94 protein-coding genes and 1 other RNA gene (1 of these 95 cut by a window edge) are annotated in these 90,483 nt (G+C 39.4%); 11 read left to right on the top strand and 84 right to left on the bottom strand.

Annotated features, from left to right (window positions below; translation table 11 throughout):
- On the bottom strand, positions 1–712 hold the 5' portion of the coding sequence (sufD, locus tag EGI31_RS19285; protein ID WP_255038791.1) for a Fe-S cluster assembly protein SufD. Its footprint begins 593 nt before the window's first position; only the first 712 of its 1,305 coding nucleotides appear in the window; its start codon is at positions 710–712; its stop codon lies beyond the left edge, outside the window.
- Positions 713–738: 26 nt separating this feature from the next.
- Positions 739–1,509, bottom strand: coding sequence for a Fe-S cluster assembly ATPase SufC (sufC, locus tag EGI31_RS19290; RefSeq protein WP_255038792.1), 771 nt, complete (start codon positions 1,507–1,509; stop codon positions 739–741).
- A gap of 169 nt (positions 1,510–1,678) precedes the next feature.
- Here sufC and msrB point away from each other — a divergent pair, with 169 nt between their 5' ends.
- Positions 1,679–2,155 (top strand): peptide-methionine (R)-S-oxide reductase MsrB, encoded by a 477-nt coding sequence (gene msrB / locus EGI31_RS19295; protein WP_255038793.1) that lies wholly within the window; start codon positions 1,679–1,681, stop codon positions 2,153–2,155.
- A 73-nt stretch (positions 2,156–2,228) separates the two neighbouring features.
- Here msrB and EGI31_RS19300 read toward each other — a convergent pair whose 3' ends face one another.
- Entirely contained in the window at positions 2,229–4,004 is a 1,776-nt protein-coding gene (locus EGI31_RS19300) for an SMP-30/gluconolactonase/LRE family protein (RefSeq protein WP_255038794.1), read from the bottom strand.
- A gap of 154 nt (positions 4,005–4,158) precedes the next feature.
- On the opposite strand from EGI31_RS19300, the gene EGI31_RS19305 reads away from it, so the two are divergent.
- Together EGI31_RS19305 and EGI31_RS19310 are read left to right on the top strand one after the other, a co-directional pair.
- Complete coding sequence (locus tag EGI31_RS19305; protein WP_374760706.1) at positions 4,159–5,106, top strand: carbon-nitrogen hydrolase family protein; 948 nt, start codon at positions 4,159–4,161, stop codon at positions 5,104–5,106.
- Between the two features lie 102 nt (positions 5,107–5,208).
- The gene (locus tag EGI31_RS19310; RefSeq protein WP_255038796.1) at positions 5,209–6,279 is read left to right on the top strand and encodes a M42 family metallopeptidase; all 1,071 of its coding nucleotides are present in this window, start codon (positions 5,209–5,211) and stop codon (positions 6,277–6,279) included.
- 49 nt (positions 6,280–6,328) lie between these two features.
- On the opposite strand, the gene EGI31_RS19315 is transcribed toward EGI31_RS19310, so the two are convergent.
- The gene (locus EGI31_RS19315) at positions 6,329–8,005 is read right to left on the bottom strand and encodes a PQQ-dependent sugar dehydrogenase (protein WP_255038797.1); all 1,677 of its coding nucleotides are present in this window, start codon (positions 8,003–8,005) and stop codon (positions 6,329–6,331) included.
- Positions 8,006–8,116: 111 nt separating this feature from the next.
- Here EGI31_RS19315 and ssrA point away from each other — a divergent pair.
- Positions 8,117–8,494, top strand: a transfer-messenger RNA (tmRNA) gene (gene ssrA / locus EGI31_RS19320).
- 69 nt (positions 8,495–8,563) lie between these two features.
- Positions 8,564–9,763, top strand: coding sequence for a tyrosine-type recombinase/integrase (locus EGI31_RS19325; protein ID WP_255038798.1), 1,200 nt, complete (start codon positions 8,564–8,566; stop codon positions 9,761–9,763).
- 92 nt (positions 9,764–9,855) lie between these two features.
- Here EGI31_RS19325 and EGI31_RS19330 read toward each other — a convergent pair whose 3' ends face one another.
- The 3 genes from EGI31_RS19330 to EGI31_RS19340 all read right to left on the bottom strand — a co-directional run bounded on the left by EGI31_RS19330 (position 9,856) and on the right by EGI31_RS19340 (position 15,392).
- Positions 9,856–11,277 carry a hypothetical protein gene (locus tag EGI31_RS19330; protein WP_255038799.1) on the bottom strand — a complete coding sequence of 474 codons (1,422 nt, stop codon included), beginning with the start codon at positions 11,275–11,277 and terminating at the stop codon, positions 9,856–9,858.
- Between the two features lie 36 nt (positions 11,278–11,313).
- Positions 11,314–14,934 (bottom strand): tape measure protein, encoded by a 3,621-nt coding sequence (locus EGI31_RS19335; protein ID WP_255038800.1) that lies wholly within the window; start codon positions 14,932–14,934, stop codon positions 11,314–11,316.
- Between the two features lie 173 nt (positions 14,935–15,107).
- Entirely contained in the window at positions 15,108–15,392 is a 285-nt protein-coding gene (locus tag EGI31_RS19340) for a hypothetical protein (protein WP_255038801.1), read from the bottom strand.
- Between the two features lie 241 nt (positions 15,393–15,633).
- On the opposite strand from EGI31_RS19340, the gene EGI31_RS19345 reads away from it, so the two are divergent.
- Positions 15,634–15,798 (top strand): hypothetical protein, encoded by a 165-nt coding sequence (locus EGI31_RS19345; RefSeq protein WP_255038802.1) that lies wholly within the window; start codon positions 15,634–15,636, stop codon positions 15,796–15,798.
- Between the two features lie 26 nt (positions 15,799–15,824).
- Here EGI31_RS19345 and EGI31_RS19350 read toward each other — a convergent pair whose 3' ends face one another.
- The 39 genes from EGI31_RS19350 to EGI31_RS19540 form a co-directional block, all read right to left on the bottom strand.
- Positions 15,825–16,271 carry a TM2 domain-containing protein gene (locus tag EGI31_RS19350; RefSeq protein WP_255038803.1) on the bottom strand — a complete coding sequence of 149 codons (447 nt, stop codon included), beginning with the start codon at positions 16,269–16,271 and terminating at the stop codon, positions 15,825–15,827.
- 331 nt (positions 16,272–16,602) lie between these two features.
- Positions 16,603–16,953 carry a hypothetical protein gene (locus EGI31_RS19355; RefSeq protein WP_255038804.1) on the bottom strand — a complete coding sequence of 117 codons (351 nt, stop codon included), beginning with the start codon at positions 16,951–16,953 and terminating at the stop codon, positions 16,603–16,605.
- A gap of 124 nt (positions 16,954–17,077) precedes the next feature.
- Entirely contained in the window at positions 17,078–17,443 is a 366-nt protein-coding gene (locus EGI31_RS19360) for a hypothetical protein (protein ID WP_255038805.1), read from the bottom strand.
- Between the two features lie 78 nt (positions 17,444–17,521).
- Positions 17,522–18,100, bottom strand: a complete 579-nt coding sequence (locus EGI31_RS19365; protein WP_255038806.1) for a hypothetical protein — start codon at positions 18,098–18,100, stop codon at positions 17,522–17,524.
- The gene (locus EGI31_RS19370; RefSeq protein WP_255038808.1) at positions 18,093–20,291 is read right to left on the bottom strand and encodes a DUF5977 domain-containing protein; all 2,199 of its coding nucleotides are present in this window, start codon (positions 20,289–20,291) and stop codon (positions 18,093–18,095) included. Before EGI31_RS19370 ends, EGI31_RS19365 begins: the two co-directional genes overlap by 8 nt.
- Before the next feature lie 9 nt (positions 20,292–20,300).
- Positions 20,301–20,777, bottom strand: a complete 477-nt coding sequence (locus EGI31_RS19375) for a hypothetical protein (protein WP_255038809.1) — start codon at positions 20,775–20,777, stop codon at positions 20,301–20,303.
- The gene (locus tag EGI31_RS19380) at positions 20,764–21,663 is read right to left on the bottom strand and encodes a hypothetical protein (protein WP_255038810.1); all 900 of its coding nucleotides are present in this window, start codon (positions 21,661–21,663) and stop codon (positions 20,764–20,766) included. The genes EGI31_RS19375 and EGI31_RS19380 overlap by 14 nt, the downstream gene beginning before the upstream one ends.
- Positions 21,641–21,844, bottom strand: a complete 204-nt coding sequence (locus tag EGI31_RS19385) for a hypothetical protein (RefSeq protein WP_255038811.1) — start codon at positions 21,842–21,844, stop codon at positions 21,641–21,643. Before EGI31_RS19385 ends, EGI31_RS19380 begins: the two co-directional genes overlap by 23 nt.
- Positions 21,845–21,889: 45 nt before the next feature.
- A complete protein-coding gene (locus EGI31_RS19390) occupies positions 21,890–22,201 on the bottom strand; it encodes a hypothetical protein (RefSeq protein ID WP_255038812.1) in 312 nt (103 codons plus the stop codon).
- 11 nt (positions 22,202–22,212) lie between these two features.
- The gene (locus EGI31_RS19395) at positions 22,213–22,599 is read right to left on the bottom strand and encodes a hypothetical protein (protein WP_255038813.1); all 387 of its coding nucleotides are present in this window, start codon (positions 22,597–22,599) and stop codon (positions 22,213–22,215) included.
- A complete protein-coding gene (locus EGI31_RS19400; protein ID WP_255038814.1) occupies positions 22,490–22,861 on the bottom strand; it encodes a hypothetical protein in 372 nt (123 codons plus the stop codon). The genes EGI31_RS19395 and EGI31_RS19400 overlap by 110 nt, the downstream gene beginning before the upstream one ends.
- Positions 22,858–23,478 (bottom strand): hypothetical protein, encoded by a 621-nt coding sequence (locus EGI31_RS19405; protein ID WP_255038815.1) that lies wholly within the window; start codon positions 23,476–23,478, stop codon positions 22,858–22,860. The genes EGI31_RS19400 and EGI31_RS19405 overlap by 4 nt, the downstream gene beginning before the upstream one ends.
- A complete protein-coding gene (locus EGI31_RS19410) occupies positions 23,403–23,915 on the bottom strand; it encodes a hypothetical protein (RefSeq protein ID WP_255038816.1) in 513 nt (170 codons plus the stop codon). Before EGI31_RS19410 ends, EGI31_RS19405 begins: the two co-directional genes overlap by 76 nt.
- Before the next feature lie 14 nt (positions 23,916–23,929).
- On the bottom strand, positions 23,930–24,925 hold the full coding sequence (locus tag EGI31_RS19415; protein ID WP_255038817.1) for a DUF6712 family protein: 996 nt from the start codon (positions 24,923–24,925) through the stop codon (positions 23,930–23,932).
- The gene (locus EGI31_RS19420; RefSeq protein ID WP_255038818.1) at positions 24,909–26,219 is read right to left on the bottom strand and encodes a hypothetical protein; all 1,311 of its coding nucleotides are present in this window, start codon (positions 26,217–26,219) and stop codon (positions 24,909–24,911) included. The genes EGI31_RS19415 and EGI31_RS19420 overlap by 17 nt, the downstream gene beginning before the upstream one ends.
- Before the next feature lies 1 nt (position 26,220).
- Complete coding sequence (locus tag EGI31_RS19425; RefSeq protein WP_255038819.1) at positions 26,221–26,478, bottom strand: hypothetical protein; 258 nt, start codon at positions 26,476–26,478, stop codon at positions 26,221–26,223.
- A 240-nt stretch (positions 26,479–26,718) separates the two neighbouring features.
- On the bottom strand, positions 26,719–28,320 hold the full coding sequence (locus EGI31_RS19430) for a hypothetical protein (RefSeq protein WP_255038820.1): 1,602 nt from the start codon (positions 28,318–28,320) through the stop codon (positions 26,719–26,721).
- Positions 28,313–28,873 carry a hypothetical protein gene (locus EGI31_RS19435; protein ID WP_255038821.1) on the bottom strand — a complete coding sequence of 187 codons (561 nt, stop codon included), beginning with the start codon at positions 28,871–28,873 and terminating at the stop codon, positions 28,313–28,315. Before EGI31_RS19435 ends, EGI31_RS19430 begins: the two co-directional genes overlap by 8 nt.
- 65 nt (positions 28,874–28,938) lie before the next feature.
- On the bottom strand, positions 28,939–29,499 hold the full coding sequence (locus EGI31_RS19440) for an AAA family ATPase (protein WP_255038822.1): 561 nt from the start codon (positions 29,497–29,499) through the stop codon (positions 28,939–28,941).
- Complete coding sequence (locus EGI31_RS19445; protein WP_255038823.1) at positions 29,496–29,672, bottom strand: SymE family type I addiction module toxin; 177 nt, start codon at positions 29,670–29,672, stop codon at positions 29,496–29,498. The genes EGI31_RS19440 and EGI31_RS19445 overlap by 4 nt, the downstream gene beginning before the upstream one ends.
- Positions 29,673–29,753: 81 nt before the next feature.
- Positions 29,754–29,897, bottom strand: a complete 144-nt coding sequence (locus EGI31_RS19450) for a hypothetical protein (RefSeq protein ID WP_255038824.1) — start codon at positions 29,895–29,897, stop codon at positions 29,754–29,756.
- A gap of 28 nt (positions 29,898–29,925) precedes the next feature.
- Positions 29,926–30,630 (bottom strand): hypothetical protein, encoded by a 705-nt coding sequence (locus tag EGI31_RS19455; protein ID WP_255038825.1) that lies wholly within the window; start codon positions 30,628–30,630, stop codon positions 29,926–29,928.
- Positions 30,590–30,805, bottom strand: coding sequence for a hypothetical protein (locus tag EGI31_RS19460; protein ID WP_255038826.1), 216 nt, complete (start codon positions 30,803–30,805; stop codon positions 30,590–30,592). The genes EGI31_RS19455 and EGI31_RS19460 overlap by 41 nt, the downstream gene beginning before the upstream one ends.
- A 172-nt stretch (positions 30,806–30,977) precedes the next feature.
- Positions 30,978–31,220 (bottom strand): hypothetical protein, encoded by a 243-nt coding sequence (locus EGI31_RS19465; RefSeq protein WP_255038827.1) that lies wholly within the window; start codon positions 31,218–31,220, stop codon positions 30,978–30,980.
- A 27-nt stretch (positions 31,221–31,247) separates the two neighbouring features.
- Complete coding sequence (locus EGI31_RS19470; protein WP_255038828.1) at positions 31,248–32,015, bottom strand: GREB1-related protein; 768 nt, start codon at positions 32,013–32,015, stop codon at positions 31,248–31,250.
- Complete coding sequence (locus EGI31_RS19475) at positions 32,000–32,626, bottom strand: ParB/RepB/Spo0J family partition protein (protein ID WP_255038829.1); 627 nt, start codon at positions 32,624–32,626, stop codon at positions 32,000–32,002. The genes EGI31_RS19470 and EGI31_RS19475 overlap by 16 nt, the downstream gene beginning before the upstream one ends.
- On the bottom strand, positions 32,616–32,939 hold the full coding sequence (locus tag EGI31_RS19480; protein ID WP_255038830.1) for a hypothetical protein: 324 nt from the start codon (positions 32,937–32,939) through the stop codon (positions 32,616–32,618). Before EGI31_RS19480 ends, EGI31_RS19475 begins: the two co-directional genes overlap by 11 nt.
- On the bottom strand, positions 32,936–33,667 hold the full coding sequence (locus tag EGI31_RS19485; RefSeq protein WP_255038831.1) for a hypothetical protein: 732 nt from the start codon (positions 33,665–33,667) through the stop codon (positions 32,936–32,938). The genes EGI31_RS19480 and EGI31_RS19485 overlap by 4 nt, the downstream gene beginning before the upstream one ends.
- A 94-nt stretch (positions 33,668–33,761) precedes the next feature.
- On the bottom strand, positions 33,762–33,977 hold the full coding sequence (locus tag EGI31_RS19490; protein WP_255038832.1) for a hypothetical protein: 216 nt from the start codon (positions 33,975–33,977) through the stop codon (positions 33,762–33,764).
- Between the two features lie 304 nt (positions 33,978–34,281).
- A complete protein-coding gene (locus EGI31_RS19495) occupies positions 34,282–34,683 on the bottom strand; it encodes a hypothetical protein (RefSeq protein WP_255038833.1) in 402 nt (133 codons plus the stop codon).
- Positions 34,683–34,901, bottom strand: a complete 219-nt coding sequence (locus tag EGI31_RS19500) for a hypothetical protein (protein ID WP_255038834.1) — start codon at positions 34,899–34,901, stop codon at positions 34,683–34,685. Before EGI31_RS19500 ends, EGI31_RS19495 begins: the two co-directional genes overlap by 1 nt.
- A 10-nt stretch (positions 34,902–34,911) precedes the next feature.
- Complete coding sequence (locus tag EGI31_RS19505; protein ID WP_255038835.1) at positions 34,912–35,472, bottom strand: hypothetical protein; 561 nt, start codon at positions 35,470–35,472, stop codon at positions 34,912–34,914.
- A 74-nt stretch (positions 35,473–35,546) separates the two neighbouring features.
- Positions 35,547–36,542: a hypothetical protein gene (locus EGI31_RS19510; protein WP_255038836.1), complete on the bottom strand. Its 996-nt coding sequence runs from the start codon at positions 36,540–36,542 to the stop codon at positions 35,547–35,549.
- 31 nt (positions 36,543–36,573) lie between these two features.
- Positions 36,574–37,011 (bottom strand): hypothetical protein, encoded by a 438-nt coding sequence (locus EGI31_RS19515; protein WP_255038837.1) that lies wholly within the window; start codon positions 37,009–37,011, stop codon positions 36,574–36,576.
- A gap of 67 nt (positions 37,012–37,078) precedes the next feature.
- Positions 37,079–37,984 carry a S49 family peptidase gene (locus EGI31_RS19520; RefSeq protein ID WP_255038838.1) on the bottom strand — a complete coding sequence of 302 codons (906 nt, stop codon included), beginning with the start codon at positions 37,982–37,984 and terminating at the stop codon, positions 37,079–37,081.
- A gap of 108 nt (positions 37,985–38,092) precedes the next feature.
- Positions 38,093–38,386 carry a hypothetical protein gene (locus EGI31_RS19525; RefSeq protein ID WP_255038839.1) on the bottom strand — a complete coding sequence of 98 codons (294 nt, stop codon included), beginning with the start codon at positions 38,384–38,386 and terminating at the stop codon, positions 38,093–38,095.
- Positions 38,387–38,461: 75 nt separating this feature from the next.
- On the bottom strand, positions 38,462–39,853 hold the full coding sequence (locus tag EGI31_RS19530) for a hypothetical protein (protein WP_255038840.1): 1,392 nt from the start codon (positions 39,851–39,853) through the stop codon (positions 38,462–38,464).
- Between the two features lie 11 nt (positions 39,854–39,864).
- Complete coding sequence (locus EGI31_RS19535) at positions 39,865–40,383, bottom strand: hypothetical protein (protein WP_255038841.1); 519 nt, start codon at positions 40,381–40,383, stop codon at positions 39,865–39,867.
- A 282-nt stretch (positions 40,384–40,665) separates the two neighbouring features.
- On the bottom strand, positions 40,666–41,199 hold the full coding sequence (locus EGI31_RS19540; RefSeq protein WP_255038842.1) for a hypothetical protein: 534 nt from the start codon (positions 41,197–41,199) through the stop codon (positions 40,666–40,668).
- A gap of 156 nt (positions 41,200–41,355) precedes the next feature.
- Between EGI31_RS19540 and EGI31_RS19545 the strand changes: the two genes are divergently transcribed.
- A complete protein-coding gene (locus tag EGI31_RS19545) occupies positions 41,356–41,532 on the top strand; it encodes a hypothetical protein (RefSeq protein WP_255038843.1) in 177 nt (58 codons plus the stop codon).
- Positions 41,533–42,077: 545 nt separating this feature from the next.
- Here EGI31_RS19545 and EGI31_RS19550 read toward each other — a convergent pair.
- The 15 genes from EGI31_RS19550 to EGI31_RS19620 all read right to left on the bottom strand — a co-directional run bounded on the left by EGI31_RS19550 (position 42,078) and on the right by EGI31_RS19620 (position 51,944).
- Positions 42,078–44,057 (bottom strand): hypothetical protein, encoded by a 1,980-nt coding sequence (locus tag EGI31_RS19550; RefSeq protein WP_255038844.1) that lies wholly within the window; start codon positions 44,055–44,057, stop codon positions 42,078–42,080.
- Between the two features lie 14 nt (positions 44,058–44,071).
- Positions 44,072–44,434: a hypothetical protein gene (locus EGI31_RS19555; RefSeq protein ID WP_255038845.1), complete on the bottom strand. Its 363-nt coding sequence runs from the start codon at positions 44,432–44,434 to the stop codon at positions 44,072–44,074.
- A gap of 3 nt (positions 44,435–44,437) precedes the next feature.
- Entirely contained in the window at positions 44,438–44,995 is a 558-nt protein-coding gene (locus tag EGI31_RS19560; RefSeq protein WP_255038846.1) for a hypothetical protein, read from the bottom strand.
- A 25-nt stretch (positions 44,996–45,020) separates the two neighbouring features.
- On the bottom strand, positions 45,021–45,182 hold the full coding sequence (locus EGI31_RS19565) for a hypothetical protein (protein ID WP_255038847.1): 162 nt from the start codon (positions 45,180–45,182) through the stop codon (positions 45,021–45,023).
- Positions 45,182–45,511 carry a hypothetical protein gene (locus tag EGI31_RS19570; protein WP_255038848.1) on the bottom strand — a complete coding sequence of 110 codons (330 nt, stop codon included), beginning with the start codon at positions 45,509–45,511 and terminating at the stop codon, positions 45,182–45,184. The genes EGI31_RS19565 and EGI31_RS19570 overlap by 1 nt, the downstream gene beginning before the upstream one ends.
- A gap of 335 nt (positions 45,512–45,846) precedes the next feature.
- Complete coding sequence (locus EGI31_RS19575) at positions 45,847–46,086, bottom strand: Hc1-related histone H1-like protein (protein WP_255038849.1); 240 nt, start codon at positions 46,084–46,086, stop codon at positions 45,847–45,849.
- A gap of 18 nt (positions 46,087–46,104) precedes the next feature.
- Positions 46,105–46,389 (bottom strand): hypothetical protein, encoded by a 285-nt coding sequence (locus EGI31_RS19580; RefSeq protein ID WP_255038850.1) that lies wholly within the window; start codon positions 46,387–46,389, stop codon positions 46,105–46,107.
- The gene (locus EGI31_RS19585; protein WP_255038851.1) at positions 46,386–46,658 is read right to left on the bottom strand and encodes a hypothetical protein; all 273 of its coding nucleotides are present in this window, start codon (positions 46,656–46,658) and stop codon (positions 46,386–46,388) included. The genes EGI31_RS19580 and EGI31_RS19585 overlap by 4 nt, the downstream gene beginning before the upstream one ends.
- A gap of 70 nt (positions 46,659–46,728) precedes the next feature.
- Entirely contained in the window at positions 46,729–47,274 is a 546-nt protein-coding gene (locus EGI31_RS19590) for a hypothetical protein (protein WP_255038852.1), read from the bottom strand.
- Between the two features lie 151 nt (positions 47,275–47,425).
- Positions 47,426–47,782: a hypothetical protein gene (locus EGI31_RS19595; RefSeq protein WP_255038853.1), complete on the bottom strand. Its 357-nt coding sequence runs from the start codon at positions 47,780–47,782 to the stop codon at positions 47,426–47,428.
- Positions 47,760–47,987: a hypothetical protein gene (locus tag EGI31_RS19600; protein ID WP_255038854.1), complete on the bottom strand. Its 228-nt coding sequence runs from the start codon at positions 47,985–47,987 to the stop codon at positions 47,760–47,762. The genes EGI31_RS19595 and EGI31_RS19600 overlap by 23 nt, the downstream gene beginning before the upstream one ends.
- Before the next feature lie 56 nt (positions 47,988–48,043).
- Entirely contained in the window at positions 48,044–51,085 is a 3,042-nt protein-coding gene (locus EGI31_RS19605; protein ID WP_255038855.1) for a hypothetical protein, read from the bottom strand.
- 43 nt (positions 51,086–51,128) lie between these two features.
- Entirely contained in the window at positions 51,129–51,347 is a 219-nt protein-coding gene (locus EGI31_RS19610; RefSeq protein ID WP_255038856.1) for a hypothetical protein, read from the bottom strand.
- Positions 51,344–51,541: a hypothetical protein gene (locus EGI31_RS19615; protein ID WP_255038857.1), complete on the bottom strand. Its 198-nt coding sequence runs from the start codon at positions 51,539–51,541 to the stop codon at positions 51,344–51,346. Before EGI31_RS19615 ends, EGI31_RS19610 begins: the two co-directional genes overlap by 4 nt.
- Before the next feature lie 103 nt (positions 51,542–51,644).
- On the bottom strand, positions 51,645–51,944 hold the full coding sequence (locus EGI31_RS19620; protein ID WP_255038858.1) for a hypothetical protein: 300 nt from the start codon (positions 51,942–51,944) through the stop codon (positions 51,645–51,647).
- Positions 51,945–52,099: 155 nt separating this feature from the next.
- On the opposite strand from EGI31_RS19620, the gene EGI31_RS19625 reads away from it, so the two are divergent.
- Positions 52,100–52,489 carry a helix-turn-helix domain-containing protein gene (locus EGI31_RS19625; protein ID WP_255038859.1) on the top strand — a complete coding sequence of 130 codons (390 nt, stop codon included), beginning with the start codon at positions 52,100–52,102 and terminating at the stop codon, positions 52,487–52,489.
- An 852-nt stretch (positions 52,490–53,341) separates the two neighbouring features.
- Here EGI31_RS19625 and EGI31_RS19630 read toward each other — a convergent pair.
- From EGI31_RS19630 to EGI31_RS19665, 8 genes are all read right to left on the bottom strand, one after another.
- Positions 53,342–54,820: a glycoside hydrolase family 32 protein gene (locus tag EGI31_RS19630; RefSeq protein ID WP_255038860.1), complete on the bottom strand. Its 1,479-nt coding sequence runs from the start codon at positions 54,818–54,820 to the stop codon at positions 53,342–53,344.
- Between the two features lie 97 nt (positions 54,821–54,917).
- Entirely contained in the window at positions 54,918–56,624 is a 1,707-nt protein-coding gene (locus EGI31_RS19635) for a RagB/SusD family nutrient uptake outer membrane protein (protein ID WP_255038861.1), read from the bottom strand.
- A 40-nt stretch (positions 56,625–56,664) separates the two neighbouring features.
- A complete protein-coding gene (locus tag EGI31_RS19640) occupies positions 56,665–59,808 on the bottom strand; it encodes a SusC/RagA family TonB-linked outer membrane protein (protein WP_310586233.1) in 3,144 nt (1,047 codons plus the stop codon).
- Between the two features lie 42 nt (positions 59,809–59,850).
- Positions 59,851–60,762, bottom strand: a complete 912-nt coding sequence (locus EGI31_RS19645; RefSeq protein WP_255038862.1) for a carbohydrate kinase family protein — start codon at positions 60,760–60,762, stop codon at positions 59,851–59,853.
- A 9-nt stretch (positions 60,763–60,771) separates the two neighbouring features.
- Positions 60,772–62,088 carry a sugar porter family MFS transporter gene (locus tag EGI31_RS19650; RefSeq protein WP_255038863.1) on the bottom strand — a complete coding sequence of 439 codons (1,317 nt, stop codon included), beginning with the start codon at positions 62,086–62,088 and terminating at the stop codon, positions 60,772–60,774.
- Between the two features lie 197 nt (positions 62,089–62,285).
- Positions 62,286–64,994, bottom strand: coding sequence for a substrate-binding domain-containing protein (locus EGI31_RS19655; protein ID WP_255038864.1), 2,709 nt, complete (start codon positions 64,992–64,994; stop codon positions 62,286–62,288).
- A 936-nt stretch (positions 64,995–65,930) separates the two neighbouring features.
- The gene (locus tag EGI31_RS19660; protein WP_255038865.1) at positions 65,931–67,196 is read right to left on the bottom strand and encodes a Y-family DNA polymerase; all 1,266 of its coding nucleotides are present in this window, start codon (positions 67,194–67,196) and stop codon (positions 65,931–65,933) included.
- Between the two features lies 1 nt (position 67,197).
- Positions 67,198–67,647 carry a LexA family protein gene (locus EGI31_RS19665; RefSeq protein WP_255038866.1) on the bottom strand — a complete coding sequence of 150 codons (450 nt, stop codon included), beginning with the start codon at positions 67,645–67,647 and terminating at the stop codon, positions 67,198–67,200.
- A 1,285-nt stretch (positions 67,648–68,932) separates the two neighbouring features.
- Here EGI31_RS19665 and EGI31_RS19670 point away from each other — a divergent pair.
- A complete protein-coding gene (locus EGI31_RS19670; RefSeq protein ID WP_255038867.1) occupies positions 68,933–69,931 on the top strand; it encodes a trypsin-like serine peptidase in 999 nt (332 codons plus the stop codon).
- Positions 69,932–69,999: 68 nt separating this feature from the next.
- Here the strand turns inward: EGI31_RS19670 and EGI31_RS19675 are convergent, their stop codons facing one another.
- The 15 genes from EGI31_RS19675 to EGI31_RS19745 all read right to left on the bottom strand — a co-directional run bounded on the left by EGI31_RS19675 (position 70,000) and on the right by EGI31_RS19745 (position 88,802).
- Positions 70,000–71,262: a hypothetical protein gene (locus tag EGI31_RS19675; protein WP_255038868.1), complete on the bottom strand. Its 1,263-nt coding sequence runs from the start codon at positions 71,260–71,262 to the stop codon at positions 70,000–70,002.
- A 19-nt stretch (positions 71,263–71,281) separates the two neighbouring features.
- Positions 71,282–72,016, bottom strand: a complete 735-nt coding sequence (locus EGI31_RS19680; protein WP_255038869.1) for a hypothetical protein — start codon at positions 72,014–72,016, stop codon at positions 71,282–71,284.
- A 141-nt stretch (positions 72,017–72,157) separates the two neighbouring features.
- Positions 72,158–72,961: a hypothetical protein gene (locus EGI31_RS19685; protein ID WP_255038870.1), complete on the bottom strand. Its 804-nt coding sequence runs from the start codon at positions 72,959–72,961 to the stop codon at positions 72,158–72,160.
- Positions 72,962–74,394: 1,433 nt separating this feature from the next.
- Positions 74,395–75,300: an Abi-alpha family protein gene (locus EGI31_RS19690; RefSeq protein WP_255038871.1), complete on the bottom strand. Its 906-nt coding sequence runs from the start codon at positions 75,298–75,300 to the stop codon at positions 74,395–74,397.
- Positions 75,301–76,835: 1,535 nt separating this feature from the next.
- Positions 76,836–77,306, bottom strand: a complete 471-nt coding sequence (locus tag EGI31_RS19695; protein ID WP_255038872.1) for a hypothetical protein — start codon at positions 77,304–77,306, stop codon at positions 76,836–76,838.
- Positions 77,303–78,685 (bottom strand): AAA family ATPase, encoded by a 1,383-nt coding sequence (locus EGI31_RS19700; RefSeq protein ID WP_255038873.1) that lies wholly within the window; start codon positions 78,683–78,685, stop codon positions 77,303–77,305. The genes EGI31_RS19695 and EGI31_RS19700 overlap by 4 nt, the downstream gene beginning before the upstream one ends.
- A 267-nt stretch (positions 78,686–78,952) precedes the next feature.
- Positions 78,953–81,823, bottom strand: coding sequence for a type I restriction endonuclease subunit R (locus EGI31_RS19705; RefSeq protein ID WP_255038874.1), 2,871 nt, complete (start codon positions 81,821–81,823; stop codon positions 78,953–78,955).
- A 4-nt stretch (positions 81,824–81,827) separates the two neighbouring features.
- Positions 81,828–82,376 carry a hypothetical protein gene (locus tag EGI31_RS19710; protein WP_255038875.1) on the bottom strand — a complete coding sequence of 183 codons (549 nt, stop codon included), beginning with the start codon at positions 82,374–82,376 and terminating at the stop codon, positions 81,828–81,830.
- A complete protein-coding gene (locus EGI31_RS19715) occupies positions 82,373–83,596 on the bottom strand; it encodes a restriction endonuclease subunit S (protein ID WP_255038876.1) in 1,224 nt (407 codons plus the stop codon). The genes EGI31_RS19710 and EGI31_RS19715 overlap by 4 nt, the downstream gene beginning before the upstream one ends.
- Positions 83,597–83,605: 9 nt before the next feature.
- Positions 83,606–85,213 carry a type I restriction-modification system subunit M gene (locus EGI31_RS19720; protein WP_255038877.1) on the bottom strand — a complete coding sequence of 536 codons (1,608 nt, stop codon included), beginning with the start codon at positions 85,211–85,213 and terminating at the stop codon, positions 83,606–83,608.
- A gap of 464 nt (positions 85,214–85,677) precedes the next feature.
- On the bottom strand, positions 85,678–85,974 hold the full coding sequence (locus EGI31_RS19725) for a hypothetical protein (protein WP_255038878.1): 297 nt from the start codon (positions 85,972–85,974) through the stop codon (positions 85,678–85,680).
- Between the two features lie 15 nt (positions 85,975–85,989).
- Positions 85,990–86,220 carry a hypothetical protein gene (locus EGI31_RS19730; RefSeq protein ID WP_255038879.1) on the bottom strand — a complete coding sequence of 77 codons (231 nt, stop codon included), beginning with the start codon at positions 86,218–86,220 and terminating at the stop codon, positions 85,990–85,992.
- Complete coding sequence (locus tag EGI31_RS19735; RefSeq protein WP_255038880.1) at positions 86,221–88,065, bottom strand: hypothetical protein; 1,845 nt, start codon at positions 88,063–88,065, stop codon at positions 86,221–86,223.
- 94 nt (positions 88,066–88,159) lie between these two features.
- On the bottom strand, positions 88,160–88,363 hold the full coding sequence (locus tag EGI31_RS19740; protein WP_255038881.1) for a helix-turn-helix domain-containing protein: 204 nt from the start codon (positions 88,361–88,363) through the stop codon (positions 88,160–88,162).
- 250 nt (positions 88,364–88,613) lie between these two features.
- Positions 88,614–88,802, bottom strand: a complete 189-nt coding sequence (locus EGI31_RS19745) for a hypothetical protein (RefSeq protein WP_255038882.1) — start codon at positions 88,800–88,802, stop codon at positions 88,614–88,616.
- Between the two features lie 265 nt (positions 88,803–89,067).
- On the opposite strand from EGI31_RS19745, the gene EGI31_RS19750 reads away from it, so the two are divergent.
- Both EGI31_RS19750 and EGI31_RS19755 read left to right on the top strand, forming a co-directional pair.
- Positions 89,068–89,379: a transposase gene (locus EGI31_RS19750; RefSeq protein WP_255036201.1), complete on the top strand. Its 312-nt coding sequence runs from the start codon at positions 89,068–89,070 to the stop codon at positions 89,377–89,379.
- Positions 89,380–89,492: 113 nt separating this feature from the next.
- Positions 89,493–90,473, top strand: coding sequence for an integrase core domain-containing protein (locus EGI31_RS19755; RefSeq protein WP_255038883.1), 981 nt, complete (start codon positions 89,493–89,495; stop codon positions 90,471–90,473).
- The last annotated feature ends 10 nt before the right edge of the window (positions 90,474–90,483 follow it).

The raw sequence follows: 90,483 nt of genomic DNA on the forward strand, positions 1-90,483 counted from the left end.
CGTTTTCATCTTGAATTTTGTAATAATGTGCTATGGCTTCTTTATCTACAAAAATCTCGGTTACAAGGTTTGAAAATGAAGTTTTTTGTCCCTCCGTCTGGAAAATCTCTACAATTTTTACCTCCGAGTGTTCACCTACCACTATTAGATTATGGAGGTTTACAGCTATATCTTCTGATTTTACGTCGGAGATATATCTGATTATAATAGGACTTTCTAGAACATAGTTTTTGTCAATAACAATCACACTTCCGGTGTTTGAAAGTGCATTATTCAGAGCAGAAAGCCCTTCTTTCTCTGTTTCAACGTATTTTCCGTAATGTTTTTCTATTACTTCAGGAATCTGCTCAACTGCGGTTTCGAGTGTCAAGACTTTGATTTTTGGGACATTTCCTAAAGTTGAAAGTTCCTCATTAAACACTCCATTTACAAAGCAAATAGAAATTCCTTCTAAACTTGAGAAAGGCAGAGCTTCGAGGTCTTTTTTCGAAAAATTCGAATCAGAATTGAAACTAAACTGAATTTTATCTAGGTTTTTGAGATTGGAATATTTCCAATCTTCGTGCTTTACAGTCGGAATTCCGAGTTTTTTAAACTGGGCAAAAGAATGATTCCTCATTTTATTGAAATCAGAGCCGCTTTTACCGTTTAAGTTTTTTTGAATATTCTCAAATTCAGCCTCAAACTGGGCTTGAATATTTTGAAACGACATTTTTCTTTATTTTAATGAATTAATTATCAAACCATTGATGCTTCTAATGCATCGGCTTCAGATTTAATCCAATCATAGCCTTTTTCTTCAAGTTCCAAAGCCAATTCCTTGGTCCCCGATTTAACGATTCTTCCTTTATACAAAACATGAACAAAGTCAGGTACGATGTAATCCAAAAGTCTTTGATAGTGCGTAACAACAATAAATGATCTGTCTGCCGATCTTAATTGATTTACACCATCAGCTACGATTTTCAAAGCATCTATATCAAGACCAGAATCTGTTTCGTCCAAAATACCCAAACTTGGCTCTAACATGGCCATCTGGAAAATCTCGTTTCTCTTTTTCTCACCGCCAGAAAAACCTTCGTTTAGTGATCTTCTAAGAAGTTGGTCATCAATTTTTACACTTTTTGCCTTTTCTTTCATCAATTTCAAGAATTGAGCAGCATCTAGAGGCTCCTTTTCATGATATTTCCTGATTTGATTGATAGCTGTTTTGAGGAAATTGATGGTTGTAACACCAGGAATCTCGACTGGATATTGAAAAGCCAAGAAAATACCTTCAGCCGCTCTTTCCTCTGGAGCAAGTTCTAGCAAATCTTTGCCATTAAACTCTACGGTTCCACCAGTGACTTCATAATCTTCTCTTCCAGCCAAAACAGAGGCCAAAGTACTCTTTCCCGAGCCGTTTGGTCCCATTATAGCGTGAATTTCACCTGGCTTTATGTCCAAATTTATTCCTCTAAGTATCTCTTTACTTTCTACTCTTGCTTGTAAATTACTGATTTTCAGCATAAATAAATATATCCCTTTAATTGTGGTACAAAGATAAATTATTAACTTTTAATAATAATCATTATTTTTAATAACTCTAAATAGTCTAACCTTGTTCCCATACACTGTATTTTTATTTTTTTTAAACTAATTGGTATGTTCATTCGTATTTAAATAAAAAGATAAAAACATGAAAAAGATATTAATCGCCTTTTTAGCAGCCTTTACTTTCACCATGAGCTGTGCTCAGAAAACCAAAGACAACTGTAACATAACCAAGATTAAAAAGACTGAAAAAGAGTGGAAAGCCCAGCTCACACCTTTACAATACAATGTAACGAGGCAGTCTGGCACAGAAAGGTCTTTTACGGGCATTTACTGGGATAATCACGCCAAAGGCATTTACAAATGCATAGGTTGTGGATTGGATCTATTTACGTCCGAAACGAAGTTTGAATCCGGAACGGGTTGGCCAAGCTTCTGGAAGCCTATTGACCCATGTAATGTTGAAGTGGGAACAGATGCAAGCCTAGGAATGGTTCGTGACGAAGTAAAATGCAAAAGATGTGACGCACATTTGGGTCACGTTTTTGATGATGGTCCTAAGCCTACAGGTCTGAGATACTGCATGAATTCGGCCAGTTTAAAATTTGTGGCCGTGAAGTAAATTTATAAAACCGCAAAGACGCCTGGTCGCAAGGGGAATTTGGTTGCAACCTTGTGCCTTTGCGGTTTGATTTTTAAAGTCTCGGTGCCGTTGGTTTGTTAGGCATATCGAAATTATTCGCTCCTTTTACCTTGACTTTCCTTTTATAGACCTTGTCGTGAACCGAAGCATAAATGGTATCAAAATTAGGTCCTCCAAAGCACAAATTGGACACTTGTCCTTTGGTTTTAGGCAAGGGCACAATAGCATTTACTCTTCCCAGTTGGTCCATAACTTGTATTCCACTCAAACTTGTAACATAAATACGGCCATCTCTGTCGCATTTTATACCATCACTCCAAGCGTTTTCATCTGTATCTCTTACATGTAGCCAACCAAATTTTTGTTTATTCGTTAAAGTACCATCTGGCAGAATAGAATACACCCAAACCCAATGAGATGCAGATTCTGTCACATAAAGTTGTGTTTGGTCCGGAGAAAAACATAGCCCGTTGGCAAATTTAAGTCCTTCGTCTAAGATGACTTTATCCCCGTTTGGTCTTAACAATAATAGTTTACTGGGCTTCTCTCTTCCGTCCGGTTGAGTTATGTAAATATTCCCATTATTGGCTATGGATATATCATTACCCGGAGTTTCTTCTGTAAGGGCTTTTATGAACTTTCCATCTGCTCCATATTGGTGAATTTGTTTAGTTGGCGGCTGCGACCAACCTCCCGTGATGGTCAGCATCTGCCCGTCTGGTCCAAAAGTGGTGCCACTTGCTTTTTTTGCATCCTCTACGTAGACTTCTGGTTTGCCAGCAGCGTTTATTTTATAAGTTTTAGAATTAGGTATGTCCTGAAAAAACACTTCTCCTTTCGCATTTACGGCTGTACCTTCGGTAAAGCCGTATTTCTCACCAACCAATTCCCAATCTTCATTTTCTATCAGAATATCTTTCAAGAATTGATTTTTAGACTGCCCGGCTTCTATTTTCTTTGGATAATCTCTCCAAAGCCACCTCATGGCATCAGCAAAAACGGCTGTTCCATGCTGCCCATTGTGGCCACCTTCTCCCCATACGTGCTTCACATCATAACCCGCGAAAGACAATGCTCTTTCCATGGTCTCGTTGGCTTTCCACCAATCTCCAGCATATATATTGAGGTCGTTTGAGCCATCTTGAAGAAATATTCTCAATAGCTTTGGTTCGTGTTTTCTTACCAGAATATCGTACCTGTCAGCTCCTCTTAAGCCCACGTAAGTACCAATAGCACTAAAGACTCTTGAAAATTCCTGAGGTTTTTCCCAAGCTGCTGTAAATGCACAAACCGCACCGCTACTTGAACCACCTATGGCTCTATCATTGCCGTTTTTAGACAAAATAATTGCTCGGCCATTGCTACTTTTTTGTTTTTCAACTTCTGGCAAAACTTCTTCCAAAAGAAAGCGGGCATAATTATCTCCTAAACCATCATATTCGTAGCTTCTGTTAAATCTGTTTAAGGCTAAATCCGCATTTTGAGCTTTTACCTGGCCGGGAGTAATGAAAACACCGATCGTTACAGGCATTTCTTTTTGATGAATCAGATTATCAAAAACTGTCGGGGCTTTCCATTGAATTCCATCTTGATTCACATACACACAAGCCGGCTTTTTGCCATCGTATTGTGCTGGTATATAAATACTTACTTCTCGGGTAGTACCCGGAAAAATTTTTGAATTTTCAAAAGTAAATTTTATGATTTCACCTTTTGGTACACCTGCTTTCTCAATAGAAGCTACGTCTGAAGGATATGACTCTGGGGTATTTTGCCCGATGGCTTTACCGACAAGAAGTAATAAGAGAAATACGATATTTCTTTTCATTTTAATTGTTTAAAGGTTGAATAATTTAGAAATCTCTCTCAATGCATGATTTCTTTGACTGCAATTTATCAATTTCGGAATCAATTATCTATTTCGATGGTAATTTTCTTGTTTGTATGTTTTAGATTTGATAATTGATTCAACCAAACAACATATTTTGGAAAACAGAAAAATTAAAGTGGGTGTTGTTCAGGCCACTCCAGCCTTGTTCGACATTGAGAAAACCATTGAAATTGTCATTTCTTGGATAGAAAATGGAGCAAAAGAAGGCTGTGAATTGTTGCTATTCCCTGAGTCGTTTATACCTTGTTATCCACGCGGACTAACTTTTGATGCGGTTATCGGCCGACGTTCTGATAAAAGCCGTGACCAATGGCTCAAATATTGGAACGGCAGTCTAGATTTGAATCCTGAAAGTACAACTGCCAAATATCTTACAAGATTAAGCGAGGCTATAAAAAAGGCAAATATTATTGTTGCTTTGGGAGTAACTGAAAAAGAATCGTTAGGTAGCTCATTGCATTGTTCACTTTTGTATTTTGGTAAGGATGGAAATTTGCTCGGGAAACACCGAAAGCTAAAGCCAACAGGTTTAGAAAGATATATTTGGGCAGAAAGTGATGGTTCAACACTTACAACTTTGGATACTGAAATAGGTAAAATCGGAGGACTAATTTGTTGGGAAAACTATATGCCACTGGCCAGAATGGCCATGTACAACAAAGGCGTGGAGATTTACCTCGCTCCCACTGCTGATAGTAGAGAATCTTGGCAATCCACAATGCAGCACATTGCTCTGGAGGGCAGATGCTTTGTTTTGGCGGCCAATCAATTTGTTAGAAAATCTGATTATCCAGCTGATTTTAAAGAGGATTTGGCAATTGAGGCGGAAATAATGTGTACGGGGGGAAGTGTAATCTTGTCACCTATGGGCGAAGTTTTGGCTGGTCCATTATGGAACCAAGAAGGTTTACTAACCGCAGAATTGGACTTTTCGGTTTTGGCAAAAAGTAAATTGGATTTTGATGTAATTGGACATTATTCTAGAAATGACGTCTTTAATTTTAGTGTAAATAAGCAACCAGAAATCTTGAAAGTATAATCATTAGGATAAACCAAGAATCCCTTTTTTATCAAAATAATTGAGGTTTTCTCTTTCATCAAAAATATGCTTGTTATTTTTGTTCCGAACAAATTCTTTTAAATGGAAAATAATATAAAATTTCTTTACGAATACCTCAACAACGCCTCTCCTACTGGTTTTGAATCTACTGGTCAGCAGATTTGGCTGGATTATATGAAACCTTTCATCGATGAAAGTATTGTGGATGTTTATGGTACTGCCGTTGGAGTGGTTAATCCTGGAAAAGATTATAAGGTGGTCATTGAAGCTCATTCTGACGAGATTTCGTGGTTTGTAAACTACATAACAGACTCAGGGTATATTTACGTTAGAAGAAATGGAGGTTCTGACCACCAAATAGCCCCATCGATGCGTGTAAATTTACACACACGTAAAAATGGTATTGTCAAAGGTATTTTCGGTTGGCCTGCCATTCACGTACGTGATGCTGGAAAAGAAGAAACCCCAAGCTTGAAAAACATATTTATTGATGTGGGTGCGTCAACTAAAGCTGAAGTGGAAGCCATGGGTATTCATGTAGGAACTGTGGCAACCTTTGAAGATGGTTTGATGGAATTGAACGAGAAATTCTACGTAGGAAGAGCCTTGGACAATAGAATTGGAGGTTACATTATAGCAGAGGTTGCTAGAAAACTGAAAGAAAACAAAATAGATTTGCCTTATACGCTTTATGTTGTCAATGCAGTTCAGGAAGAAATTGGTTTGCGTGGATCAGAAATGATTTCGAGGAGATTAAAGCCAGATGTGGCAGTCGTTATTGATGTAACTCACGATACGCAATCACCTATGTATGACAAGAAAAAAGACGGCGACATAGCTTGTGGAAAAGGTCCTACACTTTCTTATGGCCCGGCTGTTCAGAATAATCTATTAAATATGATTATTGATTTGGCTGATGAAAAGAAAATTCCTTTTCAAAGAGCTGCAGTAAGCCGTTCGACGGGTACGGATACCGATTCTTTCGCTTATTCGGCTGAAGGTGTGGCCTCGGCATTGATATCTTTACCGCAGAAATATATGCACACGACCGTAGAAATGGTACACAAAGACGACGTGCAGGCCTGTATTGATTTGTATTATGAGTTTTTGTTGAATTTGAAAGCTGGGACAGATTTTAGATATATCAATTGATTTATTTGCCACGAATTCATTCATATAAGATTAAATTCGTGGCAATTTCTTATTCACACCCCACCACCTTATAAATCTTCCCATCGGTTTTGGTGTAAATATAAATTTCACCATTGGCTCCCTGTCCAAATCTCAAATCAGTTTTGTTGTTTTTACAAATGTTTCTAAAATTATCTATTTTTCCTTCTATCTCTAAAGTAAATTCTTGAATATTAGTTGTTTGTCCTAAATTCAAGTCTTTGTTTTCAACAAATAGTACCTTGCCATTTACAATATCTCCAAAGATATATTTTCCTTTTAAAGCCGGAATCTCATTTTCAATATAAACATACCCAGCAGAAATTGCATAGCCTTCGTCGTGGTCATATTGTGCTGACGGCCAGGTGTAAGATGATGTATTCCCTTTTAAATCAAATACTTGCTTCATATTCGCTTCAGGTTTTATGATAAAAGTGCCTTCGCGATAAGGCCATCCGTAATCCAAGCCTTTTTGGCCAATATTTAGCTCTTCTACATTTGTATGACCAATATCAGAGATAATCATTTTACCATCAGGTGACCAGTAGATTCTGTTGGGATTTCTAAATCCTCTACAATAAACCTCACCAGCCATTTCTTTATAATTGGCGTATGGATTGGAGGCAGGAATACCGTAATTGCCATTTTTTGAATTGTTCCCCGCTGGGTCTATCCTCAAAACTGAGCTCCAGGGCGTAGAAAAAGAATTACAGATGAAAGGAAAACCATTTTCAGAGGCTCCACCGTCACCAATTCCAATGTAGAGCAATCCATGATCTTCATCACCAGCTTTAGAGTTTGGATTAAACGCGATTTCTTGCATACCATGAATTTGAGAAACCATATCGATTCTGAACAGTTCTCGCCTTGTCCCTTCAAAAGTTTCAGCTTCGGGATTGTTAGTTTTCCACTCTGTCAATACCCATTGAAGTGTTACTTTGATGCTGTCGGCATAGCTAAAATCTGCTTTTCTCGACTTTGCCTTTTCTGAATGTGCAGTATAAAAAAGTCCATTTTTTAGAAATTCAGGGTGAAATGCATACGAACCCAAACCAGTGGCCAATCCTGGAACATGAATGTATTCGGGTACCATTTTTTTGAAATCAAGGTAAGGCTTGAGTTCTTTTTCGTTAAAATGATACACTATTCCTCTCAAGTCAGAGAGAAAAACTTTCTTTGGGTCATCGTTTAACACGACCATTGTGTTAATTCTAGCCAAGGGGATTTTATCACTGGTGGCAGGTGCGGTGAACAGATATTTGAGTTTTAAAGTTAATTCAGACTTTTTAATAGGTTCAGGAATTGGATTTTTCAGTCCATCTGGCGAAAGAACTTTTCTTGGATCGGGTTTGGTTTGTCGGCTGTTTATGTAGTTTAAAAGGTTTTCAACCTCCATTTTTTTTAAATGAGCAAAATCGGGCATGGCAATGGTTCTTTTATCGAAATTGGGCTCTGCCGCCATTACTTTTTGTGGATTTTTCAGGTAATCAATTAACCAATTTTTGTCTCTTTTTTTGGTAGTTTGAGAAAACTCAGGCCCAATGCCATTTTGGGTAAAGTTATGACAAGCAGCACATTGAAGCTCAAATATTTCTTTGCCCGATTGAATACTTTTTGAGTCTAAACTATACTTGGTTTGAGAAAAAGATGAATGATTTAAGTTAAAGAGAGCAGCTATTAAAACAGTTTTTAGAAGTTTCGTTGACATTTTAATTTTAATGGTTGAATATTTTTCGAAAATACAGTTTTTTTCTGATAACACATTTCTTTTTATGAATATTGAACCATTTGGAGTAGTTTTGCATTCTGTTCTTACAATGGGGGCGACCGGTTTTGACGGCATGATGCCATTGCGAGTATAAGCATGTATGGAGTTGGTGGAAGGTCTCCATTCAAAAAATCTACCGAACAATAACTGGCAATACATCGTATGCCATGGCTGCTTAATTTCGGAGTAAATTAGCATTCGCCATCGTTCCTCTTTTGCTAACCTCTGTTGCGGGAGATCAAGGAGCGTCGAAAATAGAGAGGCGTTTTAAAGCGGACTTCTGACTTTAAAATAGTAAATGAGAAGATAAGGATTGGGTTAGGTACGTCGGACGGCTTCCCAATTTCGAAAAGTAAGACCGAATAAACATGTAGAAGGCTCGACAGTAGCCGTGTTCGGACCAGGGTTCGAATCCCTGCGTCTCCACTTTGGTAACACGTTAATTATTAGCGTGTTACTTTCGTTTCAGGGAGTTTGAATTTCATAAATGACAACATTATGACACCCGAACTCCTCAATTATTACTTCAAAAAATATAACCTCACGATGTCTGACCCACATCCCTACAAGCTCCCAGTACTGCGAAAATACGACTCTCTCGAGAAGGATTGGTATGTAGAATACTACGCCTATTCTGAGCGAGATGCCAAACTCAAACGCAAGCGAGTTGTTTTGGCAGAGCCAACAGAAAAACAAAGAATCGAAAGAGCCAAATCCGAAATCAAGCTCATTTCCGAAATGCTTAAAGCTGGGGCCATCATAGACCCTATCAAAAAAAAGCTTCAGAAGTCCGAAATCACCAAGACTTCCAAATTAACTGAGGCCATAAAATACTTTTTGGAGCAAAACAAAGCCACCTTGGAGCAAAACACATATGAGAGTTACAAAAGACATCTTGATCATCTTATAAATTATCTCAATCGCCACCAAAACCAATCCCTTACACTTGAGCAGCTGGATATCCAAATAGCTTACCAATTCACCGATGAACTGATATCAGAGGTAAAACATGGTAATCGAACCCGCAACAACGTAAAAGACACCTGTTCAATCTTCTTTAATTACTTTAAAAAACGTCGGATAATAGAGGAGAATCCATTCAACGAAATACAAAGCCTAAGAACTCATGCCAGGAAATACACAGCCATATCAAAAGAGCATGTAAAAAAACTGCTACAATCATTCCAAGAGTCAGAAGATTTGCAGCTAGATCTGTTCGTACAATTTGAGTATTACGCAGCTTTACGGCCAAACAAAGAACTTCGACTTCTTAAAATAGAGGATATCCTCGACAAAACCATAGCCGTTCCCTGCGATACATCCAAAAACAAGGAAAAGGAACACGTTCGTATTGCTCCACCGCTTGAAAAAAAGATTCAAGAACACAATCTTAGAAGCTATCCGGGCGATTACTATATTTTCTCAAAAAACGGTTTACCAGGTCCAGAACACAACGGCAAAAAATACCAATACATGCGGCACAGAGAACACCTCAAGGCTTTAAAAATTGACCATCTGCAGTATGATGTTTACTCCTGGAAACATTCAGGCGTAATTGCCCTATTCCTAGCAACCCAAAACCTCGAATTAGTCCGCCAACACTGCAGACACAAAGACGTGGCCACAACCATCAAATACCTGCGAGACCTCGGCCAATTCACCGATTACGACGAAATCAACAAATTCCCCGAAATATAACCCCGTACAGACGCCATGCATGGCGTCTCATAAGTATATAAATCAAAAAAAAGCCCCAATCTCTCAGGGCTTTACTTTTGCGTCTCACATACTCACTTCTCCCAAAGCACCACCTGGCTTCTACCATTCAGCGGCAACAACGTCTCCACAGCAGCCACAAAATATTCCTTTCCCTTCACAAATACGCTATGATGGGCATTTACATTATTATGCCAGTCAATCTGATGCAAGTCCAGAGCCGTCAAATCCGCCAACACCACCTTACTTGAGGTAGATTTCCTAAAAGCCTCATAATTGCCATAACACTTATCTTTCAAGTTATTCGCACCACTCCAGGCAATATTCCAACTGCCATAGGTCGGTGCAATCGTCGGCACTCCACCAACAACCCCATTCCAAAGAGCAATTCTCGGAGCAAACTTCGCTCCGCCCTGGTTAAACCTCGGGCTAGCTCCTATCTGCTCCACAGTAGCCATTCCAGCCTCTACGGCCACAGTACTTACTTTGCTCACAATCTCAAACACAAACCCTCTCTGAGTTTCAGGAGTTTGATAAAAATCAAAACCAGTAGGTAAAGGCACACGCTTCATCACATTATCTCCTTGGTCAAGCTCCCAATCGAGCTTAATCCTGTTCAACCGCTCAGGCGTTCTAGATGCACTCGGCACAACCTTCTTAGTCCAGTTCAGCACTGTCGGTCTGGTCAGTATCTCATTGCCAAAATACGCATACATAGTCCGGCTATTTACATTAAAATAAATCGCCAAATTAAACAACTTCCTCAGCTCCTTTATCAGCTCCGGAATCGTCACCTCAGGCAAATGATTAGCATAAGTAATAGTTGTCGCATCATCCAAGCTGAAGCAATTATACACCACAGCCCTCTTAAATACCTCACTCTCAAAAAAATCACCTTCAAACTTAAAATCACAAAGCTCACCTATCCGCTCAAACACCCATCTTAAAAACAGCATTGGCACCCGAGCATGGTTATTCAATGATGTCGAAGTGACCCACTCATTCATTTTTCCATTCCACCCAGCCTGCACATTCGTACCATAAAAAGCACTATTCGCCACCGTCGGCCAGCACAGTATATCTGTCAAATGATTAGCCGCTATCACCGGAGGCTGAGCGGAGCCAAAGCCCGAGCTACCCAACGGCAACTTATTCATCAAAACATTCTGATACTCACCAAAAATCTCACTCAAATTCTGGGTAAAAATCACCACATATTCCGTTTCAGTGCAATCCACCAATTCTATAAAACCTCGCTCTATTACATAGCCATCAGCTATTTTCTCGCAGTAATATTGCTTATTCGGGTACTTCATCCCAGGTTCTCTAAACCACCCAAACAGCTTATCATTAATCGGCGAAAACGGCAAAGTAAAATCATTCACCAGGCTACCACGCACAGTATCAAAATCAAACAAACTATTCCACCTCATCAGCTTCACAGTTTGCCCAGGACTCATATCAGCCCAAACCCCATCAATCTTTATTCCATACATATCAGTACAGCCGCAATGCTTTGCGGCTCTATTTATTTACAACTTCGACTTATTCATATTCTCCTTCAACCTATCCAACGCATGCAGCACACCGCTCGACCCATTATCCTTCGAAGCAATATCCCTCAAAATCCCCGTATGCGTCTTCAGCACCTTAGCGGTTTCAGCAGTATTAGCAGCCGTTTCCTTCTGAAACTTCTTCATTTCCTCCTGCATCTTCTTATTTTCCGCTATAATAGCATCGCTACTGGCCGAGCTGCTATTATCCGCATAATTTCCACCGCCAGAAGACCCGCCACCGCCATCGCTTTCATAAACACCACCATCAGCAAACATCCTGGCTCGGCTCACAGTCAGCACACCGCCATTGGCCATACTTATTGGAGCACCATTATTGTAGAGGCTACTATTCAACAGCCTGTCAATTACCGGCCTATTATTCTTGTAAGTATTCCGGCTCAACACCATCACAGGCTCTCCACCTTCTATTTCGCCCACCTCAGCACCAGTCATACGGTCATACATCGCTATTCCAGCCTGCCCATAGCTCGCACCATGGCGTGAGCCCTGAGCCACACCAGCATTTCTAAACACTCCACCACTTCTCGCCTCAAACTTCGTGTTCTTTATCTTCGTAATATCAAATGCCGTCTTCACACCAGCCACTATCGCCAACGCTATACCCAACGGAAACGGTGGAGTGGCCAAAGCACTCAGTATCGCCATAGACCCCTGTATCAATGCCGCCGCTATTTGCATCTTCTTATTACGCTCAAATTCCTTCTTCTTCAGTGCAAGATTTTTCTGGTCAAACTCCTCCTGCAGTCTCGTTTTCTCAGCCTCTACCTGCTCTTTAGTCTTTATGCCTTTGGCTAGCTCATCATCCAGCTTCTTAAAATTGGTCTCCTTTTCCTTCGTCAGGTTATTGATCTGCCTTTGAGTATAATCAGCGTTCAGCTTTGTTAACACCTCTATCGTGGTCAACATTACCTTACCCACATCGTTGGCATACTTCGCAAAAGCCACACTTCTCTCATTCAAGTGCTTACCATCATCCCGGGCTTTATTTTGTAGGAATGTCGTAAACGCCTGAAAATCCCCAGTCATTGCCGCATTCAGTGCATTATAAAAAGCCTCATTATTAGCCTGTCGTGCCGCATTTGCTTCCTGCTGCAGTTGCTTCTTATCCGCCTGCAGTTGAGTTTCGTTTTGGCGTTGTTCAGCCGTCAACTTATCATCTATAGCCTTCAGCTGTGCTGCCTTCGTTTCGTTGTCAGCTATGCTCTCCGCTATCCTGGCTTTTTCTGCCGCTGCCTCCTGTGCCAGTTTGGCATTTTTATGTGCGGTCTCTATCTGCAGTATTCTCAGCTTAGCATCCCACATGGCTTGGCTGTTCGTTTTCGTCAGTGCCAGCTCTATCTTAGCATTTGCCACCTCAGCCTTAAACTCATCATCCAGCAGCTTCTTAGTATCCGCCAGTTTTTGAGCCTTTATCTTTTTCTCATCAGCCAGATCTTTCTTATCTGCTATATCCTTTTTCTTTTTCGCAACTTCATCAAGCTTATCCTGCTTTGTTTTAGCATCCGCATTTATCTTCGCTATGTTCGCCTCGTGTAGTTTTTCGGCATTCTCCAGTGCCTTTTTCTTCGTAGCATCGCTGGCCATGCTTTTCTTTATGGCTTCCTGCTCACGTTTAAAATCCAAATCCGCCTTCGCTATAGCCCTTTTGGTATCGTCAGCTATAGCCTTTACTTGCATATCTTCAACTTTTTTCAGAAGTGCGGCTTCATCTTTCTCTTGCTTATCAAGTAGTTTCTTTTTTGTTTTATCGGCTTCTGTATCAACTTTCCCTTTAGCCGCTGATGATTTTTTATGATTATCTTCAACTTTAAGATTCAACTGCCTATTCAGTTCTTCGGTCACTTTAGCTGTTTTAGCGACCCTTTCCTCTTCTGTTTTTGCAGTTTTGTTGATTTGATCTATTCTAGATGCGGCTTGCTGACCTAGACTAATCATTTTTTGAGATGACACCTTATCGTCATGCTCCTTATTCAGTGCCTGTATTTTATTAAGCTTTGTTTGCTCATCAGTTTCTTGCTCTAAAATTCTCTTTTTTGCTGCCTTAAGTTTATTATCCTCAATCTCAATAACAGAATCAAGCTCATCTTTCATATTGTTAATATGAACCTCATTCATGGTTTTTGACCACCCATTTTTTATCGAGGTCATATTTTCCATGAAATTTTCTCTCATATTTTCAAAAGTTGCACTTGGGTCTAATTTAAAGTCCGCTCCAAAAAAATTAGCTGCTTGCTTTCCTGCATCCACCAATGCTCTCAAGCCATCATACATGCCTTCAACAGCTGCCAATGCAACCATCACAACAGTGCCAGCGGCTTGAAGTGCAACCGATAGTGTATTAATTACATCCCTGAGGGTTATTGAAGCATCACCTGTATCAAATAAAGCGTTTACTAAGCTTTTATAACTTTCCCAAACATTCTGCACAACCTCCCAAAGGCTCTCGAAAACAGATACCAATGGACCTGATTCAGTTATTAAGCCCTTGGTTGTGTCTATAATCCAATTCATTACATCCAATATGCCGTTGAATACTGGGTTTAGCCCATCACCCAGCAAAAGTTTTAGGCTATCAAAGTTGTCACCCAAATTACTCACACGCCCTTCCAAAGTTTCTGAAATAGCAGCCATACCACCTTGCACGCCTTCAAGCTCACCAAAAGCTAAAATAGCTCCCTGAATAGCTTCTGGAGTATTGGCCACTGTTTGTTGAACGCCTTTGAAAGCAAAAGTTACTTCATCTCCGCTCTTACTAGCTTGAATACCAAACTCCTTTAGCCGTTCATTTTCGCCAGTCATGGCATCTAACACCGCCTCGGTCAACTGCTCAAAGCTTTTTCCCTGCGATGCTGCAATATCTCCTAACTGTGTCATTTCTCTCATAGTAGGCTGCAAACCTCTATTGACATACTTCACATAGCTTTCAGTCAATTCATCAACAGAAAAAGGCGTTTCAGCTGCAAAATTTTTAATCATTTCCATGGCTTTACCAGCCGCTTCATGAGTACCTAATGCATTTGTAAGTACAGCCTCATACTTTTCAAACTTAGCCGTAGTCTCAAAAATGTCCTTTCCAAAATCAAAAATCGCCCCAGCAGCTTCTTTTACTAAGCTAAAAAGCCCAATACCAGTAAAAGCACCTAATGCCGATGCTTTGAAATTATCCCAAAAACCTGGTTGTTTGTCCGCTTCTTCACCAAAGCTCTTCAGCTCCGCCCGGGCTTCGGTCAGCACCGGTTTTATTTCCTCTATTTTTTTGGTGGCAGCCACCCATTCCTCGCTACCCTGTTCAGCCTTTTTGGCTTCCTTAGTCCAGTAGTCCAGAGCTGCATGCATCTGGTCAATGCTTGCAGTACTTAGGTCTATGTTGTGTTTCAGCTCCTTTTGCTCCGATTTTAAATCTCGTAGCTCTATCTGCAGGGCCTTGTATCCTTCACTTCCTTTTTCGCCAGCTTCTTTCAGTTGGCGTAGCTCCGTGTTAATATCCTTTATTCTCTGCCTATTTTCCTCCCACTTGGTTGTAGCATCGCTATCATCTACTTTAAGGTCTACAATAGCTTCCTCACGAATATTCATTATATATCAAAAAAGGTACGCTGCCAATTTGCAACATACCTTTCAAGCTATATAGGACAGGATTTTGTAAAGTCGCCATGCGTGGCGGCTTCGAAGAAAACGGGAGAGACTACGTAAGCGGTTAGCCTCTTTATTCCCGTCTAAATAAAATTCCCCCACTGGGGGTTAGGGGGCTACACCGCCTCAGCCATAGCCTCAAACATCCGCCTGAGCCGTATAATATTAAAATTCACATTCCCAAGCTCCATAAACGTATTCTCGTCTCTATCTTTCAGACACATTTCAGTATTTATAAAATCCTGCATTTCTTGCAGTGGCTTTATAAAATTATTCAGCGACCCACTCTCAGCCGAATGACATTCTTCTAGTAGCACAAACAACGGCATCACATTCACATGCTTTCCATTCATTGGGTTCTTTATCAAAAGATACTCAGGCCCTTCGTTTTTATTTTTCATTTTTAAAATATTTAGCTGGTAATACAAGTTTTTGTCTTCTACATAATTTTATCGTAGCAATAGTCCGGATTATCTTATTTAAGTCCCTATTGCTCTGTTCCCAAAGTAAATTCCTTAATGTTCGTGTCATATATTTTGTTATTAATTATATTAACTTGTTATAACTTGTACAAATTAATATAATTAAAATTATCTATGCAAACATTTTCTAATATAAATTATTATAACTTATATTTGTTGTATGAAGAAGATACAAATAGAGATCAGTGAAGAAACTCATGATGGCTTACTCGATGAGCAATTTAGGAGAAAGAAGCTTAAAAGCTCAAGGACTTCACTTGCAGAAATTGCCGCAGACTTGTTAGAATCACAAGTTGTTGCACAAAAAAAAGCCTCTCAATCTTGAGAGGCTTTTTTTTATTTTCGAAACTTTTATAATCCAGATTCTTTCTTTTCTACTTTCAGCTTGGCTTCTTCCTCATTCCAAAACTTTAATTTTTCTTGAAATTCCTCTCTGGTTAATTTACCAGCACTATAATCTGCACTTAGTAACTCCTTCTCAGTTTTTATTTCAACTTCCATTTTCTGATACAATTCTTTGATTCTTTCATTATTGGCCGCATACTTTTTTGAATTATCTGGAACGGCTTCTACATTAATGTTTTTTTGAGTTAGGATTCCATTGTACTTCAAGTCAAAATTTGCGTCACTCATCGTTAGGTAAACAATACCTTCAATAAAGCCTACAATTGCTGGTATAAAAGTCAAGCAAAATATCAAATAAATGATTCCAACACCCACCTTACCAAGGTAAAATTTGTGTATTCCAAGTCCGCCAAGTAAAAGTGCGAAAATTCCTGCTGTAGTTCTGTTTTTCATATTTCTAGCATTTTTTTAGATTAATAATGACCAATCATACAAAAAAAAAGACCATGGGCAAAACCCACGGCCATTCCAAGTACATAAAAGTATAATCAGCGTCTATCTCTAACCTTTTTCAGCCATACAGCCAGAAGTAGCAACGGCCATATCACTAAGCAAATCCCAAAATACAAAATCACCGAAGCCCTATATCTCATCGGCGTTTCATTCCAAAACTCCCTTGCCAAATATATACAAGGCATCAGCCCTACTGCATAATAAATCAACCAATATCTTTCCATCATCAAATATAATCATTCTAGCGTACAGACGCAATGCATTGCGTCTCTCAAGTATCCAAAAACCCTCTCACATTCTTGAAAATCTCCTCAACACCCATCCGCTCACTATCCATCACCACATCCGCCCAATCCGCATTCAATTTCCGCTCAATATACCCAAAGCTCTCAGCGTGGCTTTTTGCAAAGGGGTACGGTGGCTGAGCGGAGCCGAAGCCACGCCTTTCAACCCGCTTCCTACTCTCCACCTCACTTACCAGCAGCCGCACCCGAGTCATCCGCATCCGCTTCGTTTCCAAAGCCTTCAATACCTTCGGGTGCACTTGGTTGGCCGTTGTAGTTTCATACACAATATTACTCTTAGCCGCATGTATGGCCGCTAGCATAGCATTCCGAGCCAAATACTCATTTTCAAAATCAATTGCCACTCCCTTCAGGGAGTGGGCCCTAAAATCATCAATCACAATCCTACACCAGCCCTCAGCCTCAAACATCCTCCCAATCGTACTCTTCCCAGCACCAAGGTTACCCATCAGCATCAGTGCCTGCTTCATTCTTATAGTCTCGTATATGCCCTTCCACTAAATCCAGTTGCCTTAACACAGCCACCAAAAAAACACCCAAATCCCCAGTATCCTTAGGCATTTTTTGTTCTGGCGGAAACAACTCACTCAGCACCTTCAGTTGCTTATAACTACACACCTGCAGAAACGAATACGCTTCTTTTTTCTCCGGCTCTTTCCTCATCGGAGGTGGCAGTGGTGGGTTCTTAAACTTCGGAAAACCCACGGCTTGGCTTGGGCTCACAAACATCGGAAAATTAACCGTCAAATACATGGCCCCTACCAAAGCAAAGATTAATCCTACCACAAAACAAAGGAACTCAATCATACAAATAATAATTTTAAAATATTCATCAATCTCAATTCATCTATCGTACAGACGCAATGCATTGCGTCTCAAGTGTAATTATTCAATAATCTCAAACCCAATCTCAATAACAGAATCTGAGGTATCTATTCTTACTTCCCCAGCCACCCTTTTCGCCAACAGCTCCGCCACCCTATCCAGTATCCTTCTCCTGGTCACATTCACCAGCTTCATTTTAGTTTCGTTGTACCATGTACCAGAGTACTTTCTTCTGGTCACTTGCACACTGCCCATGCTTTTACTTATTGCACTGGCCAGCCGTCTAATGGCCACACTTTCGGTAGGTATTCGGCCAGTCGCTTCGTATCCAGGCACCCATGCAAAATTATTTACGCCCTTCAGCTTCACCCAAGCCTGTAGTTCCTCTATTGGAGGAGCTTTACCAGCCCATCTAAGATTCTTCATATCGCGATATCGGCCGTATTCATGAAAATTAATACTGCCCACCACGCCTTCAGCCTCTTCCGTAATCATATGCTCAATGTCATTCATGAGGTCAGCACTAGCCACTACATCCTTATTAGCAATAGCCTTCTGAAAAAACGCCACACCCTCAGCAATCGTCTCCGGCAAAATCTCCCTTATCGCCTGCCTGATATCATCTCCAGTCTCACTCATGATACCAATTCGTTAACGGCACCAGCACCTTCGCCTGTCCGGCATAGCTCCAAGCTATTTCAAGAGCCGCATAACCATTATATTCAAAATACTCCACCACAAAGCTATAATACTCATTAGCCGCCATACTCACCGTAAAGCTCGTTTCTACAGGCCCATGTGTTAGCCAGTCGTCCATTCTTTTAGTCAGTACTCGGCTCACATTCGCACTTTGTGCACCCATCCACAGTCTCACGCCATCGTCATTCTTTATGTAGAAAGTCACATCTCCAGTTACAGGAGCTTTCACAAATCCCGCCGCTCTCATCGCTACATAATCCGCATTTAGCCCTAGGCTCGTCAATACCGCATCGCTTAGCTCCACAGGCCCTATAAAAGCATTCAGTACAGGAGTTCCATCAAAAACATCCGCAGGCGGCACACCAGTAGCATTCACACTGTAGCTATAAAACTTCGCTGCCAATCCACCCGGTGTATAAGGCAAGCACGTCCCCCACATATTTGCGTACGCCTGAGTATTAATCGCCTGCCATTCCAGCAATGCCTTCGCATTCGCATTCGCCTTACTCTCCTCACTTCCCCATCGGTCCTTATCTATCTTTATACTAGCCGGCCCGCCTATCAGTCCGCCAGTACAGGTCTGGTTACTATAAGTTCCAAACGCCACATACTCATCGCTCAAAAACGGCGTCACAGCACAACCAGCATGAACCTCAGGCAGTTTATATCCGGTCTCGCCTGGTGTATTCAGCTTAATGCTAACAGGCTTCACAGCACTATTGTCATCAACATAATACTTCTCTATATGGCTCACATGGCGTTTCCCAGTCCGCTTCCCAAACCCGTCCAGCTCGCAGCCGCCATACGCATACGTCCTCCATCCAGTAGGCCTTTCAGCTTCAGCCTCCATCTCTGGCAAATCCGAAAACCCCGATTCACTGTTTGTATATCTAAACACAAACGTCCTACCTATCAGCTGTTCTCTACTATCAAGCGTATTATAGGATTCATCCATCAGCATCAGCGGTATATGCTCCCGGTCAGTCACTACATACACATCCTCACTAAAAGCCAGCTCTTCCAGCCAAGCCCTTTGTTTAGCATCCAGCCAACCAGTCGACACCGTCAATTCACGCTCACCAGTCACATTATTAATCACTACCTCAGCAAAACTCGCCAAACTCTCAAAAGGCACAATCCGCTCCGTAGTTTCTCTGGTTACAAACACATTCTCCGTAATTCTCCCGGTGCAAGCCAGCGTATCATATCCGCCCAGGCTATTTCTAAATATCAATATCCGGCTGTCATCATAAAAGCTCCAGTCCACCTCATAGGTGTTCATCTTACTCACCACTGCATCATTCTCATTCACCAGCCACACCATATACCTAGCAACCTTTTTAGCTCCAACAGTTGCCGAGGCTATCACATCCAATCCACACGGCACCTCATACACATTCATCGCCTGTGTATTCAGCACACTTATAGTCTGAGCCGTAGTATCAGCAGTGCCATCTGTGTACCATCTAAAAACCCTCAGCTTCAGAGCAAAAGGGCTCGGATTCATATTCGTCAAAAAATACAAATACACCGGTTGGTTCGGCAAAACCTTGCATCCAGGATTCCACGTCAAAAATCCCTTAGTCTTAGCAAACCACTTCCCAAAAAACCTCGAATTCCATTCTTTCCAATACTTTTCATTAATACCGGCTCTGATGGCATACATCGTTTCACTCGTGTACGTACTCAGCACGGCGGCACCATTCTTCACAGTCGCCACAAACCTAAACGGCCTCACCAAATCCACACACGGCCTGATATCCAAAGAAACTCCCCCTTTGGGGCGGTCCGGCGTTCCGGTTGGGGGGCTTGCAGCCACATAACTCTTCAGTATTTTATCCACCTCAAAAAACGCCCCTTTAGCTATCAAAGCACCTCCCAAGTCTTCCACGGGTTCCTCTACCGTTTCCATTTCGGGCAGGTCCTCCCATGTACTCGCATTCGGAAAAGGCCTCACCTGCAGCTTCAAAAAATACTTTAATCCGCTTCTATCTTCTATCAGCAGATCAGCAGCATCAATATTTATCTCCACCTTGTTTTTCACCAAAACAAGATTCCCATAAGCCAAATTTTCCGCAATCAATAAATCCATATAATAATTGAAGTACAGACGCAATGCATTGCGTCTCATTAATTTAATTTACCTACACAACCTACTATTTGCACCCAGCACAATCTTACAGCTCATCTTCCAGCCGGTGTGGGCATCTATCCACTTCTCCAGTGTCGGTTCTATTTCCACATCACTATCAAACTCCACATCACCCTTTCTATGTGCAAGTCGCAGTTGTCTCTCAAACTCCAGCAACACGCTCAGCGTCAAATCTTCCACATACATTTCGTCATTCTCCACATCCTCAGCACTACCATTCTTATTCAGCTTGCCTATGCACGCTATTTCAGAATAAAACACCGTCGTAATATTTCCCATGCCATTGTCTCGGCTAGCTACCACAGGCCGGCAGACATGTATTAGCGGATAACCAAACTTCGTATTGCTCCGGCTCATGTTCGCTATCTTGGCCGCAGAACCATAAATAAACTTATTTACACCCTCCAAAGCCAGAGCCTTCTCCTCCAAAAAACTCTTGTAGGCCGTCAAATTACCTGCTATCATCCCTTTGATTTTTTAAAATTTCCTCTTCCCTTCGTTCCACCTTTTTTTGTTTGTGCCTCAGGTACAAAAACAAATTCACCACATTGCTCTCATGCACTTTGTCCAGGTCGCCCATGGTACCTTCCTCGGCCACATCTTCCAGCATGCTCAGGCATCCTTCACCGTTCTTAAACAGCGGCTTACCATCAGCACCATTAAACAGCTCCTCATTCCTGGTCACAAAATCATTATTCATCTTCTCCCAGTACTGAAACACCGCCAGCAGAATTCCAAACGGCACATTCCTAAGCAGCTCCTCCCTTTCATCAGCCAGAGCCATATTAAAAGGCTCTCTAACATCACCATTCCATGCCTTCGGATTCTTCCTAAACTCCACCAAGTCCACCCGCTGCGGCCTACACAACAAAGCCACAATCTTAAAAAAGAAATCGCTATTCTGCCCCCTTTTTAAGGGGGTTGGGGGTTTAGTATACGCCAAATAATAAATATTAAGCAAAGCCCACTCTATCGCACTCGTATCCGCATAATCCTCAGCAGGCAGATACATCTCCATTTTAGCCCCCTTTACAAGGGGGTTGGGGGTTGGTACCACAAACCACTCAAACGGCTTATTCTCCACCCTTGCCGTAAAAGCCCACCGAATCAAACACATCACCTGAGTCTTTTGCCAGTTCGTCAATATCCTCCAGCCGTCCATGCTCAGGTCAGGTATTAAACAAAATAAGATAGACAACTTCACCTTATCTATCTTATCCTCATTCTTATACTCTTTCGCTATATTCAAGGCCTGTTGAGCCACCAGCACGCCAGATATTTGGTTCATATTACACTCACTAAAATTCTCCGGCACACCAAAATGTTCATTACCTATCGTTAACTTTCGCATTCAATTCCTTAATTTTTTCCTCCAAAACCCTTATTTGCTCCTTCATCACCTGCAGTCTAATCTCGTGGTCGGTAGAGCTCTCAAAAATCTTCTCCACCCTCTTAAAAATCATATTTCCAAGCCAACCCATAATCAGAGCCACCGGCAAACTACCAATCAAACTACCCACCGCATCCTTCATAATCAATCATTATAGTTCCCATTTATTGCATCTAATTAAGCAAAATCAATTTTTATTCTGCAAATTCTTCATCCGCCTTTTCCATTCAGGATTCACAGGCTTCTTCACCCGCTTAAAATCATTGGTCACTAACTCACACAATGCAGGAATTTCCAAATCAAGGTTTCTTTTTGATAGGGCAAAGTTCATATCATCAATTTCTTTAAATGTTGCAGGAGGTAAATTAGCAATATCTATAAAATGAATATTATCTTCCTTAATCCTATGAGCAGCGATCAAAGCCTCACCAATGAAGCCGAAATGCAAAGGCATTCCAATAATAGCAATTCCACGTTCCTTATTTAAAAATTGTGCCATCTCAATTAAATTTAAAAAACCAACTCATATCCCAGCACCGCACTCAGCACCACCAGGCCAGCTATCTGCACATTCTTCTTCCACACCAACCTCTTAAATTTCTTAATATCTGCAGCCTGTGTATCCCTTATCGCCTGAAAGCTCGTAATCTGCACATTCTTCAGGTCAACTCGCATTTCCATCAGCCTGACCTTCTTAGCGGCCACCACCTGCAGCTCTTTACACTCAGCCAGTTCATTCCTTTGCAAAAGCACCTTTCTAAAACCATCAGGAGTAAGCCTGATGCTATCACTTTGTGCTATTATACAATGAATCAGCCCAAAACTGAAGGCTATCGTCAGCAATCCTCTTAATCCGTACTTTTTCATCATTATGAGTATAAATAATAACCAATTCATGTTCCCTTAACTTCCTCATCTGATCTACTATCAAGCTGTCATCTTCAGCAGAAGTCTCAATCTTCTTATTCCAAACCTTCACCTTTTTTTGATTCAGGCGTATAGCCCTCAGCTCGTTAGTAGTGTGTATTATTACCCAAGCTATGTAAAGCATAATTGCAGCTGCCACAAAAGGCCAAAAAGCCCTAATAAACTCCCAAGCATTCAAAGCCCACCCACCAGCTCTAGAGGCTATCAACTTCTTAATCCAAACAGGTATCATATCGCTTTACTTTGTTTAATACAGTCACAGTAATAAATCGGCTTCAAATCCTTATTATTCACCGAAGTCTTCAGATAAAACACCCCTTCCTTTCTTGAAGGATACTTCGTAACAGACCTTGCCGAGCTGGTATTTCCTTCATAAGTGTAGATATCCGCCATAATAGCCTTCTCAAAAAGCCCTACATGGTTTCCCCAGCTGTTCTTATACACCACCGCCGAAGCCATCGGTATCCCTTCAATATCCTTAATCGTCAGCCCAAAAAATGAAACCGGCTTCACACAATTAGTTTTCCAGTTCAATGCCCTTGGAGAGAAACTAATATTAGGATCTAACCCAGCACCTCTATACCAATACCACACCGCAAGACCACAATACGCCGAATTCAAAGCCAACTTTCCCTTAGGATGAGCCTCATTCCACCGCTGGGCATACTTCTGAGTAAAACCCGTATTGCTCTTGCCCTCTATCAATCCCACATCTTTCTTAGCCACCTCAATTACGGCAACTCTGCTATCACTGAGCAAAACCGAAGGCTGTCCTAAGCTTTTAAAAGCAAAACATAAACACACAAGTAAATACCGTACTTTATAGTACTTATAAGGGTTTGTTCCCATTTTGTTAAATTTTCTAGGTTTTCTTGATAATCAAAAGCCAAATTCCCATTCCTTTTCATGAACACATAAAATTTGTGCTCATTAAAATACAAGCTAACGTCCACCACAAGTCTGGCCACAAAAAATCCAAAAGCAGCAAAACTGTGGCTCTCCACCATGCCAGCAAACGATGCATTAATATTTTCTTTGCCAAAAACAAAAAAGAAAATATTCGGCAATTGATAACTAAGCGTAGCCAGTACCGCACTTATAAGCACCGTCTTAACCAAATCAAAATGTTTGCTCTTAATCAGGCCTGCCCACTTTGTCTTGAAAAAACCCTCTGCCTTCTCCTTGAAGCTTTCTTCCTCATCTGTATTGGCCTGTTTCTCTTCTTCCAGTTTCTTGGCCTTATAAGCCATAAGAGCCTCCAAAATCTCACTATCCTTCAGTTCCATTTTTATAGAAAAAATTAAATTGTTACATATGATTTACTCGGGTCATTCTTCGCTCTAAAATAACCCTTCGTTGTAGAGCTCACTTTGTACTCCTCAGAGTTGAAGTAAGTCGGAAAAACACTCGCACTGGCATTCTTGTCAATCAACCACTTCAGTTTTTTCAAATACCAATTCGCCCTATCGTCACAAGTAGCCTGCAAAGCATTCCGGCGGTTAGCATCCAAAGCATACTCACCTTCAATCAGCGAGTACTGATCAGCATTAATTAACCTAAAATCCTCATTGATATTCAAAAACGGAATCGCCTCACTCACAGCCTTATAAGCCAAAAAATACTTAGCATATGCCTTCGCCTCAGCAATAGCATAATTCGATTCATCACCATTCCTGAGAGCATCAAAAAACGCCTTTCCAAGTTGAGGCAAAAGCTCATGTTTCTCAACCTTTACCAAATACTCTCTGATGTTCAGGTAAAACCTTCTTTTATGCCTTGCCTGTGGAAAAAACGCAGTAAACTCACTAGCATCATTGATATAAAGGCTCTTACTAATTGAGCACTCATCACTATCAATCCACTTCTGAAAAACCTTTACACCAGTCGAAACCTCGGCATTCTGATTCTTCTCCAGCCATACCAATGCCTGTTCAAGTGCCTCGTCAGCAGCTTCAAGGCTACTATCCTTCAGTTCCTTATAAGTCCACTTATACATCGGTGAGCCACCAGTATTATTCACCGCTATACCATTATCGCCAATCACCGTCACCAGCTGTGGCAAAGCCGCCACCAAAGCATAATAGCCCGATGCTATCATCAGCCTATCAATAATTTTCTGCTGATACACATTCGGTTCATACAACTCACACAGCTCATCATAAAAACTCTCCGAAATAGCCGGCACAATATATTTCAGTTCAGCCTGCTTCACAAAACTCTCAAAAGTCTCCCAGGTAATACTTTGCTGTACGCCACCCAGCACGCTCTTCAGCTCAGCTTCATTTTTTATTAACATCAGACTTTTGTTTAGTGGTTGGGTTGCTTTCACTTCCAGCAGGAGTCACATCAAAAGTGTACAGCTTAATATCTTTAAAAACCAAAACCTTATTTCGGCTCCATCCCATAATCTTTTTCAGTATCTGAAAATCCTCCAACAACAGCTCCCGGTCGCTATAAGTCAAAAAACCCTGTTGAAAATTCGCAGTAGCCTCCAACTCCTTACCAGAAGTTCCAAGGCCATTTCCTGTATCAACCCCAACCATCGACGGTAGCAACCTGTGGCCACTGGTACTTATTTGCGTCATAGAGGTCAACACCTTCATATAAGCATCATCGCTCATTGGGTTCGGCAATGGAGTTATCTTAATACCACTTTCATAAAACTTTCCATCCGTAAACACCTTATTAAAAGTGTACAGAACCTTATCCACGTTCTCAATACCAGCAAGCGAATCACCAATTTGGTCAAGCGTTTCTTGTTTCAATCGCTCCTCATCGTAGCCATCTTCGTACGCTTCTTTTTTGAAATAATCATCAGGCACCGTTATGTGGTACTTAATATTATAGCCATTATCAAGGCCCGAGTCATGAAACTTTGGAATCTTATTGGTCACTTTTGTAGAATCCTTAGTGCCCCACCATTCACCTATTGGGTGGTAAACTTGTCCAGGATAAATATCCTTCACATCAATAATACAAACAGGGTAAGCCGTTGGATTCATCGGGTCAAATGCAGGAAGCTCCACATTTTCTTCTTTCTTCCATCTCTTTGTACCAAAGTTGGGATTCAAAGCATATCTAGTCACCTCACTTTCACCATCCAACATCCTGTAAGGCCTACAATGAAACGTATCAACCCTTTCAAATCGCTCTACTTTGGCGTTAGGTGCAAGCGTCATTTTTACATAATATCTCCCACCCCAAACCAAGTCAATTGCCCTTGCCCTTAAATTCCGTTTGTATTGGATAGATTCCAAAAAATCTTCAATGGCAATTGTCTCCGGTTCTTCATCCAAAACAAACACTTCCTCACCAGCTTCAATCTTTCGGGTTCTAACCTCTACGCCCTTACCAATCATCAAGTCACGCTTGGTTCTAATCAATGACCATTTGTTAGCACTTTCAGACACAAGTAAATGCAACTCATGCATTATCTCATCTTTGTTACCAATCGGCACATGGTCAGCCTTATCAGCCTTGGCCTTAGAAATGCCGTTATAACCAATATCAGCTCCAGCTCCAAACTGAACACCCACATCGGCCACCTTGCCTCTAACTACATAAACACTTTCGGTTAATCTAACAGCCATTTTATTCGGGTCTAATAATCTCCATACCGTTGTAGGTCATAATCAAGTCAATCGTACAATCAAAAAACTCATCCTTCTTTGGTACATAGCAATTCAACACACCATTTCGATTCATCTTTTTTCTATCACCCAGTGAAGTCTTACGGTTAGTCACATCGTGTTTAGTCACAAAACTTCCGTCAGCCTTCCAAAACCCAATCGAAAAGACCGAATTCGGTTTGTTCATATCTCCCAAAGCCTCACTGATTAAAATTTTCATAAATCATTCAAATTGACAATGCAATTCTACATTTCGTATCCATTTCTACATAGGACAGGTTATTTTTGAGGTACTATTTTACATGTTTTGCAATGCTTTTTTTTGCAACCCTCAAAAAACTAAAGACTTACCTCCAAAAAGTTAATTTTTTTTGACTTCATGTCTCGCATCCGTAGCCCGCACTTTGACAGAAACGGCAATTGCCATATTCGAATTTGGAATATAAATACCATGTCCGGATTACTTAGGTCGGTAAACGTAAAGTTGATTTTGTTGAGTCATTGAATCAGGCAAACGGTTGTGGAACCTGGTCCATAGGTAATAGTCCAATGCATCAGTTCCATCTGGTGCGTACTCCCTATGCTTCAGAGGCAGGTTCTTCTCACTCTTCTTGACCTTTTGATACTCTTCGTTGACAGGTGTTGACTGAAGCTGCAGTATCAATACCTTATTGGTATGCTGATTCACCCTTAGCTTAGGTAGCCTGGTTGAATCCTCTGATAGTATATCGTTGACCAATCTGTATTTCCGCTTATGTAAAGGCCGTGATTTAGATTCCTTCCTAAATACAACCCATCCATTGGCTTTGAGCTCTTTTTGGAATCGGTCAAAATCTGGCCTATGTGTATCTGAAGTGCCTGAATTCTTGGCATTTCCAGAAGGATCGCCGTATATATTGACCTCTTTAGTAGGGTGGTTAATGTAGGTCTTACAGAACCATTTGGCATTCTGTACCACTATATCTGTGGTTTCCTTGGCTTCAGTATCTGAATTTGCTTCTTTTACTAATGTTGGTTTTATAAAGTTTGAATTAATCACCCTAACTTCATTCTTAACTTCCTGCAGAACTACTGCCCAGCAAATCTTAGCATTGAAATCAAGGGTAACATCAAGGGCTAAATCGTCTCTATAGTCATTTGAAAACGATAAATGAAGTCCTGTTTTATCGTCGTATTCATAGCGTTGTTTTTCCCAATATAAGTGCCTTGATGTTTTAAAGGCATGGTAAAAACCATCAGGAAGGCTAGTCAAGCGAATATTTGCTACCTCAACATCAAAAACTAACGGGTCTTCTCCAGCCTTTTGTTCATCCCAATATTTTTGACCTGCCAATGGGTTGTCTAAACAAGTGGCCTCCAAAATCAGATGTTTTGGAGGTGTTTTAAGTCGTTGTTGTTGTGTTAAAAATTCTCTAGCTGCAAATTCGGATTTATAAAGTTCCTCGTTTCTATAGATGTGCATTCCTTCCTGGTACCAGGCTGCAGAAGAAAATTGGTAGTGGCAATGAAAAAATTTCGATTTCGAGATTTTTTTGTGCGTATTGCCTCGAATTGCTTTTTTTAGAATCTTGTAAATAAAATCTTCTCCAACAGTTGCAGCTTCATCGACCAATAGGCCGTCTATATTCAAACCTCTGTGAGTTTCCGCTCTATCTTCACTTACAAATTGGATTGTAAAGCCGTTGATAAAACTCATACAGTACTGATATCCTAAACGGCCAACTTTTTTGTATGGACCAGGCCAATCTTCTGGAGGTTTTTTGCCAACTACATAATGTCCAAAAGGATTAGCCTTTGAATATTCGTAAATACCCATGTATTCAAGCGATTCCTTGATTACAGGTAGGGTTACCAGGTCAATCGTTACATATGTTACGCCAGCGAGAGCAAACTTCGCCCTTGGCATTTCTCGGTAAGCCATACCTACAACCTTACCGATGGTATCTGTTTTTGCACAACCCCGACCGCCCAAAAAATCTTTTATTTGAGCACGAGAACCTAAGAACTTCTGTTGCTTGAGGTTGGCAAAAACCTTCAATTTGTCTTTATTTGCCTCAATCATCGGGATCTAGTTCTTTTTGGCGTTGGTGTAAAACATTGATATTGTTGGTGAAAACAAAAGTCGATGGATGCTTGAAGTCATCTGGATCCAGTCCTTGCATTTCAGATTCAAATAAGCCTTCGAGCTTGTCAGCTTTCTCCCACAGCTTCCCTGCAGCTTCGTAGTCTTTATCTTTAAATGCCAAGTTGGCAAGTGTTCTGTAGAAGTTTATAGAAGCTCTTTTCTTACCAACCCTGTCAGCTTCACCTACAATGCCATAAATCAGATAGGCCTCCTTAACAATATTGTAGGCTTGGCGATATTCGATTTCATATTCTTTGGTAAGTACTGAGCGAATAAACTCATCTGTACGGCCGATATCAAAAAGAGAGAAAACCCGACGAATCCTTTCAAACTTGGTTCTTTCGGTTTCTGTGAGAGATTCTTTGTGCGGAAATTGTGGGTCTGGCTCAAGCAATATCTCATCATTGTAGAACCTCAGATACTTCTCTATCTTGGTTTCGTCTACCTTCAGTAATGCCTTTGCTTGTTTTAGTGTAAGTGCTTTGCTCACGCTTTGCTACCATTTTTGATTTCTCAAAGCAACAAAGCGTGAGTGAGGCAGTATAGGACAGGATTTTAAAACAACCCATTACAAAGCCCAGACAATGCCTTCAAAGCATTCTCTTTGGCTTCATCTTCGTTGGGTTCGGGGTGGAAATTCTCCAACTTGCAGCCCTCTTCAATAAAGTGTGACATTGAACGTCCCATTTTTTTTCCTTTCCTGGTATGTTTATCATAGGCAAAGTCCGGCACCGGTCTGAACCTTGAGCTGTGGCACCCAAACACATACACCGTTTGCCAATCTACATACCGGCTTTTCTTGGCTCTACAGAGCATTATCACGGCATGCACTAGAAACAACCTTTCCGGAAAGTGCTTATCGTCCTTTTTCTTGGCCATGTCCTTCCACATTTGGTAGAGGCTGTTGATCTCAGTACTGATGCCAGGAGTAGCGAAGCCCACGTCTTCGCTACTGATTACTTTCAATCTTTTCCATGCATATTCTGGCGTTTTGAGGCTCAGTTCCACCGCCCAAAACAGTGCATCATCTTCCATCCCTCTCCTGATACATTTCTGAAAAGCCGAGCTGGCTTCAAAAAAATCATATCCGTTTTCTGTCTTTATCTCGCTGATCATATCGATAATATTGTTAATCGTCCGTTTTCTACTTTAATACTGCAGGTCATTCCCGCTTCAAATCCAGCTTCTTTCAGCCACTCTCCTTTTAGCAGGAGTTGAGGTACAACCTTCAAGTCCCATTTGCGTTTTTCCCATTTCTCTTGGGTTTTTATTTTCCTAAATTCTTGCATACATTTGCCTCTGTTTAAATTTATTAGTGAGATAATCGGTTTGAACAAACGAAAGCCTGATTCCCGTCAGGCTTTCACTTTTTAGTCAAAAAGCTTCGTTTGGTTGTCTTCATAAAAAAGTGGTAAATCATTCCAACCCAGCTGTAGAGCCTTTTGCACACCTCCTATTTTCATATTTGGGTTTTCCTTTACCATGGCCACTAAAGCCTTTTGTTCTTGAGTCATTACTCGTTTTTTAGCTCGCTTTGCCATATTAGAAAGGATATTGATCTGTTGAAACCTTCACAAACTCACAGCTCTTAATCAAGTGCTCAGCATAGTAGTCTTTTATCTGAAAACCAACTACCTCCTTAAACTTCTCCTCTACTCTCTCCTTCAGCACCAATCTTGGATTCTTGTATTCACCAGGCTTGTAGCTTTTCACAAACTCAAGCACATCATCAATACCGATTTCCATTCCACACTCTTCGCTAAGGGCTTCAACTTTCACATCGATGGCAATGGCATCCTCAAAAAACCATTTCTTAGAGATGTTCCAGTTTTTATCTCCCCAGCGTTCTAGATCTGCTTTCTTCAAGCCATAGAATTTTTCCGATATCACCGTTTCTTTGCTAACATAGTTCTTGGCATCGGCTTCAAGGTCCTTCCACATCTTTGCTAGCTCATAAGGATTTGTGGTGGTTTCAATTATCTCCACAGGATTACTCAAATCCACATGCTCAGGTACATTTACATTCACAAAGGCCAGATGAGCGATATTGTAAACATTGAATTTTTCGCACAGAAAGCCATCGTGGCGGCTTATCGTTACCTTTTGGGCTGTACGTTTGGCAAAGCCCTCATAGTCGCTTCCTTCGCCATGTTTTTTAATGTGGCGTTCAAAATTCGCCCCTATTTTTACTTCAGCTTTCTTCATGTCAGTAGGCTCTGGCAAGTCTTTTGATTTTGCTTTTTCCATACTTAACTTCCTCCCAGATTTCGGTGAGCTTACTTTTACAAAAACTGGCTTTTTCGATTTCGATTTCTGCGTTTGCATTTTTACTATAAAATTTAAGTGAAACATTATTTTCTCCTTTAAAAACCAGCTTTCCTGGTATGTCTTTAATTTCTACTATCTGATTGAAATACAACATGTTATTTGCGTTTTGACAGTACGAACGTACGACTGATTAACAAGGAGCCAAAACAGTGAATCTTAAATTTTTAGCCAAGTTTTCCACAGCCTTTTTGGCAGAATTGGGCACAAAAAAAGCCCCGATTTCTCAGGGCTTTTCAGCGAAACTATACTCTACTTAAAGAAACACCTTACGGCTCATTTCGCTCTTCATTCGTGGGCTCAAGGCCTCCTTCATTATTGCCTTTTATTGAAAATTCCTCAATATCCTCTAGAGCATTTTTTAAATGACTATCAAAATTTTCAAGAATAATTTTATCATAATCTAAATCATGCTCTTTTATCAATATATCTAAAATTGAATTTAGCACTGCATTATTTAAAAGTGCCATCTGAAGATTCGCCTTTGCCAAACCATCAGAGGTAAACTTCATATCCTTAAATTCCGTAATCTCAGTTGTTTAAAATGGTACTTTAAAATTCATTTGGAACTGGTGGTTTCTAGTACCAGTTTTTCTTACGCAAATTACATATTCGCCGAAAAATCCTTGCAATTCGCCCAATATTTTTTCCAAAGTCTCCATATTTCTAAACTCCGCCAATCCTCCAGAGCCTACCCAAGTATCGCCGTAGTGGAAGTAAAACCGATTATCACGCCAAATCTTCCTATGCAAATAAGCATTAAGCCCACAAATCCAATAATCCTCCTGGTATCGCTGTTCAGGTCTAAAATACAGTTTCGAGCCTTCCAATAACCCAAATGCACAAGTATTCACGTAGCCACTCAGCTGGATGGGTGCCAAACTCGCATAAGTAAAAGGTTTACCTGAGGTATTAAATCCAAACAAAAAAGCCCCAGACTGTCTGGCAGCTCTGGCAGTGGCTTGTATAACATCAAAAATCTCCTGTGGACTCAATTTGTCCTTTTCACCTGTTTCGGTATAAATCCGCTTCATATACATCAGGTCATCATCCATATGAAACGCATCACCAAAATACTCATACATCCATTGGCGTTTCCAGCTAAGGCCAATAATTGAGTCAGGATGGGTCACAATCTCAGCATCCGGGCAATGTTCGCGATACTCACCCAATTGGCTCTCAGGTATGCAAATAATACTATTCGCCACTTTCTTATGAGTAGTAATCTTATCAGCTCGTTTGTGCGAAGCAATAAGCACCTTTATCTCCCCCACTGGGGGCTGGGGGGCCGTCATTTCCTCTGCCATGCTTCAGTAAATTGTTTAGCGGTCATCACATAGCTTTCTCCCACATTGCTGGTCTTATAATCCTTGGCTTTGCCAAGTCCAAGCACCTCACGTACATAATTCTCATCAATGCTATTTTCGCACATAATTATCACTGCAGAGTACTTCTCAGAGTATTTGGGCACTATCGGCATTTCGGGCTCATCACGCATGGCCTTTTCGTTTCCTGTGTCTAGGTCTTTAGTCAGGTCATCCATGCTGATATTAAAATCATCAAGATTCACATATTCCTCAAACTCATCATGTAGCATCTGCAGGTCAAACTCCCCGGCATGAGTATTCTCAATCACCATGATTTCCTTCAGCTCCACATCTGTCAGTTTCCTCACGGCAGTTCTTACGTCTATCACCATATCGCCCATGCCATAGTCTCTAAGTACCTGGCATCTCTGGTGGCCACTAAGGAGGGTTCCATCCGCATCCCTTACAGGAATACCAATCAAGCCAAATTTCTGCAGTCTAGCCCAAAGTTTTCCTTTCTCAAGCTGCTTTATCTTTCGTGGATTCAGCGTATGAGGCACCAGCTCAGCCACACTTACCTTTTCGGTCACAAACAATTCCTCAACCTTCATACAAATTCTCCCATTTATCGGTTAAAACGCCATTTCCTTCCTGATGACTTAGCGGAGCAGAAGTCACAAACAACCATGTAAACCGCTTCCCTTTAGCAAAAACACTACGTTTAACATCAAAAGACACATAACCATGTTGGCTACTCGATAAGGGCTTTATTTGAGCTTTAAAATTCAACTTCGTAAAAATCCCAAATCTCACTTCCACCAACAGTTCACCGGCTGGAGTGGCAGCTTTGTCATTTTCTAGCTCAAAAAACATCCGAACAGTATCCTTATTGATACGCTTGTTTATTTTATTACTTACTTTCATAACGTACTCATTAACTGGTCAATAGTATTAATCTTAATCGTCGCAATGCTTATATTCTTATTTTGTGAAGCTTTCTTCACCTCAGTCTTGGCAGCTGCTAGTCTGGCCTTAAATTTACTCAAAGAACTCTCCAGGCTTTTTTTCATCTTATGCAGTGCCAACTTATCTCTCGGCAACGACTTCACAAACTCACTATCATCAAAACTCACCAATTCTGAATTTAATTCTCCAGGTCCTTGAGCGGAGTCGAAGGCAGCCGAGACACGCTCCCCATGCCTTTTAAAATAATAAACCTCATCGCTCTTATTTACATACTCCTCTCTCAAGGCCTTAATTTCCGTCACAAGTGGCAGTTGATTACTATCGCGAGGCATCTTAGCCAGCTCATTGATCTTCTTATTTTTCCGCATGTCTACTTCATGCAACTCTGCTTGTATAGCCTCCAGTTCTGCAGCTTCATCAAAACTTTCATCTACTATCAAACAATTTGGATTCAATCCTCTCTGGGTTTCCGAAGGTACTTTTACATTAATATCAGCACGAGGTGTAAAAATAACCTTCTCAGGCTTCGCAATCATTGCAGGGTCAAAACCCTTTAAATCCTGCCAAATCTTCCTTTTGGCTTCCAAATCATCCTTAGTAGCAAGACCGTGCTCAAACAGCTGCAGAACACTATCAAAATGAGCCTTAGCCAATATCTTCTGTCTTCGTAATTCCTTATCATCCATGTTACGAAAATACAAAAAAAGCGGCAATTGCCGCTAAGACGTAATACTTTCAAATGTTGTTGCCTGAGTGGAGTCGAAGGCTGGCGGCTCAGTTCTATCTCAGCAACCTCATAAACCCTTCAATAGCATCCACATAATCACGCAATTCGATGTATTTCATGGGGTCTTCATAAGCCTGAAATTCATCTGCAGTAACTTCATTCACTATTTGCAAGTGATCATGCACAACAGACTTAAATTCCTTGATAGAGCTGATATCTTTCAGCAATTCAGCGAGAGACGGAATATTCCTTTCTTCGAGTAGATACATAAGTTCGGTTGGTCACCGCTTACCCATTATTGCTTACGCAAAAACAGACAGGGACTCGCACCCCATGCCAACCGAACAGTTTCTTTCGGTTGCGTAAGCCAATAAATAATGAGTAAGCACCACAAATATAGTAAAGACGCAATGCATTGCGTCTCACAGCAGCAATAAAATCATAAAGACGCAATGCTTTGCGTCTCACAGCATCAATAAAATCATAAAGACGCAATGCATTGCGTCTCTTAGGCACAAAAAAAAGCCCGAGACATCGCCCCGAGCTTTTCCAACTAATCTAAAAAATTCAATATTACTTTTTCACTTCAGCAGGCTCCCCTGCATCCTTGACAAGAGCCTTAAATCCAGCCAATTCATTCTGGAGTGCCGCTATGGTCTCGCTCATCGTATCTGCAGACTTCTGCAAACCCTCATAAGCCTCTTTTACAGTTGCAAGCTCCGCACTTACTGCAGTTAGCTCTTCCTGCTTTTTTTCAGCTTCTCCAGCTATTCTTAGCACCTGCTGTTCAGCTTTTTCTTTAGCCTCTATGGCCTCCTGTAGTTCCATCTGGATATCCTCCAAATTCGATGCTGCAGTATCGTCCTGCTCTTCATCCGAGGTACCACCTGTCAAAGCCGCATTCTCTTCCACAAAAGCATCCAACTCCGCCTGAGCAGCTGCCTTAATTCTCTCCTCTCTAGTCTGTTTCATCATTATGCAGTTTGAGAGTCGTTATTAGTTCCAGTCAATCGAGCTGTTTTTTGAGTTTTTTCTTGAACTTCCTCAAAAAACGGACTTTTGGCAGCTATAGCAGCTTTAGCCATATCGTCAGTCAACACTTCCGCATCAAGCGGCACCAGGCCGAATCCTGGTATAATAGCACCCGCATTTTTGTGCGAGTCTTCGTCTACTATTCTATAGTTTTTAAGCATAAAATTAAAATTAAGCAGGAAGCGGCACCAAGTTTGGCGACAACGTAGCCAGTAGTGAGCTCTGCAATGTTACAAGTCCAAACGTCAAACCATCCACCTCTGCTTTCAGAGTATAACCACGCTTATCGTTACCCTTTTTGCCAAGAGCAAACGACTTCTTCAAGAAACCAGGATCATCAGTACTAAACACAAGAATGTACTCACCATCCTTATCTTCAATCAGAAACAACGCACCGGCATTGATGTACTTCCTCATCTCAGCTCTCAGTGCCTTGCTCTTACCAGCCATCATAAACTCTATCATGTGCTTATAAGACTGAAAACTAGGGTCTCCGCTATCATCTATCTTATAGTCAAGCGTTCCGTCAGGAAACAAATACTGCGACCACTTCTTAGTAGCCACCAAAGTAGGCAACGCCGTCAGCTCCGTTCCATCTGCATTAAAATGCTCAGGCAAAGGATAATTACCGACAACATCTTTGGCAAGTATCGCAAACAAATTACGACCACCGCCAGGGTTAGCTTGCTGGAAACATTGTCCATCCACAGCACCCAAACTCAATACAGGCATATTATTAAAGATTTAAAATTCAAAAAAAACAAACGTAGAGCCGCAATGCTTTGCGGCTCTCACACCAAAGGCTATCAAACCCCGTCGTTAGTCCAAACGTGCTTACCATTACCAAAACCGGCACCAGCTTGAGCATCAACAACAGCCGCTATTGACCTTTCCTTTATATCACGCACAATCTCCAATTCAGCCATACTTGAGCTATCATATAGCCTAGCCAAGTTTTTCCTTGTCGTAAATATTGGACGATTAAAACCATCAAGACCAGGCTCCACCATAAACTCTATACTTGTACCGTCTATTTTCGGCTTTTTCTGACCAAGGTTATAAGGCAAAGTTCCGTATCTAGTACGGTAATCGTCTTCATAGGCCTTCTTCGCAGTTCTTGAAACTAAACAAACCACTTTGCTAAGCATCTTTGTTGGAATACCCGCCACTATGGTTTCAAAAACATTCACACCAGAAGTAGCACTCAAAACAGCTGTATCTACAACATTACTTGCAGGTATTTCTCCAGACGTAATAGCCGCTAGCAATTGGTGTCTATAGCCATTAAATAACTGCAAGAAATTAGTTCCTTGAGGATTATGCACGGCCATCCAGTATGCAAGTCTCAATTCTTCCTTAGCCATTAAAGCCAATTCATCCAACAAAAACTGACCAAACGGAATCTCATCAGCTTTAATAGCCTTTCTCTGGATTGCGTTCAAATATGATTTCTTTAACAAAATCAAATCGGCTTGGCTCCATTCAAAGTTTTGCGAAATATGTTCTACCCTTGCAGACTTTGGCTTCAAAACAACAGCATCTGGTGTAGGGTTAAAAACCTTTCCAGTAGCTGTTTTTTTGCCGCCAGGTTGCCATGCACCGGTAGCCCATACATTAGTAAAAATCACCTCATTAGGGGTGTCAAATTCAGCACAATAATCCGCCATAGACGGAATTGAATTCTCCGGATCACTATCATTTTCACCCAGGTTGTATACCTCAGTAAAAAAATGATCCTTCTTGTCAGTAGCAACATCCTGCAGCTCAGCTGATATGTCACTAAGTTTAATTGAAGTCGGCATTCGCTTTAATACAATTTAAATTTTTCAAAAATTACTTACCTGCCCTCTTAGCCTCCAAAGCCTCAGCCTCTTTCGTCACTGAACTTTTGTGTCTAGTCTTGGTCTTTTGCTCCTGATTGGCATCCTGAGCCACATTTTTCACACCAACGCTCTTCACATTGTTGTACCACGTAAACAACTGTCTGGTTTCGGCCAAAAAATCCGCTCTAGCTGCAGGAGTAGCACCAAACTTCTTAAGTTCGGCTTCAGCAGCAAGCAAGGCATTGTACCTTTCAGTACTTATTCCGGCACTCGGCTTCTGAGCATCCTCATGAGTATCTTCAGAAGTCTCTTCTTCAGATTCCTCTTCATCATTCTCATCAGCATCCGCAGACTCCCCCACTGGGGGCTGGGGGGCTCCTGAGTCATCCGTGGCATCTTCAGTAGCCTGCCCTTTCGGTTTAAAAAAACTAGCTAACGTTTTAAACATGTTATAAAAAAATTAAATTAAAAAATCACATCAAGTAAAGCCGCAATGCTTTGCGGCTCACACAAAATCAAGCACTCTTGCTCGCCAACAAATCCGCCCTATAGACAGCATCGCCCAGGTATCCTATACTATCCGCCATACCTTTCTTAATAGCCTCCTTTCCGAAGTACATTTTACCCGTAAAAACATCGTCAGATATACCTGGTCTACCAGCTTTCACATTCTTTATAAAAGTGCCTCTAACTACATTCAGCTCAGCCTTCACAGTACTAAGCAACTCCGCCGATAGCGGCTCAATACTATTATAAAGAGCCTTATCCTCAGAGCCATCCGACCTGATGATATTAATCTTGTAGCCCTCTTTTTCGTAGAACTTCGAAGCATCCACATGCATGCTCAGTACACCTATACTGCCCACTTCGCTAGTGGTTTCACTTTCCATAATGATTTCACGGCACTGGCTAGCTACCCAATAATGAGCACTCGCAGCCATACCGGCCACATACGCCACTACAGGTTTTCTCGAGTTTTTCACCACAGCACCCAGCATCTCAGTACCGTCCACTTCACCACCAGGGCCATTCATTTCCAGCACTATCGAGCTTACGTAGTCCATGCTATTGGCCTCCATAATCCAGCTCGCAAAATCCTCGCTTCCATAGCTACACATTCCGCCATAACGGGTCATGGTGCCTATCATAGGTATAATGGCCACTCCACCACCTTTAGCCTGAGACAAATCCCACGGTTTCCATTTCCCATCAGCTCCTATATGGCTTGCAACAGGTGACTGAGCGGAGCCGAAGTTACTAGGTGCCAAATACGGCCCATGCTTCGCTTTTTGCTCATCCCAAGCCGCCTTCATCTCAGCCATTGAGCCGCCTTGGCTAAGTTTCCTTAGCATAAGAGCGGCCTGGACCTCGTTAAAACGAGGCTCCAAAGCCCAAGTTTTTGAAATTAATTGCTCTATCATAAACCAAGATTACAATACACATTCACCTCTCAATAGGACAGGAATAATAAAAAAAGTGCGAGACCCTATAAGAATCTCGCACTTTTTTAGCTTTTGTAATCAACGCCCTCAATCACATAAACCAGGGTCTATATGCAGGCTAACAAATTCTTGATCAACTCCATTAGGCTCAGCAAAAGCCTCATTTTTACCTAAAGAGTCACTAAAGATACCAATGGTATCAGTAAGGTAAGCAGGCATCTCTACAACAGTAGAAACCGTATTTCCAGCCACAATCTTGCAACTGTCCACACTTGCCACTTTTACCTTCAAACCATCATCTACCTTTATCAGACCCTCAGCTTGAGTAATACCAACAAAGCTAAACAGCCCCATTAAGCACATTACAATAAACTTTTTCATGATAAATAAATTAGATAAATTTTACAATGAACCAAACCTACACTATCTATTTACAACATTATAGGACAGCACAAATCACACAACATAACCATACGCTTTTGCGATATTTCTGCCAGTAGTGCTTTTAACAATGCTAATTGCCTCTAAAGCAGAAAGATTTATACTAGTTCCATTTACAGGATTAATTGTCGCACCTGTTGTTGTCGTGTTCACAATAATAATCTGCCTATTTTGAGGGTAATTAGTTAAGTTTACGGTCTTTGCTCCTGCAAACGTAAGTTCTACCATCATTGGTCTAGGGTCGTTCGCATCTTCCTCTACTGTTACACTTGCAGTGTTCCGGACTTGAATGTTGAAGCTGCTTAATTGATTTTCAGCCTGACCAACCACAACCTTACCCACCGAATTTATCATCAAAGACCTATCAGCTCCTACCGATGCCTTCGCACTAGCATTATTTAAGTCAGCAAACCTCAGAGGGCTAGCAGTACCCAGTACTAGTGCATAGTCAAAATTCCCAGGTACATGCTGTGTCTTCAGTGCCATTCCTGTACCAACTATCATCACTGACCCCGAAAAATCCACCGTCGGGTAGCTATTCAGGCCAAAACTCACCGTATTTATGATGTGAGTATAAAAATTATACCCACCTCCAGTAGTACTCCACTTTATGCCCGTGTATGCTCCTGTGTTAAGTACCACAGACTCCGTATGGTTACCTATCCACACACTCGCAGCTCCATTGCCATTATTATGAAACACCTGCTGGTTATTAGACCCAAAATTCACCGTCAATCCTCCCTGAAAATTCACAAATGCGGCTCCAGACATACCAATAAACCGCAAAGCCGCAGCCGCAAGCGTCACCTCCAGCTGTCCACATGCCAAGCTACTTTGGCTTGTTAGATATATACTCTGCTGTCCATTCTGCACAATATTACACCTATATATATTAGCAGCTGTGTTTATAAAGCTCAACCGGCCATTAGCCGTAAAACTTATAAAAGCCGTGCCAATAGCTGAATTAGTTGAACCACCAAAATAAAACTCCCCTTTATGAAACATAATCAGCGAAGTATCAATCACCCAAGGGTCGTTCGCCGTCGTTCCTAGCAGGTAAATTCTTACATTCTGAATATTCAGCTTATTTACATAATCCCAGCACTTCTCCACGCTCTGAAACCAGTTCTGGTTATTCAGCGAGCCCGCCAAATACTGTTCATCCGTCAAATTATCACTCCCCAGCGTCCTATGACAGTACAACGTCGTCAGCACATAATTCCGCCCGTTCGGTGCATTCAGCACAGCAGAGCCAGTTATACCCACAAAACTACTATACAGCTTCTTAAACTCACCCACTATCAGTTTCAGTATACTCTTCGTAATACCCTCGCTACCAGCCACTCCACGCCTAGGTGTATTATCAATGATGTTGTTCACACCAGCTTCAAACTCATCTGCAGTCATCTTATTATTATTTAACTATTAAAATCCTCACTAAAATCAAAACCAAAATCCGTACTCTCAAAAACCACCGCCACGTCCGAAGACCGCAACGCCACCGCACCTTCTCTACACACACCAGCCACATTCATCACATAGCCAGTCTTATCACCTACTTGCTTTCTGTGTATCACATCCAGTCCGGTCACATCATCACCTATAAGCCATGCATTCTCATTCCCATCACGAAAAAAACACACTACTTTAGCATTCCTATTTGCTTTCAGCCAAGCGTTCACATCAGCTCTCAGTATAGGCATCTCACAGTCTATTGCACAGCTATACGCATGTCCATTATCAGTCAGTTCCTCGTTTTCAGTATAAAAACAAGTATTCTGGGCAAACACCATCTTCGTCACCTCAGCATTCAGCTTCACCACAAAGCCGTTCACACTCAGCACGTCAGCCTGTTTCACCAGCCACAGCTCCTTCACCATACGGCCATTGGTCATTCCCTGCCAATCGCCCAGTTCACCAACATTCACATACATCATAATCCAAACCTATACATATATATACATATCCAATAGTACAGCCGCAATTCAGCACTTTCTCAGCCTGAGCCTGTCGAAGGCACGCAATCCAAGTTCTCCATCACTGGTGGCTGAGCGAAGCCGAAGCCAGCGGAGCCGAAGTGAATAAAGAACCCGTCCTACAAGCCCTCCAAAAACATCCAAATCCAAGACAACTTTAACATGCATAAGACCAAAAAAAAAGAAATAAGACAGTACAGCCGCAATGCATTGCGGCTATTTGTACAACCGCAATGAATAATACTATTTCCCCTTTTGGGGGTTAGGGGGCTGCACAAACCTAAAACTCTTCCTCGGCAAACCCGTCGCCTCTATCGGGTCCTTCATCTCATTATTCTCCCGTTGGATGATCTTATCTAGGTTATCTCTAGTCAGCGTGTCTTCAGCAAAATCAAACAGCTGATGCATGATAATAGCCGAGTTCCGGCTACTATTAAAATAGCACCGGCAGCCATGCGAAAACCCCTTCGCATAAATCCTCGCATAACTTTCCAGAGCCTTTCCAATCTGCTCTAGCATATCTGGCATAATCACACCACGCTCAAACTTTCCACCTACCAAAAACCTCAACTCCACACAATCCTCGGGCATCTCTATCTCCAGCTCATTAGCCTTCGCTCCTTTTTTCTTTCCTGGTGGCAGTCCATCATCATCCGTCGGATTATTCAGGTCTTCCACAATCTCATTCAGCATAATTTGCCTTTCATCATCCTCCAGTTCATACAGCAGTTGGCCCCGCCATTTGAAATTCAAATTCAGATACGCCTTCCTAAGCACAGCCAGCAGAAAAATCTGTCCGATATCCGTATTAGCCCTTATCGGTATCGGCTCTTTACCATAATGTTTCAAAAGGAGATGCCGCACATACGGCTTTACAGGGATCGGCAGAAGCATAATTTCATTTTAGATAGTTTCCCAAAACTATCAAATAAAGTGATAATTATCAAACAAAATAACATTTCGTACAGTCGCCATGCTTGGCGACTCTTGTATCTAAACAACTCCAAAGCCAGCTATTTGCACAATTCCAATATCACACCTCACTACAGCCAAATTGCAGTGCCGCTAAAAACCAACCACCAATCTACCCAAACTCGTAATAAACCGTAATTTTGTAATAAACACACAATTAATTGATTATAAGCATCTAACAACTATACACCGACCAAATCAAACCTGAAAGAACCCTCCGAAATTCTGTAAGAATGTAATAATCAGTCTATAGTAGAAACCAACTACCCTCTATTATTACTAATTTTTGTAATTTCTTACTAAAAAATACAAAAAATAAATAGATTTTGTAATACACAATACTCTCAAATACAGACACTTAAACCCAAACACACTAAAACATTACATTCTTACAAAAAAAACGAAGTTACTAACTGGAAAGGTAAGGAAAACCAAAAGCCACCGCCCGTGCCGCCTTACGAAATTGCACAAATCGGAGAAAATCGGAACCATTCTGTAATTTACCATCAACACCGTACAGCCGCAATGCTTAGCGTCTAATACACTAGCCAAGCAGAACCAAACCAATCTCCCCATTTGGCCAAAAAAAAGAGCCAGCATCACTGCCAGCTCTCAGTACAGACGCCATGTGTCACCCCGAGCGAAGTCGAGGGGCTTGGCGTCTCATAATAAATCCTAAAACCCTACAACACAGCCGGAATCAAATCCGTATTACTCTTCACGGCCTGCACCGTGGCCTCCTTAGCTGCAAGGTCTATCTTGCTAGAGAGCGATGCCAGCTGGGCCGTTGTGCCGAGGTCGAGCAGGTTATCTCCGACAACAATATCCCGATTAACATTAAACGGAATACCACCCGCCACACACCTCAGGTACAGTGTGCCGGACATTGTGGAGCCGTTCTGCACCGACCCGAACTTAAACGCATAAGAACCCGTAAAACTGCCAGAAGCGTTTTGGTTTAGGTCTCTATCATTTGCCGAGGGGTGAAAAGTCACCACATCGGCACCTACTACCGCAATAGTACTATCTATGAAGTTGATTTCAGCATCAACGTAGTTTGCTCTGCTAGCATTTATCTTATTAATTGTAATTATGCCCGTGCCGTTGTTTACAACAGTATTCAACGTACAGTTAGTAATCATAATAACAGCAGCCACATTCGTATTATAAGTAAGCGTACCCGATATACTCACATTAGTCAAACTCGAAGGAGTATTCTGCGTCACATCTCCTACTATAGAGAAATTAGCAAAAGCTCCGTTAGCGGTTCCGTTAGCTTGAATCTTTTTAAATTTCGCTCCTCCCGTCAAAAACTCTAGCCCTACTATGCTCATTGCTGTAATCAGCGTATCACCACTTGCCACCACTGGCTGAGTGCCTATAGAGGGATATTCCAGTTGTGCTTTTACATTTCTTGTTTTAAAGGCTTTCATGACATCATACAAGTCATCCAAGGTGCTGAGTGCGGTTACTGTTATTGTATTTGTTCCGATGTTAACATTAAATGAAGAAGCCAGTTTTGCGACCGCATTTGTTTCAGAAAGGGTTACATTATTATCAACAATGATATTCGGAGATAAAGAAAAAGCATTAACTGCGTCTGCTTGTGTAATATCAAACTGAGAAATTACCTGAGTAGATAAAACAGAGTTGTACGTGGCGAACTGTGCAATTAACGGCATCTTATAAGCACCTGTGCGATGAACAGAAGGATTTGAAACAATTTGCGAAGCAACTACTTTGTCAGTAAGTATATCAGGATTATAATTTGCCGGTGGGTGAGGTACCTCGCCCCACTGAATTGCAATATCAGCTACATTTCCCGCAGAATCTGTTGTTTGATTTATTAATATCGAATTTACATTATCCCACAAAACAAATCTCTGACTTTGATTATTACCAACAGCTTTTACATTTAATGTTCTAAAAAATTTAAAACAAGAAGTTGTTGGACTACTCTCCTCTCTGCAAGCAACCCAATCCGTCATCTGTACATCATATAGATTTAATGTGTTTGATGACCTTTGAATCATCGCCCTTGGAATTGATGACTTTTTAATCGTAACGTTGATATTATAACCATCGATGCCTATACCCCAATCTACATTTGTGAGCTTTAATTTCTCAGCGATTAAAGGACTCGCTTGAAAAAACACACAAAGTGCATTTCTCCAGGAAACATTACTTAACACACCACCACCTCCAATGTAGTGCCAGCCTTTTGTGCTACCGATTTTTATGAAATTTACATTTTTAGCGTTAAGAATCCAGCTCGAAAGGTAAGCACCAATTTCAGCACCACCGCCTCCAGCAGCTACAATAATATTTGTATTGTTTAAAGAAATTGTTGCTCCATTTGTAGCATATAGAGCTCCTGAAGTAAATCCTATAGTTGGATTTTGTATATATATAGTCCCGCCCGAAACTAGATTACCATCATCGCTCCCTATTGTTAATATAGCCGTAGATCCGTACGCAAAAATAGTGGCAATCTGCAACGTTTCTTTAGGTACACTTAACTGCCCGCTCACAGCTAAATTGTCAGCAGTTGCGTATAAATTACCTCTAGCCGGGGCAGTTACTCCTGCAATAGAGGACAAGCCTGATGGATTAACATCAACCGAAGATTGTATTACTGTGCTTCCTGATTTTATGAACGTCATATTTTTTTAAAAATTTAACTATATATAATTGTAGGTAATTTGTCTGCGTAAGTTGTCACTGTCTTCACCAGCTCTATGCCCGCAGGCGTAGTGCCAGCTAGCGTCACTACTATAGTGTTAGCACTAGGCCGTGTAATGGTCTTCACCACTCCGTTTGCATACGTCATGCTGTTTGCCGTGCTAGCAACTATGTCTATGCCCCGTAGGTTTTTAGATACCGTCTCGAAGGTTTCTTTGCTATTCAGCTCAAACACCGCCGCACCCGTGGCGTCGGACACAAACAAGCTAAAACCCGTACCCACCCGCACCACATATATGGCGTTGGGCGTGTACGGAGTCGGAATGGCCGATATCTCTTTATATATCTTCAGCTCCATCTATCACCAGTTTGTCGAAGCCCATGCGGTTTTTGGCAGGCTACCGTTGTAGTACAAGTTGCCGTCTGTCTCGCTTATTTTGTCCAGCTGTGTCTTGTTAGCATGCGAGTGGCTGTTGCCCACAGCAGCGTCTATTTGTGCCGCCGTGCTGGTAGGCTTACCCTGTAGAGCGTTCCAAGTCAGTACCACATCCAAGCTTTCGGCCTCGCTGGTTTTTATCCAAGCTGTGTTGGCCAGGTCATAGAGGTAGTATGCTCCACCGCTTGCTACGGTAGTGTCTGCTGTAGCATTACGCACAAACACATTCATCGCCCTTGTAGGAGCCAAAGCGTTACGAGCAGCTATGTCTGCCACTATAGTGAGCTCATTGGCCGCTGCCAGCCCTGCCGATATCATACTTGTGATATCCGCCTCGTTAATCAGCCGCTTAGGTACACCAGCCGCACTGGTGGTGTATATCTCCATGTAGGTAGCCCCAGCTGCCTGTATAAAATAAACTGCGTCGGCCTGCCAAGTAGCCGGCACAGCCGTTTCTTTGAATACCTTAAATATTTTGTTCATGTTTATGAATTATAAAAATTATAAATTACCAATTTGTACTGCCCCAGTATACCTCACCAGGCTCACCTTTGGGGCCAGGCAAGCCTATGTAATTTGCCAGCCCAGGAATAACGCCTACCTCGGGTTCTAAAACCAGCTGTAGCTCAATGGGTGGCTCCACTTCCAACAAAAGTTCTACCTCAGCCATCACAATCTCGTTTTAGTCAGTTCAAAATCCCCCATTCCTATTGTCACCTCTTTGCCATTCTTCACAGCCTCTAGCTCCCAGTCATACAGCCCATGTTTATTCAGCGTATCAGCCTTATTTATCACAATCTCCAGCCTTTGGCCGGTGGCCACTATAGCCGTTCCAGTCTTCTCAAAAACCAACCTATACGGCTGTGTTTTATCATACACCGCAAACTTAAACGTCGTCCCAGCCACCTGAAACACATCCGGCACATTAAAAACCACGTCACAGTCATTACCTGCCTGACGTCTAATCTTAATCCTATTCTTAACCAAATACGTCGCCATAATTTCAATTTATACTCAATACTAAACCCCTCAAAACAATACTCATAGGACAGATTAAGTACAGCCGATATGCATAGCGGCTCTAGCAGGATTTATGCATTGCGTCTCAGTATCTGAGCCGAAGCCAAAAAAAAAGACCCGGAGCATCGCCCCAGGCCTTTCTAGTAAACCCTAAAATTAAAGAACTCATATCACACCAAGGTGATACATTCATTTAACAGTCTTCAATATCTTCTGCGGCCTACAAGCCACACATCGCACACCATTCTCCCTAAAAAAACAACGCCCACTACAGGAATCCGATTCAGTTCCCCCACCGGGGGCTAGCCGGCTCCTCACCGCGTCAAATCCAGATTTTTACGCACAACCAGCAGCTCAGCCATAGCCGCTTTGGCCATATCCGATATCTCCTTCAGTCTTTTCCTGGTACGTATTCCGGCCGCTTTATTTCCAGCATAAGCCTTTTTTTGATCATCATAAAAAGCCTCACTTTTCACAGCCGCTTCCAGCTGCTCAATCTTACTCGGATTCAGGCTCAATTGTCTCCTCAGAGCCTCCTTATCATTGTTATTCATAAAACATTTGTTAATAATTTAAAAAATATCAGCCTTAAAAATCACCTTCCCAAAATAGAAATCAAACTCCTTCTCATAAGAGTCAAACCTATCAGAAGCCCAAAACATCCTTCCAATAAACCCTCTTCTTTCGTTTTCATTCTTCCCTTCTATTTTCTTTTCTCTAAAAACACCGTCATCTCCTTCAACCAAATCAACCGGCTCAGGCCGTGCCATGTAGTACATTTTCTCCAAGGTCGTCAACCCACTGCTGTCTGCCTGAGCCTGTCGAAGGCCACAATCACAATCCTCCAGCGTCATCATACATTCCCCCAGGTTTTAATTTTATACAATCCCGCCAAATAACTATACAGCTCAGGTGATCCAGGCGGAAAACCTCCATCTTCAGAAGGCTTTTCCTTTGGTTTCCCCACAAACTTTTCCTTCTCCTTCCTGAGTTTATACTCCTTCTCTGCCTTCAGCCAAGCACTCACACGCTTATTTTCAATAACACCAGCGTTTACCAGCACCTCTATCTCCTTCACGCTCAACCGCTTCACTATCTTATCATTACCTTTCTTAATCCTGTACAACAGCAGTAAGTCCCTTCCAGTCTTACAATGCTTCGACCACCTAATTTCGTATTCGTACATCCTTGCCATATCAGTATTTTAAAGAAGTCCAGTGAATAATCCTGCCTTTGTACCCAGCTCCAAACCACTCAAAAAACTCATCAACAGTATCAAAGCCATCATTCTTTGCTAGCTTCTTAATTTCGTTTTCCCACTGGTACCTGTTATCAATTCTTACGCTAAAACACAGCAGAGCCTCCTTACCCGTTTTTTTATCTATTTTCTTCAAATAAATGCGAGGGTGATCAAGGCTATGCGGCTTAGGAGGCTCAGGTATAATTTCAATCTTCTGCACACTCACCACAGACACTCTAGGAGCAAACCTATAAGCATTATTAGTCCGCACTCCAGTGTAGAAGTCTATCATCACACCAGGCTTCCATCTAATGTCCTCTCTTATTGAGTGCAGCTTTGGGGCATAAGTCCCCACCGCCATCTGTCCATAAGGGCTATCTTTCATAATATCGTTCCAGTCCACTATCTTAATCAAAACCTCCGACATCAAGCACAGCAGCACCTTCTCCGGAAACAAAGTAGGCTTACCGTCATCCGTTTTAGTTTTAAATCCTAACGTCATCGCCTTAGCAGTTTACATTTTTATCAAAAATCCCCAAATCCTCCAGAGCCTGGCATACATCACATTTCAGCCGGTACAACACATACAAAAAACCTATCAATTTCATTTTACCAAAAATTTATTAGTGAGATAATCAATTTACTTATTCAAATCAAGCTCCCCCACTGGGGCGGTCCGTCGTTACGGCAGGGGGGGCTAAAGCTGGATGCTCAGCCAAGCCTAGCAACGCATTCTGTTGCCAAGTCAAAAACGCCTTCAGATAAGCCAGATATTCAGCCTCGTGGCAAGCCTTCACTGTCTTGGCCGCCACACCTTCAGCTATAAAATCCGCAGTCCGCTTCTCAAACGTGAAAAACTCATACCGGCTCTGATTCCCGTCAGTCGATACAAACCACCTAAACCCACGCCCTTCATTCCCATTGCCCTCTACCTTGTAAAAAGCATTAAAAGCAGGATACATATACCATCCGTTTGTCATGAGATAATCAATTTCCAGTAGTTTCTTCAATAATCAGCCTATCCAATATTGGTAAAACAGCTTCAATACTTTTGAACTGTTCATTAGTGTCTAAGTGGCTTAAATAAACCGTTCCATTTTTCTCAACAATCACAATGCAAAGAGGAAAACAGATAATCTTTTCGCCTTCAGAATTGTAATTCTCATAATTAAAATCCATCCCGGATTCAATTAACTTAGTTGCAATTTTTAACATCCTTTTACTTAATTTATTAGTGAGATAATCTAAAATCCTAAATCTAAAATCGACAATCAAAACGCCTTCAACTGCCCAGAATCACCGGGTACAGGATTACCCTGGTCACTGACCTGCGGTGCCTGAGCGGAGTCGAAGGCAGTCTTAATAAAAATACACTCCTTCGTTCCCTTCGCCTCAGTTGCCCTTATTTCGCCATTTCTGTACTCCTCTACGTTCACATGCTTCATAATTCGGCCATCTTTGCCTAGCAGATTCTTCGGATTCATCACATAGCCTTTATACTGGCACCACGCCCTCATTCTGTCCATAAAGCCCTGAGGAGTCAAATTCGGGCTGATTCGTTTCTTGGCATCCTCAAACACCACATGTCTCTGTACAAAGCTGTCCAACCTACCATTATCCTGGTGGAAAAACTCATCTGCCCAAGCCATCATACCAGGGCCCATTCTTTGCACCAAAATATTCTTCAGTACATTTTCCTCGGCACTCTCTACTTTGCCATGTATAAGCCAGCTCTGCACGCACCTCGCAAACACATTATCCGTCAGATTCCACTGTTCAGCGTCAAAATCCTCAAACAACGTCATACCAAACTCATCCTTCGGCAATCTCTCCTCCCTGTATTCACCGTTAGGGTTCTTGTGGTAATAGTCCGAAAAACTACTAAACCACATCCTTCTCCTGGTACTTTTGTCATTCCTCGCAGGAGCAAAATTGCTCGTAATCGTCATCTTAGGGCTATCCGAAAAAGGAATAATATACTCCGTATTGCCTTTTGGGTTTACAGGCATAAACCCCGTTATAAGGCCATAAAAAAAATCAAAATCAATACCCTTCATGGCATCGTCCACAAACAGATAATCCGTGTGTTCAGTCGTGCCTTCCATTATGTGCGGGTTCTCCAGTTGTTTCTTATCACGGCCATTCAAAAACTTCGTTCTCATGTAGCGGCTCAGTATCTCATAGCTAATACTCTTACCAGTTCCGCCATGGCTTTCGTTTTCGTCACTGGCTCCGGTCATCATATTGTAGTCCATCACCCACACACAATACGCCTCGGCCTTATCCTTATATCTATGCAGCAAATACCCAAACGTCTGCAGCTTCGAAATCAAAATCAACTTTTGCTCATGTATCTCCTGAGCTGTCAAAAGTGGCCCGTCAATACTAAACTGATGCTCCTTCTTATACTTAGCTTGCTCCTCATCAGTCAGTTTATCCAACCTTTCCTCCAGCTCCACACGCCAATACACCCGGCTCGTATTAATCAAAAAATTCAAAAAATGGCAATCCTTCCGTAAAATCTTAATATCAAACTCACCACTTTCATTCTCAAAAACCTCAAAAACAGGTTCCAAAATCTTCACTCTGTCAGGTATTACCTCTTCCTCCCAAGCCACTGCAGGCACTTTGTTGTGTTGTATCGCCTTAATTCCCGTCCGTTCTATTTTCCAGGTTTCGTTCTCAAAAAACATCAGCTGATGACTCTTCCCGGTATCCTTAAAATCAAGGCTCAAATACTTCAAATTATCCATACTCGCCTCCGAAAACTGAGCCGAACGGTGAAACGCATTCCTGATATCCACATAATTGTACCCAACCAACCTCATCACACTATCCACGTTCAGAAACTCCTTCACAAACTGATTAATATTCCTAAATCCAATCTTTTGAACCACATTGCCCTTTTTCCTTACCAATATCTGTCCTGACTTCACCGAAGGCATTTCATAAAGCCCAAAATCATTTCTGTAAAGAAAATTATACATCAGCTCATTATTAGGCTTGTAATCAATCTGAGCACGGCCATTCTTCTTCACCACCTTACCCTCTTTATTCAGCTTCATATTCTCATCCCAGAATCTCATTGGCATGCTCTGCTTCAGACAAGTATCAAACTCTCTTTGTCCATGATTTCTAAAAAAATCCCGCACATCCTTACACTGATTTCCCCTCAGATCATACTCTTTCTTCAGGTCATTTGGCAAAAAAATCAAATGAATATTCAGCCACTCCATGCCTATCTTCACCGCCTCCTGTACACCCGTTGTGTCTATGTCAGGCAGATAATACACCTTCTCAGCTATTCCTGAAAGTTTACTATACTCTTCACTCGTTAGGCTAAACATCTCACTATCAAACCACACCACAGCATAACCCATTGCCGCCACATTCAAGGCATCAGAACCACCAGAGCATATAATAATCTCATTCAGTTTCTTAGCTGGTTTTCTATTACTTTCAACCTCATCCTCCTGCCCTGAGCCTGTCGAAGCGTCACTGTCTTCCAACAGCTGCTCATACTTCTTCTTAGCCATCGCATAGCCAAACATCACACGGCTCTTCTCTCCCCTGATCACGAACCTATACTTCTTATCTCTAGCACTCGGTTTATAAATTTTCTGCCAGGTACCAGCTTCCCACATCAGTATCGGAAAACTAGCCGTCGACCCAAACCTATGCGTTACCAGGTTACCGCTTTTCTCCTCTCTTGAGGTCAAATCATAATGTTTCAGAGAAATCAACCCATACTCCTTGCATAGGTCAATAGCATTCCTCATCGCCACATCATCACCTTTGGCCTCCAACTTATCCTTTTCCAGCTTCAAGTTCAGTCCTTGCAGTCTATCCCACACACGCCTTGCAAAAACCGTCTGAAGCTCACCTTTGTCCCATTCCTTGGTTTCAAAAGCAATATTTCCCACAGGTGCACCCTCTACAGGAGGCAGTTTCTCATACTTATACTCAGCCTTTTGCTTAGTCGTTTCTTGGCTCAGTCCATGCTTTTCAGCCAAAATATTCAGACACTCCACAAAGCTCGGCTTTCGGCTATCCTCACGCATCATCACCTCAAGAGCATTCATCACCAAGAAACCGCCCTTGGTAGTGCCACTATCACCAAAATCCGTTACATAGTAAATACCATTGTACTCCGACAACCTACAGCTCGCACTTCCTTCGTCTCTAATCTTAAAATACTTCTTCGTACCCTCCTTGCCAACAGACTGCGGATAATACTCATGAATAATATCCAAACCACCATTAGTGGCATCATACACCATCTGGGGCGTTACTTTCCATTCCTGTTGTGTCATATCGCCACCAGTTTTAAATTTCTCATATAATTAGGGAAGTCTTTTATTTATTTGCATTGCCTGGAGTTATCCAGTTGGGTGCCAAAGGGCTTTCTTTTTGAGGGCCGTAGTCCTGCACCTTCTCGCACCAAGGGCATTTAGTCTTAATATTCTTCAGCTCAAGAGCCACTTGTACGCCATAATTAGCTTTACAACTACTGCAGTTAACCACATCATTATGCAGCTGCAGTTGAGAATTATCGGGAATGGTATTAGAATTCATATCCTATTCAGCAGTTTTTTAAAGGTTTTCATTTTTTGATGATACTCAGCCCGCATATGAAACTCCGTCTCTGGGTCCTGTATCACATCTTCACAAGCCGCTATCTCATTCTCCAGAAGTGTTTTAGCGTCTGGTATTTGCTCCAGCTTAATGCTTGAGTCATTAATCGCGTCAATAGTCTCTTGTAGGTTCATGATTTCTTCCTATTTTTATATTTATCAATACCAATATCCACCAACAGGTACACGCCCAAAGCCGCCACACCACACCAAAGAGCCAGATCTATACATTCCTTTTTCATGGCATCACAAGTTTTTGTCGTTTCTTCAATCCATCCACATTCGTTTTGGCCAGCTCTTGAGCTTCAACCAACTTCGTCAGAGCCTCTACCACCTTCTTAGTAGGCAGTAATCCAGCCTTTCCGGCCTTAACATTTCTCACACAATCCTTCCCTACAGCAGTCAGGAAAAAATTGTCATAAACCACGAGCTGCTTTCTTTCAAAATGCGGAGCCTTCAAATACAAATCATCAAAAAGACCCCTCCAATAGCCCACATCTAGCATTTCATTCTCTGGTTTTTCTACTTTTTTTAGCATTTTAAGGTAGTTATACGCTATGAATTAATTATTTTACGCCGTTTCTTTACGTTGTAATTTTACGGCGTAACAAAAGTATCAAACAAAGTAATAATTAGCAAATAAAGTGAGACTTTATTTCATTATTCTTTGCAATAACCTCAAACAAAGTAAGAATGTCCGATTTTAAAGAGAGATTAGCCAAGCTCATGAAAGAGCGAAACTTTAACAGTTCAACGCTAGGAGAAGCCTTAGGATACAAATCCACTTCTACAGTTTTGAAATGGATATCAGGCAAAGGAATGCCCGATTTACATAAAATTCAAGATTTAGCCAAGACCTTAGACGTAGACCCAGCATACCTACTATTCGGCACCCAACCGCCCAAACAATATGCAACAGAACAAAAACTAGGTCAATTTTTAGAGCCAAACACACCATACGGCATATCTCCCGAAGAGCTCATAGAATTTTACAAATGGAAGGCCAACAAAGCCACAGAAGAAGCCCAAAGAGCCAATCTTCAAGTCGAAAGACTAAAGAGTACTGAGGTGGATGCTAAGTAGCCCAAACTAACACGCAAAAAAACGACATTATACCCACCAGTTATACAAGTAGCATAGGCATGCTAGCATTAAAATTAATGACAAAATACTGACACCGAGTGAACAATATGACAACATAAAATCCAAAATGACAACTTCAAAAAACCTATAAAAACCTTATTATCAACAACATAAACTAAGTATTACCAAATTAACGCTGAATTCGAATCCCTGCGTCTCCACGAATACTAATCGTAACTATTTGATTACTAAATAGTTACGATTTTTTATTTGCGATTTAGCCCACATTTAGCCCACAATTTTTATTTAGGATAATTTTTGAGGTAATTAAATAACCAAAAAAGCCACTCTCAGAAATTTATTTTCCGAACGGCCAATTCATGAATTTTTACTCACATCTCACCTCGATCACCTCATTCAGTTTAGTAGTAAATCGTCTAGAAAGCTTCTCCTGTTTCGCTTTTTAAACTCGAGCTTGGTCTTGTATCGCCAACTTTTCTTTTTGTCGACCTATGTCAGTAATAAGCTTATCTATTATACTAATCAATATTTTGGGCCATGGGTTAGGTGCCTAAATGGAGATTTAAACATTCATTATGAAGCTTCTCCATATAGGACATCAACAAATTTAACATTAGCTGTAATGTCAATGATGGGGATTTGAGAATTCATTCCGAAGCAGAATACAAGAGCAGGTTTGAATATTTACTTCAAAAAGGAGTCGATATGAGTAACGACCCCTCCTAGAAGTTCTTTAATTGTATTCTAAAAACAGGTTAATCAATTTTCAAAACCTTTCTAATGAATGGAAAGTTATGACATTTTGACCAAGCTGAGCTCTAGTATATTCTTTTATTTCACGAAATTGAAATTAACTGAGCCTCCAATGTTTTTCGGAAAAACAAGGTTGGTTAGCACAGCCTGACCTTCGTTTGCGAATATTTCAACAATTGATTTATCAACGAAAATATCTAACTTAATGATGTTGTTTTCGGGCTCTACAGTCATTCTTTCAACGCTTGGAAATTTTTCATTGAAATTTACTACACCTGATTTTGTTCTGTCAAAGCTCAGTTTTTTGGTGATTGAATCATAATTTATGGTTGATTTTTCGTCACCATTTTTTAATAAATCAATAGAAAATCCTTTTGAATCTGTCAGGTCTATTGTGAAATTCAGACGATAAGAATTGCTTTTCATTTCAATGGTTTTTCGATTTGCTGAGTTATTCATACTGAAATTGAGCACTTCGGTTTGAATATTATCTGAAAATATAGGTTTCTGAACCATCTTATATTTCCCATTTTTTTCAATCAAGGAAATTTTTCGGGGCATCGAAAACATTGCTCTTCTGCCTTCAGCTGTAAGATCAACTGCGTAAGCCCAATTGTTCACCCAAGCCATAATTATTGGGTTCTTTTCTTTTTCAGGTAGATTATTGAAGGGCACAGCCGCATAAAAATCTTTACCGTAGTCTATTCTTAAAACCCCTGTTTGAGCATCCGGCGTGAATTTTTTTCCATCAAATTCACCAACAAAATACTGCATTCCTACATAATCCGTATCTTCATGTGCACTCGATATCATTGAAATCCACTTAAATTTATCACTGTTTTCAATCGGTACTTTAAATAGCGATGGACATTCCCATATTTTAGCATAATCTCCAATTTTTCCAAATTCGCTCACTAATTCCCAGTTTTTTAGGTCAGCTGATTCATAGATTTGGGCAGTATATTCTAGCGATTTTACGACAATCATTTTCCATTTGCCTTCATGCCAAAAAACCGATGGGTCTCGGAAGTCAGTCATTTTGAGGTCAAGTATGGGGTTTTTATCGTAGAATTTCCATGTTCTTCCTTTGTCCGAACTATAGGCCAAACTTTGTGCTTGCCCGATACCTTTACCATCCTTCTCAATATGGGCAGTATATATTGCTACCATCCCAGACTTGAATCCTTCTTCAAAAAGTCCAGATGTATTTAAAGTATCTATCACAGCACTTCCCGAGAATACCATGTTTACAGATCCATCGGAATTCTTGGTTTCTGGAATGGCTACTGGCAATTCTTTCCATGTCTTAAGGTCAGCTGACACGGCATGACCCCAGCTCATGTGGCCCCATTTTTCGCCAAAAGGATTATATTGATAAAATAAATGGTACTCGCCGTCTAAATGTACCATGCCGTTAGGGTCATTTACCCAGTTTTTTTCTGAGGTATAATGATAGTCAGGATGATAAGTTGTCAAATCTCTTTTGCTATCTGCCGATATGGTGGTACAAGAATAAGAAATGATGGCAATTATCAGAATGATAAATATATTTTGCATTGAATAAATGTTTAAATAATATATTAAGATTTAAAAAAATGGTAGCAGTAAATCAACCACTACCATTTTGGACAATCAAATCCTATGAAGATTTATTTTAATACCCTGGATTCTGTTTGTATAATCCATTGGTAAAGGTAATTTCAGCCTGAGGTATTGGTAAATACTCATCTCTTCCTGCAGTAAATTTGGCAGTTGCTAAAAATGTTCTTCTTGTTTTTTCTTTATCGATATATTTGTTTAGTGTAGCCTCTGCTATGCCCCACCTTACCAAATCAAAAAAACGTGGGCCTTCTGTGGCAAACTCTAATCGACGCTCCCATTGTAAAGCTTTAAAAGCGAAATCTTTTGTCCAACCAGTAGCTGAATAGGGCTTTACATTATAATTAGAAGAAAAAGTGCCATCGGCTTTCTTAAGACGCTCGGTGCTTATTGCTGCTCTCTCTCTGACTTGATTGATAAGTGGTAGGGCTTTGTCTTGTTCGCCAAGTTGAATGTATGCCTCTGCTTGTATTAACAATATGTCATCATAGCGGAGTACATCATAGTTTTTGGCTGTTCCCATGAATGGCCCTAATTTGAAATAAGAACCGCTTGAGGCCAATTGCTGAAAACGCATGGTGTGATAATTTCCGTATACACCTGGGTCTCGAACCCAACTATTGCTAAACAATTTCGTATTATCGTATTTGTAAACATGGCCATCAATTCCAACGGTATGGTCAAGTCTTGGATCTACTGATTGTTTTGACAAATCGGCAATGCCTTCGTTAAATGTATCGAAGTTCGGCCATCCGTTGGCATCCGTTGTATGTGCATTCACCAAGTTTTGGCTACCAGCGTGGAATCCACAACAACCATACTGAGGTGCACCATGTGGGTAGTTTAGGCCATCTTCATAGCTCATTCTACCAGCAGTTGTACCGTCATTTACTGTAAATTGAATGGCAAAAATGGATTCTGGGCCGTTTTCTGTTTCTGGCAAAAAGTTATCACCGATGTCCTTGCTTAATCTATACTTACCTGAACTTATGACAGATTGAGTCAATGTTACCACCTCTTGTAATCTCGTTTTGTTGATATTGGTCACTTTATGGGTGGCATCTTGTTCATATGCTTGAAATAACCTCAACTTGGCCAAATAAGCCTGGGCTGCATATTTATTTGCTCTACCCAATTCTGGCTGGTTTGTTGGTAAATTGTCTATTGCAAATTGAAAATCCGCGGCAATTTTATTCCAAGATTCTTCATTACTAAGTGTATTTGAAACCTTCAAAATGTCTTCTTCAGTGGCGGTTTCGTCAAATATTGGAATGTTTTTGTACAAAAGTTTCATAGTAAAATAACTATGGGCTCTCAAAAACTTAAGTTCGCCTAATCTTACTTTTTTGTTTGGGAAACTTGTCTCATCGAGATTATTTACTGCTCTTATGGCCACGTTTGCTCTAGAGATTGATTTGAACAAGTTTTGCCAAGTTCTTGTAACAAAGGCACCCATGGAAGGCGTTACAAGATTGTAATGTTCCAATGCATCAATTTCACCGACATCACCCGTGCCACCACCGCCTTTGTAGGCGTCGTCAGAACGCACCGAGCCATAAGCCCACATACTGTAGATTGGTCCAATCATGTCGCCGTTGCCAATGGCGGCATAAGCAGAGGTCACCAAGCCATCAACCGCTGTTGGTGAGGTTAGGTCTGATGAAGAAAGAACACCTTTGGGAGTGTACTCTAGCACGTTTTCGCAAGAGCTGAATGCCAGCAAGCTAGAGGCTAAAACTGTTATAATAATTTTATTTTTCATTACTTAAATTTTTTAAATTTATTTCAAATTCACTTGTTTATCAAAAGAACGCATTAACACCAAACGTGTAAGTTTTTGGAATTGGAATTGGGTCAAGATCAATACGTTCTGGATCTGGGCTTAAATAGCTTTTGCTTTTTATCCAGAAAATATTTTCAGCCATACCAAAAATACGAACACTTGAAAATACCTTTTTAGGGTTCAAATTATAACCCAGCTGAATGTTTCTCATTTTGAAATAAGAGGTATTTACTATGAAATAATCGGAAGTACGACCCTCGCCATTGTTATCTTTTAGTGTCAAGGCAGGTACTCTGGTATCAGTATTCTGAGGGGTCCATGCATTGAACACGCCGGGTCCTACATTTTCTCTACTTCTCATGAGGTTGTTGAACACTGTATAGACATCAAATCCTTCTCTCCCAGCAACACCAGAACCAAAGACAGACAAATCAAATTTTTTGTAGGCCAAATCAACTCTCAATCCGTATTCCAATGACGGAAGCGTAGTTCCTATCCAAGTTCTATCGAGGTCATCTATTCTGCCATCGTTATTGATATCTACATATTTTATTCTACCTGGACCTGCACCTACTTGGTCAGCGGCTGCATCAACTTCGGCTTGAGACTGGAAGAGCCCGTCTGTTTTATAACCGAAAATATCAAATTGAGAGTGTCCAATGATAGTGTTGACTAGGTTTCCTGCATAAGCTGGACGTACGTTTTCAGGTAGCTCTGTTATTTTATCTCTAAAATGAGTCAAATTGGCCACAACATTATATTTTAAGTTGTTATTTGTGTTGCCTTTATATCCCAAAACAAACTCCCAACCTTTATTCGACTTTGCAGCACCATTTACGGCTTTTGTTTGGCCTTCGCCAAGCGTGGCTGCCACTGGTGGCGTAATTAATATACCTGATGTTTTTCTTGAGAAATAGTCAAATGAACCGAAGAATTTATCTTCCATCAAGCCGAAATCAAGACCAACATTGATCTCATCAGTAGTTTCCCATTTAAGTGCTGAGTTGGCGGCTTGCGTTTGAACAAAGCCTGACGGCAAAGTACCCGTATTGGCTCCACTGAGGGAATAGGCGGTGCCGATGTTCATGTATTGTTCCCAAAAACCACCTACTAACTGAGCCTGAGTAGTTCCATATCTTGTATCGAAAAGACCAAAACGAGCTAAGTCACCGATTTGTTGATTTCCAACACGACCCACACCGATTCGTGCTTTTAACTCACTAAATACTTTACTATTTTCCATGAATCGCTCTTTGTCAATTCTCCAACCAGCTGAGGCAGCCGGGAAAATACCATATCTGTTGTCCGCACCGAATCTTGAAGATCCATCACGGCGGACGGTTATGGCAAGGAGATATTTATCGGAATGGTTATAATCAACACGGCCAAATTGAGAGAGTAATCTATGTCCTGTTGAGCTACCCGAAACTGTGGTATTACCAGTACCAGCATTTAAAGTGAAATAGTCTTCAGATTGAAGGGCAAATCCTTCTTTTTTGGTTGTTTGGAAATCTACATTTGTGTTGATGTATTCTGTTCCGACCAAAAAGTTGAAATTGTTTGTTTCGTTCAGGTTCCAGTTATAACGGACCGTATTCGACCAAGTAGTACTTAAATAATGATTTTGGTCAAAAGTAAGACTATTGGTGGTACGGTTAAAAGCACCTTCAGAAAAAGTAGGCGTGATTACCTTATTTAAGAACCGAGCATCGTCAGCTCCTAAATTTGACTTGAAAAACAAGTTTTTAATTGGCTGAATTTCTAAGAAAACATTACCGAAAGTACTTTGTCTGTTGGCATTGTTCCATTTGGCTATGTCCTGCATGTGAAGAGGATTGTTTCTATCCGAATATCCACCGCCCGAAGCTCCGGCATAAGTACTTCCGTCTTTCTGGTATACCGGAATAGTTGGAGCCAAGGATACAGCCAAAAAGGTTGTAGAGGCACCACCTAAGTCTCTTGCCGTAAGTGTTTCATTAGAATTGGCTATTCGAAGGTTTACACCAAAACGAGCTTTATCGTTAAAAGCACGTGTAAGGGCATTAATGCTTCCACTCAGTCGCTCATAGCCAGTGAATTTTAACATGCCAGTGTTTTTCAAATGGCCCAAGTTTATTTCTAAAGAAGAATGTTTGTTTCCGTATGAGGCTGTTAGGTCATTTTTAACAACTATGCCAGTTTTGAACATTACACTTTGCCAATCGGTGTCGCCAACAGGTGTATTAGCATCTCCACCCACAAATGGCTTAGCACTTACACTGTTCAAAATTGGGTTTGTGAAGTTTTTATTCCAATCAAAATTGTATATTTCTCCATACCCAGCCGCTGGGTCTTGACCGTCGTTTACAGAAGCCTGCCAAAGAGCTTTACCTCTATCTACCGAATTTAACATATTAAAACGCATAGATTTTTCTGACTGGGCAGAAACACTGCTATTGAACTGAAACTCTACCTTTCCGTTGGTATCTCCACCGTTTTTGGTAGTTACTATTATGACGCCATTAGAGGCTCTTGCACCATAAATAGACTCTGCTGATGCGTCTTTTAAAACCTGAACAGACGCAATATTGGCGGGGTTCATGTTTTGGAATACTTCTGGACGAGTAGTAGGAATTCCATCAATAATATAAAGTGGGTCGTTGTTTCCGAGTGTATTGGCTCCACGAATTAAAATCCGGCCGTTTGATCCGTTTGGTGAACCGTCTTTTTCGATGTATAGCCCTGAAACCCTTCCTTGAAGTGATTGCATAGGGTTTCCCGAGCTATTATTTTTAACGGGTTTTAAATCTACCACAGCAACTGAACCAGTCAAGTCGGTCTTTTTTTGAGTTGTATAACCCACCACTACCAATTCACTCAATGCTTCACCAGCAGAAAGTACTATTTGGAGGTTATTTTGGACAGCAGTTAGTACTACATCTTTAGATTGGTAGCCAATAAATGACACAGTTAAAGTACCGGCATCTTTGGGCACCTCTAATAAAAATTTACCGTTTACGTCGGTAGTGGTACCCTTGGTGGTTCCTTTGAGAGTTACACTTGCACCTATTAAATAATCATTGGTGTCGCCCCCCTTTACCACACCAGAAATAGTCCTCTGGGCAATAGCCAATTGCAACGACAACAACATTGCAATGAAAGATAATAAAGTTTTTTTCATCATTTTGAAAGGTTTTAATTAAACATAAGTTAAAAAGGAATTATACTATAAATCGCTCAATTTGAGTTTCTTAGAAATTAGAAGCTGAATCTCTTCTTTCGAAATAAGGGGTGATGCCCCATGATAAGTAGCTACCAAAGCCCCCATGGCACAAGCCTCGATTAGGGCGTTTTGGACAGGATTGTTTTTTAGGAAATTAGAAATAAAGGATGCTAAAAATGAATCGCCACTACCGATAGTATCCACAACTTCCACTTCAAAGCCTGCACTTTTGAAAAACTCATTGTTGTGCAAAAGCAAAGCTCCATCTTCGCCGAGTGTTACACAAATTGTTTTAATTTTAAACTTTTCTGACAAACGACTTAGGTTTTCTTGAATCGTTCCCGATGGGAAAAACCACGCAGAAACTTCGGCAAGTTCTAAATGATTGAGTTTCAGTAAATCAGTATTATTCAATAAAAACTCAATCGTTTCTTTGTCATAATAAGGCGGACGTAAATTAATGTCCAACACCTTAAATGAAGCAACCGCCAAAAGTTTCTTGAGGGTTTCAAAAGTCTGTTCCGACCTTGCTGAAAGGCTTCCAAAGACAAAGCAATCTGATTTTTTTACTGCTTCCAGTGTCTCTGTTTCTAACAAAATATAATCCCACGCAACGGGCTTTACGATTTTGTAGCTTACGTTATTTTTATCATCCATGTTCACTTTCACCACCCCTGTTAAGTGCGTTTGTCCATGTTGGATAAATTGCGTATTTAGACCATTTTCTTCAACAAAATCTATCAGTTCAGTACCTAAATCGTCGGTGCCAACCCTACTTATGACAGTAGCGTTATTGCCAAAGTTTTTTAAGTGAATAGCTACATTCATTGGGGCTCCGCCAGGCATTTTTCCTGTGGGCAACATATCCCAAAGCATTTCGCCGAAACAAACGATGTATTTTTGATTGTTTTCCATGATTCTTTTTTAATGAACTAAAACAACTGAATCCATGTTTTCCAATGATTTCCCTTTGGTTTCGGGCATGATTTTCCATGCAAAAAGCAATTGCAAAACCATCATAAGAGCAAAAAAAGCAAAGACGATTCCGCCACCGAAGGTTTCGGCGATATAAGGAAAAGTAAAAGTGATGATACTCGCCATCAACCAGTGCGTGAAACTGCCCAAGGCTTGACCGTTAGCACGAACTTCGTTAGGGAAAATTTCGGAGATAAAAACCCAAATAACGGCACCTTGTGAAAAGGCAAAAAAAGCAATGTAGGCAAACAAATAGAAAGGAACATTCATGCCCATTCGTTGGGTAAAAAATGCTTGGGCAACCAAAAACAGTGTAAGAATAAGTCCGCACGAACCTGCAATCATTAAAGCTCTACGGCCAAATTTATCAATCAATGATATGCCTAAAAGTGTAGAAACGAGGTTGATTAGTCCAATCCCTGCTGATGAAAGCAAAGCCGAATCTTTGCCTATTCCTGCCATTTCAAAAATACGTGGGGCGAAATAAATAATGGCGTTAATTCCCGAAACTTGATTGAAGACTGCAAATAAAACCGCCAATATAATAGGTTTACTGTAACCCTTTTGGAATAATGAAATCTGTACTTTTGAAGTATTTTGTTTAATCGAAGAAATGATTTGTTCGGCAGAATTTTCGTCAATCGTAAGTAGAATTTTACGAGCAGTTGAAATATCACCCCTTTTCAGAATCAACCAACGAGGGCTTTCTGGAATTAATAAAACCGTAATAGTAAATATAATTGAAGGAAAAGCCTGCACGCCCAACATCCAACGCCATTCGTTTTCACCAATTCCAGACAATAAATAGTTAGAAAGGTATGCCATCAAAATACCAAAAACGATATTGAACTGAAACATGGCTACTAAACGACCACGCTTGTGAGCAGGAGCGATTTCGGAAATATATAAAGGAGCAACCACCGAAGAAACGCCAACGCCAAGCCCACCCATAAATCTAAAAACCAAGAAAACTGACCAATCAACGGCGTAGGCTGTGCCAAGTGAAGAAACCAAATAAAGTAATGCAATAATAAGAAGTGATTTTTTTCTGCCTAATTTTTCGGCAGGAATACCTCCAATTACTGAACCAACAACTGTACCGATTAAGGCAATAGAAACCGTTACGCCATGCTCGAAGGAATTGAGATTCCAGAGTTTTTGAAGCGTTTGTTCTACGCCCGAAATAACGGCAGTATCGAAGCCAAATAGAAAACCGCCGAGTGCGGCAGAAAGTGACCAGAAGAATATTTTTAGATTTTGATTCATTTCAAACTTGTTGAGTTTTTTTTGATGAACCAAAATTACAACTAAACTTTAAGGGTGGATTTTAGTATTCATTCAAATACTTATGATTTTGATACATTTTTATAAGTTATTGATAATCAATAAAATAGTATTATTTTTACTTATATTTTAAATTTTAGATACTATAATTGTAACACGAAATATCACTATTGTTACAATTAACCATTTCGCCATTCAGTAGGCGTTTGATTGGTTTTTTGTTTGAAGAAAGTCGTGAAATAACTTGGAGTACTGAAACCCAATTCGTAAGCTATTTCGGCAATATTTTTTTCTTGTTCTTTCAATAAAATCTTTGCTTTTTGGAGTTTGTATTCTGCAATATAATCCGCTACATTTTTGTTGGTCAATGCAGATATTTTTCTAAATAGTTGCACCCTCGACATTCCCATTTCGTGACTTAATTTCTCAACCGAAAGCGTACTATCTTTGATGTTTTTGTCAATTAAAGCTTCAAATTCTAATAAAAATCTGCGTTCTCCTTTTTGCAATTGATTGGGATTAATGACTTCATTCGAGAATCTTCGCCTCATTCTATCACGATTTTCTACCAAACCTTTTAGTTTTTCTTCCAACAACTGTTGGTTAAAGGGCTTCAAAATATAATCATCCGCACCTGCTTTTGTACCTTCAATCTGACTTTCGATTTGACTTTTAGCGGTCAATAGTATCACTGGAATATGCGATGTTCTGAAATCAGACTTTACTTTTTGGGTTAAAGTAAAACCGTCCATTCCCGGAAGCATCACATCACAGATAATAACGTCAGGAATATACGACAGAATTTCTTGCCAGCCATGTTCGGCATTTTCTGTGGCAACAACATTATATTGTTTTTCTAATTTTTGATTTAAAAACAAGTTCAAATCTCGGTTATCTTCGATAAGAATGATGGTATTTTCAAAGGTATGTTTGGCGTTGTTTTTAATTAAATTTGCTTCGTTATCTTCAAATTCACGAATTATTTTAGAAGAAATCATAGCAGATTTTTCTTCCAAAACGTGCTTCGTTTCAATTATTGGCAAGATAATCTTGAAAGTTGTGCCTTTGTCTTTTTCAGAGTTTATTGAGATTTCTCCACCATGCAGCGTTACAAATTCTTGTGAAAGTGCCAAACCCAAACCCGTTCCCAATGAAATGTTTTTATTTCCTCTATAAAACAAATCAAAAGCGTGTGCTTTTTCTTCTGCGTTCATACCGATGCCATTATCGGCAATATTGATTTCGATTTTATCAGTATTCTTTAAAATCGAAACATGAATCAAGCCCCAGTCAGGGGTATATTTAAAGGCATTTGAAATGATATTGAACAAAACTTTGTCTAATTTTTCAGCATCAAAAGCAAAAGATAACTCCTTAAATGGACTGATAAATTGAAGGTCAATGTGCTTTTGTTTGGCTTTAACGCCAAAATCTCCAACAATATCTTTGATAAAAGCAACTAAATCATTTTGACTTAGTTCTAATTCCATTTTTCCTGCATCCAACTTTCGCATTTCTAAAAGTTGATTAACAAGCCGCAAAAGGCGATTGGCATTTTTGTAGATCAGTTGTAGCGTGCCTCGGGTTTCTTTTATATCTGTATTTTTTCGTTGAAGTAAGTCTTCAGTGGGAGTAAGAATAAGGCTCAATGGCGTTTTGAATTCATGAGAAATGTACGAGTAAAATCGCATTTTGTCTTCAGTGGCTTTTCGAGCTAATTGCGATACTTTTTCTATTTCATTTTTTTGTTCAAGAATTGCTAAATTTTGTTCCTCCAAAATCCTATTAGAATGTTGTTTTTCCTGCAAAAGAAAATATAAAATGGCTCCCAAAATCACCACAATAGTAAGCAGAGCACTAATAAAATAGAGTCTGTTTCGCTGAGTAGAATAAGTTTTATTTAACTCTGTAATTTTTAAAGTTTCCCGCTCAATTTCGACTTGTTGTTCTTTTATTTTCTGAATTTGTGAGAGCATAATATCCACATTATCTGACGTTATTACATTGGTCAAAAGTGTATTTTCTTTCTTAAAGGGTTGTTTTTTAAGAATTTTTATAGCCGTTTGAATTGCCTCTGCCCCCCCAGTTGGATACAATAATGTAGCATTCAGAGTGCCATTTTTTACTTCTTGCATACCTTTTGTTACGGGAATAGCATCAATACCAACAAAGAATAGATTTTTAGATTTACCCTCTCTTTCTATTGCTTTGTATGCGGTTAAGGCAAGAAAATCGGTGTGAGCAAAAATAATATTTGTTTGAGGGTGCTCCTTCAGGATACGTGGAATGTTCGTTTTGATGTCCTCTATGCCATTTTTTGTTTCGAGAGATTCTATTATTCTAAGATTTGGAGTGTCAGCAATCGCATCTTTAAACCCCCGATTTCGTTCAGTTGCAGGTGATGATGTCATTTCTAATTGTACCTCGATGATATTACCTCCATCTTTAAATTGACTGGCAAGGAATTTACCAGCAGTCTTGCCTATTTCATAATTATCAGCACCAATGAAGGCCGTGTAATTTCTAGATTCGGTTTTTCGGTCTACAAAAACAATAGGAATACCGGCTTTATAAATTTCTTCGATTGCAGCAGTTAGAGGCTTTGATTCATTGGGTGTAATAATTAACAAATCAATTTTTTGCTTTGCTAAGGATTTTAATTGTTCAATTTGCTTTTCGGTATTGCTATAAGATTCAATGGTTTCCAACTTTACATCTGGATGAAAAGCTAATTCTCTTTTCATTTCGCTATTCATCACATCTCGCCATTCATCGTGGCAGCATTGCAAAAATACAATGCGGTACTTGTGTTCTTGTTGATAAGAACACGAGGTGATTGCAATCAAAATAAATGCAATGAATGAAACTTTTAAAACTGGAGCCTTCATCTTTCAAAATTATGCAATTACTTGATGAAAGCATTATTAAAAAACGAACAAGTAATATCAAAAATGTTACATTAACATGAATTCGTAATATTGATTGGAATAAAATAATTGTTCAAGATAGATTTTTGTTTACTCGTATTGGACAATCTATTATTTAACCCTAATTTTTCTTCTTGTTCACCATGATAAAACTTATAAAGCTTACTTCGTACATTATGTTCTTTGTCAGAAGTTTCAAAAAGGAACTTAGAAGCTATGAAATTAGCCTTAGAATACTATAAGAAAGCTAGAATATAGCTTCTCAATTGACGGATTCTGAAATTATTACGATAAGGATTCGGTTTCACTCTAGGGCTCATTTGTCGTTTTAAGCTTTACTACTTGCTAGTCATCAAAGAAAAATCGATTCAATTGTATCCTAGCGTGGTTTGTTACACCCGTTTTATTGAATTACATACGAAGGTGTCAATGACATTTATACTTTTTTGAAAGAGTTTGAATTGTGAAAGTGAGCTATTTTATGAATTTAAAGACGACAAAGCGATAAAATTTTGCCGAATTTAAAGGATTACAACGATCATACTCTAGCTCAGGTTATTGAATTCCAAATTGCTCTTGATGTTCACTTTTTAGAAAAAACCGCTTATCCCAGCATCTTGAATACAATTCAGCCATTTATAAATACCTACAGTGCTGACACCATGCAAAAAAAACCTAGGCAAAAATATGGAGTCCGTAAAATCTTACAACTAATTGCATCTCCAAAATTTAAAAGCGTAACTATTTACATAATAAACATTTGGTTTTTTTTATTTGAAGTTTAGTTAACATTTAGCACACATATTTTGTAAAGTTGTAATGATTAAAGGCTAAAGATTAATCAAGGTAAAAAAACCAGTATTGTTCCGCCAGTTGCATTAATAAATATGTATATATTTACTCACAACAAACCTCAATCACCTCATTCAGTTTAGTAGTAAATCTTCTAGAAAGCTTCTCCTGTTTCATCTTCCACACCCGATCCTTATCTTGTATTGCCAACTTCACTTTCTGTTGACCTATGGCTGCATTAAGCTTGTCAACTGTTCTCATTAAAATTTTATGCTGTGGATTTGGAGCCTCAAAAAGCGTATGCTGTATTTCATTCTCATTACAAAAATCCAATAGCATTACGCCAGCCTTTTTATACTGGTAGCCTGGTTTGAATATTATCTCAAGCCCTTGAAGTGCATACTTCGTAATATCAATGCTTGAATTTGTTGCATAAGGAAGTCTAACCACGATGCTTTTGTTATACTGCGGTTGGTCAGTTCTGAAAAAGTTTGTATTCAAAAACACCATGACGGCATTACAGCAGCTATTTTGTCGCCTTAATTTTTCAGCAGAAATTACTACAAAAGTACTGACACGCTCTTGGAGGTCACTAATGTTAGTGTAGCTTCGGTCAAAAGACCTTGTGGTTGCAATGTTTTTTTTAGGTGCTTTTTCCTCTAGACCCAAGGTTTCAATGCCTTTGAGTTCTTTTTGTAGCCGCACACCAACTATTGCCATGTTTTTCTTAACCCACTGGTCGTTTAATTCCGTAAAATCGTATGCGTTGACTACCCCAATTGCGTTTAACCTTTTGGCATGTTGTCGGCCAACACCCCATACATCCTCGATTTTAAGCCATTTTAGAGCTTTAATTCGTTTTTCTAAGGTATCCATCACAAAAACACCTTTGGTTTGCTCTGGGTACTTTTTTGCTATTCTATTAGCCACCTTTGCTAGAGCTTTTGTCGGAGCAAAACCTACACTGACTGGAATTCCTGTGGCTTTTCTAACGTGGTAGGCCATTTTTTCACCATATGCCTTTAGATCGTAGTTTTTTGTAAAGGACTTAAAATCCAAAAAGGCCTCATCAATACTGTAAATTTCTATCTCTGGGCAATAGCCCTTCAAGAGGTCCATCACCCGGCTACTCATATCACCGTACAAGGCAAAATTGGCGGAGAATACTTTTACATCATGTTTTACGAATAGCTCCTCAAATTCGAAAGCTGGAGCACCCATTGGAATACCCATGGCCTTGGCTTCATTGCTTCGAGCTATAACGCAACCATCATTGTTACTAAGCACGACTAAGGGCTTGTTGTTGAGGGCTGGATTAAATACTCTTTCGCATGAAGCGTAGAAGTTATTACAATCTACTAAACCATACATATCAAAAAGACTTTATAACATTCGTCACAATTCCCCAAATCATAAAATCATTTTCTTTGGTTACTAAAATAGGTTTGTAACTTGCGTTTGCAGGCAAAAGCCAAATGCTATCTTTTTCTATTTTTAGGCTTTTAACAGTGAATTCACCATCAATATAACAAACTGCCACTTTGCCAGTTGCCGGTTCAAGGCTTTTATCAATAACTAAAAGGTCACCATCATGAATGCCTAGGTCTTTCATTGAGTTACCTCTTACTTTGCCAAAGAATGTAGAGCTCGGGTGTTTAATAAGTTCGTGGTTAAGATCGATGGCCGTGTCTATAAAGTCATCGGCAGGCGATGGAAAACCAGCCGAAATACCTTCTTTCACAAATGGAAGTTTGAGGGCAATGTCAATTGAAGCAGGAAATATCTGAATTTTGGGTAAGTTGAAGTTTCTAAAAACGGTCATTTGTTATGTATTTGAAGCACAAATTTGATTGTAAAATTTCTACCTAGTATCAACAAAATACATAAATCTTCAAGAATGCTACAATTTGGAGCATTCAATATCAATCTTTGTAAAATTCTCAATTCTTGTATAAACCCACAAACGATTAAATTAAATTTTATGAAGTTGGAAAGAGAAATTAAATTGCTAAATTTTATTTAGATATTGACATGGGCACTCTTTATACCTTGTTTTATTATCCTATTCAACTTTTTTTTGCTGCACTTTTACAAAAGTATCATGGACCATGGAACTCTTGGAAATATCAAAATAATACAATGCCAAAAAATAAATATATCACCAATTTAAGCTCGAAAACACATTTAAAATGTAGAAATAATCTATATTTATGAAAGTTGAAATCTAATCACTGGATACTATTTAAAAAAAACTGGTGCACACACCTAGTGTGTTCACCCAAAATACGCCTCAAAATAACCTACACACCATGAACACACCTGTGAACACACCCCGCACACAGGGTGTGTTCATATGGCAAAAATAGGTGAACACACGTCATTTCACCGAGGTGAACACACCTTTAGCAAAAGTGAACACACCTAAAATAAAGTGAACACTTATTATTTGTCGGACAAACTATAACAGAAGATAGCAATCTTAAAAAAATGCAAAGAAAATAGGGATCCAGACGACGAAGAAAGAAGAAAAACTTACTATATATACTACCCAACATTGACATGAGACCCACCATTACCAAAATGAAAACCCAAAATTATTATTCGTAAGGATTATTTTATCTAATAACCTAATCGAGCATATTTCATACAAGATGATACTCTAGCCAGTGAACTTACGCAACTAGGAAGATTATTGGTAAATAATCAGTGTACTCTTATCCTCAATACTACTTTGGTTTGTAAGCACCTTTTACTTTACAAAACTTACTTATTCTGCAGCATCAGACACAATAATTCTTTTATAGATATCAAGATTCATACACATCTAGAATTTGGTCTTATAACCTGAATGAAGACTGATTATGTATTTTTCTTATGTTTCACTACCACAACATTTTTTCCTAAGAACTTGATTACGATTTGCTTTTCATTCAAGAGAATATTTAGATAATTGGAACTTCTTAAAGAAACTGGAGTTTTATGGTAGCTTAACTAAATTTTTCACTTTATTTAGAAATGATTATAGCTGGATGTTATTTCAGAAGGCAGCTAAGAATTGTAATTATGATATTTAAGAAACCTTGTAAGACTCAACTCTATTAATAAAAATGAACAACAATGACATTATTTGGCAAGATATTGATCCTATTGAGACTCTGAAGTTTTGGGATTGTATTTTAAAAAACAAACCTGTCAAGGTTACCAAGATTGATGAGCCGTCAGTTGTGAAAAAAGACTTTGAGGACTTAACAAACTTTTTAGGACCATTTGTAAGCCGTGATGGCTGGAGCATCCCAAATGCTCCAATTTCTGCGAACTCGGTATTCAAATATGGAACCGAAAACATACCTGTTAAACTGACAAAATCAACACAAATCGACTATCCATATAGTGCGGTAGGTAAACTATTGTTTGCTCTTGTTGTAGACGACGAATATTCACTTTTTGAAGGTACTGCTTTTGTTTATCAAACAAGCAATGAGAATGCCATTTTTACCGCTGGCCATTGTCTGTTTTCTGAGCATGACCTAAAGATTCCTAGGCAATGGGCCCAACATGTGATTTTTATTCCATTCTTCGAGATGGAAAATAGGCCGTTATTAGATTATTTTGAAGCAGGAGAAGTTTATGTTGCAAATGGTCTAGGTGTGGCAAGGAAATGGTATGAATCGAGTTTAGATAAAAGGTATGGCTATGACCTTGGTTGTTTAACACTCGAACCGAGTTTACCAAAATTGCGAGACAAGACTGGTTCATTAGGTTGGATAGCAGGTGATTTTGATATTAACAAGTATAATAACTTTCAATCTATAGGGTATCCAGTTGGAAAGGAGTTTGAGCCTGGTGGTCTTTGGGCTACGAATTTTGAATTATTATTCCTAAACTTCATCGGTGGAGAGCCACACATTAGAATGAAGGGTAACCGCTTTAGCCAAGGAGCAAGTGGTGGCCCGGTTTTAGTTTCAGCAATTGATAACCCTAAACAGTATTACGCCATAGGTTTGAATGCATGTCTTTCCGATTATGGCCCAGATTTTCATTATTGGGATTCCCCACGTTTTGGCAGAACATTTTTGTCAATGATTGATTTTTTGGAAAACAAATAAATTTCTCATTCTAGGTGATTTTCTCATCCTTAGAACCAATTTGCCATAAAACACAACATTACAACTAGTTAACCACCAGACCAATTTCCAGAGGCAAAACCCAATAAACTGGCTGTCCTCTGTTGTTCCAAAGTCAAGTTGTTCCAATTTGTAGTTACCGAAAGAGGTTCAGGTGCCGTTCCACTCCAAGAAGCACTGCTCCATCCTAATTGCACCCATAAATTCTGTAATCTGACAGGAATACTTAACCATTCAAACTTCCTCCAGTAGGCCATCATATTGGCTTGTAAAGTGGCTTCCGACACCGAAGGGCCATTCCATAGTAGTTCATCGTAGCCCAACAACTTTGCTGTATTTACTTGACCAGGTAACAATTGATTCCATGGTAAATAAAAAGCTGATGGAAAACCACTCGGTATTCCGTCCCAATTTTTATTGTTCCATCCAAAATCTCCCCACAATTCTTGAGCATTTAAAGGCAACTGCTCCCAAGAAAAGCTACGCCAGTAGTCATCTCCGTTGCCCATGGCTTGGGCGTTTTCTAAGCTAGGCACAGGTTGAAAACAACTCATGCTATGAAGAACACTCAATTGGTTTAAGCCTTGAACATATGCACTACTGCCTGACATATTGTTTAACCAGTTTTTTACCAACTCAATTCTTGTATTTGCTACTTGATTTGAAATGCTTTGATATTCAGTCATGTTTAGGTTCAGCTTTGCCCGATAAATATTAAAAATACTACCCAATGATGAGGTTGCATGTTTTCCACTTCCGACACTATATTTAATCACAGCAGAGGTAAAATAAAAATAGATAGAAACACTACCATCAGTGTTGGCTTGAATGGCATGTTGCACCATTATCACGACTTCCGGCTGGTTTGGAGCTGAATAAGCAGCTTGGACTAGGTTTTGAACACTCATTTGAAGACGTGACTTATCAGCATCCGTTATTCCAACATATGTATTTATAGCTTGTTGGACGTATGTAGGCCAATCAGATGCACCACCAATAGTTACATTATCACCGTATTCCTGGCTAAACAAAGTATTAGATATACAAGTTTTGACTTCGCTTATCCAATTCAATAATGCACCCTGGTTGGCAGTTTGTGCTGGATCCAATGGATTATAACCTGATTTTACCCGAGCTATCTCTAATATCGAAGCACAGCCTGTTGCAGGCGATGCCGCAAAAGCATTTAAGGTAGCCTGATTCCAAACTCCGCTACCGCCACTATTTTGAACTTCAGCAGCTACACTCGCATCTTTTGCCAAGGCATTACGCCAGTCTCCAATAAGTTGTGGATTGACAACAATCGTATCCATATTAAAAATGTTAGAAGGTTTACGCTTTTGTTAATTTCGTGGTATTATTGGCCATCCAATCAATTACATTGGTAAAACCTAAACCTAAAAACTGTTCGGAATTAGCCTTGAAATAACTTGCTGACTGTGCTGTTAAGGAAATTGTGGTACCCTGCTCCACAACGGTATATGTTGGAAGCTGCTTTACCTTCTTATCAAAAATGCCATTTTTTTCAGGTGGGTAATAACTAACGGATAAAGTAGTTTTTTTCCAAACTAAGCCCAAGTTGCCATCTGAAGACTGCATGTTTTGAACAATAAAGGACAAAGTGATAGGCGATCCTTCAAAATCACCAGCCAACAAGTCTTCAAGTTGAAGCTGTTCAGCTATTTCTGTTCTATTTGCTACGGGTACACCGGCAGTGACGAAGCAAGTATTGATAAGGTCGACAATGGTGTGAACACTGTCTTTACCTTGAATAGGACCACTAGAAACACCTACAATAAAAGGAGCTCCATTGAACTGGTTCAAATAGGTCTGAAAATTAAGATCGGAACTTATTGCCCAATTCACCCTATTTTGTAAAAATTGAGCTAGGGTTGATAAAACATTTGCAGGACTGGCCTGAAAATTCGCTAGAAATGTAGAATACTCCACCGTACCTTTTGATGGAACTGGGGCTTGCAAATTACTTGCCTGAGCCATAATATTTTCTCTGTCTGTTCCAGTCAAACAGGTTAGAACGAAGAATAGATTTTTTGAATTAGTATCCATGGTATAAATTTCTTTAAAAATTATGTAACCGAAACTTGAGGTTACAAACGACAAGTTTCGGTTAAGACATTCATATTTCTCTAAACAAAATGATTGAATAAATGAGATTTACTCAAGGTGAACAATCTACTGATGCCAGAATCAAGACATACGTCTCAACATACGCTCAATACAAAGTGCCCTTGCTCCACCATTTGCTTTGACAGGTGTAGTCATACTGTTAATCCAGCTATTTGTGTCAGTATTTTGCTGCTGATTAAAATACTCCTTACAAGCATTCCAAGCAGCTGGTGAAAGTTGATACACAGCTCTTGAAACTGAATATTCAGAATGGAATGTAACAGTACCCTTACTCTCAGTAGTATGAATACCAAAGGTGCTGGCGTATAAATGGAATTGAACATTTCCTGAACTGTCTACTTGTAGAAGGTTCTGAGCGAAATTGGAATACTTTTCAATTTTGTCGGAATAGGAAAGAGCCGCTTTGGCAAGATTACTTACTGCCTTCGTAATCTCACCTACGTTTTCAGTAGAAATTCCAATGAAAGCATCTACAAAAGAGTTAATCAAAGAATCTGAATTCTGACTGTTATTAATAACGTCTTGGGTATCCGCTTTTAGCAGATCCAACATAGGTGCAGATGCTATATTCTGAGTGAATTGTATAAAATGTTGCTTGTTGCCCATTCCTTCTGGGTCCAAAGGATTATAGCCTGAACGTGTTCTCGCCAATCTTGCGATGGTTTGCATACCCTCGAAAATACTTCCTGGCGATGAACCGTTTGTGGCAGCAGCAGATGCGGCAGCATCATAACCACCAATACCAGCAGAGTTGGCTGGTGCCATTATTTGACCATCTGCAACCTGAAGTACCATTCCAGGCATAAAACTTTGAGAATTGAAATCAATCCATTCTTGTACCGAAACTCCTGTAATACGTGCCATAATTTAATTAGTTAGAAAAATTGGAAATTCTTAATTGATAATACCACAAAGTTCAAGAAGTCCCATGGCCGATATCAGCGTTTAAATACCTGAAAAAACAAACAGGCATTTATGCACGGTTTGATGTTAAAAATACCTTTCGCAGACACTAGGCATTTTTACCTGTTTGATGCCGCTTAAGTAAACTTTACGAGTAGCAGAACACAATCTTGTGTAAAAAGATATTCCGGCTCGAAGTGAAGAATTAGCTTCGGGTTAAGGAAAACCGTTTGGAGTATGATTAGATTCCCAACTTGATGTAAATTAATAACAAGTGAAGATACTAATTGCGTGCATCTCTAAATATGCTTCAATAGGAGATATGTTGCAGGTACACAACTTGCCCACACCCCAATTGTCAGACAAACTGCATAGGACTAAAGCAATCTAAGAGAAATTTAAGATATTGAATACTAATTAAAAAGGAATTGGTAGGGAAAAGTTGATGCTAAAGCTCATTATTTGACTTACAAATATATTTGGGGTGCCACAAATATGAATATCAATAAACAATTGCCTGTATATGTTCCAATGAAAATAATAGTACAGAATTCAACTCACTGAAAGTTCGTTAAATGAAATTTTTGAGTATTTCATCTAATGCCACAAGCAAAATGAATTGATATTGATTATGAAAACTTGAATTTCGTCAAAAAGTGGGAAAACAACCATTTCGAAGCTGATTTAGATGACAATTTCAAAAAAATGGAAATCTTTTAGTACTGTCCAAATGAGAATTAACACTCAATAACAACTACTAAATGTTATGTTAATTCGAGGTTTTCGGCTTTAGCTAATTAATTGTGTGGTGAAAAATTTAATGCCTGATAAGACCTCAAATTGGTCTTGAACTTGGTTGAAAAATATAATGAAGATACCATCACTCAAGTGGCTCACTTTGAACTGGAATGGCTGGCTCACTTTCACAGGAATTTGCACATGGAAGCTACTTTAGATTATTGGTTCAAAATAAAGAATATCTTATTGTTGAGTCCAAGTTAGTGTAAATACTAAGGTAAAATCTCCAGATGGTATTTTAAATCGAGTTTCAGCTTTAAATAGGCATATTCGTCAGATAGCTTTTTTCATGCCCCAGAAGCTCTCAATTGACCTTCACTTCGTTCATACAGACAATGTAAATCTCAATGCTCAATTGGCTCGCTTTGAACCGAAATGGGAGGATCAATTCCACTAGAATATGGGAACAAATCTAATGTCTTTAATACCTACTGAGACTGTCACCAAAATCTGCTGAGTAGCTACATTAAAGACTTTGATACCGCACCATTTCGCCGAAGATGCGTTCAAGCTTTCAGAATAGCAAAAAGACCTCAAATATTGAGGGCTCTTTAGCTGGGACTTTCTTCTACATTGCTAAATGTTAGCTGATGTATTTATTTTTTCTCTTTACAAGCTTTGAAAAAAAGTTCACCAAGTTCTGTTAATACAAATTCAGTTGTCGAGTCCATATCTATATCTAAATTAACATTTGCATAACTCCTGGAATTACCGAAGCCATCTTCTCTTTCTATTGGTATTTCTAGAGTTTGACTTTCCGCATAAAACTCTCGTATCTCTTTTATTAATCCTAGCCGTGTCAAATTTGACATTTCAAAATCTTTAAATAATTCTTGGTATACAACTTCAGCTCTTTTGATTGAATATTGAATTTTGTGTTCTTCGTTATCGAGGTTACGCAATACTCTTTCAACATCCCTTTTTTTGTTTTCTAGTTCCCAAATTCCAGTGCTCCAACTATTTCCTTGTGTTTGTTTCTTTTCCTCTATGTCCTTGCTCAAGGAAGTAATTTGCTTTTGTATTAGTTTATCTTTTTCAATTCTTTCCTTTTTGAATTTCTCTAACTCGGAAATTAAACTTAATCTTCTTGAACTGCAGTTGTCATACACTATCTCCAAAGGCAAAAACTCGTCAGTTGATAACTGGCTTAAAATATATGGGAAAACATGATTTTCTATATTTTGCTCTGAGTCAATAAGATTAGAAAGTAAAATTGACCATTTGTCTTGCATCACTTCTTCCTCCTCTAAGCTAGAATATTCTAAAAGGGGCGATAGAACTTTGAGTGAAATTTTTTTTGGCTCTATGTTATGCTTTTCGCAATAGTCTTTTGCCCTGTTTAGTATTTTCACTTGGTTCTTGAAACGCCACATTGTTATATGGTCTTTCATCAACAAACCAGTTTCCTCAATTGAAGGCATTATTAGTTTGTCAACAAAGCTTTTTGCTATTTCAAGTCCCTTTTCTAATGTCGATGATTTATTGTCAATTTTTTTATCCATAGTTTCGGTTGTCAAAATAAATAAGCTAACATAAAATAAGCTAACATTTTGATAGACGCATTACTTGCAGTAGTTTTTGGATTGCTTTATCCTTTTTCCAGAACCTTTTGAATTTTGGAGTAAGTACTTATTTTTTCCAAATATAATTAATTTGTATGATTATCAATGTTTAAGATTCAGAAATAGTCAATCTGAATTATTGATTTTCCATGGGTAAAACACTATAAATCCCATAACCCAATTACACCCTCTCCATAAAATTCTCCATAAACCCCAAAATCTTGTCTTTCATGCTTGCGAAGGTGGTGTTTCGCTCCAAGAGGCCGAGTATATCGTTTATTATTGGCCTTATTACATTAACCAATAGCAACTTCCCTAACAAATAATACTCAGTTACCACCTCTTACAGCTACCTTATATCGAGGCTTTCAGCTTCCCCTAGAGTAATTAGTGTGTATGTTCATTCGATGCCAGAGAAGTCCTTAAATTGGCTTCCTAAATGGAAATCATCGGTAGTGTAGATTTCCAATGGCTAATTTTGAAACAGAGAGGCTGGATCAATTACACCAAAATGGAAGAACGACCAAGTATACAAAACCCTCAACAATGAAAATCCAGAAGATATTGGAAAAATACAAATCTTAGAGAGTTAAATCAAGGTCTAAAATGCGTGAACACAGAGCTAAAAGAGTAAATAAACCTCCACTTGGTAGAGATTAAACTCTAACCGAGACATACTTATTTAGAACAAGAGCCGCACACACCTTGTGTGTACGTCTTAAATACGGCTCAAAACGACCTACACACCATGCACACACTTTTGTACACACCCCGCACACTGGGTGTGTACAAATGGCAAAAATAGCCGCACACACTCCATTTTCAGAAACCGCACACACCCTAGATAACCCACAAACACCTCAATTGTCCGACAAATTGGATAGAACTAAGGCAATCTAAAAAAAATATAAGAGATAGAATCCGAAATAGACAGGAATTTGGAGGAAAAAGTTGATACCAAAGGTCATCATTTAAAAAATAAAAACAGTTGGAGTGCCACAATAATGCAAAAAAACAAATAATCACTCAATTATGCACCGAAGTAAAGTATAGCATAGAACTCACTGAAAGTTCGTTAATTGAAATTTTCGAGTATTTTGTCATCAAATGACTCAAGCAAATTGATATGGTATTGATAAATGAAAACCAAAATGTCATCAAAGTGTGCGAAAACAACTATGCCGAAGCTTATAAAGATGACATTTTCAATAAATGGAGTATCATTTTGTGGCATCCAATTAAAACCAAATGTTATGAAACAACCACTTGTTGCATCGTTAAATCGAGATTTTTTGTTATAACTGGGAAATTTGTGTTTTTGCTATTTCTATTCCTCAGAAGCCCTCAAATTGACTTTAGACTTGGTAAGTATTTATATCATAGAAATCTACTCTAGTGGCTCACTTTGAACCGGAATTGCTAGCTCACTTTGGTTGGAATATGCACGTGCAAATTAATTGATACTACTTTTTTTTCTATAATGCATGGTTTATCTCTTCCGCTGTCACGACTTCTATTCCAAGCTCCTTTCTAATTCTATGCCTTTTACTTTTCTGATAGTCCGTATAATCGTGAGAAGCAAGAGTTTTTTCGCTTGAGTTAAAGGCCACACGTAGAAACATTCTGTCTTTCTTATTCCTAATGATTTGTTCAATATAGTTCTTAGTTGCATTAGGAATAACATTTGAAACAAAATTTATTCTCATGTTTAATGCTAAATGTACTATTAAATTGTAGCCAAGACTCCCAGGTCTCAAATGCTTGATAAATTCCAATCCAATATAACTTTGATTTGTACTTTCATCAAACGTGAATCCTTCGTCAACAGTTACTAAGGTTGTGTTTGCAAACATTTTATTTATCAACTCCACTGATGATTCTTGATAGTCGGATTCTGAATTGTCTGCATGCACTAAAGTGCAGGTGTCTAAAACTATGTCAATCATTTTCTCCTCCTTTTAGATTGTTCAGTTGCCATAGCTAAAGCCTCTTTTAATGATTCACCAAAAAAGTCTTTAGGCCAATCAAGAGGGTTGATATGTCCATTTTCTTGAAGATTGATTTCTTTAATTATGGAATCATGATTTTTTCTTTCTACAAAGTAAATTGCAACATCCTCTGATTTTAGTTTATCTTCAGCAATCAGTCTTCTTAGTCTCAATAATAGATGTTCACTATGTGTCTCTACAATTATTGTCTGTCCTTTTTTTGCCATTGATGCAAAAAGTTCAGCAAGTTCACACTGAATCCTTGGGTTAAGGTGAATTTCAGGTTGTTCCGCTATTGTAATACTTCGTTTAGGTGACACAATTGCTTGAACAATTAACGGTAAAACTTGGGATGCACCAAATCCAGCATTTGCTATACTTGTGTAAAAAACCGAATCATCTTTTAAAAATCTTAATGAATAAGTATTGCTATAATGATGTTTCAATTCTATTCTGTCTCCAAAGCCGAATCTTTTAACCCAATTATTTAATTCTTCATTATCGTCACCAATTTTTTTTATAAGATTTGGCATATTTTCACCCATACTACCAACGGTATTATAGGTTTCATTTGTGATTTCATAAATTCGATGAGGATTCTCTCTGATTGGTCCAATAAAACTTAAATCCCCTAAATATTTTCTTACTTTACTATTGTTGTATGAAACTGCACTGAGAAATTGAGAAAATCCTTTTGTAAATCGATCAACTTTTCTTTTTATTTTTTCTTCAACCTCATCTTCTTCATTTTCTTCTTTTGCACTATCAAGGTCAAAGAGAACAGCGTTTGGTGAAAAAAGAAAATTAACTGGCTCACTATTGATAATTGATTCTTTTTCAAGTTGATTCATTGAATCAGAACCAATCCCTGTGAATTTATATTTTCCAGGTTTTTTTAATGATAGGCTTAAAAATTTACGATTGAAAATATCATAAACTGTTTTAGTCTTTAGTTTGATTTCACCTTCCTTATGTTCAACTTTAAAGGTTACTTCAAATGCACCTGGAGGATAATCGCCTAATGGGTCAAGATTCTCATCGGAATCATGAATATGATACCTATAACCAAAGAATATTTCATTCTCAGTTTTGTAGTCTTTCACAATTTCCTGATAGTTTCCTCCATCATAAATATCGCCTTTTAGGATAAGAGGAGAAAGACGGTCACGGGAATTTATTGTTTGGTTCATTAATAGGAACGGAGCAAGAAAATTTGTTTTGCCTGAATTGTTTGAACCAAGAATAATTGTTATGGGTTTAATTTTTACCCATCCTGTGTCTCGAAAACCTTTGAAATTTTTCCATCTTACTTCAATGTGATTTAGATGTTTGTCCATTAGTCGTTTTATATTGTTGTTTATTTTTCTGTCGTATATATTCTAATTCAATCAAATAATAATGCCATCTAATTTATAATTTTTCTCAATATTGCAAAAGTTTTTAGATTTGGATGCATTTTTCCTCGAAACTATTGCATTTTAGAGTAAGCCCTTAATTTCATCAAATATAATTATCATTTCAGATTATCAATGTTTTACACATATGAATAGTTAAATTAAAACATTGATTTTCCATGGGTAAAATCACCAAAAATCCCCAAACCCCTACACCCCCTCAATAAAAGTCTCGATAAACTCCAATATCTTATCTTTGATTCTTGAGAAGGTGGAGTTTCGGTCTTTTAGGCCGGGCATTATTGTTAGCATTGGCCTGATTTCGTTTACTAATGGCAACTTCTGAGAGAATAAATATTGTGCAATAACCTCCTGAAGCTTCGTTAAATCGAGGTTTTCGGCTTTGGCTAGGGTAATTAGTGCATTTGCTCTTTCGAGGCTCCAGAACTCCTCAAATTGGCCTTCTACTTGGTCTGCATCCGTTATGTTTGGCAGGTTTTCGTTGATAAATTTCTCTATCAGTATTTTTTTGCTCCTCAGCTGTATTTGGCCTTCTAAAAGCTCCTTTATTTCCTTTTTCTTCTTTTCAAGGTCCTCTTGAGTACCAATATTGAGTTTGGCCAACAGCATCAAGATATAGGCCACATTTACTTCGTCTCTGTGTATAAGCTCCAGCTCAAAATCTACATCGTTTAGGATCGATACTTTTTCTTTGGCCGATGATTTGGCTTTGTCATGGATGTCAAGGTATTTGCTTTTGTAGTCTTCAAAATCTTGACTTGGCATCACTAGGTCCTGTTCTTCATAGTCTGCAAAGGTGCTTAGCGTGTTTTTTATCCGAATCAGTTCTCTGAATTTCTGCACAAACTCCAAAATATCATCTTCTGATGCCAAATCGTTTACACTTTCAACTGTTGGTGTGATTTTAAGTAATTCGGCATATACCTGATTGAATCGATTGATATATTCGCCATAAGGTTTCAATATGATGTCTTCTTTTGCATTTTTGTTTGAAAACAAAGCAATGGCGTCATCTGTGGCGTTTTTAAGGTTTCTGAAGCACACAATATTTCCATGCGATTTCTTGTCGTCCAGTATTCTGTTTGTACGTGAGAAGGCCTGAATTAGGCCGTGGTACTTGAGATTCTTGTCAACAAAGAGCGTATTCAATGTTTTACTGTCAAAACCAGTCAAAAACATGTTTACAACCAACAAAATGTCAATTTCTTTGTTTTTAACTCGCTTCGATATCTCGTTGTAATAGTTGTAAAAAGCTTGACTGTCTTTGGTGGAGTGCCTTGTGCCAAACATTTTGTTGTAGTCGCCAATGTACTTTTCGAGCTTGTCACGATTGTGCATGCTCAGTTTTTGGTACTTTACTTCTGGTTCCGCCACTCGGTTGAAATCAAAATTATCCAACTCATCCAATTCGATGTTGCCATTGTTGTCTTTTACATCTTCGTTGGCCACATAGCTGAAAACTGTAGCGATTCTCAAATCGTGCTTGCCTTCTAATTTCTTTTTGGCAAAAATGTCATAATACTGCGTAAGTAACTCTACCGAACTCACACAAAACATGCCTGTATAGGCTCTTGAATGGGTCTTTTGGTCGTGGTGAGCTATGATGTAATCAGCTATTTTATCAAGCCTTTTGGGCGATTCCAATAGTTCTTGGGTATCAATGCCCTCAACTTCAATATCGAGCTCATTCTGGCTTTCTTTTTGTCGATATCGTCCAACATATTCTACCGAAAACTTCAAAACATTTTCGTCTTTAATGGCATCCGTTATCACATATTTATGCAAACATTCCTCAAAAAGCTCTTTGGTGGTTCGTTTTCGGCCATCCAATGAGGCTGCGTTTTGTTCAAATATCGGTGTGCCAGTAAAACCAAACATTTGGTTGTTGGTAAAATAGCTTTTGATGCGAGCATGGGTTTCGCCAAACTGTGTCCGGTGACATTCGTCGAAAATAAAAACGATGCGTTTGTCTTTCAGCTTCTCCATCTGGTTCAGGTGTCGAATTTTCGAAATGGCCGTATTGAGCTTCTGAATGGTGGTTACTATCAGTTTGGTGTCGTTGGTAAACTGCTCAACGAGTTTTTGTGTATTGTTCGTGCCATCTACACTTCCATCAGAAAAACTGTTAAACTCTTTGGTAGTTTGGTAGTCAAGGTCTTTACGATCTACCACAAACACCACTTTGTGTATGTTCGGGTTGGTGACCAATATCTGGCTGGCTTTAAACGAAGTCAATGTTTTGCCCGAGCCTGTGGTATGCCAAATGTAGCCGTTTTTGGTAGGTCCATTGGCTGGTGTATTCTTTACTCTGTCTAAAATGGCCTCTACCGCAAAATACTGATAAGGTCGCAAAACCATCAATGTGGAGTCTTTTTCTGAAAGTACGATGTAGCGAGTTATCATTTTGGATAAATGACAAGGCTCTAGGAAATCATCCGTAAAAGCGAACAGGTCAGTGATGAGTTTATTGTTTTTGTCAGACCAATAAAAGGTCTGTTTGAAGTTTTGTTTGAGGTTGTTGCTGTAATATTTGGTGTTTACACCGTTGGATATCACAAAAACCTGAATGTATTGGAACAAGCCATAATTGGCACTATAAGAATGTCGCTGGTATCGGTGGGTTTGATTAAATGCCTCTTTTAGCTCCAAGCCACGGCGTTTAAGTTCGATTTGGCAAAGTGGTAAGCCATTTATCAAAATGGTTACGTCATACCGATTTTTGTAGTCGCCTTCATTGCTGATTTGGCTACAAACCTGATATTGATTTTGACACCAAAACTCTTGATTGATAAACTCCAAATAAACGCTAGTACCATCTTCTTTGGTAAGCTGCATTTTGTCACGAAGTATTTTGGCCCTGTCCCAGATATTGCCTTTATTGAGATGAATTAGCACTTGCCCAAATTCCTTCTGAGTCAAGGAAATGCCATTGTGCTTTTCGATTTGGGTTTTAAGATTTGCCACAAGGTCTGCCTCATTTCCGATTTTCACGAAACGGTATCCTTGTTTTATAAGGGCTTCAATGAGTTTGTTTTCAAGTTCGGCTTCTGGCTGTGGCATAGGGCTATTTTTTTAAAAGTTCTTTCAGATTATTATGGGTATAAAGTTCTAGTTCTAATTCTGCAAGTGTATCTATGTAAGTTTGTGCTAAAATGTTTTCAGTTTTTCTTATAATACTCAAATAGTCAATTTCGGATTTTATTTGTTTTGTCCAAGAAACTATTTCATTTTCTTTGAAACCAAGACGTTCTTGAACAACTCTATCAATCGGAAAGTGTGGCGGAGTTGGTATTCTACCAGCACACCAAAGGTATTTTAAATACAAATTCAATATTTTTTGGCAAATACCATAATTAAGGACTCCATTTTGCAGAATATCTTCGTTCCTAGAATACTCCTGAAGTTTTTCGATATTTTTTAAATGCTTATCCTCATCAACTTTAAAATAATATTTTTCTGCAATTTGTTGTATTTCGACATGTAAATATTCACGAAATTCTTTCCTTTTGTTTTCGTCAACATTAGCCTTATAAACATTTGCTCGTTGAAAAGCTGCATGAATGGTCATCATCCAATATTGCGACTCAAGGAATATGTCTTTTAGGCCTTTCATACAAACATCTGCTGCAAAAGCCCCTTTTTAAATGTTTGAGCCTCTTCTATTTGTTGGCCAACTTTTTCGATTTTTTCATCAATTGATGTTAGAAATTTAGCTATTTTTTGCTGTTCAATTGTTGAAGATGGTAAATAAAGCTCTTCCCCATTTAGAAAATCATTATTGCCAATATTCATGGTATTTTTTGCACCTTTTTGAACTAATGGATTCAAATAATTATAGGTATTCTGCCAAATTGAAAAATAATAGTCGAGTAATAGTCCTAAATTTTTATTCCTTGGAGTAAAAACACCATATAAAACAGACACAATTCCAGTTCTATTAAGTTTATTTTGTTTAATAATACCAAATGGGAAATCACTTGTGGGGCTTTTGGTGTATATTATATCATCAGGATAAACAACTTTGTAATTAGTAGTAATTTCGGAGGCATAGGAACGGCCTAAATGTTCAATTTGATTAATTACACCTTTATTCTTAGCAACTGAAAATACTTCCTCTACTTGATTTTTTAAGTTTCTTGTCTTGTGTTCTGTTAAAATCTCTCTCAAACTCTTCTCCTCCCAATCAGGAAAATAAGAGCCATCCTCTTGTTTGAAGCGTATTTCTTGTGAAAAAATCTTTTGCATTAAGCCTTTTTTATATTCTTCCAACAGCCGTTTCTTTTCTTTTAAGGCTTGTATTTTTTCATCAATAGCGGTCAAGAAATTGGCTATTTTTGTTTGTTCTGGAAGTTGGGGAAAGTTGAATGTTAATGATTTGAAATATGGTAAACCTATTGTCTTTATGGTACTTCCTATAGCAATTCGTTCAAATTCAGGCTTATGTATTTGTAATTTATAGTATAAAAACCAATTTGATAACTTATCTTCGAGAGGTTTCCAAACTATAAAATGTTGGCTAACTGCCATATCTACCTTCATAACTGCACTTTTACCAATTCCTGCATCTCTGGAAAGTAAAACACAACCACTTTTATGTAGAACAGCAGAGGAGTTTTTAATGCCATCTTTCGATATTGTAATTGTGGTTTTTTCAATAAATCCTTGATCTAAATATTTTGAATCGGCTAATGAGACCCAAGGTATGTTTCCATCATAATAATTATCAAAGGCTTTACTTGGAGTGTGTCCCGAACCTCTAATTGCCATATCTTCAAGCAATTTCATTTCCCAATTATCCGAAAATTCAGGAAAACGTAATATTGGTTTTTGCATGATCATATTTTAAAATGGGGATTCAATGTTTAATTCCTGACAAAAAGCGGCTATCGCCTTATCAATTTCAACCATTGAGCTGTCAATACTCTTTATTTTTTGAGCTATTTTGGTCAAATCAATAATTTCATCAGCTTCAGAAGTATTCACATATCGAGGAATATTGAGGTTGAAGTCATTTTCCTTGATTTCGCTTATTTTGGCTACATAGCTATACTTTTCTTCGGTTTTTCGATCTCTATAAGTACTCACTATTTTATCAATATGCTCTTCTCGAAGCATATTTTGAGTTTTAACCTTTTCAAAATGCTGGCTTGCATCTATAAAAAGTACATCGTCGGGGTTTTCACGGCATTTTTTAAATACCAAAATACTCGTTGGAATGCTGGTACCATAGAAAATGTTGGCTGGTAGGCCAATCACGGCATCAAGGTAGTTGCAATCTTCAATCAGATATTGTCTAATGTGGCCTTCAGCTCCACCTCTAAACAACACACCATGCGGCATCACCACGGCCATAGCACCGTTGTCGTCTAATTGGTAAATCATATGCTGAATAAATGCAAAATCAGCCTTGCTGCCAGGAGCCAACTTGCCATATTGGCTAAAACGGTCGTCAGTTTGAAACAAAACATTAGCAGACCACTGTGCCGAAAAAGGTGGATTTGCTACAATTGCCTCAAAACGTTTGTCAAGGTGTTGAGGTCTTTCGAGCGTATCTTCCTTTTTGATATCAAACTTGGAGTAATGCACATCGTGTAGGATCATATTCATGCGGGCCAAGTTGTAGGTAGTACGGTTTCGCTCCTGACCGTAGAAAAACGCTACATCTTGCACTTCTTTGGCTACTCGCAATAGCAATGAACCCGAACCACAAGTAGGGTCATATACCGACCTGAGCTTAGTTTTGCCAGTTGTTACTATTTTTGATAATACTTTTGAAACTTCTTGTGGGGTATAAAATTCTCCAGCTTTTTTGCCTGCACCACTAGCAAACTGCCCAATCAAATACTCATAGGCATCGCCCAGAATGTCAGATTCGGTATTTTCAAGTTCAAAGTCTATTTTATCTAAATGCCCTAAAATCTTAGAAATTACCTTGTTTTTGTCTTTTTCTGTGCGACCCAGCTTTGTGGATGTAAGGTCAAGGTCTTCAAAAAGCTTGTTGAAATCGTCTTCGGAGTCTGTACCTGCAGTACTTTGCTCGATATTTCGTAAAATAAGAGCCAAATCGCCTAGAATAAAGCTATCCGTATTGCTTTCTGAGGCTGAATTGTCTTCAGTAGCCTCTTCTATTTGCCCACCACGAGCTGCAATTTGGCTAAAAAGCTCACTTGGCTTCAAGAAATAGCCCAATGACTCTACAGTTTCGTCTTTTATAGCTTCAAGATATTCGATCCCATCTTGAGTATTTTCGTTGATTTCTCGGTATTTGATAGTTTCGCCAGATTCTGAGAGGATTTTATTGGCATTAAGCTCCATTTTCTCAGACAAATATTTATAGAAAATAAAGCCAAGGATGTAGTCTCTAAATTCATCAGCATCCATAAGGCCACGAAGGGTATTGGCGATGTTCCAAAGTTGCTGCTCAAGTTGTTTTTTTTGGTCGATTGACATGGGTTCTTTCTAAAAAATAATGATTTTGTAAGGCTTTTGGCAAATATATGAAAATTAGAAGCTGGATGAAACCTTCCCCACCGGCATCGAGTAATTTTAACTTGAAAATGTTATGATATTTTGGGCCATTTGTGGTTAGTTTAAAAAAAAATGAGGAAAATTTATAATTCATTGGGTTTGTAGGACAAATCTGGTTTCGGGTTAGCGTTTACGCATTTGTATACTTATTTTCTAAAATAGCGTAAACGGCCTCAGATGACACGTTAGGGCCGTAAACGCTAGTGTAAACGGTGGCGTTTACACAGCGTAAACGGTATTGCGAAAATGGCTGTTTACGCCGTAAACACGCTGTAATACAAAGGCGTAAACAGTTTTTTTAATAGCAAGTTGGGCTGTAACACAAAAATGTCTGACATTTTTTTTGAAAGGACGGAAGATTTCAATTTTACCAAGTCTTGAAATCTTCAAAACCCTTTTTTCTTGGAGAATTTTACAAGAAATAATGTAAAAAAAGAAATAATGCTTAAAGAAAGCACCCATGACCAAATGGTAGGTTTCAATGATTCCTCCTCTGGGGATGATATTTCTTCTGTGGTAACCATTTCTTCTTCCTTATCATTAAATTGTGGTTTAAAGTAGTCTTCCAAAACTTGTTCTAGAAACTTGGATATAGACATTTCTTTCTGTAAAGAGTGGTTTAGAATTTTCTCTTTTAGGTTACCACTTAGCCTAAAACTTAATTTTTCGTCTTTGTTTTGCATATTCGTCATGGTTAACTACCTTTTTATTATTATTTCATCTAGGCCATAATTTAAGCAAGCCGTTATGTAGCAATATAAAAACTCATTCATATCGAGTTTACCATCACAATCTAGATCATTATACATGTAAGGTTGGGCTAATAATTCAGGCTCTATATCGAAATGAATATTTCCATCTACGACATATTTCATATGGCCATCGCTTTCAACATCCCAATGGCCTTTTAATAGTTTTTCTTTTTCCATTTAAGCTGCTTGATTATAAAGACAATTGAAAATATGGGAATAAAACATCATGTACTGACGATATAGCTCTGGACTGTTGTCTAGAAGTACTTTGGCATGTTTAATTACGGCTGGCTTTCCGTTTGGCTTCTTCTTGTAGCCCATTTTTTCGAGCCTGAAAGGAATAATCTTTCCTCTCATTTTCTCGAAACTTGGTCCAACCTCTCGACTTATGCGTTCTACTTCTTCTTTACCTATGTAGTTGACCATTTTATCGAGGTAGGCCATAGTTGCATGGTCAGGGTTAATCTCGGGAGAAACAAAGACGTTGGTTTTGCCATCTTGCTCAGTCATGATCACTTCGCGGTAGTTCACAATTTTGGTGAAGTACTTCATAACCGGCACGGCTATTTTTGAAGTCTCAACGGTTCTTAGTACTTCTTGTCCTTCCTCGTTTATTTCGGTTATTTTGCGGCCAACAATGAATGTGCGGCCCATTTCGTCAGTTTCGGTGATGATATCTTCTGCTGGTTTAAATCCTTTGAGTTTATCAGCACAGCCCCAAATACGACCTTTTATTTTTCTGTCTACAAATTCTTTCTTGAAACAGGCTTCTGGGTTGTTTTTCATTTCTTCGGGTGTGTAGGTATAGTATTGCATATTTACTTCTACACGCTCCATTTGGCCATTTTCAGGGTTTAACCTATCCTCATAGGTATAGACCACCTCACGGTTCAGGGCTTCGTTGAATTTCACTTCTTGGTTTTTGCCCAATGGTTTTTCTTCGGGTTTTTTGGCCACATATTTTATCACGTAAGCTGTTACGCTGTCAAGGTGTTGGATGGCTCTAATTTCGGTACTTGGTGGATTGGTAAAGCCACAAGCAAGGGCTTTTTGGTAGGTTGCTTGTTGTTTTTCTATGGCAGCTTGTTCCAATATTTCTTTGTCAAGCACTTCATTATAGTTGATAGAAAGCTCTATGTACTTGGCAAATGTTTCGTTTAGGTTGTTCGGAATTTCGCCAGTCTCGAGAGCTGCTTTTGAAATAGACCGTAGCTCTTCCACATCTTTGGCTTGTTTTTCGGTATCAAGCACAAAGCCATCTTTGTATTTGCGTCTTTGGACGTTAGCATATCGGCTAACATATCCCAGGCGTTCACAACATTGATTCCACTGATCGCGAATCCTATCCCAAGGCACATATTTGTCAGCTACAATATGAAAATGTATTTTGTTGTTTTTTTGAGGTTCCGCTCTCCAAAAGTACACAGTGACACCGAAACCCTTTTTTTGCCCCTTTTTAGGGCCTTTTTTATATAATTCACTCGAATCTGCCGTAAGCCATTTGATAAACGGAGCCAAAACTTTATCCTTGATGTCGTTGTCGGTGTGTAACTGCACCGAAGGAAGTGTGAGAGTAACGAATGTTGGAAAAACCTTTTCGTTATTTACCTCCTTACTGCTTTTCTTTAGTTCATTGTTCAACTCTATGCTGGTAAGCCATACAGACATCATACGTTCAACATACCTCCTGGTTGCCGGAGATAGGTAGCCATTATATGCCGAATCATTTCCGTTTAGATTGTTCAGGTTGTTTTTGGCATTGGGGTTAATAGGAGCATTTTGCTCCCTTCGATAAATATCTACCATGACAATACCATTGTTACGGAAAGAAGCAGTAGTTTCAATGGTAGCTATTTGTGTTGTGGTACGTACTGGCATGCTATTCATGATAGCGTGCCTTTTGGCGGCCTTGGCATCTTTGTCTGCTTTGATTTTGGAATTACGAGCCTCTTGCTTTTGTTTACGGCTCAAAAAAGGCTTTCTGTGCTCAGGAAGGTGGTTTCCGAATAGGTCAAGTTCCATTTTGGATGATGTTGAGAAAATTTCTAAAAAAAACCGAGAATCGACGTTAAGATAAACGAACTATCAGGAGGGCTTAAAAAAGCCATTGAATGCGTTAATTCAATGGCCTTAAAGCATCAAGAAGCTCTGATTTTTTGTAGAAAACTCTGTTACCAATTCCATAAGCTTGAATTTTCTTGGCATTTGTCCAAGTCCATAAAGTAGACAAATTAATATGCAGAAAATTTGCCGCTTGTTTGCGAGTAAGAAGCTCAGTAGGATTGTTGCCAGAAGATTGAAAAGAATTTGATGGGGACATTTGCAATTGTATTTAATTTGACTGCAAATTTGGAGGTGTAACCAGAATTGAAAATAATTTTTTTTCCAGGGAATTTTATCAAAGTGGCACCATTTTCTATTAATTATGGCATTTTAATACGATTTTAAGTAAATTTCCGCAAACTATCGAATCAACAAATTTGATATATATATTACTAATATTCAAACACTTACATTAAACTTAGAATTGTTTTTATCCTAGATTTGCCTTTGAAATAGTTTTTTTTCATTTAAACCTGATCTGTAAATATTTTAGGGTGGAGAATTCCTTTTACTTTATAGTAAATATCTTCCATTTTGGCGAAATTTCTTTCGGACAAATCCTTATTCTGTGGTATTTCAATCTCATAATTATTTAAAAACCAATCTCTTAGTATGTGGAACTTTAAATTTTCATGCATCAGTCTATCGTTTTTCATTTTTTGATATAAAAAACTTACAGAGCTTTGAGAGATACCTAAATTTTCATTTTTCACACATTCCTTAAATATGTATAACCCCCGATTTTTTGTAAAAATATTGTTGCCTTTAAAAGGCACTTCGGAAAATTGTAGAATAATGTTGTTAAAATTATTGATACCCTTAAAGGTTATTTGTAACAGCCGAATGAAATATGAAATGAACTGAATGACTGTAACGCACCCCAAATAACTCGGACATAAATTCAAAAATAATTTTGTAATTATGTCTATGAAAAAGAAGAATTATTCTCAGCAAGAGAAGCTAAAGATCCTGAAGGAATGCGAAGAAAAGGGTATGAAACCAATTTTGGAAAAGTATGGTATTTATCCAACGACCTATTATTACTGGAAGCGTAAGTATTATGTGTCAGGGGAATCTGGGTTAAGCCATGGCAATAACAAAGCATCTCAGGGTCGGATTAAAGAACTTGAAAAAGAGCTCAGGGTATACAAGGAAATGTTGGCCGAGCGAGAGTTGGAAATACGATTAAAGGATGAACTGCTAAAAAAGAAGTATCCCCAGACGAAAAAATAGATTTGGCCAGGAAGTACATTGGTCTGGGGTTAAGCAAATGTCTGGTATTTAGCTTATTAAGAATCACCAAGCATCAGTATTATTATAAGTCAAAGTTAACTGATAACCGAGGTTTGAAACCAACAGAAACTACCCTCAGGATAGATTCAAAGGGTAAGTTACAGCCTATTTCGAATCAAATTGTAGTAGAAATGATGATTAACACCTTATTCTTGCCAGAGACCAGCTATGGTTACAGAGCTATGACTGCCAGCCTGCAACATGATGGCCTTATCATCAATCATAAGAAAGTTTATCGACTTATGCGGGAGTACCAAATACTTAATGACCGCAACCAAAGACCTGCCAAAAACTATGTCAAGTATCGAAGAGTGTATCCCAATCAACCTCTGGAGGTATTAGAGATGGATATTAAGTTTCAGTGGGTGAGTGAACAGGCACGTTATGCATTCATTTTGACGGTTATCGACTGTTTTACCAGAAAAGTGCTGTATTGGGAGGTTGCGTTTTCAATTAAGTCAGCCCAAGTAAAAAAGGCTTGGGAAGAGATAATTCTCAACTATCTGCAACCCTATCAAATGCTTAAAAATGATATCACCGTCGAAATAAGAAATGATAATGACACCCGATTTGCTGCCAAAGAGATTCAGACGTTTTTTAAGGAAAACTACCTTAATCAGGTATTTACTCACCCCTACACTCCACAAGAAAACGGACATATCGAAAGCTTCCATTCCATACTGGCAAGGTCGTTAAATGCCAAAGCTTTCAAAACATTAAACGAGCTAGAAAAACACCTGATGAATTTTTATAAAATATACAATAACAGCAGATTACATGGAAGCCTCGATCACCTCTCGCCAGTAATTTTCTGGAAATTGTGGAATCAAAACTTAATAGAAATGATAGAAGAACAGAACAAGCCAAAAAGATTTAATCTAAAAATTCCCCACTACCTGCTATCGGGGAATGGAAGCCTGAGGGAAGTTTCTCCCGAGCTCGAAAAGCTCACTATCAAAATGCACGGGCCCGAGACACTTGATCTACTTTCGGTGCAAAGGTCACCGTCGGTCGTTTCTCCATCACAAAATTAGTATATTGCAG

Source organism: Lacihabitans soyangensis, assembly GCF_024343775.1.
Taxonomy (GTDB): Bacteria; Bacteroidota; Bacteroidia; order Cytophagales; family Spirosomataceae; genus Leadbetterella; species Leadbetterella soyangensis.

Coding starts and splice junctions, on each gene's coding strand:
- sufC (WP_255038792.1), bottom strand. CDS start 1,509: ATGCTGAAAATCAGTAATTTACAAGCAAGAGTAGAAAGTAAAGAGATA.
- msrB (WP_255038793.1), top strand. CDS start 1,679: ATGAAAAAGATATTAATCGCCTTTTTAGCAGCCTTTACTTTCACCATG.
- EGI31_RS19300 (WP_255038794.1), bottom strand. CDS start 4,004: ATGAAAAGAAATATCGTATTTCTCTTATTACTTCTTGTCGGTAAAGCC.
- EGI31_RS19310 (WP_255038796.1), top strand. CDS start 5,209: ATGGAAAATAATATAAAATTTCTTTACGAATACCTCAACAACGCCTCT.
- EGI31_RS19315 (WP_255038797.1), bottom strand. CDS start 8,005: ATGTCAACGAAACTTCTAAAAACTGTTTTAATAGCTGCTCTCTTTAAC.
- EGI31_RS19325 (WP_255038798.1), top strand. CDS start 8,564: ATGACACCCGAACTCCTCAATTATTACTTCAAAAAATATAACCTCACG.
- EGI31_RS19330 (WP_255038799.1), bottom strand. CDS start 11,277: ATGTATGGAATAAAGATTGATGGGGTTTGGGCTGATATGAGTCCTGGG.
- EGI31_RS19335 (WP_255038800.1), bottom strand. CDS start 14,934: ATGAATATTCGTGAGGAAGCTATTGTAGACCTTAAAGTAGATGATAGC.
- EGI31_RS19340 (WP_255038801.1), bottom strand. CDS start 15,392: ATGAAAAATAAAAACGAAGGGCCTGAGTATCTTTTGATAAAGAACCCA.
- EGI31_RS19345 (WP_255038802.1), top strand. CDS start 15,634: ATGAAGAAGATACAAATAGAGATCAGTGAAGAAACTCATGATGGCTTA.
- EGI31_RS19350 (WP_255038803.1), bottom strand. CDS start 16,271: ATGAAAAACAGAACTACAGCAGGAATTTTCGCACTTTTACTTGGCGGA.
- EGI31_RS19360 (WP_255038805.1), bottom strand. CDS start 17,443: ATGATTGAGTTCCTTTGTTTTGTGGTAGGATTAATCTTTGCTTTGGTA.
- EGI31_RS19365 (WP_255038806.1), bottom strand. CDS start 18,100: ATGAGTGAGACTGGAGATGATATCAGGCAGGCGATAAGGGAGATTTTG.
- EGI31_RS19370 (WP_255038808.1), bottom strand. CDS start 20,291: ATGAGACGCAATGCATTGCGTCTGTACTTCAATTATTATATGGATTTA.
- EGI31_RS19375 (WP_255038809.1), bottom strand. CDS start 20,777: ATGATAGCAGGTAATTTGACGGCCTACAAGAGTTTTTTGGAGGAGAAG.
- EGI31_RS19380 (WP_255038810.1), bottom strand. CDS start 21,663: ATGCGAAAGTTAACGATAGGTAATGAACATTTTGGTGTGCCGGAGAAT.
- EGI31_RS19385 (WP_255038811.1), bottom strand. CDS start 21,844: ATGAAGGATGCGGTGGGTAGTTTGATTGGTAGTTTGCCGGTGGCTCTG.
- EGI31_RS19390 (WP_255038812.1), bottom strand. CDS start 22,201: ATGGCACAATTTTTAAATAAGGAACGTGGAATTGCTATTATTGGAATG.
- EGI31_RS19395 (WP_255038813.1), bottom strand. CDS start 22,599: ATGAATTGGTTATTATTTATACTCATAATGATGAAAAAGTACGGATTA.
- EGI31_RS19400 (WP_255038814.1), bottom strand. CDS start 22,861: ATGATACCTGTTTGGATTAAGAAGTTGATAGCCTCTAGAGCTGGTGGG.
- EGI31_RS19405 (WP_255038815.1), bottom strand. CDS start 23,478: ATGGGAACAAACCCTTATAAGTACTATAAAGTACGGTATTTACTTGTG.
- EGI31_RS19410 (WP_255038816.1), bottom strand. CDS start 23,915: ATGGAACTGAAGGATAGTGAGATTTTGGAGGCTCTTATGGCTTATAAG.
- EGI31_RS19415 (WP_255038817.1), bottom strand. CDS start 24,925: ATGTTAATAAAAAATGAAGCTGAGCTGAAGAGCGTGCTGGGTGGCGTA.
- EGI31_RS19420 (WP_255038818.1), bottom strand. CDS start 26,219: ATGGCTGTTAGATTAACCGAAAGTGTTTATGTAGTTAGAGGCAAGGTG.
- EGI31_RS19425 (WP_255038819.1), bottom strand. CDS start 26,478: ATGAAAATTTTAATCAGTGAGGCTTTGGGAGATATGAACAAACCGAAT.
- EGI31_RS19430 (WP_255038820.1), bottom strand. CDS start 28,320: ATGATTGAGGCAAATAAAGACAAATTGAAGGTTTTTGCCAACCTCAAG.
- EGI31_RS19440 (WP_255038822.1), bottom strand. CDS start 29,499: ATGATCAGCGAGATAAAGACAGAAAACGGATATGATTTTTTTGAAGCC.
- EGI31_RS19445 (WP_255038823.1), bottom strand. CDS start 29,672: ATGCAAGAATTTAGGAAAATAAAAACCCAAGAGAAATGGGAAAAACGC.
- EGI31_RS19450 (WP_255038824.1), bottom strand. CDS start 29,897: ATGACTCAAGAACAAAAGGCTTTAGTGGCCATGGTAAAGGAAAACCCA.
- EGI31_RS19455 (WP_255038825.1), bottom strand. CDS start 30,630: ATGGAAAAAGCAAAATCAAAAGACTTGCCAGAGCCTACTGACATGAAG.
- EGI31_RS19460 (WP_255038826.1), bottom strand. CDS start 30,805: ATGTTGTATTTCAATCAGATAGTAGAAATTAAAGACATACCAGGAAAG.
- EGI31_RS19465 (WP_255038827.1), bottom strand. CDS start 31,220: ATGAAGTTTACCTCTGATGGTTTGGCAAAGGCGAATCTTCAGATGGCA.
- EGI31_RS19470 (WP_255038828.1), bottom strand. CDS start 32,015: ATGGCAGAGGAAATGACGGCCCCCCAGCCCCCAGTGGGGGAGATAAAG.
- EGI31_RS19475 (WP_255038829.1), bottom strand. CDS start 32,626: ATGAAGGTTGAGGAATTGTTTGTGACCGAAAAGGTAAGTGTGGCTGAG.
- EGI31_RS19480 (WP_255038830.1), bottom strand. CDS start 32,939: ATGAAAGTAAGTAATAAAATAAACAAGCGTATCAATAAGGATACTGTT.
- EGI31_RS19485 (WP_255038831.1), bottom strand. CDS start 33,667: ATGGATGATAAGGAATTACGAAGACAGAAGATATTGGCTAAGGCTCAT.
- EGI31_RS19490 (WP_255038832.1), bottom strand. CDS start 33,977: ATGTATCTACTCGAAGAAAGGAATATTCCGTCTCTCGCTGAATTGCTG.
- EGI31_RS19495 (WP_255038833.1), bottom strand. CDS start 34,683: ATGATGAAACAGACTAGAGAGGAGAGAATTAAGGCAGCTGCTCAGGCG.
- EGI31_RS19500 (WP_255038834.1), bottom strand. CDS start 34,901: ATGCTTAAAAACTATAGAATAGTAGACGAAGACTCGCACAAAAATGCG.
- EGI31_RS19505 (WP_255038835.1), bottom strand. CDS start 35,472: ATGCCTGTATTGAGTTTGGGTGCTGTGGATGGACAATGTTTCCAGCAA.
- EGI31_RS19510 (WP_255038836.1), bottom strand. CDS start 36,542: ATGCCGACTTCAATTAAACTTAGTGACATATCAGCTGAGCTGCAGGAT.
- EGI31_RS19515 (WP_255038837.1), bottom strand. CDS start 37,011: ATGTTTAAAACGTTAGCTAGTTTTTTTAAACCGAAAGGGCAGGCTACT.
- EGI31_RS19520 (WP_255038838.1), bottom strand. CDS start 37,984: ATGATAGAGCAATTAATTTCAAAAACTTGGGCTTTGGAGCCTCGTTTT.
- EGI31_RS19525 (WP_255038839.1), bottom strand. CDS start 38,386: ATGAAAAAGTTTATTGTAATGTGCTTAATGGGGCTGTTTAGCTTTGTT.
- EGI31_RS19530 (WP_255038840.1), bottom strand. CDS start 39,853: ATGACTGCAGATGAGTTTGAAGCTGGTGTGAACAACATCATTGATAAT.
- EGI31_RS19535 (WP_255038841.1), bottom strand. CDS start 40,383: ATGATGTATGTGAATGTTGGTGAACTGGGCGATTGGCAGGGAATGACC.
- EGI31_RS19550 (WP_255038844.1), bottom strand. CDS start 44,057: ATGACGTTCATAAAATCAGGAAGCACAGTAATACAATCTTCGGTTGAT.
- EGI31_RS19555 (WP_255038845.1), bottom strand. CDS start 44,434: ATGGAGCTGAAGATATATAAAGAGATATCGGCCATTCCGACTCCGTAC.
- EGI31_RS19560 (WP_255038846.1), bottom strand. CDS start 44,995: ATGAACAAAATATTTAAGGTATTCAAAGAAACGGCTGTGCCGGCTACT.
- EGI31_RS19565 (WP_255038847.1), bottom strand. CDS start 45,182: ATGGCTGAGGTAGAACTTTTGTTGGAAGTGGAGCCACCCATTGAGCTA.
- EGI31_RS19570 (WP_255038848.1), bottom strand. CDS start 45,511: ATGGCGACGTATTTGGTTAAGAATAGGATTAAGATTAGACGTCAGGCA.
- EGI31_RS19575 (WP_255038849.1), bottom strand. CDS start 46,086: ATGAATAACAATGATAAGGAGGCTCTGAGGAGACAATTGAGCCTGAAT.
- EGI31_RS19580 (WP_255038850.1), bottom strand. CDS start 46,389: ATGATGACGCTGGAGGATTGTGATTGTGGCCTTCGACAGGCTCAGGCA.
- EGI31_RS19590 (WP_255038852.1), bottom strand. CDS start 47,274: ATGACGTTAGGATTTAAAACTAAAACGGATGACGGTAAGCCTACTTTG.
- EGI31_RS19600 (WP_255038854.1), bottom strand. CDS start 47,987: ATGTTAAAAATTGCAACTAAGTTAATTGAATCCGGGATGGATTTTAAT.
- EGI31_RS19605 (WP_255038855.1), bottom strand. CDS start 51,085: ATGACACAACAGGAATGGAAAGTAACGCCCCAGATGGTGTATGATGCC.
- EGI31_RS19610 (WP_255038856.1), bottom strand. CDS start 51,347: ATGAATTCTAATACCATTCCCGATAATTCTCAACTGCAGCTGCATAAT.
- EGI31_RS19615 (WP_255038857.1), bottom strand. CDS start 51,541: ATGAACCTACAAGAGACTATTGACGCGATTAATGACTCAAGCATTAAG.
- EGI31_RS19620 (WP_255038858.1), bottom strand. CDS start 51,944: ATGCTAAAAAAAGTAGAAAAACCAGAGAATGAAATGCTAGATGTGGGC.
- EGI31_RS19625 (WP_255038859.1), top strand. CDS start 52,100: ATGTCCGATTTTAAAGAGAGATTAGCCAAGCTCATGAAAGAGCGAAAC.
- EGI31_RS19630 (WP_255038860.1), bottom strand. CDS start 54,820: ATGCAAAATATATTTATCATTCTGATAATTGCCATCATTTCTTATTCT.
- EGI31_RS19635 (WP_255038861.1), bottom strand. CDS start 56,624: ATGAAAAATAAAATTATTATAACAGTTTTAGCCTCTAGCTTGCTGGCA.
- EGI31_RS19640 (WP_310586233.1), bottom strand. CDS start 59,808: ATGATGAAAAAAACTTTATTATCTTTCATTGCAATGTTGTTGTCGTTG.
- EGI31_RS19645 (WP_255038862.1), bottom strand. CDS start 60,762: ATGGAAAACAATCAAAAATACATCGTTTGTTTCGGCGAAATGCTTTGG.
- EGI31_RS19650 (WP_255038863.1), bottom strand. CDS start 62,088: ATGAATCAAAATCTAAAAATATTCTTCTGGTCACTTTCTGCCGCACTC.
- EGI31_RS19655 (WP_255038864.1), bottom strand. CDS start 64,994: ATGAAGGCTCCAGTTTTAAAAGTTTCATTCATTGCATTTATTTTGATT.
- EGI31_RS19660 (WP_255038865.1), bottom strand. CDS start 67,196: ATGTATGGTTTAGTAGATTGTAATAACTTCTACGCTTCATGCGAAAGA.
- EGI31_RS19665 (WP_255038866.1), bottom strand. CDS start 67,647: ATGACCGTTTTTAGAAACTTCAACTTACCCAAAATTCAGATATTTCCT.
- EGI31_RS19670 (WP_255038867.1), top strand. CDS start 68,933: ATGAACAACAATGACATTATTTGGCAAGATATTGATCCTATTGAGACT.
- EGI31_RS19675 (WP_255038868.1), bottom strand. CDS start 71,262: ATGGATACGATTGTTGTCAATCCACAACTTATTGGAGACTGGCGTAAT.
- EGI31_RS19680 (WP_255038869.1), bottom strand. CDS start 72,016: ATGGATACTAATTCAAAAAATCTATTCTTCGTTCTAACCTGTTTGACT.
- EGI31_RS19685 (WP_255038870.1), bottom strand. CDS start 72,961: ATGGCACGTATTACAGGAGTTTCGGTACAAGAATGGATTGATTTCAAT.
- EGI31_RS19690 (WP_255038871.1), bottom strand. CDS start 75,300: ATGGATAAAAAAATTGACAATAAATCATCGACATTAGAAAAGGGACTT.
- EGI31_RS19695 (WP_255038872.1), bottom strand. CDS start 77,306: ATGATTGACATAGTTTTAGACACCTGCACTTTAGTGCATGCAGACAAT.
- EGI31_RS19700 (WP_255038873.1), bottom strand. CDS start 78,685: ATGGACAAACATCTAAATCACATTGAAGTAAGATGGAAAAATTTCAAA.
- EGI31_RS19705 (WP_255038874.1), bottom strand. CDS start 81,823: ATGCCACAGCCAGAAGCCGAACTTGAAAACAAACTCATTGAAGCCCTT.
- EGI31_RS19710 (WP_255038875.1), bottom strand. CDS start 82,376: ATGAAAGGCCTAAAAGACATATTCCTTGAGTCGCAATATTGGATGATG.
- EGI31_RS19715 (WP_255038876.1), bottom strand. CDS start 83,596: ATGCAAAAACCAATATTACGTTTTCCTGAATTTTCGGATAATTGGGAA.
- EGI31_RS19720 (WP_255038877.1), bottom strand. CDS start 85,213: ATGTCAATCGACCAAAAAAAACAACTTGAGCAGCAACTTTGGAACATC.
- EGI31_RS19725 (WP_255038878.1), bottom strand. CDS start 85,974: ATGCAAAACAAAGACGAAAAATTAAGTTTTAGGCTAAGTGGTAACCTA.
- EGI31_RS19730 (WP_255038879.1), bottom strand. CDS start 86,220: ATGGAAAAAGAAAAACTATTAAAAGGCCATTGGGATGTTGAAAGCGAT.
- EGI31_RS19735 (WP_255038880.1), bottom strand. CDS start 88,065: ATGGAACTTGACCTATTCGGAAACCACCTTCCTGAGCACAGAAAGCCT.
- EGI31_RS19740 (WP_255038881.1), bottom strand. CDS start 88,363: ATGTCCCCATCAAATTCTTTTCAATCTTCTGGCAACAATCCTACTGAG.
- EGI31_RS19745 (WP_255038882.1), bottom strand. CDS start 88,802: ATGAAAAACGATAGACTGATGCATGAAAATTTAAAGTTCCACATACTA.
- EGI31_RS19750 (WP_255036201.1), top strand. CDS start 89,068: ATGTCTATGAAAAAGAAGAATTATTCTCAGCAAGAGAAGCTAAAGATC.